Raw genomic sequence first — 115343 nt, forward strand, 5'->3', positions numbered from 1 at the left:
ACTCGAACCTCCACGGGGGGTTAGCCCACACGGACCTGAACCGTGCGCGTCTGCCAATTCCGCCACGACCGCATATGGATCAATGTCTTCCGCATTACAATTCGTTTGCGGCGACAAAATAGATCTTATCATGACAAGCTAGTTAGCGTCAAGCATTTTCTTGAAAATAATGAATCCCTCTCCCCATGATCGCTTAGAAGAAAGCGGAAGTACGGCCAAGCCCAGCGTTTCACCGCATCTTGCCGCAAACTTCCGCGCTCTTTTTCTAGCAAAGATCATGCCTCCATGACAACCGTTTCGCCGCCTTTCACCGTCACCCGTTTCCCTTTATGCAAGAACGAAACCTGATCCCCTTGCACCAATGTATAGCTCGTCCCTTCCCTCCCCATCCGGACCTTGAGCAGCTGCCCGCGATAAGTGACCCGGAAGGTGCAGGACTCCCATTTTCCGGGCAGCGCCGGACGGAAGCTAAGCTCTCCTTCCTTCAAGCGCATACCGGCAAATCCGTTGACAATGGACATCCATGAGCCGGCCATGGCTGCGGTATGCAGTCCATCCTTCGCATTGCGGTTAATATCATCCAGATCCATCCGTACTGTCCGGTCAAAATAGGCGTACGCCTCTTCCAGATCGCCGATCTCGGCGGACACGATGCTGTGGATGCACGGCGACAGCGACGAGTCATGCGTGGTCAGCGGCTCGTAATACCGATAGTTCCTTATCTTCTCCTCCTGCGTAAACAGCTCGCCGAGCAGGAACATGACCATTACCGTATCTGCCTGCTTCAGCACCTGATGCCGATAGATGACCAGCGGGTGATAATGGAGCAGGAGCGGGTATTTATCCTCCGGCGTATGCTCGAAATCCCATTTTTTCTTGGACAGGAAGCTATCGTCCTGCGCATAAATGCCGAGCGTGTCATCATAGGGGATGAACATGCGGGAGGCTGCTTCTTTCCAGCCTTTGATTTCGTCTTCCGTCAGTCCGATCGCCTCCGAGACCCGCTCATACTCCTCCGGATAATCCCGGCGCATCCGATGGGCCGTATCACAGGCGTAATTCAGCTGGCTCTGCACCATGAGGTTCGTATAGGTGTTGTTGTTGACGATCGCCGTGTACTCATCCGGACCTGTAACGCCATCGATACAGAAGGCTCCGCCCTTGGCTTCATTGTAGTGTCCGAGATCGGCCCAGAACCGGGATGTCTCGAACAGAATTTCGGCGCCCTTGCTGACAAGGAACTCCTCGTCACCTGTCGCCTGTACATACTGCCTGATGGCATAGGCGATATCCGCGTTAATATGCATCTGGGCCGTCCCCGCAGGGAAGTAGGCTGAATTCTCTTCTCCGTCGATTGTCCGCCAGGGATAGAGCGCACCCTTCTGCGACATGACTTCGGCGCGGCTGCGTGCCTTATCCAGCGTGGCATACCGGAACTCCATCAGCGATCGGGCAATGTCCGGCTGGGTGTAGGTGAAAAAGGGCATCATGTACATTTCCGTATCCCAAAAATAATGTCCTTCATATCCTTCTCCCGTCAGACCTTTGGCGCCGATGTTCGTTCTCCCGTCCCGTCCGACTGACTGCAGCAGCTGGAAGCTGTTGAAACGGATCCCCTGCTGAAGCGCAGGGTCGCCTTCGATTTCCACGTCCGCATGCTGCCAGAAGGACGCGAGGTAGGCCTCCTGGGCGTTCAACAGCCCGTCGAATCCGTACTCTGCAGCCTTTTGATGCGTATTGGCAGCCCGCATTTCGAGTTCCAGTTCAGCTTCGTCCATCGATGTGTGGTACGAAATATACTTGGTCAGGGTCACCTTGTCGCCCGGCGCCAGCTTCAGGTTGAAGTGCGTGCCGATCTGCTCCCCTTCCGCGCGATCCGTAGATTCGAATGCGCGGCCGGCGGCAAATTCGTGACTGATCGCGGTAAGCAGCTTAAAGCCCGAATGCCGGGTGCGCTGCCTCAGGATGGCCAGATTCCCCCGGTGCTCCATCCCCTCCGGAATCAGGCTGGGCTCCTCGCCGCCCGAACCGAGGCGCGGATCATCCGTCGCCTCGGCTTCCTCGATCTCACCGTCCATGTAGGAATGCATCCGGAATCTCCCTGTATAGTCGACGGATTCCACTTCGATTCGGATGGCCGCGAGATGCTGATCCGCAAAGGAAACCAATCGACTGAAGTTCAGCCGTATCCTGCCTCCCGAGGGAGCTTCCCATTCCACCTGCCGGCGCAGATAACCCCGCCTCATATCGAGCTCCCGTGTAAAGGACAGCACCGTGCCGGTATTCAAGTGAAACGGCTCCTCTTCCAATTGAATATTGACGCACTGCGCATTCGTTAAATTCAGCATGGATTGGTTCTTGGATGGATAACCGTAAGCTCCTTCCGGATAGACGATCGGCTTCGCATCGTAAAACCCGTTCACGTAATTGCCCGTTACCGATTTCCCCTTGACGCCGTGGTACCCTTCCTCGAAGTTACCCCGCATTCCGATATATCCGTTTCCCACCGCGAAGACGCTCTCGCTTCTCTGGTTGTTTTCATCATCATAAGCTTCTTCGGTCAGGCTCCATTCCCGGTAAGGGTACAGTGCCTCCGGACGCACATAGGCTTTCATTTTCATCGAATGATGTCCTCCTATCCATAGGGCGAATCATAGGGTGCTTGCGGATTGCATTAACCTTTGACCGAGCCGCCCATCAAGCCTCTGACGAAATACTTTTGCAGCAGGAAGAAAATGGCCAGCGGCATCAGCATGGAGATGAAGGCGGCCGACGTGAGCAGATGCCAGTCGTTTCCGCGCGAACCGACCAGATCCGCAATCTTCATGGACATGACCTGCACATTCGGCTGGTTGCCGATAAAAATCAGCGATACGAGATAGTCATTCCATACCCACAGGAACTGGAAGATTCCGATGGAAGCCAGCGCTGGCACCGACAGCGGCAGGATCAGCCGGCTGAAGATCGTGAAATGGCTGGCTCCGTCCATGAAGGCGGATTCGAACAAATCCTTCGGCAGCTGGCTGATAAAGTTGTACATAAAATAGGTCACCAGCGGCAGACCAAAAGCCGAGTGCGCCAGCCAAATGCCGAGATAGCTTCCGTTCAGGCCGAGTGCCGTATAATCCTTAAGCACCGGAATGAGCGCTACCTGCAGCGGAACGACCAGCATCGCAATGATCACGACGAACATCGTTTTTCTTCCCGGAAAGCGAAGCCACGCAAAAGCATAGGCCGCAAAGGAAGCGATCAGGATCGGAATAACCGTGGCAGGAATGGCAATCGTCAGCGTGTTCCAGAACGCCTGCGAGAGCCCCGTGCCTTTTTCCTTCGTTTCGCTGCCATCGGCTCCCTTGATCGTATATTCCTTGCCCGAAATAACATTTTTGTAGTTATCCAGCGTCAGCTTGGAGCTTGCGACCCAGCCTTGTTCCTCCACGCTGATTTCCCGGTTTCTGCGGTTCTCCCAGATTAACCGGTCATCTCCGGCCTTTACGCCCGCCTTAAGCTGGTCGTCCGTATACGTCTTGCCGTTCACCTCGATCGGTCCGCGCAGATCCACGTCCTTGGACAGCTTGATCGTGTCTGCCGCCTTCCATTCCTGATGCGGGAACACCTTCCACCAGCCGGTTTGAAGAATATCCGCGGCAGGTCGGAAGGAGGAGATCAGCAGGCCCACGGTTGGAATCAGCCACAGAAAGCAAATAACGCCCAGCACGAGATTGACGATCCACTTCTTGCCTTTTTTCTTTTTTCTTCCGGCCATTTTAGAACCCCCCCTGCTTGCGGATTTGACGAAGGTTGAAATAGATGACAGGCAGGACCGCGATCAGCAGCACGATGGCCAGCGTCGAGCCGTATCCGAAGTTGCGGTACATGAAGAACTGACGGTAGAACTGCGTTGCGACGACCTCGGTGTCGTACTGGCCGCCGGTCATGACCATCACGACGTCGAAGATTTTCAGCGTGAACACGATGATCGTCGTCGTCACGGTAAGCAGCGTCGTCGAGATGAACGGAATGATGATACGGAAGAAGATGCGGATTTCTCCGGCTCCGTCCACGCGTGCCGCCTCCAGAATATCCTCCGGGACGCCCTTGATCGCCGCGGAGAAAATCACCATCGCGAATCCCGTCTGCATCCAGATCAGGATCAGGATGAGGAAGAAGTTATTCCACGGCTGCAGCATCGTTACCCAGGCCTGCGGCTCGCCGCCGAGCGCGATCACGATAGCGTTCAGGAGACCGATCTGCTCGGTTCCCGGCTGATAATAGTACACGAACTTCCAAATGACGCCGGCAGCCACGAAGGAAATGGCCATCGGCATGAAGATGATCGATTTTGCGATCCGCTCATAACTGCTCCGGTCCGCAAGGATGGCAATCAGCAGGCCGAGAGCCACGCAAGCCAGTGTACCGACGAAAACCCACAGCAGGTTGTTACGCAAAGCAGTCGCGAGCAGACGGTCGCTGAAGATTGCCAGGTAGTTGCCCAGACCGACGAACTTATCAGAAGATGCATTAAAGAAGCTCAGGTACAAGGTCCGCAGCGCCGGCAGCACCAGCAGCCAGCCAAGCAGCAGGACGGCGGGGCCGATGAACACGTACGGAAGGATCCTCCTGCCCACGCGTTCCGGAAACTGGTCCACGGCCTTGCTGAATGTGAAATACAGAATATAAACGCCCACCACTCCCCAGATGACCGCGGCAAGCGCCGTCAGCAGCGGGTTAAGTGTGGAATCCCTGAAGAACATGAAGATTGCGCCATGGACGATGATATTGCCCAGCAGCACAATAAGAAGGATCAGCACAGCTTTCATGCTGGATTTGTTTTTGGCCTGTGTATCCATAGGTCATCCCTACCCTCCAATATCTGAAAAAGGGCAGCCAGCATTGTTCTGAAACTGCCCCTTCTCCAGCTATCAATATCAAATCAATGAATGCTAGTTGTCCCAGCCCTTTTGAATCTGCTGCAGCGCGTCGTCCAGCTTCGCGGTGCCGCTGACGTAGTCGGTCATCCCTTTCCAGAAGGAGCCTGCGCCCACTTTGCCCGGCATCAGGTCGGAACCGTCAAAGCGGAGCGTCGTCGCATCCTGTACCAGCTTCGCCATCCGCTTGTCGGATTCGGAATTATACCAGTCGAGGGAGGCATCGTTCATCGGTGCGATGACGCCGCCGGATTGGACCCACTTCTTGATGGATTCGCCCGTCGTGAAGAATTCCATTACCGCGCGAACTTCAGGGCGGTCATTGAACATGGCGTAGATGTCGCCGGCTACGAGCACCGGTTTGCCGTACTTCTCGTCGATCGGCGGCAGGTAGAACCAGTCGTAATCCTGATCCACTTTGGCCGTTTCCGGGAAGAAGCTGGTAATGAAGTTGCCTGTCAGGTTGAACCAGGCCTTTGGCGGGTTCTCGAACATCGGCTTTGGCGCGTCGCCGAAAGCGGTCGTTACGATCGATTTCGTGCCACCGTATACATAATCTTTGTTCATCCAGATCTTCGACATAATGTCCATGGCATTCTTCACCTCAGGCGAAGTGAAAGGCAGCTCGCCCTTGACCCATTTGTCGTAGTTTTCCGGTGTGGTCGTGCGCAGCATGATGTTCTCCACCCAGTCGGTTGCCGGCCAGCCGGTAGCCGCGCCGCTCTCGATGCCGATCGCCCAGGCAGGATCGCCATCCTTGGCGATTTGCTCGGTCAGAGCCATCATTTCATCCCATGTTTGCGGCACTTTGTAGCCCGCTTCGTCAAACTGCTTCTTCGGATACCATACCAAGCTCTTCACGTTGCTTCGGTTCCAGATACCGGCCATGATTTTGCCGTCTTTGCCGTCCATGGTACCCATATCGAGCCAGCTTTGGTTGTAATTCTTCTTCAGCTTTTCCTGATCGAGGACTTTCGTCAGGTCGACGACTTTGCCGGTTTTGGAGATGGAAGCCAGCAGTCCCGGCTGCGGGAAGTCGGCAATATCCGGCGCGCTGCCGCCGTCCACACGCACGTTGATCGTAGCCTCGAATTCCTTGGAGCCTTCATACTGGATATCGATCCCTGTCTTATCTTCGAACTCCTTAATGCTGTCTTCAAATTTCTTCTGGTCGGCATCCACGAAAGGTCCGAACATGGTGACCTTCGTTCCTTTATACTTGCCTTGCATCGCGAGCTCGAGTGGTGAACCTGAAGCGTTATCGGAAGGCGGTGCGGTTGTCTCCGTCGTCTCCTTATTGTCGCCGCCGGAAGCCGCAGGCTCTTTCGTAGGCCCGGCATCCCCGGATCCGCCACAGGCGCTTAGCAGCATGGTAAAGGACAGGCACAGCGAGAGCAGTATCGATGTTCTTGCTTTCCGTGCTTTGGTCATACAGTATACATCCCCTTTTTTATCATGATTAAGGCAAAAAGTTTGTCTTGCAGAACCCTCGGCAAATGACGCCCTTAGCGAACGTATAACTTTTGTCGAGCACATTCTTTGTCCTATCGATAATCCATCCACTGTAACAGCCTGCGGATCACCTCCTTACAGAATCAAGGATTTTTTCTAGAGATAGCGTTTTCATAAGTAGAAGGACTTCGAGCTAAAATGTATTCAATTCATTGTTATCAGAACTTTAATCATTACCCCATAGCTCGCTTATCCAACCAACGGGACAAATTCTGAAAAGCTTTTCAAAAGTCATAAAACCGTAAACTTCACCTTTGCCGCGAGGACTCCCTGACAATCAATTTATGCTCCATCCGTTCCCTTAGAACCTTGACGGAGCCTGTCGTAACCAATTCATGCAGCTTCTCCGCCGCGCGGAACCCCATGTCGTACATCGGCTGCGCGATCGTGGTCAGCTTTGGAATGAACATATTCGCGATACGCAGGTTATCGAATCCGACGACCGATACCTGGCCGGGAACGAGAATGTTCCGGTCCTTCAGATAGGAAATCACCCCCATGGCGAATTCATCGGCAACGCAAAATACCGCCGTTATCTCGGGATAATCCGTAAATAAGTCATGTGCAGCATGGTAGGCATGCTCGAAACGGTGTGTCGCGCATCTGATCTTATCTTTGCTTCGGCTAAGACCGGATTCTTCCAGTGCTCTGGTGAAGCCATGATACCGGGGCGGTCCGGAAATGGAATTATCGTGATTGAAGCCGATCATTCCGATCTCCTCATGGCCGAGGTCAATCAGAAATTTCACCGCGTCGTATGCTGCCTTCTCATCATCGATCTCCACGCAGGGAACGTCGTATTCTTCAGAATGCGTCGAGAGGAGCACAAACGGAATTCGGCAGCGCACCAGCTTCTCGTAGTATTCCGGAAACATGACGTCGCTTGCGAAGACGACACCATCCACCTGCTTCTCGTGAAAAGCATCGATATACGAGAGAAGCCTGCTCTTATCCCTATCCGTATTGCAGATCATCAGGCTGTAACCCAGCTTGATGCATGCATCCTGCATCCCCCGGATGATGCCTGTATAATAAAAATTCTCGATATCCGGAATGAGCAGGCCGAGCGTGAAGGATTTCCTGTAAATCAAGCCTCGCGCAAAAGAGTTGGGCTGATACTGAAGCTTCTCAATCGCCTCCAAAACGCGTATTCTCTTACTCTCGATGACCGACTCAGGCGCATTCATCACCCGGGATACGGTGCTGATGGATACGTCCGCCATTTTGGCTACATCTCTAATTGTTGGCTTCATAGTTTCAAACTTCCTTTGCAAGAAAACCTTTTCAAAGCGATTATAACAAGGGTGTTACCCCTTGGCAAGAAGTTTTTTTGAAGCGCTTTCATAGGTGCCAGAGAGCTTGAATGAATGGATCGGTAAGTACGTTTATGTGTAAGAAAACTCCCGATTTCTCGGCCGCAACCAAGCAATCGGGAGGTTTATATGCAGCATGAGATTTGCACCGTTGTATCGCATTTCGTTAAGACAAACGTCTATCCGAGGTACTCTTCAAGAGACCGACCGCTTTAAGCTGCTGTTTTCTTGTGGTACCGGAAAGATTCTGCTTCGAATTTGATCCTTTCTGATTCAAGATACGGTGGACTTGCGGAGCAAACCGTAGGATAGCAGCGCGTAAATGACGATCAGCGGGATCATCCAGACGAACAGGTCCAAGTAATGATGCGAAATCCAGATGAACAGGTCCATCCAACGCTCATAATAGGTCATCGCAAAGCTGCCAATGCTGCTGAGCAGCAATAATACGGTAAAAAATACGTACAAGCCATTTCTTCCGAATCTGCGGTGAATACCCGAAATGACGAAGCCGAGAAAGAACATGTGCAGCATGACGACGAAGAAAATTCCAAACCGTGCAACCGGGGAGAGATCGCTCATAAACGGAAGAAAGAAATAACCCAGGTTCACGCCCCAGCCGTCCGTCAAGTCCTCCACCACCGACAGCAGAAATAATATCGCGCTGGAACCGGCGCTGACAAGGAGGCACATGAGTGAGGTGCCGATGAAATAATCCGTTCTGCGGATGCTCATACCAAGCGAAAATGGAAACGTCTGCGCCTGTACGATGAGAATAGCGATAAACATATACACATAGATGGAGGCAATGCCGCCCGAATGAATGTCCTGTCCTTTCGCCACGATCCCAATGAATATATTTATGGCGAAGCTAATCAATAATACGACCCACGGCACATAAATCCAAACCGTTTTATCGCGCCAATGCATTTTCAATACGCCAGTCATTCTCATCAGCAATCCGCCACCTTTCCGTTTCCTTTATCGCCTGTTAGATGCACAATAAGTTGCTGGAGGGGTACCGGCGCAATCTCAATGCCCAGCGCCTCCGCTTCGCGTCTTTTTGTCTCGTTCAAGGGCTCAAGCACGGTCGCTGTCATTATGCCGCCGATGGACTCCTGGTGAATGATTTGTTGGCCCGCCGTAAGCGTCCTGACGTGCTGTGCCGGGCCGATGGCCGTATATGCCTTTTCCCTGATCTCATCGGCATCCTCATCCATCAGAATTTTCCCTGCGTCAATCAGGATGACATGCTCCAGCAAATTGCTGACTTCATCAATCAAATGCGTGGATAAAATGAACGTCCGCGGATGCTCCGCATAATCTTCTATCAGTCTTTCATAAAACAGATTCCTGGCGACCGCATCGAGGCCGAGGTAAGGCTCATCGAATATCGTCAGCGGCGCGCGGCTGGCCAGCCCGATGATAATCCCCACGGAAGAGAGCATCCCCCTCGACAGCTTCTTCATTCCTCTTTTCAAAGGAAGGCGAAAATCCTCCACGAGCTGCAGCGCATATGCCTGATCCCAGTTCGGGTAAATGGACGCGGCGACCGCCAAAACATCCACGATTCGGAATGTATCCGGGTATTTCTGGCTCTCTTTGATGAAGCAAATCCGGCGGAGCACCCGGTTATTTTCGTAAGGCTGCTCCCCGAACACCCGCATGTCGCCGCTCGTCGGAAAAAGCTGTGCAGTAAGGATATGCATGATGGTCGTTTTGCCAGCACCGTTTCTGCCAAGCAAGCCGTAAATTTTGTTCTGCTCGATGACAAAGCTGACATCCTTAATGACCGATTCCTTGCCATAGGTTTTATTCAGCCGATTCACTTCGACGATCGGATTCATTTCAAGCCATCCCCTCTCCGGACCATGTCCGTTAATTGGTCGATCGTAATCCCCAGCTTCTTCGCCTCATGGATCATGGTGATGACAAACTGCTCGTAGAATTGTTCCTTCCGCTTCTCCACCAGCTTTTCTCTTGCCCCTGACGCGACAAACATGCCGATCCCCCTCTTCTTGTACAGAATGCCTTGATCAACCAGAAGATTGACTCCCTTCGCTGCGGTCGCAGGATTAATCTGATAAAAGGAGGCAAACTGATTGGTCGAAGGGACCTGCGTTTCCTCAGGCAGTCCTTCCCCAATGATGTCGTCTTCGATCTTCTCCGCGATTTGTATAAAAATAGGACGCCCGTCATCCATAATCGGTCCCACCTCTTCACCACCCAACTGGTTAATTACTCAAGTAACTAACCTCAATATATGCCAAGGATTTCCTTTTGTCAATTCACTTAACAAAATTTTCTGAAGCCGGTCTGTTTAAGAATGCAAAAAAGGGCTGCACCCTGACGAAATGTTCATGCGGTCTCCTCTTAGGGAAGCGTCAACAACATGAAAAAGAGCAGCCTTTCGGCTGCTCCTTGCTATCAGGATCATGGATCACCATCATTTTGCATCAGGGGCTGTGCCCTTGACAGCGGCGGCAGAGCCTTCAGGCACTGCCGGCTTAGGGCTCGACGCCCGCATGACCTGCACGATCGCTGACACGGATTTGCCTTTATACGCCGCGTAAATCCGGGTCGTCCCGGCCCGGCGTCCCACCAGATTTCCTTCTGCGTCCACACCGGCAATATCGGGATGATCGCTGCGGAACACGGCCTTGTCTGTCACATTTGTTTCTATGCCCGTGGCATTCTCCTTATAAATCAGATGAAGATCAATCAGGGCACCGGCTGCAAGCGAGTACTCTTCTGAATCGAATTGGATCTGACCATATGCCGGCTCGAACTCCTCGGAGTTTTCCGGAAGTACGGTCACCTTCAAGGCTGCGCTCTGGTTTTGGAAATCCGCTTGGATTCGCGTCTCGCCTGGCGACAGGGCCGTAACGCGCCCCGTTGCATCGACTGTGGCGACATCCGGATTGTCGGAACGGTACGTTGCTGCACTCGACAGGTCCCCGGACGATCCATCAGCATATTTTGCCTGCAGCACTGTCGGTGCGCTCGTGCCTTCCTTCAGCGTTTTTGCCTGCTCCGAAAAAGCAATGTCCGAAAGGCTCTTCTCTTCCTCCGGAGCCGGGTTGTCGACGGGAGCCAGCTTCATCAGCTGGAGCTTTGTCTTTTCTCCGAGTTTCACTGTTCCCGGAAAGACAAACCCTCCATCATGCGCGGCGCTTCCCTTGCCATAACGGGAAATTTGCGCGCCTTTGAAGAGTGTCCGCTGCATTTCTTCTCCCGTGCCGTTTACGCTCATCAAGTCGTATTGAATTTTCCGGTTTAGATAGTCCCCGGAAGCATTTCCCCCGAGAAGCGCATATCCATCGGCCGTTTTGACAAGCTGGTTGAACACTTCCACATCGGCGCCGGCCGCATACGTCTTTTGCCACAATGCCTGCCCGTCCGCATCGGTTTTCGTCAGCACGGTAATTCTTTGCTGGTTGATGACCTTTTGGCTTCCGAGCATATAGCCGCCGTCACTGGAGGGGGTCACCGCGAACGCTCCCCAATCGGTGCCCGGATCGCCGATTTGCTTCATCCAAAGCTGTTCGCCTTCGTCATTGACTTTCATCATGAGCAGCGCATCCTGGTCACCCGGCTCATAATCCGGACTGTCGATTCCGCCGACGGCGATATAACCGCCATCTACCGCGGGTATGAGATCATTGAAATACTGGCTGTCGCCAAAGCGGTATTTCTTATACCACAACTCCTGCCCGCTTCCATTCACTTTAAGTATGTAGGCCGTGCTGTAGCTCATGTTGGAGATTCCTTTTCCCCCTATCAAGAAGTCGCCGCCATCCGTTTCGACCACCGCTTGCGGAGTGCTGTGAATCCCGTCCTCCTCCTTCGACTGCTCCCATACTATCCGGCCCGAACCATCCAGCCTGATCATCAGCAGCTGGCTGAACGGCTGGCCCGAAGTGTTTGTTGTGGAACCGATCACGAGGTATCCCCCGTCTTTGGTTTCGATTGCCTGGTAAGCCGCATTGGTCTCTGAGCCTGCGTGGGCCAGCTTCTGCTCCCACTCGGTCGTTCCTTCCGCATCCACCTTGACGATATAGGCCTTCTGGGAATAGGACTCCCAGTCCCCCGTCATCTCCTGTTCTGTCAGGCTTCCCATAGCCAAATACCCTCCGTCTGACGTCGGTATGACCCCTTCGCCCGCAGACCAGGCTCCATATTCCTTCGACCAATCAAGTTCAGGCACCGGGGCGCCTTCCCCGTGAGTCTTTCCGGCTTGTACGGTGAGCGCTATCATAAGCGCAATGAGTAAAGAAAGCAGGCGTGATCGTATTCTGGACACTGGTATTCTCCTCCTGTTTTTGCATCGATGTTCCCTTCGCAAAACCTTTCAATATATTCCAATTATCGATGGAACGGGCCCGGATTTCTATCCCTCTAATTTCATAAATACGTATGCCGATTGAACGGATTTTGACAGAAGCGCAAATGATGAAAGAAAACGCTGGGTCTTAAGCAATGGAGAAGTATAAGGTTTAAACATTCATCATGAAAAAACGCGGATTCCCGAAAAAAGCTTGGGCTCCGCGTTCGCAGGGTCAAACATAGATTTCGTTTCAATTCTTCACTCCGCTTCTTCCATGCCTAACCTCTGACGATTCCGATCATCAAACCGTCATACCCCTTACTGCCAACCGTTTGAATGGCCGTTGCAGAAATCCGTCCGTCCGAGGAGATCATTTCATAGAACTGTCTGACTCCCTGTATACGGGGATCGGTGCTGTGCTTGTTCGTAATCTCCCCTTCCCGGATGACATTATCCCCAATGATGACCGTCCCCGGATGGGAGAATTCCAAAGACCATGTCAAATACTGCGGGTTGTTCGGTTTGTCTGCATCGATAAAAATCAGGTCGAAGGGCTCCATCTGCTCTTCCTTCATTCGGGCCAGTTGCTGCAGGGCATCTCCTGTCCGAACCTCAACTCTATGTCCCAGCCCGGCATGCGCGATGTTCGCCTTCGCCACCTCCGCATGATGGGGGTTCAGCTCCAGCGTAATGATTTTGCCATCGTCAGGCAGGCCTCTGGCCATCCAGATCGTGCTGTAGCCGCCGAGCGTACCAATTTCCAGAATCCGCTTGGCGCCTTTCATTTGAACGAGCAGTTGCAGCAGTTTGCCTTGGGCGGCCGTCACGTCGATTTCCGGCAAATCCGCTTTCCGGTTCGCAATGAGCACATCATCCAGCACCCGGTCATTCGGACATAACAGATCAGTAATATATTCGTCAACTTGTTCCCACGTTTGTCTCATATTCATACAACTCCTTTTAAGAGATAGTTCAAAAAACTTTTTGAACATGCAATTAAGTTCGAAGCGCTTCTGGATTTATTATAGTTGGATTAGAATGATAATAATAATATATATTTATCCTTAAATCATATACTATATATATAATTTATCCAGAAGGAGAAAGAATATGAACCTACACGCCTTGCGGCTTTTCCATGTCATCGCTTCCACCGGCAGCGTCACCCGCGCCTCGGAGCTGCTGAATATCAGCCAGCCCGCAATTACCGCGCAGATCAAGAAATTCGAGAAGGAATTGAACCTGCAGCTGCTCATGCCGCAAGGCCGCGGCATCGCATTGACGGATGCGGGAGAACAAACGGCCGTGCTCGCCAAGCGATTGTTCGCCGTCGAGCAGCAAATCGAGCAGTTCGCTGCGGATTACGGCCGCGGAACCTATGGTCATATCCGGCTAGCCGCTACCTATCTTCCATCCCATTTCCTGCTTCCGGCCTGGCTCGCCAAATTCAAGCAGCTCCATGAGCATGTCGAGATGACGATTACGACAACCAATTCCAGCGGCGCTCTGAGGCACCTCCTGAACGTCGAAGCGGATTTGGCGATCTATGGCGGTCTGCCGGAGGAATACCCCGATTCGGTGCAAGCGGAAGAGTTGTTTCAGGACGAGCTGTGGTTCGTCGTCGCCCCGGGACACAAGTACGCCAATCAACATGTTGCGCTTGCGGATATGATGAAAGAACCGTTCGTCATGCGCGAAGAAGGCAGCTCCACACGGGAGCGCCTGCTGGCCCTCTGCCGAACCTATAATGCACCTGCTCCCAAGATTGCTTTGCAGTTTAATGGCCTGCATGAAGCGATCACCGCCGTCATTGCCGGCTATGGAGCCAATTTCGTATCCTCGCTCGTCGTCCGCGAATACGTGGCCCGCGGAGAATTATCCCGCGTGTACGTCGACGGCATCGAGCTGCGCAACGTCATTGCCATTTGCACACGCAAAGATGAAGCGCTTGGCGCAGCCGCACGCAACCTGGTGGAACTGATCCGTAAGCATCCCTATTGACGCCACACACCCCCGAAGCTTAACAGCTCCGGATGCGATAGACTTTTTGCATTATTCCGTTCAAATATCTTCCTCATTTGGCTGTAGAAGCACACTTTTCGCGTCATCGGAGGATGGTTGCCCATTTCTTGGTATATGATAAACGATGAGGAACCCCACTTTTGATGAAATCCTTGAAATCCTTGAAAATGTATCCTGGAACGGAGTTGAACCTTTATGCCTGGCATATCCAAAACGCTCATCATTCTCGGCATCGTCCTGATTGCGGCCGGATTGATCTGGTGGCTGGCAGGCCGGTGGCTGCCGCTCGGCCGCCTGCCCGGCGACATCGTGTATGAAAAGGAGAACGTCAAAGTTTATTTTCCGATCGTCACCTGTATCCTTATTAGCATCGTAGGATCGGTGATTCTGATGCTGTTTCGCCGTTAGGCCCTTTCATCCCGGCAGCCCGCGATTTTGATCATGTTGCGGAATTCGGTCGGCGAGACCCCCGTGTATTTCTTGAACTGCCTGTAAAAGTATCCCGGTTCCAAGTAGCCGATTGTTCTGGATATTTCGCTCGTTTTCATCGACGTATCAAAGCAAGGCATCGACAAAAGCATCCCCGAATGCCAAAAGCAGCTGGATGAGTGGAGAGTCCAAAATCACAAATAAGGTCCAGCCATCCATATTCATACGGATGATGGCATAAAGCCCCCTATTTTCCAATTAGAAAAGCACCCTTCCGGGTAGCTTACGGTTGCAACCGTCAAGGTTGAACCGTAGGCTAACGGGGGGGTGCTTGTCTGTTATCCTAGCATTCGTCATGAAAACAGATCATAGAAGCCGCTGCCGCATTTTCAGGATCGAATACACCTCGGTGTGATGGGAAACGCCGGATTGCACCATATAATTTCGGAGGATGCCTTCCTTCTCGAAGCCAAGCTTGATCAGCAGCTCCTTCGAAGCATCATTCTCCGGGAATACGACCGCTCCGATCCGCGCCAAATTCATGAATTCAAAACCGTAAGTCAGGATGCTTGCCGCGGCCTCGGAGGCATACCCTTTGCGCCAATGCTCCGGATGAATCTCATATCCGAGTTCCGCCCTCTGATGCTTGGGGGACCAGGCATTGAAGCCGATCGTGCCGATAAGCCCGGGAGCATCTTTCCTTTCGATTCCCCACCGGATGCCGCGGTTGTCGCGGTAGCTGTCCGCAAAAAAGGCAATCAATTTCTCGGCCTGCTCCACGTTCTCGAACGCTTCCTGGCCGTAATGACGCATGGCATCATGATTTGAAAAACAAGCAAAGATGCTATCCGTATCCTCCTCTGTAATCTCTCTTAATATTAATCTTTCGGTCTTGATGTTCGGGAACATTCGGAAGCACTTCCTTTCAACAATTAATGGTACATCCGCCAGACAGCCGCAGTTACGCATGCGATTAACGTAATAATGCCACTTTGTGCCACTTTTTGCAAAGGAAAATCATAATTCGTACCCCCTCTTTCCGAGTGGCCTCTGAAACCATCGCTGTACTCATAATGTTCAGGCTCGAATTCATACATATGTCTAGATATGCATCGTTGATTCTATCTGATGTCTGGAGGAATGATATTCATGAAAGAAAACACCAGGAAACCGAACGGCAACTTGGCAAGCATACCCCAGCCTATTCGCAGCGACGGCGCAGGCGGAGTGGATTGGGGGCCGCGTGACGTTCTGAGAGACATCGAGAATCCGGATATGTTCATCCCCCCGCCTACGGATTCCGGACTGCTATCCAATTTAAAGTTTTCCTTTTCAGACACCCACATGAAGCTCGATCATGGCGGCTGGTCGCGGGAAATAACCGAGCGGGAACTGCCGGTAGCAAGGACGCTGGCTGGCGTCAACATGTATTTGACTCCAGGCGGTGTCCGCGAGATGCACTGGCATCAGCAGGCGGAGTGGGCATATATGATCCGGGGCGAAGCGCGCGTCTCCGCCGTGGACCCAAACGGCCGCAATTTCCTCGCCGATATCGGACCGGGTGATCTTTGGTATTTCCCCGCTGGCATTCCCCATTCGATCCAGGGACTTGCAGATGGAGCCGAATTCCTTCTCGTGTTCGACGATGGAAGCTTCTCGGAGATGAGCACCCTGTCAATTTCAGATTGGTTTGCCCATACGCCGGAGGACGTGCTCGCCGCCAACTTCGGCGTTCCGGAAGAGGCATTCAACCATCGGCCTCGTAAACAAGTCTATATGTTCCAGGATACAGTACCGGGCCCACTGGATAACCAGCGGGTCGAATCACCCTACGGCAGCGTGCCTCTCAACTTCAAGCATCGTCTGCTCGCGCAGCAGCCGACCATAACGCCGGGTGGCAGCGTGAGGATCGTTGATTCGGCGAATTTTCCGGTCTCCCGGACCATCGCTGCTGCTTTGGTCGAGATCAAGCCAGGCGGCATGAGGGAGCTGCACTGGCACCCTAATCAGGATGAATGGCAATATTATTTGACCGGTCAGGGGCGCATGACCGTGTTTGCCGGCAGCGGAGCCGCGCGGACTTTCAACTACCGGGCAGGCGACGTCGGATATGTTCCTTTTGCCAGCGGCCACTACATTCAAAACACGGGCACCGAAACATTATGGTTTCTCGAAATGTTCAAGAGCAGCCGGTTTGCCGACATATCCCTGAATCAATGGATGGCCCTGACGCCCGGGCAGCTCGTCCAGGACAACATCCATGCGAGTCCGGAGCTGCTCCATGCGCTGCGAAAGGAGAAATGGCCGGTCGTGAAATATCCCGGCGAGGAGGAATAAATGATGCCGAATGTCGGCTTCGGCTGCCGAGACACATGAGGTAGCGTGATGGAAAGACGTGAATAAGGCTATTCCCTCAGGTGATTGTACCTGTCGGAATAGCCTTTCCATTTGAGCGGCCCTATTGCAAAGAAATCCCGCCTAAGCTACCTCCCTTGGCAAAAAAGCGCTGAATCCGCTCTTCAACCTGCGGATCCGGAATCAGGGGCGGTGCCTGGTGCGGTTTCGTGCGGGCATCGATGATGACATTATCGCAAGCCCAGTGCTTGTGTTCATAGCCGCTGTTGACGCCGTAAATATCATGGGACGGATTGCTGCGGGTAAAGGTAACCCAGAGAAAATTGTTGATCGTATCGCTCAGGAATCGGCTGTCATCGCACACAATGATCATCGGACAGCTCTCCATCGGACCCTGTTCAGCGATGGCGATACTTAAAATCTCCATTTCCTCCCGCGTCTTTTCATAGCTTGTGAAGGCAGCGCCCTGCAGGGCGACGACGCCGGGCATAACCAGCCGGGCATTTCCGTATCCGCGCAGATTCTGAAAGGCATCCGGCACATCTTTGCACAGCTCCCGCTTCTTATCCCCATAGGCCGCAAAGACGACTTTGCTGCCGCTGTTGAGGCCTGTCCCCGAATAGTCGAGCGTGTCGATCGTCGTATTCGTGTAAAAATGGATGTCACGGCGCAGATCCATCCGCTCCAAAATGTACGTCATAAAGCCGGGCATGTCATGGGAGTCGAGCTTGCGATCCTCCTCGGCCGTAATGAACAGATATTTGGCGAGGCTCAGCTGCCCGGTTCCCAGAATCCGGTTGGCCAGCGTCAGCAGCTCCGTCGGCTGCTTCACCCGCTGATAAGGCGTATAGCGCTCGCTGCCAATAGCAAACAGCAACGGATGGACACCGGCGGCATCTACGGCATGAACCTCTTTGACGCCCGGAATCTCCTGCTTGATGGCGTCGCCCGTCAGTTCATGGATAAGTTCGCCGAACGAGGTATCCTCTTGCGGAGGACGGCCAACCACGGTAAAAGGCCAGATGGCGTTTCTTCTCGCATATACCTTATGTACCTTCATGACCGGAAAAGGATGCGTCAGGCTGTAATAGCCCAGATGGTCGCCAAAAGGTCCCTCGGGCTTGGTATCCCCCGGATGAATCTCCCCTGTAATCACGAAATCGGCATCATGGCTGATGCAGTACCCGTCCACGTAGCTGTACCGGAAACGGCGGCCAGACAGCAAGCCGGCAAACAGCATTTCGCTGAGTCCCTCCGGCAGGGGCATAATCGCCGAGAGGGTGTGGGCGGGCGGTCCGCCTACGAAAATACTTACTTTTAACGGTTCGCCCTTTTGGCTCGCCTTCGTTTGATGCACGCCGATCCCGCGGTGAATCTGGTAATGCAGTCCGATGTCCTTGTTCGTCTCGTACTCGTTGCCGCTGAGCTGGATCCGGTACATCCCCAGATTCGAATTCATCAAACCCGGCTTCTCCGGGTCCTCGGAGTATACCTGCGGCAAGGTAATAAAGGCCCCGCCGTCCATAGGCCAGTGCTGGATTTGGGGAAGATCCGAAATATGGATTTCTTCAAAATCGCCGGGCAGGCCGCGCTTCTTCATAGGCAGTGCTTTGATCGCACCGAATCCGTTTCCGATATTTTGAAAAGGATGCTTGACCGCCTTCATCGGATCATCGCGCAGGGCGATAATGCTCTGCGTGCGGTCCCAAGTGTCGCGGAAAATAAACTTGCTGCGCGTGATATCACCGAAAAGGTTGGACACCGCTTTGTATTTCGAGCCTTTCACACGTTCGAACAAAAGGGCCGGTCCGCCCGCTTCATACACCTTCAAATGAATGGCCGCCATCTCAAGGTATGGGTCCACTTCTTCCTTGATGCGTACCAAATGCCCGTGCTTTTCAAGGTCTGTAATGCATTCTTCCAGGTTCCGATACAATGGTTTTGCTCCAATCTCCCATGAGGTTTGCTTTGAAATACCGCGCCCTTGATCTCGTGGCGCAGTGTACTGCAGCCATAAGTCTTTAATATAGTTAAATCAAAACTCATGATAGATGTCAAACCATTAAGGCACACCCCGAACTACTCTTGGTAATCCTGAAAGCGATCCTTGTCATTCCACATTGTATTAAAAGCATCCTCAAACTGCTTGCCCACGGCTGCATCGTGAATGATCAGCGCCACGTCGTCGTTTTCCTCAACGGATGACTTCAAATAATTGAAGGAACCCGCCTCCACGCTTTGGGTGTCGGCAACGAGCATTTTCAGATGCATTTTGCCGTCATGGCTGTTGGTTTTGACGGGAATGCCTGCTTTCGCGATGCGCTTAAGCGCGTCCTTCTGTTTTCCTTTCTCGGCGGCATGCTCCCGGTCGGTAATCAGGCGGACGCTGACTCCTCGGTCTGCCGCATCCACGATGGCGTCAACGATCGGTTCGTAATTTATGCTGTATATCGCAATATCCAGCGTTCTCTTGGCTTCGTTCATCAGCCCGATGATGGCCTGCTCGGGATGCGTCCCCTCCTGCGCGAAGTAAGCCTGAATGTCTTTGGAATCGTTACCCGATGGCTGCGAAGATGGAACCGCTGGCGTTTGCGCCCCGGTGCCCGGTTCGGCGGAAGGCTGAGCAGATGAATCTGCAGCCTTTTCGCCGGAAGAGCAGCCCGTGAGTGCGGCCCCCAATACCGCTAGAATAATCAAGCGTCTGACGTATAGCAATGGTTATTCCCTCCTGTTATGCGCCGTCTCCGGTCGTTTCTCCTATGGTAGCAAAAATACAAGAAAAAGAAAAAAGGCCTGCCTGCAGAAGGCGGCCTTTCCCTTGCAAAAGTATGTTGTTCCTGTCCGATTAAAAACCATTAAACGATACGAACTCGCCCACGGGCTTGCGGTATCCCCGCGGTCTTTGCTTGGTTGTGTCCTCTTTGCCGATCGTGATCAGCATGGCCGGCACGTAACGGTCCGGAATATTCAGCGCCTGCCGCAGCAGTTCCGGATCAAAGCCGATCATCGGGCATGTATCCCAGCCTTTATCTTTGGCAATCAGCATGAAAAGCATCGCAGACAGGCTCGCATTGCGGATGGCCTCATCCCGCTTGAACCGGTCGCCGCCGTCCTCGTACATGCTCACGACGCTCTGGACGGTTTCGTCGAATTCGCGTTGGTCGATGATTCCAAGGTTCAGCAGGCCTTCATTAATCGGACCGATATTATGGTAGGCTTCCAGGTCGCCAAGCACAACAATCGCGGCAGAGCTAGTAAGCACCTTGTACTGCTTGAAAGCCGCCTCGTAAACCTTGTTCTTCAGCTCTTTATCGGTTACGGCCACATAGTGGGTGTGCTGCAGGTTGAAGGCGGATGGCGCGAATTTCACCAAGCTGAACATCTCGTTCAGTTCCTGCTCGCTGATTTGTATGTCAATGTTAAACTTATTGGCTGATCTCCGTGCTTGGACAAGCTCCTGAAACTGGCTCATTGTTATCTTCTCCTTATGTATGCTGCTAAATTTTGGCTGCGCAGTCATTTTAACATATTAACTTTATAAAAGTAAGTGAATTTTATATGAATTTCTTTCCTCGCATCAATCCAAATCCGATCGAAATAGACCCATCAAAGAGATAACTGAAAACAGGCAAAAGCAGGAATACACCGGCCAAAAGGCAACCCCGGCGTACAAACCGGCAGCGGACGCCAGAAGAAGCCCGAGCGCGTTGATGGCGGCAAGGCGAAGCGCAAGACTTCGAATCCATAATCCCAAGCCGAAATGAAGCAGGCTGATGCAGATATAAAAGGGATATAGCGTAAGAATGACAAGCATCGCCGGAAGAAAAGGTCCCATATCCATCGGCGAGGAGTCTTCGACCCGCGTGGCGGCCACTGCCCATATGGCGGTCAAGATCGGGGAAACCACGAATAAATTCAGCAGCAGCTCTTTGTTCAGATTTTTCATAGGAACAACTCCTCCTCCGAATGGACAAACTTTAGGCCAGCTCAAGCTGCTCTATGGTTGTTATCATTACCGTCATACGACGGCGTAGAGAGTATATCGTACCATGCCGACTATGCAAAATGAACTGTAGTTTAGCTTTGCGATATCACGGAAAAGAAAGGATTTATTCATGCTGTTGGATTTGGCGGACTTCGTTTGGGTTCAGAGCCAAGAAAGCCGCCGGACACTAAAGTCCGGCGGCTATCCATACCTTATCCTTATTCCTCTTTCGCGTCTCCGATCGCCCGCTGCGCCAGCATCGCGATCACCGAATCCTCCATCGGCGGATTGTGCAGACCCGCCCGCACGTCGCGGTACATCCGCTCCAGCGGCAGGCTGCGCGACAGGCTGGAGCCTCCGACGATCCGCATCGCCAGGTCGACGATCCGGAGCGCCGCGTTCGTCGCGACCGTCTTGGCGAGCCCGAGTTCGGGCTTCATCGCCGGGCGCGAGGCATCGAGCCGGTCCCACCGTTCCGCTACACTATAGAGAAGCGTGCGCGCGGTAATCAGCTCCGATTCCATCTCCCCGATTTTTTGCTGGATATGCGGCAGCTCGGCAATCGGCCCGGGGAGGCTGCTCGGACGGTATTCCGCGGCGAACTTCACCGCGAAGTCGCGCGCCGCCCAGGCAATCCCGAGATAACATGCAGGAATATGCAGGAGGGCTCCGCCGTGATCGGACTTGCCGACGCCGGCGGATGTGCCTCCGCTCTCGCTTGCGTCGATCCGTTCTTCTGCCGGAACGAACACGTCCGCCAGCAGCAGATCATGGCTTCCGGTTCCGCGCATACCGAGCGTATCCCATGTCTCATCGATGCTTACGCCCGGCCCTTTACGTACCAAGAAAGTGCCGATTCGTTCCTCGTCCTCGACATAAGCAGTCACGGTAAACTGATCCAATACCGGAATCAGCGAGCTGAACGTTTTGCGGCCGTTCAGCCGGTATCCGCCATCTGCCTTGACCGCGGTTGTCTGCGGCCGCCCCCCGCGGCTTGGGCTTCCGGTGGAAGGCTCACTCGCGAACTGGTTAATCATGGAGCCCTTTTCCACGACTTCACGGCAGAAATCTTCGTATAGCTTGCGCGGCCAGGACTGCTTGATCCGAAGCTGAAGCACCTGGCTCACATGCCAGCCTACGGCCAGTGCCGTTGACCCGTCACCTTTGGCCAGCCGTTCTTGGGCCAGCAGCATTTCATAAAGCGAAGCCTCCTCGCCTCCGAACGTTTCCGGTACGGTCAGCTTCAGGTAACCGGCTTCACGAAGATCATCAAAGTTCTCGAATGGAAACGAGCCTTCCCGGTCATGCCCAGGAGCACGCTCCGCAAAGAGCGCTGCGAGCCTGTCGGATCGTTTCGCGATGCCTGCTTCACGATCATTTCGAACGAATGGATCCGTTTGGACCGAATTCATGCGGCTTTCTCCCCTCTCATGGCTATCATTCCTTTTATTGTATACCTATACAGTCGGAATTGTCCAAAGGACGGTATGAAGCGGAAAACTCCTTATCTTTCAGATGAAGGAGACTTACGTTTGGAAGCCACTGCGCGATACATGCGCCATCCGGTCAGCAGCGCAGCCGCCAAACAGATGGAGGAGGATACAGTGAACACCGTATGCATGCCGCTCAGGAAAATATCCGGGCGTCCCGGAACGAGCCCCGTTACCCGGTGCCCGGCTTTGCCGCTCATGACATGGAACAGCGTCGTCGTCGCAATCGTAATGCCCACGACCATGCCCACGTTGCGGACCAGCGAATTGACGCTCCCCGCCGAGCCCAGCTGGGTGCGGGGGACCTGCGACATGACAAGCGAATTGTTCGGGGACTGGAACAGTCCGCTGCCGATGCCCAGCATCGCGATCCAGGTTCCCACGATCCAGAGGGAGCTGCCGTCGTGCAGCGAAGCGAGCCCGAACTGGGCGATAACCATGACGATCAGTCCGGCGAAAGTGAGCGGCTCCGAGCCGACCTTGTCAGACAAAGCGCCGCTGACCGGAGCGACGACGACCATGCAGATCGGAAACAGCATCAGCAGGAAGCCTGCCGAGAACGGTGACAGATTCAGCATGTTTTGCGCGTAGAACGGCGCGATGATATTGAAGCAGAAATTCGCCGCAAAGACGAGAAAGCCGCACAGGATGCTGACCGAGAACAGCGGATTTTTGAACAGGGACAGCTCAAGCAGCGGTTCCGGGCGCTTCGCCTCCAACCGCACGAACAGAATGAACGCGGCAGCCGCCAGCACGAGGGACAAAATAATCCAAAGATTGCCGTAACCCGCCTGCTGGCCCAGCAGCAAGCCCGCGAATAAAGTGACGATAAAGATCGCGAACAGCAAGCTGCCGGGCGCATCGACCTTGGATTTGACCTTGACCAGATCTGCCGGCAGCACCTTCCAGCCGATGAACACGGCAATGAGACCGATCGGCACGTTGACCCAGAAAATATACTCCCAGCCGAGCGCGGAGATGATTATGCCGCCTACGCTTGGTCCGGCGATGCTTCCCAGCGAAACGAAGGTTCCGATAAGACCCAGTGCTTTGCCGCGTTCCTTGGCAGGGAAAATATCCGTAATAATCCCCTGGCTGTTCGCCATCGTCATCGAAGCCCCCAGCGCCTGTATGACCCGCGAGACGATCAGAAAAGGCAGCGAGCTGCTGAATCCGCACAGCAATGACCCGACGATGAAAATATAAGTTCCCAGTCTGAAAATGCGGATTTTGCCGACCATGTCCCCAAGCTTCCCGAAAAACAGAATAACGGTACAAATGGCCATCAGATAGCCGGTCGTGACCCATTCGATCTGGGCAATCGGCAGACCAAGCTGCTTGGACAATACCGGCAGCGCAATATTAACGATGCTTCCGTCCAGCGTGGACATGAAGGTGAATAAATTCAGAACGACAAGAATCAGCCAGCGCTTCTTCTGAATGGCGGCGTCCTCTTGATAAGATGCAAAGGATGAACTCATGACTACCTCCTGATCGACGGTTTATCATTAGTTGCGAACGCAACTAATTGATCGTTAACAGTGTAACCGATATTAGTTGCGCGCGCAACAATATTACGATAAAATATTTTATATAAATGTAAGCCATGTACGAACGTACGAAACCTAACGGAACAAGTCTGTTTCCTTTCATATATAAAATTAACCCGAACCGTTCATACTTATCCGGAAGAGGTGACTCCCTTGAAAAAGGAACCGATCGGCAAATTAATGTCATACATTCACCGCTCCCACCAAAAAATTCTCGCCAAAGAGCTGGCACCTTACGGGATCGGAAGCGGTGGGCAGCAAAGCTTCCTGAAAGCTGTCCTTAACTGTCCAGGCATCAATCAGGACCAGCTCACGCAGCAGTTGAAATTCGATAAAGCCACGACCGCGAGGTCCGTCAAGCAGCTGGAGCAGCAGGGCTACATTGAACGGATTCCCGATCCGGAAGACCGGCGTTCCCTTCTGCTGTATCCAACTCCCAAAGCCAAGGAATTCGCACCCGTGCTGAGTTCCATTCTGGCGAACGCCAACAAAAGACTGGCTGCGTACCTGAGCGAAGAGGAAGAGGATCAGCTGCTGATGCTCCTTCATAAAATCGGTCGAAGCCTGAGCGAATCGGAAAGAATGAGCCCATGAAAAAAAGCCGCTGACGCGCCATGCGTCATGCGGCTCTTCTTCGTTTGCTGCTCGCTTTCTGACTTACTCTGTCCGTATGTCATCCAGCGCTCCGGCTACCACATTTCCTTGGTACAGGGTCGCGGCTCTTCGCGTCCTTCTGGCAACGGCTTCCGCCGAGCAGGAGGCTTCCACCAATACCAGGTTTGCTTCGTCACCGATTCGCGGCCAGACCTGAACGCCCGTTTGATCCAGCGGGGTCCGGCCCTCTGAAATATATCCCAGCGTCTGACCGAGCGAACGTTCATCCACCCAGTGCGAAATTTCCGCCAGCCTTCCGGCCCGCTCCAGAATGTCACCGTTACCGAACGGGGACCAGATGTCGTACACGTTGTCGCATCCCACGGCAACGGATACGCCATGATCATGCAGCAGCCGCACGGGCGGAAACTTCCGTCCCATCGGAACGCTCGTTATAATCGCAATCCCGGCCTCAGCCAGTAATGCCGCCATGTCCGCCGCCTGCTGTCCTGAAATGTCCCCGAGGCTGAACGCATGGCTGACGGCTACCCTGCCCTGCAGCCCGGCTTGAACGGTGAGCTCGGCGAGCCGCTTGATCGTGAAGAGGCCGAGCCGGTCCGGATCATGCAAATGCAGATCGATTCCGGCCCCTTCCTCGGCCGCTATGTTCACCATGGTCTGCAGGGAGCGCTCCAGATCGCCGTCCACCGTGGCGGGATCCACGCCTCCGACCCATGCTGCCCCCTTGCGCACAGCCTCTCTAACCAGCTGCTCCGATCCGGAACGCAGCAGGCCCTGCTGCGGGAAAGCCACGATTTCGTGAGACAGCCTGCCATCGAACATTCGCAGCGCCTCCTGAACCTCTTCCAGATGCGATAAACCGACCTCCGGAAACACGTCCACATGGGTACGGAGATGCGTAACCCCTGCCCTCAAGGACGCTTCCACGTAATTTGCGGCGCTTTCCTTGATGGGAATCGAACGTGAAGGATCGAAATTCTTCTCCTCATCGAGCCGTTCAATAATCGACTTGGCGGGCGTCACGGCCCTCCAGCTGCCGCCCAACAGCGTTTTGTCCAGGTGGCAGTGCATCTCCGTAAAGGAAGGCAGCACCAAGCGATCTCCCGCATCCTTGCGGGGGAGCTGATCTTCGATCGGCCGGTCGGCCGGAATCATGCTTGCGATGGCTCCGTCCTGTATGAGCAGATGACACGCTTGCGTGCGCGTACCGGCAATCACGTTGTTCTGCACCTCATAGCCGGTTTCCAGTCGAGCATTCATAAGCCAAAATGCGTTTATCATGGCATCTTCATCCTTTCGCTTCCATCGTTTTGCAGGTCAGTTACCGTAGACAAGGTTCCCTGTATAAAAAACAGCTTTGCGATTGGCCCTTCTCGCCACGGCCTCCGCCGAGCAGCTCGCTTCGACGAAAACCATGCTTGCGTCATCCCCGATCCGGGGCCACACCCGCTCTCCTTCCGGGCTCAAAGGCGTGACTCCGCCGGTAATATACCCAAGAACCTGTCCCAAAGCGCGTTCATCCGCAAGACCAAAGCGCTCCGCCAGAATTCCCGCCTTCTCCAGCATGTCGCCTTTGCCGAATGGAGACCAGTGATCCGTGATGCTGTCATCTCCAAGAGACACGCGTACTCCCCGGGATCGAAGCTGCGGAATCGGTATCGTCCGTCCGAGCGGCACCGACGAAGCGACTGATATGCCAAGGCTTGACAGCCTGTCAGCCATTTCGGCGGCTTCCGCGGGGCTCGCATCCGCCAGCGCAAGCGCATGACTGAGGGTAACCCTCCCTTGCCAGCCTGCTTCTTCCGTCAAATCCGCCAGCCGCTGCATCGTGAACAGGCCCAGATGTCCACCGTCATGCAGATGAATGTCCACGCCTGCACCGGCTTCCACGGCAAGCTCCATGATCGTATGCAGGGAGCGTTCGATATTCCCGTCCACCGTAGCCGGATCCACTCCGCCGACCAGCGAGGCGCCGCTTCGCAAGGCTTCACGCATGAGCGGCACCACCCCGTTCTTCAGCAGGCCGTGCTGAGGAAAAGCGACGATTTCGATCGACGCCCGTTTCTTGTAATCCGTCGCTGCTGATCGCAAAGCCTCCAGATTGCGGAGCCCGATGACCGGATCGATATTGCAGTGGCTTCGGATATGGGTTGTTCCGGCTCCGATCAGCAGATCGACCAGCTTGCCTGCCCGTTCTCTTGCGAATGGCAGCAGCCGCGGCAGCAGCTCCCTCTCCTCTTCCAGCCTTGTGAAAATACCGTTCGCCGGAATGCTTGGGGCTTTCCACGGCCCACCGTAATAAGTTTTATCCAGGTGAATATGCATGTCCCGGAACGATGGCAGCATAAGGTAACCCTGCATGTCCTGCTTGGGCAGCCGATCCTCCAGAACCGCATCGGCACTGACGATCTCCGCTATTTTACCGTTCATGACCTTCATGTGATACAGGCCGGTTTGCGTTGCCTCCACAGTCCCGTCGCTATGACATAGGTAGCCTATTTCCAGCCGGACCTGTGTCAGCCAATAACTCTCATCCTTCATTTTCCATGCGTCCCTTCGTTTCAACGATCTAAAGGATTGAACACTTCACGCTCTTCACGGAAATATGCTACCATGGGACCATGTATATGAAAAATATTAATAATGTTACTTTCGATAAGGTTTTACATATAAAAGGAGGCCCGCTTTATGGATATCAGGCAGCTTCGGTATTTCATCGCGATCGTCGAGGAACGGAAGATCTCTGCCGCGGCTCAAAGGCTGCATATGTCGCAGCCTCCGTTAAGCCAGCAGCTGAAGGCGATGGAGGAGGAGCTCGGAACGGTTCTGGTCGAACGCAGCGGCAAGCTGCTGAAGGTGACCGAATCCGGAAAGGCACTGTACCGGCATGCACTCCTCATGACGCAGCTGATGGATGAGGCGGTTTCGGAAGTGAAAGAGGTAGGCAACGGCATGAAGGGATCGCTTACCATCGGCATCAATACGCTCTCTTCCGCCTTCCTCCCCGGACTGCTGCATCGGTTCAAAGAGCGATATCCCCATGTCACGTACAAAATCCAACAGAATGAATCTTCGCGGCTGTGCGAACTCGTCAAGAACCGGGTGCTGGAGCTTGCGCTTATCCGGCTGCCTCTGGAGCTGGACGACTTTTCCGTCCTTCATTTGCATGCCGAGCCCTTTTATTTCCTGACAAAGGATGCCCTGCCGGATGCCGGTTCAGAGGTGCAGTTGACCGATCTTCGGGATCAATCGCTCATGCTTCCCAGCACCGAGGGCCTGGGCGTGCATTACGTCATTCTGATGGCCTTCTCCGCCCAGCGCATTCAACCGAAAATTATCGCCGAATGCTCGGATATCCCCCTGCTGCTGCGTCTGGTTTCCTCGGGTTTTGGCGGAGCCATCGTACCTGAAACGGTGATCGCCCAAATGACGACAAGTGCCCTGCATGCCTATAAAATTTCCGATCCGCCGCTGTCCGCCGCGACCGGTTTGATCTGGCTCAAGGGCCACCATCTGTCTGCTGCCGCGCGCCATTTTATAGAGCTGATCCAGCGATCCGCTCCCCTGGCTGAAGGTAAGCTTGTCTAACCGACGCTAGACGGCGTACTTGTTCACACCAAAAAACACGCCGAATCCCGGCGTGTTCTCCTTATAAGATCGTTCTATTCGCGCAGTGTCTTAAGCGCACCGCTCCAAGCGATCAGCTGATCCAGCATCCCTTTCAGCGCGCCTGCCTGGTACGGGGCCGGCTTAAGCTCGGAGTAATTTTCGAAGTCGTCCCTGAACGTCAGCGCAACCTGCCCGCGCACGACGGCCAGCATCAGCTCGGCGGCAATTAAACGGAGGTTCTCCGAAGCGCGTATACCGCCCCCGGCTCCGTAGCTGACGATTGCCGCCGCTTTATTGTTCCATTCACGATACAGGTAATCGATCGCATTTTTGAGTGCTCCCGAGATGGCGTGGTTGTACTCCGGCGTCAGGAACACGTATCCGTCAAACGATTTGATTTTGTCGGACCAGGCGATCGTGTGCGGCTTCGTATATTGGCCTGAGGCCGCACCCATCGGTTCATCCAGCAGCGGCAGGTTGTAATCGGCGATATCCACGATCTCAAACCGGGCGTCCTCGCGCTGCTTGGCGAGTTCATACACCCACTCTGCCACGGCGGCTCCATTGCGGCCCGGGCGCGTGCTTCCGATAATGATGGCGATATTCAACATATGTTTCTCCTCCTCTTCCTCTTTCAAAAATAAAATATGGGCTGTGGCGTAAACCTAGAACTCCTATCAAATCATCCTGTGCTTTCAGGATCTTCCCTGAGGAGGGGCCGATACCAAACCGGCAGCCGGCACAGGGGATCGCTCCGTTCTTTTCAGATACAGATGACCCGCGATTAAAATGACGATATGCACGAAGGCAAGCACCAAGAAAATATTCGAGTAAATCAAGCCCCCCGGACCGGTGGTATAATTCAGCGGGTTCCATTTGAAGCCTGCGCCCATGTCGATGACCTTTCCGCTGACCGCGACGGCAACACTTCCTGCGATAAAGTTCATCATGGCGAACATTCCCATGCCGACCCCGGCCTGTTCTTTGGGAAGCGTTTTGGAGGCCGAACTTGCAAGCGTAATGTTCATAAAAGACTGGCCGACGTTGCCCAGAATCAGGATAATGGCAATCAATATCGGAGGTGCCCCGGCAAAGATCGACATCAGCGCAAAACAGGAAAGCAGCAGCGCCGAAGCGATATGGAACAGGAACGAGACGCCGCGGGCATCGGCTACTCTGCCGCCCTTTTGCCCGAGCAGGGCCGAAGCGATCGCAGCCGGAACCAGGGTCAGGCCGATCCAGCCGGATGACAGCCGCTGCTCCTCCGCCAGCAGCAGCGGGCTCAGGAATATTAAAGTGAATGAAATGCCGGTTAGCAGAAACGTCGCCAGCAGGTAGACCATGTACCTTTTGTTTTTCAGAAGCAGCGGCTGAATGAAAGGCTCCCGGACCGAGCGAATACGCAGGGCGAACAGGATGAATGCAGCGACACCTCCCGTAAGGAGCAGCCACTTCTCCTCCGACAATCCGAATAACAGCATGCCCACTCCGGCTCCGAGCAGGATGGCTCCTGGCCAGTCGACCTGGCCAGCCGCTCCCTTATCATCATTCAGATACCTGCGATACCAGGGCAGCAGGAGCAGAGACAGCAGGGGAATGCAGAACAGCCAGCGCCAATCGGCCACGCTCGCGACCAAGGCGGATACGACAGGGCTCAGCGCGTTTCCGATGGCCAGCCCGACCGCGGTCATGCCGAGCGCAGTCCCTCTCTTTTCTACCGGAAAATAGCGCACGGGGATCAGTGTCGATGTTGCGGGAATAACGGCGGCTCCGGCAGCCTGTAGAGCCCTGCCGGCAATGACCATGCCAAACGTGGTGCTGACGAGGCCCATGACGGATCCTGCGGCAAACACGAGCAGTCCGACGGTAAGCAGCTGCTTCAGCCTGTATTGATCGGCAAGCTTGCCATAAATTACCGTTCCGATCGCGTAAATCAGTGTGTACACCGAAGTCATCCAACTGACCTGCGATAGCGTCAAATGAAACTCCTCACGGATTTGCGGAAGCACGACGTTAAACATGCCGGCGCTCATCACCGATATGACCAGCGTGCAGGCCAACAGGCGGATCAGCTTCATCGCTTGATGCGATTGCTCTACGGATATCATGTTCTTCGTTCCTTTCATCATCAAGGATGACTGTCAGTACAGACTGACATATATATTAAAAGAAAAACGTCTGTGGCGACGTGTTTCTGTGCTGCTGCAAGCTTTACATTTGGTTGTTCTCCCGGGATCATCTATCGCGGAATCGGCCCATCTTCGATGCCTCGATCAAGGTGTCCACGCCCGTGTAAAGATCCGCACGCTCTCTTCGATAAATGCATCCAGCGTCACGTCGGGAAAATTCTCATCCTTCTCCAGCTCATTCAAAAACGCGCCGAAATGCATCATCAAAAAGGACAGCGCCTGCGTCTCCGGATGACTGAGGTTCATTTGTCCCTTCTCGGCCATCTGTACGAAATAATCGGTAAGGAACTCCAATAATCGGCGCGGGTGCTGCTGCGTCTGCTGGCGGATGCCCGGCAGATTCGCTTCATCCTTCAGGCTGATCAGGATCATCTTCCGGTTCCGGTTCATGAGGTCGTGATACTTGCGGGTGATCAGCAGCAAATCGGCATGCAAATCCCAAGTGATCTGGTCTTGAAAGAGCTTTGACATTTCTTCAGTATAATGAAAGCGTTCGAAGGCTTCGTCAACCAGCTTGCGCTTGCAGCCGAAATGGCGAAACAGCGTCTTCTCGCTCACATTCGCCGCGGCGGCAATCTCCTGCGTGGTTACCCCGTTATAGCCCTTCTCCGCGATTAGATCGATAGCGGCCAATAGCATCTTGTCATGATTGCATAATGTGTGTTCCATCTTGAAAATCATCTCCCAGGCAAATATGACAGTAAGTACTGACAGTCACATTGTATTCCAGAAAGTTCCACACGTCAATGCCAATATCCAAAATAAAACTGATCCCGGCATGACGGCAAGGATCAGCTGCATTGTCCCTTCGCTTATGCTAAGACTAAGATTCCACCATCTCTCCCCCGCCGACATGAAGAATCTGGCCAGACACATAGCCGGAATCGTCGGAAGCCAGATACACGTAAGCAGGCGCCAGCTCGAACGGCTGACCGGCCCGCTTCATCGGCACCTCCGTGCCGAATACCTTAACCCGTTCGGCGCTAAAGCTCGACGGAATAAGCGGCGTCCAGATCGGACCCGGGGCCACCCCGTTTACGCGGATGCCTTGGCCGACGAGATTCAAGGACAAGGAACGCGTGAACGAAACGACAGCTCCTTTGGTCGATGAATAGTCGATCAGCGTCTTCTCGCCCCGGTACGCCGTGACGGACGCGGTGTTGATAATGGTGCTGCCTGCCTTCATATGGGGGAGCGCGGCTTTGACCATGCGGAAGTAGGATAAAATATTCGTCTGGAACGTATTTAGCAGCTGCTCGTTCGAAATGTCCAGAAGGCTCTCCTGCGGAAACTGTACGCCATGATTGTTTACGAGCACATCCAATTTTCCGAATGTTCCGATCGTTTGCCTGATAACCTCACCGGGGGCTTCGTCGGCTCTCAAATCGATGGCCAGGGCCAGGCAGCGCCTGCCGAGCTGCTCGATGCGCTGCTTCGTCTCCATCGCATCCTGATGCTCATCCAGGTACGCGATGACGATATCCGCGCCTTCCTTTGCGAAAGCGAAGGCAACAGCCCGCCCAATCCCGCTGTCGCCTCCGGTGATCAAGGCTATTTTGCCGCGCAGCTTGCCAGAGCCTTGATAAGCCGGATTTTCCGATATAGGCCTCGGTACCATCAAATATTCCATGCCGGGCTGGCGAGACTGGTGCTGCGGCGGAAAGGAAAAGGGGACATTTTTGCACTGCACTTCCGAACCATAGTAGGGGTAGCTGGGATACATGCTGTCAGATGCTCCTTTCTTCACACTTGATGATTTAACGATAGGAAGCCAGCGGCCCTGTAAAATATACGGGATGAACGATTGCTGATGTCGGCACCCCACTTAGTACGGCGGATCGACGGACTCTTGCCCAGCGCGCGTATATGTCTCCTTCATTCGATCTTATGGTCCTGTTCTCTCCCTGGGCCGCTTCATTCTTCATGGATATGCAGGGGCCGCTTGACTCTATTCTCCAAGGAGCTATCCGAAGGACACCCCTCGTCTGCTCTGGATGAAAGGCTCCTTCTTGCTGCTTTAATCCGTGGGCGACCGATGAAAGCGTTCAAGGGTTTTAAATCAACAATTCACGCTGTGAATGCATAAAAAAAGCCGCTGACACATTCTCTGTGTCAACGGCTTTATCCCTATGCGCGTCCGATTCGAACGACCTTGCTTGCTCTATGATGACAATCTTAGAAACCTGGCCCTACTTCTGCGCAGCCTGCACGAATCTCGCCGTGATTTCTTTCGGTCTCGTAATCGCACCGCCTACGACGGCCGAATAGGCGCCAAGTGCAAGGCAGCGGCCGTACATCTCAGGTGTAATGACATTGCCTTCCGCAATGACCGGAATGCCCACCTCGCACAGAACCTCTTTCAGAAACGCGAAGTCGTTGTCGTACAGCTTCGTGGTCGATGTGTACGGCGTATAGCCGTGCAGCGTCGTGGATACGCAGTCAAAGCCCAATTCCTCCGCCATGACGGCTTCTTCAACCGTGGAAATGTCCGCCATCAGCTCCACCGACGGATTTTGTTCCCGGCAGTAAGCTACAAGCTCAGCCAAAGTCTCCCCATTGGGACGGGTGCGCTTCGTGCAGTCCATCGCGATCATTTCGCAGCCGCTTTCGAGCAGCTCGCCGATTTCCTTTTTCGTCGCCGTAATGAATACTTCGCTATCCGGATAATCGCGCTTCACAATTCCAATGACGGGCAGCGGAACCTCCTGCTTGATCGCAATAATGTCTTCCTTGCTGTTAGCCCGGATGCCGACTGCGCCGCCTTCCAAGGCCGCCAAGGCCAGCTTCGACATAATGAACGAGCTGTGAAGCGGCTCATGCTCCAGCGCCTGGCATGATACGACAAGTCCGCCTTTGATTTGTTCGATCATCGCAGTACGCCCCCTTATGCCCCGGCCGTGTATGCGGCAACCGTTTCTTCGATTTCGCGATTCAGCTCTGCAAGCGTTTCATGATGCTCCGGGCGCACAGGCAGCAGCGGCAGGCGAGGTTCACCCGTCTCGATACCGCGCAGGCTGAGGATGTATTTGCAGGCTCCGTACAGGGACGGGTAGGCCAGCAGCTTCTTGATGATGCCGTTGATCTTCGTTTGCAGCGCCTGCGCCTCTTCGATGCGATTGTCCTTGAACAAGCCGTTCAGTTTCACGAACAACTCCGGCATTACGCCGTATGTTCCTCCGATACCGCCGTCGGCACCCATGATGCGGCCTGCAAGAAACTGCTCATCCGGTCCGTTGAATACGAGGAACTGGCTGCCGCCGGTCTCCTTATACTGCTGAAGCTCAAAGGTGCTTTCCCCGGACATTTTCACCCCGATGACCTTGTCCTGTTTCGCCAGCTTGGCGAGCAGGCTTGTGCTGAGCGTAAAGCCCGTCGTCTGGGGAATGTTGTAGATGATGAACGGCAGGTTCGTGCTGTCAATCATGTGCTGCCAGTGGGTTTCCACCGCCGCTTCCGGCAGACGGTAGTAAATCGAAGGTACCGCCGAAATGATATCCGCGCCGCACTTCTCCGCATGCTTCGAAAGCTCCACGGCTTCCCGCGTCGAGTTCGCGCCGACATGCACAATGATCGTCAGCTCGCCCTTCACTTCTTCCATGACCGCTTCAAGCACCTGCTTGCGCTCCTCCGCGTTCTGGAGTATGCCCTCGCCGGAGCTGCCTCCGACATAGAGCCCTTTAACGCCTTTGCCTACATAATATCTTGCGAGTTTCTTTACACGGGTCCGATCCACGTTGCCTGCTTCGTCATATGCCGAATACATTGCGATATAAATGCCTTGATATTGAGAAACGATGTCTGTCGTCATTAGGTATGCACTCCATCTCTTATTTAAAGTAAGGATAAACCGCGCCGTATAAAGCCGCTTTATTGCCGAGCTCTGCCGTGACAAGCTTCGTTTGGGAAAAGCCTTCCGGCAAATATTCGGCCACATGAGCTTCGATTTGATCCAGTAAAAATTGTTTCTGTTCCGATACGCCTCCGCCGATGACGATGACCGAAGGATCCGCGTACAAAACCATTTCCGCGATGCCTCTCGCGATCTCCTCCGTCCAGCTGTCAATCAGCCGTATGCATGCTTCTTCACCCTGTCTGGCCCGGTCGAACAGCTCGAAGCCGTCCCCGGCGAAGCCTTCGATCTCCTGCGGCGCCCGTTTCATCAAAGCGGACATCGATGCCCGCTGTTCATACGTGGTGCCTGTGTGTTTGTCATATAAGCTGTGTCCGATTTCACCTGCCCTGAAATGGGCACCTTCTACAATCTGCCCGCTGCTGAACATGCATCCTCCGATGCCCGTCCCCAGCGTCATGCAGAAGAAGTGATCCTTTCCGCGGGCAGCGCCCTTCCACCATTCGCCGCGGGCGGCGGCATTCACGTCATTGGCTATCGCGACGGGGAGGCCGTAGCGCTCCTCGATCCGCTTTTTCAAATTCGTGCCTTTGTAGGAAGGAATAGTCCCTCCGGCGAAAATAATTTCGCCGCTGGAGGTATCGACGACTCCTGCCGTGCTGATCCCGACGCCCCGGATATCTCCGTACTTGCTCATCAGGCTGTTCATAATGCCGGAGACGGCCTCGGGAATCCGGATGCCTGCATCTCCTGCAGGCGTCGGAACCTTCTGATGAAAAACGATTTGCGCATCCGGGCCGAATACGGCTGCCTTGATCTCCGTACCGCCCACGTCAATGCCTATGATATGCTCCATCCTCTTAACCCCGCTTGTATCCTTATTCCTTCACGGCACCGCCTGCAATCCCTCTTGTAAAGTATCTTTGGAACAAGAGGAAAATCAGAAGCATTGGCACGGCCGCCACGGTGGCACCCGCCATCTTGTATGCAAAGTTCGGATTCAAATCCTGCATCAGCGTGGCGATGCCGACCATCAGCGTCTTCACGTTCTTGTCCTGGCCGATGACGAGCTGCCACAGATAGTCGTTCCATACCTGCACGAAGTTCAGAATAAACAGGGCGCCGATGCCCGGTTTGATAATTGGGAGCAGGATTTGCAGAAACGTTCTCGTTTCCCCGGCACCGTCGATTCGGGCCGCCTCCCGGAGTGCATCCGGCACGCTGTCGAAGAAGCCTTTGAGCAGGAATACGCCGAAAGCCGTGGCGACGTTGGGCCAGATCATGCCCCAAAGCGAGTTCACCATGCCGAGGTCCTGCGTGATCCGGAACAATGGAACGATCATAACCTCTTTGGGCACCATCAGACTTGAGATAAAGACGACGAACAGCACGTTTTTACCAAAGAAATTCAGCTTGGAAAATGCATATGCGGCCATCGAGCTGGCAATGACGACCAGAATGGTGCTGACTCCCGCAACGAACAGGCTGTTGAGCGTCCAGCGTAGAGCCGGTTGATTATTGAAAACGTCGACGTAATTGCTGAACGAGAATGTTTTCGGCCACCAGTCCGGCGGCATTTTGATGACATCGGAACTGTTTTTGAGCGAGCTGGTAAACAGCCAGTAAAGCGGAAACAAATTCAGCACGGCGAAGACGATAATGATGATATTCGAGACAATATCGTACTTCTCTCGTTTTTTCTTCTCTTTCGTTTGAAGCATGATTTATCCCTCACTTCTCCTTGAACATTGCTCTGAGCTGCGGAATGGACAATAACAGCGTGATCAGGAACATGATGACGCCCACCGCGGAAGCAACGCCCAGCTGGTTATACTTGAACGCGTTGTTGTAGAGATAATACATCATGGTGACGGAAGCGTTGTTCGGACCGCCGCCCGTCAAGAGCTGGATGACGACGAAAATTTTCAGCACAGCGATGATGTTAATGATCGTGATGTAAATCGTGGTCGGCTTAACCAGCGGAATCAGGATCTGGAAAATGACCCGAACCCGGCTCGCCCCATCGACCTCGGCCGCTTCGAACAAATCCTTCGGAACGCCGATCATCGCCGCAATGTATAGAATGATCGCCTGACCGACGTTGGTTGCGAATGTAACAAATATGATCACCGGCAGAACCGTGTGTTTATTGCCAAGCAAATTGACGATCGAAAAATCCATTTCCCTTGCCGCATACGAAATGAGACCGTTGGCCGGATTCAGCAGGAACCCCCAAACCATACTCATGACGACCATGGAAACCATGACAGGGATGTAATAGCTCCCCCGGATAAACGAGACGTATTTCGCGTTTTTATCGAAAACGGAGGAAGCGACGAATATCGAGAAAGCGACTGTTAGAAGAACTATGAATACAACAAATATAACCGTATTGTAAATCGACTTGAAGAAGACGGGATCATGGAACAGCGTCACGTAGTTGTCGAAACCGACGAATGATTCCTGATTGAATTGTACCTTGTACAAACTAAGCCTGATGCCTTCAATGATCGGATAGACGATAAAAATCAGGAACATCAAGAATTGTGGCAAAATGAACAGATAGCCGGTCACGTTTTCTTTCCAGTGATAGTTTCTCAGTTTCATGGTTATCCGTTACCTTTCCAATCCGGATTCCTCTGCCGCCGCTGGCCGGGCCGCAAGCGGCAGGGACCGAATCTTGTTTATATGTCTGTATTATGCTGCGTTTTTCTTGCGATTGTGCAATATGCCGATGTTATTACTTTTTGAAAATAACCGAGCTTTCCTTGGCTTTCTGAATGACCGCATTGCCCTTCGTCTGGTAATCCTTGACCGCTTGGGCAGGCGTCTTCTCGCCGATGAACATGGCTTGAAGCTCCGGATACAGCACTTGTCTCAGCTCGCTGTATCCCGGTACGTTGCCCGTGAAGTTGAACAGGTTCGCGGCATTGGCGTCATATGCGGTGAACAAAGGATATTTGTCCTTGAATTCGGCCGCTACCGAGCTTCTTACCGGAATACTGTTCTTGGAGGATTTCACAAGCTCCGGATCGGTAGAGAAGAACTTCACGAAATCTTTGGCAACCTGTGTTTTCACCGCGTCTCCGGTTTTGAATACCGAAGCACCGATCACGTACGTGAAGGAAAGCGGCTTTCCGTCTGCGGACGGAATGTTGGCAAGGCGGACGTCAAACTTCGGTGCTTTGCCTGCTTCCATGTCGGACTTCGAGTTGTTGAACAGCACCGGATTCGTGAAGCTGATGGCCAGCTGCTGGTTTTGGAACATGGCGTTGGCATCGTTCGAGGAAACCGATTCCGCGCCCGGATTCGTATAGCCTTCGCTGTAGATCTTTTTCAGCCAATCGGCTGCCTTGACGCCATTCTCGTCATCTACAATGATGTTGCCTTGGTCGTCAAAGAACTTGTTGCCGAACATCCGGAGGTAAGCCAGGTTCCATGTGTCGCCCTGATTGTTCAGCGCGTACAGCCCCATAGGGTATGAACCTTTTGGCAGCTTGTCTTTCAGAGTCTTCAGGATGTTGTTGTAATCATCCATCGACCAGGTTTTGATTTCGTTCTCTCCACCGACGTAGCTTTCAAGGCCAGCGGCTTTGAACATATCGGCGTTGTAAGCCAGCGTGCCCGGATTATGGGCGAACGGATAGAAGTACACTTTATCTCCGAAGGTTACGTTATCCCAGTATTTCTGGTCGATATCCTTCTTGGCCGCGTCGTCGACGATATCATCGAGCGGCTCCAGTGCTCCGCGGTGGACATAATCGCCCATGGCGAACACGCTTTCAAAGAAGATATCAGGTGGTGTGCCGCCATTCAGGTTAACATTCAGCATTTCGTCGCGCTGATCGCCTGCAATGACCTGCACGTTCACTTTCACGTCTTGCTTGTCATACTGCTTGGAGAATTTATCTGCGGCATATTTGAAAAAGCTGTCATAATCCGCATTTTGCTCCGAAGCATCCAGTACGCCCTTCCACTGTGGAGTGAGCCACAGGTTCAGCTCCACTTTATCTTTTTTGCCGGAAGAGCTGTCACCGCCGCTGCTGCTGCTCTCTGCCTCTTTCTGGCTTCCGCCGGAGCAGCCAGCCAAAAGCGACATCAACAGAACAAGCGCGGTAGTAGCCGAAAACACACGTTTTTTCAACATCGAATAATGCCCCCTTTAAAATCTTGTTGTGTGCTAAAAAAGAATTTAAAACAGGTTATGATTGATCTTGATGACGACCTTTCTTACTTCGGATGGCTCCGTCTCGGTCAAGCCCGGCCGGTGAATATCCTCTGGCTGCAGAACCGTATACATCCCCGGCGTAAGCCGGATCATGGACTCCCCGTCAAGCTCCGTGTACAAGGAATAGTCCTCTTCCGGATTGCTCTCAAACGGAATCGTCTCTTCATTCTGCAGCCGCCAGCCGATGAGCTCCTCTCCCTCAATCACGTAGTGGATGTCGAGGAAGCATTCATGTTTCTCCGCGGATTGCATCGAAGCCGGCTTGGTTTGGATTCTCGAAATGATGGCAAACATGTCTTGTCCCCAAATCGGATATTTCCCTTCTTCGAGAAGCCTGAAATCCGTGTCTTGCAGAAAATCTACCGCCTTGCGCAGCACCGGATGTGCCAGCTCCCGCTGCGCTGCCCAATGCTTCAAAGATCCGACGATCATGCTGTGGAATTCCTCCTTGCGGCTGTATTCAATAGCCTTTCAGGACTTGCCTTTGAGTGAAAGGCTTATAGGTAAAGTATAGCCGCGAAGAAAATGATCCAACAGGAACAAAATTATCAGCTTTATATTCAAGATTTTTAAAACGCTTACATGGAGCTGACGCCCGCATTCACTTTTTTAGGATGGAATGTTCACTATTTTTGGATGGGTGACAAAAACAAATCCTCCTGCGGATGCAGGAGGGTCGGATAAGCTCGCTATGCTTTCGTTTTCTGGTATTGCGAGCGGAATTTTTGCGGGCTGGTCCCCTTCATCTTTTTGAAAATGCGCCCGAAGTAGTTGATGTTCTCGTAGCCGACCTGCTCGGCAATCTGGTAGCTTGGAAGGCTTGTTTCCATCAGCAGGCTCGTTGCCTGTTCGATGCGCATCGTGTTGATCCAGTCGGTAAAGCCCATGCCCGTCTCTTTCTTGAATATCGTGCTCAGGTACGTTTCGCTGATGTTGATCCGTTCGGCTGCTTCCTTCAACGAAATATCCCGGGTGAGATTGTCCTTCAGGTAGGTCAGCAGCGAGTTGATATCTTCGCGGGATGTCATCTGCATGCCCTGCTCCATGATGCCGGACTTCGCCTTGGCGAAAGCGGCGGGAAGCTCCTCCCACGAAGCGAGAGGCCCGGCCATATCGGCCCGCAGCGTAATACCGAGCAGCACCTGTGCCGCACTCACCAGCCCGCTGATCTGCCGTCCCAAATCCGGCAGCTGCTCTTCCGGCACCGCCAGCAGCGCGGCGATGTCGCGGCTGTCGAGCGCAAGCGGATGGCTGTCCAGCAGCGCTTCCAGCTCGGTTTGGACCAGATGCTCGAGCAGCTTCATGGCAGAAGCCTCCGGACCCCCCTCACGCGTATGAAGCACATGAAGGAGAAGCAGGATGCCGTGCGGCCGAAGCTGAAGCCCCCCGGGCACCGCTGCATCCGCCGGGTTCCCTGTCAGAATGCTGCGGACGCAATTCGTCACCTCATCCGGGCGCGAATTCCGGCTCTCAGCCGGCTGAGCGTCCTCCGGCTGCGCCTTCTTGCTGCCGCGCCCGATTTTGCCTGCGGACTCCACCAGGATATTCAGCAGCTCATCCGGCTTCATGGACGTCTTCAGCATATAATCCTCGACGCCGAGCTTCATCGCGCTGCGGACATAATCGAACTCATTGTGGCTGCTCAGCACGATAATCAGCATGCTCGGGTATTTGGCCCTTACCTGTTCGATCAGCTGCAGACCGTTCATCCGCGGCATCACGATATCCGTGAGCAGTATGTCGGGAACGTTCTGCTCCATCAGTTCCAGCGCCTTTTCCCCGTCCGGGGCATCCCCGATAAATTCGAAATCATGCTTATCCCAATCGATCAACGACTTGATTCCTAAACGTACCAACAGTTCATCATCAACCAGCATCACTTTTAGTGTCATCGCCAATCCCCTTTTGAACTTTTCTAATTGGCAGCCTGTATTCTACGGTGGTCCCTTCATCCGGTTTGCTATCTATGCTGAGCCCATAGGCATCGCCGTACTGGAGCCTGATTCGGTCATGGACATTCTGGACGCCGATCCGTTCCGGCATGGGGTCCGTCGAGCCCACTTCGAGCCTGCCGCGGATTTCCATCAGCTTCTCCGGCTGAATCCCGGTGCCGTTATCCGCGACACGGAGCACGAAATCATCCTCATCATGCCATGCCTGAATGGTGATCAAGCCCATCCCTGTCATGCTCTGCAATCCATGCACCAGGCAGTTTTCAATAATCGGCTGCAGCATGATATTAATGACCTCCTGGTCCATCAGCTCGTCCGGAACGTCAATATTAAGAGATATTGTATCAGCATGGCTCATTTTCATCAAAGCCATATAATTCTCGATATAATCCAGCTCCTGCCGCAGCATGATCAAGCTGCCTCCCCGGCCGATGCTTCCCTCCAGAATGCCGCCCAGGTTCGACAGCATGTCTCCCACGTCTTTGTCGTTACGTATATACGCCATCCATTTGATATTGTTCAGCGTATTCAGCAGAAAATGAGGATTGATCTGGGCCTGAAGCGCGCGAAAGCGCATGTCTTCCTTCTGCTCGTATTCATCCTTCACCCGTCCAAGCAGTCCGCGTATTTTTTTGACCATTTTATTATAGGTCTCGATCAAGGAGGCAATTTCCTGCGGACCGGTCACGGCAATGTTGGAGTAGAACTCCTTGTCCTCCAGCTCCCTCATCTTTTTGCGGAGCAGCTTTAGCGGCTTGGAAATACCGTACGCGATCGAAATCGTGATAACGGAAAAGACGATAAAGATCGCGAAAAAGATCAATAAGTTCGCTTTGCGGATATCGAAGATCTCTTTGAATACCGTGTCGTATGGTACGATCTGAATGATCTTCCAGCCGTTGATGCGAACCGTATCATAATTGACGATCCACTTCTGTCCCTTTTTCTCGATGATCTGCTGTCCCCGCGCGGAATTCCATACCTTCGGCATGTAAGCCTCTTTCAGCAGGCTGTTCCCGATCTGCTTCTTGTCGGGACTGGAGACGATCGTTCCGCCGGTGTCCACCAGATAAGTGTTGCCCTCAAGTCCGCTCAGGTATTTACGGATATCCTCCTCACGCACGCTGAACACGATCATGCCCTCATTCTTGTTGGTCTGCAGCTCCGTTATCGTCTTTACCAGCGTAATGATCGGCTTCCGGTCGGCGTACATCAAATCTTTGTTGTTGAACATCCATTTCAGCTGATAGGGCTTCTTCATCATTTCCTGGTACCACTCAGAATCCAAATAGCCGTGGAGAATCGGATCGAACATATAGCTTGTGCTGATCCAGTTGCCTTCCCGGTCGAACAGCGTGACGTACGAATTGGAAAAGTAGGAGCTGAACAGCCGGTTCAGCACGGTATCGTTCAAACGGAGCTTCTCGTACTTGCTGTAGGCATCCGGGTCCTTGAGCAGCTTCGTTATGCTGGGATTGATCGTGATATTGACGGAGGACTGCAGCATCTCTTCCAGAAATAATTGAACGTTGAAATTCACCAGGTACAGCGCGTCCTGTGCGGAACGGCCGATCTTTTGCTCAATCACCTTTTCCAGAGGCTTGTCCATAAAGTAGAAGGTCAATAGAAAGGGGATAATCAGAAACAGCAGAATGGAGTAAAAGATTTTGTTTCGGATCGAATTCAAACGGCTCCATGTTTTTTTCAGGTTTCCCATCGTACTCGCTCCTTAAGGTGGCTGCTGACTGAACCATGGTGAGTTGTAAGCGATCTCAAGCTAGATTTCAATTATAGGGTCAGTATATCATTTTACGCAAGTACAGATGCGTCCATCCTACCTCAGAGCGGTGGCTTTATTAGGAAAAATGCGAAAAGACCGGGGAGTCTCCCGATCTTTTCTTGATCAAGCCTTGTCCGTTACTTCAGAACGCTGCCGCCATACATGAAGCGGTTTTTCCATGAATTCGTAAAGTCGGTAACGACGACGCCCCCGGCTTTCTGGGAATACGTATGCAGGAGCTTCCCGTCTCCCAGATACAGAGCCACATGCGTGATCCGCTGCTTGGATTTATCGATGCCGCTGTATGCCGAGCTGCTGGAACCTCTATAGCTCATGAAAAAGACAAGATCGCCGCGTTTCAACTTGCTCGAAGAATACACCGGGCTGCGGTTTTCCTTGATCCACGAGCCCTGTTGCCGGGAATCCGCAGGAAGTGTAAGACCAGCGCCTTCCTTAAAGATCTGGCGTATAAAATCGGAGCAGTCGAACGTCTTCGTCGTATTGCGGTCGGATCCGTATTCATACGGCGTTCCCAAGTATTTCATTCCGGTCCGCACCACTTTTTCAATGGCCGCCGAAGCCGATTGAGTGGGCTTCGAAGCAGATGAGGAGCCGTTATTTTGCGAGTTCGAAATTCCAGAAGACGATGAGCCTGCGGAAGCCTGTCCGACGCGAATATATTTACCGTTCGTGCTGATATATCCGGTTTTGCCTGCCGCGGTTTTGATTTTATAAAAATAAGCGCTGCTCTTCTCCAGTATTTTTACCTTCTCGCCTGTTTTGACCAATCCGAGAACACGGCTGGACAAGGAAGGCTTGTCTCTTAAATTTACCGATGATTGAATGACGCCCGTCTGCGAAGCTGAAGCCGATTGCACGATGGCACTAGAGGCTGCTGCATGTGAGGGAGATGGAAGAATGACGGCTGCCGACACCGCTGCGGTAATTGCCAGACTGCCGAGCAGGCTTTTCTTGATGTTAATCATGTTGTTCCTCCTTTAAAAAATTACAATTTTGTAACCTTAGAGATATACTTCTGCCAAAAGCAGGATAGCTAGCATTCTATGTCCCTCATTATCTCAAAGCTGAAACATATTTGCATAGGGCTTTTTTCGCGGAATTCCGCTCCAAATTATGGGTAAATGTAGGTCCTTGGTCCTTTTTATCCCTGGAATATGGATTCATTGGTAAAATTACGATTTTGTCATTTTTCTGTGTTTGTTCCCCCAAATCCAACAAGCACATCTGGATCGATGCGCTTGAAGGTTGGGGTGCCGGACGTGATCGAAAGCGGCCTTGAGCTGCCGCGAACCCTCCTCTAATGACTGAATCCGAATGGTTAACCGGCATGAATTGCATCGATAGACTGTCCTCAAGAAAAATAAGCCAAGCATACTGCAGCTTGGCCACGGTTGATGGTACAATGATACGCGAAGCGGTATGTGCCAGTAGTTGACGTACTACACTTTACACCTTGAACAGCCTGCTTACCCATGACGTCTCGTCAGCATGCTGACTGATTCGCAGCAGCTTTCTCGCACCCATGAGCCATCATTTACTTGCACTATCTCGGATTCCCATCGATGGATTAGGAGGAAACACGTATGATTCAAGTTTCTCACAGCAAGGAAGTTTCCGGGAAGATTACTTCTCCGGACACATCTCTTCTCACCTTGTATCCGGCTGAACACCACGGAGGGGAAGCCCTTCCCTTTATGCTCGTCCTGCCTGGCGGAGGATACCAGATGCGGGCCGATCATGAGGGCGAGCCGGTCGCCAAATGGTTTAACAAACTGGGCATGCATGCAGGGGTCCTGCATTACCGTCTTGAGGACACCATTGATCCGGATTCGCTTATTCAGGATGTCGAGGAAGCGTTAAGCTGGGCCCGCGATCCGGAGGATTCCTTCGGGCTTGCCATGAACCCGAACCAGATCGGGATGATCGGCTTCTCCGCCGGAGGGCATCTTGCCGCAATAACATCCGTGACCGGCAAGACAAAACCGGATCTGTTGATCCTCAGCTACCCGGTGATCACGTTTGAAGAGGACTATACGCATCAAGGCAGCCGCTCTCGCTTCCTGGGCGAGGATGCCAGTGCGGAACAGATTGCCAGCTACTCTGCCGACCAGCGCGTGGACGGCCGTACCCCGCCGACATTCCTGTGGACGACGGCCGATGACGGCGCTGTGCCTGTGGAGAACAGCCTATACTTCGCTGCAGCGCTGTCCAAAGCGAAAATTCCGTTTGAACTGCATGTATTCGAATCAGGTCGCCATGGTCTCGGTCTCTCAGAAGACAACGAGTCATGCCGACAGTGGCTTGACTGCTGTGCCAATTGGCTGCACGGCCACCGTTTCGTCCGTAAGGATATGCAAAAATAAAGTTTCTGACCGCCACGCTTGCCATTGACCGATTCCCGATCGGTAGTTTTCGATCCTCGTCACAACGCCCTTTCACAGAATGGCAGCCAATCATGCCATTCCGGAAAGGGCGTTATGCCTGTATGTTTAACGTTTCGTTTATACGAGGATCAAAAATACTTTCCCATCTACGAACGAAATGACGTTGAAGTTCGAATACCCCCACGTTTCAATCGTTTTTCCACCGCCAGTGGTTACGTCCTTGGCGGCCGGACTTCCCCAAGATAACTGAACCTGCTCTTTGGTCATGCCAATGGAAACCTTGCCAGCCTTAACCTGGCTCCATACGGAAGCGGGCCATGGGTATTTCTTGTACGGATCTTCATGAAACAGCGCGGACCGGTCCGCGAATAACTGTATCGCTTCCGAAGATTTCATCGGGTAGCTTTTCAACGTCTTTCCCGCTTTGGTGTGAAACGCAAGGATAAACTCTCCCTGGTCATTTGGAAGGACGTCAGCGACCGTAATTTTAGAGAATCGCTCCCAGCCTTCAAAATCGTTTATCCAGTACGTTTTTCCGATATATTTGGCCAGACTTCCCTGCATTGCCGTTTTGATGAGTCCCGCGGTTTGGGAGGACACGACGGTCATCTTGGCGTCCCCGAAAGCGATCTCCGCCTGCTTCCACTTATCATCCCAGCGGATGCTGGCTCCAAGCGCATTCGACAGCAGAGCTGCCGGAATGTAAAGCTCGCCATGATCCTCCGCCGGGACAGCCTTCAGTGTGACGGACTGTCCGTTTACCGTTCCCTCCTTGCTCCCCGCTTTGAAGGACAACGTGATGTCACCGAACTGTGCCTCCATCCATCCGCCCGTGACCGTTAACGTGCCGCCCAATGCTTTAATGACCGATTTGGCCGGAACCATGATCGTTCCGCTCACCTGTTTGGCATATTTCAAGTTATTCTGAAGGCTGGTCGATACCGTCACGGTTTTTGATACGCCACTGGTAGTGACGGTAACCTGCGTTTTACCGACTCCGGACGCTTTCAGTGTATGATCAGGCTGAAGCTTCAATAAGTACGGCTTCTCAACATCGATCTTGGCGTCGCTGGCCTTCACTTTCATCTTCGCACCATTCGAGTAGGACTCCTGGATATCCACTTGGATGCTGTCTCCGACGTAAGGCTCCGCGTTAGAGATCGATACCGATACATCTGTAACGACAGGCACACCGACCGGCGTAATGTCTCCTTCTTTGTAAAAATCCCAGCTTCCGTCACGATGCTGGGCGTAGAAGCCCTCAGCGATGTCATCCGCCGGCAATGAGGTTTTCATAACATCTTTCAGACCTGGAATCTGGTCCTTCAGCTTCCAGCGGTCCTTGTAAGTCCCCGTCGTCCACACCGTGCCGTCCTTGCGCGTTACAATCAGTGCGTTCGTCGGATACCTTGTCGCGTATATGATTTGAATCGCATCCTCTGCGACAGTAACCGGTATAATGCGGCCGTTATCATCAAAATTGGCTGTCTCGTACACGACGACCTTCCCGGATTCAAACAAGATCGCCACCCGGCCGTCATGCACGGTGACCGACTTGACTGCAGCCGCCTGCTCCACGGTCCCCAGCTTTTTGAATATGTTTCCCTGCTTGTTGTTGTCAAGCAACAACAAATCACCGTTCGAGGTCAGAACGGCCAACTCCCGATGTTCATTCGCCAGAAGCTGTATTTGGTTAAGCTCTTTTATTTGTTTATTTTGGAACCAAACCGTACCGTCCGTTTTCAACCAGTAGGATCCAGAGACCTGCTTCGCGCCCGAGGTGCCCTCAATGATACGCGGATCGCCCATTTGCCATTGAACAAGACGGCCGTCGCTGGTTTTGCCATACCCGTCGTACATGTCCCCACTGATCGCATCGACCCTTCCTGGCGTATGGATGACCCGGATCCCCTGAAAAATAGTCCACATGGAACCGTCGCTCATCAGGTAAGTATCTTTCCCCTCAATGTCGTTAATTTGAAGCTGGCCGCCTTCGGCCAATGCGGATCCCGGGTTCCACCAGGTTAAACCCAACCCTATTAAGGCTCCCGCCAGAGCGGCACAACCTATTATTCTCTTCATCATTCTATCTCTCCTTGTCCCGGCCTCTCCAATCTGCCACTTGTCTGCCAGAAAATATTTCCGGGGAAATTGTCGTTTCAGGTAAGTAAAAAAGGCAGGAAGCAACTCCCGCCTTTTTCTCATCGTACGCCGTTACTGGGCATAATCCCCCGTATAGTTAATCAACGAGGCATCCTGCACGCCTTTCAGCGCGCTGATCTCATTCACGAACGCCGTATTATCATCACGAATCCGCACTTCAACCGTAATTTCGGTATACTCCTTGCGGACCGTTTTGGATTTCAGCTTACCCTGCAGCTTGCGGATATGGACGCGTACTTCATCTGTCGCGATATCCGTATGGCGCACGATAAGCAGGTATGGCATTTCTTTGACCTTTTTCCGCGACAGCCACATGAGCACAAGGCCGAAGGCGATCGAACCGATCAGCGCCGCCGGATATACCTTTGCCCCGCAGGCAATGCCAGCCGCAATGGCCCAGAACATGTAGACGATATCCAGCGGGTCTTTTACTGCCGTACGAAACCGAACGATGCTCAGTGCGCCGACCATGCCTAGCGACAGCACGATGTTGGTACTGATCGTCATAATGATCAGCGTCGTAATCATCGTCATCAGCACAAAAGATACGTTGTAATTATAGCTGTATACCACGCCTCTAAACGTCTTTTTATAAATCCAAAAGATAAACATTCCGATGGCGAACGAAGAGATCAAGCCCAGAAACAAATCGATATAAGATATGTCCCTGAATGCTTCCAGATGAAGCGCGCTCTTTTTAAAAAGATCCTGAAAATTTAGGTTATCCCCCACGGCCGTTCCTCCTGTGAATACTATTCTTTAAAATGTTTCAGTCCCAGTTCGCGGCAAATGACGAATTTGGAGATGGCTGAGCGTATATGCCTGTCCGGCTGAACCAGCTGACGGATGCCATCAGGCAGATACGAGTCGTACTTGATCTCCATGATGGTCAGTGCCGGAGGCAGGGCCTCCTCAAGCACCAGGGCGGGATCAAAGACATCAACCGTATTCATTCCGGCCGCCAGCCTTTTATCGAACGTAATGCGCACATTGCCAAGCTCATAAATATAAGCCTCCCGCATGTAATCGACGATAACCGACGGGCGGAATCCGCTATGGACGAGCGCCATATAGAACTCCTGCAGCAGCGGATGATCCTTGTCTGAGAGAAAAGCCGCATCCCCGGCTAAAATCAGGGCATACTCTTCCTTCGTCAATGGCGCCGACACCTTGTTGATGTAATCGCCGAATTTGCTTTTTCGCTCTAACGTAATTTTGCTGTCGCTTCCGTTATACACGCGAATCCGGTATTTATCACGGCGGAACACGCCGTTGTTCTTATCGTACAGCGAGTGCTGCTGCAGCCCGTCGAAATACAGGCTTCGGATTCCATAGCCGTCAGGATGCACCGAATTGCGATCCATCGTCAGGTAGGCGGAGATTCGCTGTCTAAGCGCTATATATTCGTGCAGATGCAGATAGTACTTCAGCTCATGGCGCAGCTTGTTTCCCTGAAATTCCATGCTTTAATCCACCTCAAACTTCATCATGCCATAATAAGGAGTTCCATCCACATCCTCGAAAGAGTCAAACGAAATTTGAGTATTCCCTTTGCTGTCCCGGGCAATGACTTTCCAGTAGTAGGTGCCGCTCTTCAGCTTATCGACGGTAACACGGTTCGCGGCCAGCCCTGTCTTCTCATCCACAATTTGCGTAAAACCCGGATCCTTAGCGAGCGTCCAGTCATACGTCAGATCATCGCCCTGAAGATCGAAGGAGATGCCCCAAGAAAATTGAAACTTTCCGTTTTCTTCGTCAATCTGGTCCATGTAGAACGGCTTCGGCTTCTCCAAATCCTCCAGGAAGAGTTTGTACCCTTGCTCCGGCGTAGACAGAATTCGCTCATAATCCTCCGGCATTTCCGCCAATTTTCCAGGTAAATACTGAATGTCAGGAGATCTTTTAGCAAAAGGTTCGACCTTATCCCGGTATTGATCCAGCAGGCCCTGCACCGTATTTTTATTAATGTAGTTCTTCGATATTTCTTCGATTTTCTTCTTCAGAAGGTCTACATGCTCTTGGCTCCGGAAATACCGGTTATGCAGGGTTCCTCCCCAATAATTGCTCAAGCCGCTTTGATACGGGCTGATGCTCTTCAGATTGCGCTGAAGGCCCCAACCGCCATCATAATCCCAAGGCAGGAAGTACCATTTATCAGAGTTAAGCGGTGAGTACAAATAAAAGTTATTTGCGTCCGTGTCCATGTTATCGGTCAAAATATTGACGGCAAGCCAGGTGAGATAGTTATCCAGATCAAAATGCTTCGCAATGACTTCCTCGATAGGAATCGTCATGTCGTTGACGTCGTCCAGCATGCGGATCAGCTTCTCGTGATCTTCCCTGCCTTTGATCTCCAGAATCGATTCAAACGCTTTTTTATCATACGCAGGATCGGATTGTAGCTTGATTTGGTCCGGATAACGATTGAACTCGAAGAACGCCACTTTATACAATTGACCGTACGGGTCCAGCCAATGCGATTTCAGGAACATCTCGTTCGGCTGCTCGATTTGCGTGTAAAGACCGTAATCCTGAAACTTCGTTTTGGATCCGCCCTCCGAGAGATCCTTCACATACAGCTGGACGAATTCCGTCCGAAGGCTCGTGAAGTTGGGAATGGTCTGAAACAAGTCGAAGCTCAGCTTGTTCCGGATACGCGTCAGATCCGCCGAATGCTTGTTCAAGTTGATGGAACGCTGATTTTCCCACAGGCCCGCTTCGTCATAAAGCTTGATGCGGTAGGATTTTTGCGATGCGTAACGCGCCGTGTTTCCCCGGAGGCTGATGCTGCCGTTCGCCTGATCCTCACCGTATCCGAACAGGCCCGACTTCGGCCCGCTTCCGTCCTCGGCGCCTTCCTGCATAATGACATTGAGCTTGTCCTCGCTATAGCGGTCGGTTTCCCGGTTCAGTCCATACCAGCTCAGTCCCTTATTGTTATCGCCTTTCGGAGGGAGAACGGTCACATACAACGTTTTGACCGCCTTATTCTCGTCCTGCCGATAAATCCGTTTGTCTTCTGTAATCGCCGTCGATTCGGCAACACCCGGATTTTTCGTATCGACGACACTCTCGGCCGCCGGTTCCGGATCACTGGAAGAGTCGGAACAAGCGGTAAGCACGATCATGAGTGATGCGATGACGGAGATCATCAAGTAAGACTTCATGGTGCGTTTCGGTTTGCGGTGGCTGCTCATCGGCTGCGAACAGAACGTGTAATAATCGATGTTCCTTAGCACGTACATCAGCCGAATAAGGACAAGGGCCAAACCGATGACCGATGCGTAGAACATTCCGAGGCCGTCATACTCGTACTGAAGCGTCCAAAACGTGAACAGGGCGTTCAGCAGCAGGAATATACCGCTGATCCACGCCGCGCCTTTACGGTCATCGAAATAGAGCAGCAGAAGAATCGTGATGAACATCATGATAAACAGAAAATAGCCGAGCACAAGAATATTAAAGGAATCCAGCTGGGACATCGTAAAGCCTATTCTGGGAAGAAGCTTCATCCCAATGGCGATCGAAATGATAGTGAACAGCAGCTGAACCTCCATCAAAAAGCTGATTTCCTGCATCAGCGTACGCTGCATGGCTTTTTTGGACGTGTCGATCTGCAGCAGGGTTCCGCCCTCCAGCACATGCTTGTAATAAGCCCGGAACTTCTCGAAAAACTCGGTCTCCACGGACACAATGAACGTTACCAGCGTTGGAATGACGGACAGAAACGCATAGAATACCGGCAAATCGTATTCCGGAGAAATATAAAACCGGTCCGCAACCAACTGGCCGTCGTCGCTGAACCAGAAGACCATGCTGTGAATGTAAATGCCCGCGTACATAAACGTTCCGATGAAAAACAAGGAAGGGTATTTTTTGAAGTACGCCACAAACGAAAAGTAAATTCGGCTGTCAAACCGGGGGAAAACTTGTTCGAGATGCCTGTTCGTCATCACAAGAATCGTCATAAAGCCTATATCGATGGCAAGGAGAGCTCCAGTCGTCGCATCCATCGAGGTCAGGTTCAGAAGCAGCCACCCGGAAGCGATCGCAATGCCCGTCCCGATGGCAAAGCTCCGCACAATCCGCATATAATCCTTTAATGCCGACAAATATACGGACTGATTCCAGATGACGATCAGCTCCATGAACAGGAAATAAGCAGCGAATTTATAGCCCGTTCCTGCCGCAACGCCCCGCAGAAACAACCAGGCGATCAGCGATCCTGCCGGCAGCACGATAACCAGCGAACCATAATAGGAAGCAAGAATATGTTCGAACTTGCGCTGAAAAATCATGTCCGACACAAATCTCGTCAGCAGCATGGAAATACCGCTTGTGATCAGGATCGAGAAGACAAAATTATACTGCATCGTCGCGATGTACAGCTCCCACTGCAGGTGGGTGCCCCCGCTGTAAGACATCAGTCTCTGCAGGACAATGATCAGAAACATGCAAAGAATCATGGGTCCGATCGTCGACATCGAGGAATAAGCATATGCCTTCACATTGTTAATCAGTCCCTGCTCCCGGAATAATTTTCTTAGTTCAAAACCGATTCCGGCCATGTGCCGCTTCCCTCCTTTAAGTTTGCATAAAGCTTGCGGTACTCGGAAATGAAGGTTTCGTATTTATACGAGCGCCGAACCCGCTCCAGCGCATTACGTCCCATTTCCTCCCGCAGTTCGCGATTTTTGCATAGCGTCACCAGGCTGTTGGCGATTTGCTCGTAATGCATGACGGGCGCAATCAAACCTGCCGGTCCAATCCCGTCATCGACGCCATTCAAAAGCTCTTTGCAGCTGCCCACGTTCGTCGTGACGAACGGCTTGCCGCATGCCATACCCTCGAGCACGGCCAGCGGCTGACCCTCGCTGACGCTGGTGAGAAGCAGGATGTCCATTTTCCCCAGATAATCCTTCACTTTGACTTCTCCGGTGAACACGACATCCTGGACCTCCAGGGCTTCAAGCATTTGCAAGCATTCCTCGTAATATTGATCATCTTCCTCCACGGGTCCCATGATGACCAGCTCGGCGTTTGGCACTTCTCTCTTCACCAGCGCAAAGCTCTGCAGCATCGTCTTGATATCCTTGATCGGAACGACCCGGACAACGGCGCCGATTCTTATCCTTCCATCTTCCGGCGCTTGGGGGAGCCCCTCATAATCGCTGGTTCGGACCCCGTTCGGGATAATCCGGATTTTGTCCGGGGAGCAGCCCAGTTCAATTTCGATCTCCTTATTGCGTCCGAACAACGTCACGATCTGATCCGCGGATGTATAAATACAATCGGAAAGACGGTAAAAGTATTCGATCCATAAATCTTTGAAATATCCTTTGACCCAATCCGCTTTAATGATCTCCTCCTCGCGTTCCCGCGAGTATATGCCATGCTCGGTCAAAATGAGCGGCGAACCGTGCACATATTTGCCCAATGCACCGATGACTCCGGCATAACCCGTCGATACGCTGTGATACAGATCTGCCTTGGGGACATCGTTGCGAATCGCCAGGATCAGCGGCAGAATCATCGAGCGGACGGTCCAGAACATCTCCGTAAAAGGAACATGGGTATACTTCGTCCGGCACAGCCGTTCCAGGTTGTCGAAATAGTTTTTGCTCGCCAGGAAATCAGACACATTGGTGAATTTATCGGTCCGAAGCAGCGCAAACGCTTCGTTCCAGTCCAGTGTCCCCTCCCCGCCGATCAGAGCCTGAATCGTTGCCTGCTCCTCGGCAGTCAGCCGGAAACGGCTTCCCCAATCGGCATCCTCATCCAGATAGGCATCAAGGAAAATTTCGCGGACCTCGATGATATTCGGAGGAAGCGTATATTTGAATTTCCCCTTTTGCTTGGTCTGGGCACCGATCGCATAAATAATGAATTCATGCTCAGGCATTTGGGTAATCAGACTGTGAATCCAGCTTGAAACCCCTCCTGTGATATAAGGGTAGGAGCCTTCCGCAATCATACAAATTCTCATCTCTCGTCAACCGCCCAATCCGATTTCAAATTTGTCCTGCTCCGCAGTGACCAGATAGGTATGCTCATCGATTTTGCTGACTTTGCAGTGTTTCAGCTGGCCGATATTGCGCTCCGTCCGAAGAATAAAGTACATGTCTTCCCGGAAGTTGTTAATTTGGCCCACCATCCGGTTCGGCTCTTTATTCAGCGACACTTGGGAAGTCAATGTGTTCACCAAGCTGTTAGCGCCCTCGGTTGCTGTCATGGAGCGAAGCCAAGGGTAGGTCCGGCTCACGCGTTCCAGCTTCTCGGAAAATTGGTCATACAGCTTTTTCCAGGTCAAACCCTTGCCTCGCTCGCTATCGATGACGTCGTCCGGATGGACGAAATGGGAGAATACGCCGAGCGAGGAAGCGGTATTGGCCTCGGCCCAGCGCTCGAACGGCGCCTCCACATACCCCGAGGTTACGCGCGGCATTTCAACGATACCGTCGGAGGCAATCTCGAATTCCTGAACATAGGACAGATTCTGGGCATCCTCCTCATACAAGGAGGATATCGTCGCTAAATCCGGCCACGCTGCCGGCAGTGCTTTCCGGCCTTCCTGGCTTAACACATTGGAGGGCGGTACATACGTGCTCGGTTGATAGGATGGAAATGAATCCTGAAGATATCGGACGACCTCTTCGATGGACGCGTACATATCCTCATAACTGTTCCACGTTTTATATTCGTAAGCACCCGCGACGTCCTCGTCCATCGTCAGCGCCTGGTGATTGTACCCGTGAATCCCGATTTCCCCGCCGCTCTTGATGATTTCCCTGCCGTACGAAATCAGATTGTACCGGTCTTCGTCAATCGGATACCGGAACGGCGGCTTCACCTGATCGCGATACGATTGAATCAGCACCGCCGTGTATTTAAAATCGCTTTGCTTGGCGGCTTTCAGCATATCCGGCCACCAAATGTCATGGTAGAAACGGGGGATGTCTTTTTTGTAAGCATCATAGATGAGCGGCGTTGTCCCGCTTCGGATCGGTGACGGAAAATCATCGATGAAAAGCTGCTTCGTGTTAAACACCGGATAGATGAAGTCAGGCTCAAGCATGCTGATGCCCCCGGCCAATAAACCGCGGTTTATTTTCTCCTGGAGGATTGTCCCGTTGAACACCATGAAGCTGCCTTTCCCGTAGTCGCGTTTCCACATCAGCGGGGTGCCGTCATGGCTTGCAGCCAGAAGCTCCGAGTCCCCGTCAATTTCCACGCTGCTTGAAGTATTGTTCAGGAAGGCTTCATTCATTTGAAGCCCTTTCTCTCCGATCAGGACATTGGATTTCAGCTCGATGCCGTTCGTTTGAAATTGGTTGCCGACAGAAACGATGCCAAGCTTGCGGTATATCTGATAGAACATTTCGTCCTGCTGCAAAGAGCTTGCAAACATCACGTAACCGCCGTTCTCCACGTAATCCCCCAGCTTGTCTATATTCCGTATCGGGTCCAATTCCTGGTTCGTCACGACCATCATTCGGCACTTATCATAGGTAAGCGGCGATGTGGCAGAATCCATGGCGACTGCATTCTTTTTCATGTACTGCAGCATTTTCACCGCATTGTCCTTGACCTTCACACTGTACTCGTCTTTCGAATCATACACGACGCAGTACTGCGGTTCGCCGGCATCCGCCGGCAGCTGCTGCTTCGAGAGCGTCATCAAGGTTTGCCGGTCTTTGGCCAAATCATGGTTTTGGCTGAACTTCATAATGAATTCGGAACGCGACACCTGTACCGTAATGGCAAGCAATAGAATCACGATTATGATGATATATACATTGCGTCTTAACTTTACATCCACATCCATGTCATGCCCCTTCCGACCAGAAACGTACCAAGGTTAATGCATGATGAGACAGACGAAGAGGTGATTTTTTCAGCAGGTCCAGCGTCTCCAGCAGTTTCTTGTGCGATTTCATCTCATAATAAACTTGAATTAATAGTGTGTAGGCCTCTTCCCGGTCCGGAAACCGCTTCAGATAATTTAAGGCCGTCTGCTCCGCTTCAGGGAACTGGGACAAGACCAGCTCTGCCTTGACCTTCTCTTCATAAGCGGATGCCGTATCCGGTGATACCGAAATCAGATCCTTCAACACGCCCAGATAGATGAACCGGTACTTCATCAGCGTCCGTTCATCGATAAAGCCGCTGCGGATATAATCGCGGAGCACGTTCGCGTATGCCTTAAGCAGCTCCTCGTCCTCCCGGCCTGATTCGTACCGGACCGACAGCTCCTGCATGGAGAGTGTCAGCTTTCGCTTCACTTCCATTACCATGCTGACCGCGTAATGAGACGTCTCGCTATCTTCATTGCTTACGGCTTTCTGCAGGACGTCGATGTAAGTCATGGCATCCTGCTTCAGCACATCCAGCATGACTTTGCGCCGTTCCGCATGCTCATTGACCACCAGTGCCTCCTCGATCGGAAGAACGCCCAGGTCTCTTCTGGCCTCCGCCTCGGTATATATATCCATAAATTCATATTCGGGTTTAACCTGCTCCGCAAACAATTCGGTACTCGTCTTGGATCCGCGCTTCAACCAGGAATCCGGCCAGAAGAGCGGGAACAGCCATCCGATCACCGGAAAAATACTGACGCACACCCACCGCAGCAGCCACTCCCGCGGTTCCTTCCGGTAATACACCCACAGACCTCCACCGCACAGCACGATATAAACGACCGTCATGATCTCGATCATGATGCAACATCCTCGACCAGTCTCAGCGATATATGATGCCGCTCAAAGCGCTTCAGTACATGCTGCGCATCGTCCAATTCCGTATTGGACAACAAGACGTAGAGCCTGCCATCAACACCTTCGCCGATATAGTCCGTTTCCCGCAAAATTGCCGACAGCTTCTCCGAGTATTCCTTCACCGATATGTGATCCGATTCGGTTTCGAGCAATATAAAAGGAGTGTTGTGCTGCTCTTTGGCCTGACGCTTGCTCTCCAGAATCATAGAGAATACGTCGGCATTCAAGACGGAGGTTCCATCAATATAACGGATGCTTCGCATGGCATCCACATAAGACAAGGCGCGCGACAACGAAGAAGATATGAGTTCAATCGTGATTTTGAACAGATTTTGATAGTACAGTGAAAAGTTTTCGAATTTCATTTTACCGATCGTGATGACGGCGACAATCTCGTTATTGCTCTTCACGGGAGCCGCCAGGAACGGTACCCCCTCCTGAAGCTGTTTGTTGATAAACATCTTTTCGTTCTCGAACATTTCCTTCAGATATTCATGCTCGCTCACCTTCAGCGATTTGGCGCCCTCCGATTCTGCTTCCCCCGATTGCGCTACAAGCCGAAGATAGCTGAAGCTTGCGTTGACGGAATAGATGGATACGCTCCCGGTTTTCATGATGGACTCGACCACGTTCAACGTAGCGTTGAAGATATGCTCAGGCTCCAGGCTCTCCAGTTCTTTGGTGATGGAGTATATCTTTCCGAAGCTGTCCTCGCTGTTCAGAATCCGTTCCTGCAATTCATCCTTGACCTCCCGGACCTCGGTATAGACCTCATTCAGAAAGGCATGTCTCTCTTCCAGGCTCTGTATCTGCTGCTCTTTGGTTTGAAGCTGCCGCGTCTTGCGCTCAATGGCATAACCTACAACCAAGCCTATGAAGAGATAAACTGCAACCTGAAAAAAGAAATCCGTATCGTAAAGCAGGGAGATAAGCTCGCGGCCGTCTTCCATTTTTTCATAGATTAACAGGCCAATGGACAATACCACCGCTGTAATCGACTGCCGGTTTCCATAGATGATACCCATAATAACAATGTAGAGCACTTTGATATCCATAAAAGCAAACGACAGGTCCCAATCGCTGACCGTCAGCCAAGCCGTAAGCGCAAACGCGAGAATGTTCTCTGCATAAGGCATCCACTTCTTCCGATGGTTAAGCGCCGCTGAGGGTGCCGCCTCTACCGTTACGGCAGCTTCGCGCTGTGCTGTATGCTGTGCAAACCACGTATATGTCCGGAACAGACCTTCCTTGACGCTGTACATCGGGGCCCAGTCCAAATCCCGCTTAATTGCGGTATTGTCCAGCCTGGAATGGCGAATATCCCCGGGCTGGGCTTCTTTATAAACGACTTCGGCCGCATCATGAAGTTCCTTCAGCTCGGCTACCAAATGGTTAACGCTGCAAGCCGTGTTCGTAGCGAGGTTGTATACCCCGGTCAATGTTGAATAGGAAGCACGGTAAATGGCATCTGCCACATCTTCGACGTAAATAAAATCCCGTGTTTGTTCACCGTCTCCGCGTATGTATAACGGCTTACCAGCCAGCAGCTGATCCATGAAAATCGACACGACCCCACCTTCGCCGTTGCTTCCCTGCCGGGGACCGAATACATTTGAGAACCGGAAGCAAAGCGTATCAAGACCATATAGTTCTTTCCACTTGCTGCAGTAGGACTCGCCTACCCATTTACTGATTCCGTATGGAGAGATCGGGTTGCAGTTCTCGGTTTCGGCCAGGGGCAGATGATCATTGGAGCCATAGACGGCAGCGGAGGAAGCGAAGATGAATTTTTTCACGCCGTATTTCTGGGACAGGCTCAGCATATTGACGAGCCCCAGCACGTTCGACTCGGAATCATGCCTTGGATCCGCAATCGACGTTGTCACATTGACCTGGGCGGCCAAATGGACGACGGTATCAAACCGGTTCGTTCGGAATATTTCCTCACATTTGGAGTCCTCTACCGCCAGCTCGTACAGTTTGTGCTTAAAATGGACGTTTTCCTTGGTTCCCGTTGAGAGATTATCGATGACATATACTTCGTAGCCTTCCTTGGCAAAACGTTCCGCGACATGAAAACCGATAAACCCCATGCCTCCGGTGACTAATACTTTCACGGCCCCACCTCTTTTCTATGTAATATAATGAAATCTCAGCTATGTATTTTCGCAGAAATCGTAATGTTAGCATTTAAAAAGCCCGGGTTGATAGCACTATTTTTACGAAAACCATTAAAATAGTAAAAATTTTCAGGACTATTGACTTATACATCAAGAGAAAATATAACTTATTTCCACAATATTTACAATAAGTTTATATAAAAACAAATTTTCTGCTCATAGATTTGCTTTTCGACGGACAAACTCTATGAAAATCCGCTAACTTACGCCACTTCATAAGATTATATCCTACTCGGTCTCATAAAAAGTAGTTACCAATAGTCCTACTTTTGTCATATACTATTCATTTTTTAATAGTCTTTTTTACCTATTTTATAACAAAAAAAGATTATCCCAACAGATGACGCTGGGATAACCTTTCGCTTGATACGACTTATTTCTTCAAACTTGAGCTCGCTTTTGGGATGGACACAAAACCGCCGCTTACGGGAAGTTTGTTCGTATTGGAGTCATTCTGGATGAATCCCACCTTGATTGGCGTATCCGCGGTCGCTCCGATATGGGATAACGTCAACGCAACCTCGATGATCTGATCTGTGGCTGCATAGCTTTCCGTTCCTTTATAAGTTTGGAGCAGCTTCCAGGACCAGTCCGATCCGCCCTTTCCCGTGTAACGGTACAGGTTGCCGTTTTCCAACAGATAATCTGCTCCGCTCTGTGTAAATTTGGTCACTTTAAAGCCGGTATTCGCATTATTGTCCGTATTCAAATAGAACTGGCTCTTCTTCAGGAGTCCACTGCCTTGAACGTAAAGGTACAGCTTGGATTGTTCATAGGCTGCCTTTATCAAGAACGAATTTGAAGAACCTTTGCTCAGAACCGGAACGGTCCCCCATTCGGCTGCATTGCCGTCTGCGGCAAACTTGGAGGAAGGCGCTGTGATCGGATCCTGCCCGGCCACGTATTCCATCGCGCCCATATCGACGGTTCCCTCCCGGATGCGAATCCCGTTCGCATAATCGACGCTTCCGCTTGGGACGTACGCATTCGTGCCTTTGTTGATCGCGGCCGAACCCGATGTCAGACGAATATTGTTCTGTGCTTTATCCACAAACATAGGGTTGCCAAATATAGAATGGGTATCAAAGCCCGTGGCTGTCTGGAATGCAGGCCAGCTCAGATAAGCGGTGCCCTGCCATCTCCATACCGTGCTGTTGGCTCCGCTGGCATTGTACAACAAATTGTAGTCGATCTTGTTGCCTGATCCGCTGGTATTGATCTTGTTGACGGATAGCTTTTGCGTGTTGCTGTAGAAAATATTGTTCAGAATCATGTTGTTCACGTTATACCACTGCATCGTAATTTCCCCGTAGCCCTGCTTCAGCGTGTCATTTTCCAGGAAGGTATTATTCAGAATCTTATTGTTCTCCGAACCCCCGCTGGAAGAATCGGCACCGCCCATAATCAGTCCGGCTCCGTAATTGTGGTGTATGAAGTTGTTCCGAACGGTGATATCGCTCGTAGCCTTCCCCTTCTTTTCACTCGCGAGCTCGATGCCGAAATCGTTCGAGTACACATGATTCCGTTCGATGATCACGTTTGTGGCCCCGTCGGCGTAAATGCCGCCCGCCGCATGAATTCCCGTGCCGTAGGCCGGATTCTTCGAGGAATCGATGCTGTATACAATGTTGCCGGATACGACTCCGTTTCGCGTCTGGTCCACGCAAAGATTGGAACATGCGCCATAAAAGCCCGCGAGTTCGATGCCGATGTTGTTATTCTCGTATACTCTATTGTTCGTTATGGTAAAGCCGTCAATGTTGCCGCTTAAGGTTAATGATTCGCTTTTTCCCGTAATAAGATGATGCACCTTATTGCCGCTGATCGTCAGATTGGTTATCGGCGTAGACATATTGCCGAGGATGTGCATGCCATGAGCGTTACCCGATGTGGAGGTATTCTTAATATCATGGATGTCGTTGTTCACAATCCGGACTGCCGTCCCCCCGTTTTTCATGCGGATTCCCGCCGGATCATAGGAGGAGCTTGAAGTGCTCAGATTACGTATTTCAAAGCCGCTCCATACGAAATAGCTGACATTCGAGAAATTGACCATAGCTTGATTGCTCGACGAAACGCTCAAACCCGAGCCATCCAAAATCGGGATTTCATTGGGGTAATTCTGAACCGTTATGCTGCCTCCGCTCTCCGATCCCGAAGTTCGGACATTCACAAACTCAGAGTATATGCCACCTCTCACGTATAGCGTATCTCCTGGCGCAAGGCTGTTCACCGCTCTCTGGATCGTTCTCCATGGCGCTGTGAAGCTTCCCGGATTCTGGTCATCCCCCGTTGCTGCCACGTAGTAGCTGTTTCCGCCGGCCGCATCGGCTTGATCAGGAATGAATGGACCCATGGAGAAAATAAATAGCAGAAACGCTAAAAGGCCGGCAGCTCTTTTCATTGGTTTCCGAGTCATCGTTCAAATCGCTCTCCTCTCCATTCCAAAAAATCCACACCTGCCTATACTGCTTTAAAATACCATGAAATCATATCGAATAAAAGCAGCACAAGCAGATATCATAGAATCCCTCTATTCTATGCAAAAAATCGCGAGGATGAAATCAGAGAATAGCGGAATGGGACATTCCTTGCTTGCCAAAATCAACTACGCCAAAAAAGCTGCCTAAAGTCCAGGCAGCTGGAATGTATTCAATGAATGCATGGCCGTACCCTCATGCTGGCTTCACGCCTTCGGCGCCCATGATGCAAACCGTTTCTTCAGCGGATGAATCAGGACGAACTCGAAGAACATCGCCAAGATGCCGATCGTGATAATGCCGACCATCACAAGCGGAGAGTTGCCGATCTGCCCGCTGGAGGAAATCAGCCAGCCGATGCCTGCGCTGCCTCCGATCATTTCCGCTGCAACCAGCGAGCGCCAGGCGATGCCGAAGCCGACTACGATTCCGGTGAAGGCGGATGGCATGACCTCGGGCAGGTAAACATGCCAAGCCAGCTGCAGCCGGCTTGCTCCTAAGGTCTGGGCGGCGCGGATATGCGATATTTTGATGCGTTCCATGCCTTGGATGACGTTCACGATAATCGGGAAAAAGGCGGCGATCACGATGACGGCGATCATCGGCGCATTCCCGAGATCCAGCATCAGAATCAGCAGCGGCGCCCACGCCATCGGCGGTGTGGCCTGGAACAGTGTTACCATCGGCGTCAGGAACTGGCGGAAGGCCTTGCTGATTCCGGCAAGCAGCCCCAGCACGAAGGCCGAAACGGCTGCGATGACGAAGCCGAAGAAGAGGCGGTAGAGGCTGATTCCGATATGATGGTAGTAGTCGGGCGATACGAGCTGCTTCTTCAGTTCAAGAAGCGTCTGCCAGGGTCCCGGAAAAATGATGGGCGGGTAATGGCGGGCCGCCAGCATCCAGACCACGATAATAAAAGGGATGGCGAGTATGCCAAAATGAAATTTTTTCATGTCGTTCCCCCTGCCTTCGTAGGCTCGGTTATTTGACCCAGGACGTATCGATGATGGTATTTACCTCCAGCGGCTTCTCAAGAGATTTGATCGCATAGCTGTTATCCGCGATCTCTTGGTAATACTTCACGTCCTTGTCGGTCAGCTCATACGAGAATTGATTGCGTTTCAATGCCTGTACCATCACTTCCGCCGGCGTATACGTTTTATCCGCCCCTTTGATTTCAGGAACGTTGAAGGCTTTGGCCAGTACTTCCGCATCGGCTTCCGTGTTTTGATTCAAATCGTCGATGGATGCCTTGTGACCTTCAATGAACTTCTTCGCGGTATCCGCGTGTTCTGTCAGGAACGAATTCGAACCCAGAACGACAAAGGCGGGATCCGGAAGCTCCTTCACCACCTTCAAACCACGCAGCTCCGCAAACGTCAGGAAGGGCTCGCCGGCTACCGCCGCATCGATCGTCCCGTTCGTCACGGCCGACTCCATGTTCGCTGTCTCCATCTGCACCAAAGCAACGCTTTGGTCGTCAAGCTTGGCCTCCGGCAGCAAAACCGCGCGGATCAGGTAATCAACGCCGCTGCCCTTCACCAGATTGCCGAGCTTTTTGCCCTTCAAGTCCGCAGGCTGCTGTATGCCAGAATCACTTTTGGTCAGCACGCCGTTTTTACCGTCATCTACTTTGGCGATAATTTTGAATTCCGCCCCGCGCGAGCCCCAATTCACCGCCGCCGGCACTCCCGCGTAGGCCACGTCCAGCTTCCCGGAGGACAAAGCCTTGTACAAATCCGGTCCGTTGGCAAAAGAGAAGAATTCCGCCTGCAAGCCCTGCTTGCCGAGCAGGTCCTTTTCCTTCGCGATGATCGCTGGCGCGGCCGCAATCAGGTTCACATATCCCACCTTAATTTCCTGTGCCTGCTCCTTAGCTCCGCTGCCTGCCGTACCTTCCGCTGCTTTTCCCGCGTCCTTGCTTCCGCAGCCTGCCGCTAACGCCGCAGCCAGGACAAGGCTGCCCGCCGTTCCGAATAGTTTCCCATAGACCGATCTTTTTTTCTTCATCGTGAGATTCCCCTTTTTAGATCCCCGAGCCCTCAGACTCGTATTCGATTTGAAAATCGTACCGCAGATCCTTCATCAGCTGTTTTTTGTATTCATTAAAATAAGAAGACACCCGGATCTCCGGGATTCTCGGCTTTCCAAGACCGATTTGGAGCAGCCGGTGAATCCGCCCCTGTTCATCGAACACCGCAACCCTGTCGGACAGATAAATGGCCTCGTCGATGCTGTGGGTCACGAGAATCACCGTCATTCCCGTTTCTTTTTGAATCCGCAGCAATTCCTCCTGAAGCGATTCCCTCGTTTGTTCGTCTAACGCGCTGAAGGGTTCATCCATGAGGAGAATATTCGGCTTCGTGACGAGCGTGCGGGCAATAGCCACGCGCTGCTTCATTCCGCCGGACAAATCGCTGATGCTTTTCAATTCCGAGCCCGCAAGACCGACCATGCGGATGGCCTCCATGCTGCGTTCCAGTCTTTCCTGCTTGCGGACGCCCGCCATCCGAAGCCCAAATGCCACATTGTCCAGAACGCTCAGCCACGGAAACAAAGCCAAATCCTGAAACACGAATCCGCGGTCCGGGCCCGGCTTGATCACTTCCTGCCCTTGAATCAGAATCTTTCCTTGGCTTGGCCGGATATATCCCGCAATCACGTTCAGCAGCGTGCTTTTGCCGCAGCCGCTTTTACCGATAATGCTCAGGAATTCTCCTGGCTCGATCGCGAAATGAATGTCGTTTAGAATATGCCGGCTGTTATCGTAGGCCACGGATATATGGTCGATTTGCAGCAAGGAAGTGCTCGTGTGCACGGTCAAAATCATCCCACCCCTTCAATATACAAGTAATCCGGTATGAATTATGAATAAGTTAGCACTAATGCGGTAAAGCGTCAAGATAAAGTTGATATGGATGAGCATAAAAAAAGCAGCCTAAAAGGCTGCTTTGGGTCTTCGTTATTCGGGCATCAGCTTCAGCTCGTTCCCCGCGCTACGGTAAATGGCTGGTGCGCTGCTCGTCAGGTGGTATTGTCCGGTGGTCCATTCATCGACCTGATCGTGATACCACCTGCTCAGCACATGTCCCGATTGGCCGGGGCCCACGACATTATAAGATCGGGAAGGATCGGCCATGTCGATCACGGTTCTCCACGGAGCACCGTGATTCACTTCCCCGGTAGTAGGATCCCAACCTGCCGCCCCGACGGTTACCTTCCCGCCGCCCATCGGCATCGCTTTGGCATTAAAGACCCGATCCAGCGGCTTCACGGAACCGAGCGGATGAGGGAACTCGACTTCATGGAATTTGCCCCACTGCCATTGATCCGGATGTTTCCCCTGGAGCGAAACTGCTCGGTCGACCGCAAGCTGCAGCGCTTGGAGCGCCACCTTTTCCAGACCGCCTTTTTCGTCGATCCACGGTTCCCTCTCGCCCTGCATGGATCTCCGGATCATTTCATCCTTCACGATCGCCTTATTATTGAACAGCTTCATCATGTCGTCGCTGATGTCAGGCTTGAACAGCACGTCATCAAATTTCAGCATCCACAGCTCGTATGCCAGCGGAGCAGCCTGATCCGGATCATTCACTTTATTCCAGCTTTGCAGCACATCCAATACCTCCCGATCGATCGGCCGCAGTTCCGGATTGTGCTGAACCTTCGCGAGCATTCCGTCCAGAAACTCTTCAGCCTGCAGATTGTTCCGGTCGAACTGCAGCTTCTGCATATCCTCTACCGTCAGCTTATCCTTGCCCGAGAGTACCTGCTGGATGCGTGCCTCCCGATACGGCTGGGCCCAGCTGTCAGTCAAATGGTACGGGTAGCTGTCCCCGGCGACTTTGTTGTTCGCCGTGGCAATGAACCCTTCCGGCGGATTGACAACCGTAGGCAGCTCATCCCAAGGAATATACCCCGTCCATTCATAATCGTCCGTCCAGCCGGGTACGGGAACGGAGCCGTCGCCGTTTCCGCGGATCGGGACTTTACCGTTTCCCCGGTAAGCTATCGTTCCGTCCTGGGAAGCAAAAACGAAATTTTGCGCGGGAGCATCGAAGTACTCGAGGCTTTTCTTAAAGTCGTCCCAGCTGCGGGCTTTGGCAAACATCTGTATGGCTTCCAGCTCCGTCGTGGCATCAAGAGCCGTCCATCGCATCGCAAGAGCCGTGTCCTTCTGCTGATCCTTGGCAAACTCGGAAATGATCGGACCATGCCGGGTCACGACGACTTCATAAGGAACGGGTGCCTCCCCCTTCACCTTGATTTCCTCTTGATACACCTTCGCGTCTTCCCATTTCCCCATGTACTCGAACTGGTTCGGATTCTCCGGATTTCTTTTTTCGATATACAAATCCTGCACATCCGGGCCCAGATTCGTCACTCCCCAGGCAATGTTCTCGTTATGCCCGAGGATTATTCCCGGAACGCCGGCAAATATGACGCCGCTAACGTTCAGCTCCGGTGCCGCCAGATGCGTCTCGTACCAGATCGAAGGCGTATCCAGTCCCAAGTGCGGATCATTGGCAAGCAGCGGCTTGCCTGAAGCCGACTTCCCGCCAGCTACCACCCAGTTGTTGCTTCCATTAAAGGGATCGGGAACGACCGCGGCAGCCGCAAGCCGGCTCACATCGACCGGATGCTCTTTCATAGCCTGCAAAATGGTTGCTCCATCCTTGGGATATGTCGGCATCAGCGATTGGAGCTTATCTGCGGACAGCTTCTGCGCCATACCGTACCGGAACGCTTGCCCCTCCCAGTTTCCGGCCAAATCGTAGGCCATGTATTTGCCGATCGTTAAAGAATCCAGAGGCAGCCACTCCGTCGGCTGATATCCCAGAATCGTAAACTCGACCGGAAGCGCCTTAGACGCCTTAGCATACCGTATGTAATCGTTGACGCCTTGCGCATACCACTCCAGCACCTGCTTGGATTGTTCCGAATAGGAGCTGAGCGAAGCCTCGGCAGCCCGCCGCAGACCGAAGCTGCGGAAAAACTTATCGCGGTCGATGGCTTTCGCGCCAACCACTTCACTCAATTGTCCCGAAGCCTGCCTCCGGCTGAGGTCCATCTGGAATAAACGATCCTGTGCCGTCACAAAACCCTGTGCAATATAGAGATCATGTTCCGTTTGCGCCTCGATATGCGGCACCCCCGCCTCATCCCTCCATACGGTCACTTGTTTATCCAGCCCGGAAATGCGGAGCTCGCCTTGGATGACCGGCAAACTTTTATTCACGAACCAATACACGTATCCTCCTGCGCAGGCGATCAATAGCACAACGATCAGAGCGATGATTACAACCATGCGCGGCCAGCGTTTTCTTCGCGGCTTGACGCCCGGTACGGTCACCACGGCCAACAGCTTCATGCAGGACTCCCCCAGACATATAATGGTAATTATGGATTACCATCCATTATATGGTGTTAAGCGCTTTCATACAAGATGAATCCACCAACGTTATAAGCAGAATATCCCGTCCCTTAGGCGAAGGCTTCGGCTGATCGATAGAGGTAACCCTCCCTTTCGGCATACCTGGTTTTTTTTGCGTCTGATACCGTTCTTTCCCCATGCAAAAAGCCCACTTCCGCGGTAAGCAAAAGGGGCTTTTCAATCTACTATTTTCAAATTTTCATCTGATTTTGCTACTTCTTGATGGAGATCATCCAAACATCCTACTTGCTATTCGGTTCCCTGATTGCACACCAAATCAGACTAAGCTCATCTTTCCATCTTCCATCCGATATACCTTGTCGCAATATTCAAGCATACGCTCATCATGGGTAACCATGATTGCCGCTTTCCGGCGTGACTTTACCTCTTGTTTGATGAGACCGACCACTTCATGTGCGCGTTTGGTGTCCAGGCTTGCAGTCGGTTCATCGGCCAAAATGACGTTAGGATCGTTAATCAAAGACCGGGCGATCGCAGTACGCTGTTTCTCTCCTCCCGAGAGTTCTTCGGGGAAGCTCTTGAGCTTCGAGCCCAGTCCCAGCTCTTCAAGTATGTTTGTGGCGAATATTTTATCCTCTGCCGTCACCTTCCCGGACATCTTCTTTACTAAAAGCAATTGATCCAGAACGTTCAAATAGGGAACCAAGTTCGATGACTGCATAATAAATCCGATTTCCCTAAGCCTCACGTTGGACAGCTCTTTATCCGAAAGCTTGGAGAGGTTATGCCCATTCAGATTAATTTCTCCTTCGGAAGCTTTGAGCAGCGCTCCCGCAATGGATAAGAAGGTACTCTTGCCAGAACCTGAAGGTCCGACCACTGCTACAAATTCGCCTGGTTCAACGGAAATAGAGACATCCTCGAGCGCAGCGATCCGGTGACTGCCTTCGGCATAATACTTTGTGATATGACTGAGCTGTAAGCCTTGATTCATTATTCCATCCTCCCGAGCGCTTTCAGCGGATCAATTTTTGTAATTCTGCGAACCGATACCAAAGAACTGAGCAATGCGATGACAAGCAGGACCACCGAATATACGATGACCAGATTTGTTTCGAGCTTGAATGGCATCGCCTTAGGCATCATTGCCGCCGTCCCGTAAGTAAGCAAAATTCCGATAATAATACTGGTCAGCGACAGTACGAACACTTGGGACATAATCGCTTTGCCCAAGAATCCGTTCCTTGCGCCGATGGCTTTCATAATCCCGAATTGGTTGGTCTTCTGAATCGTAATGACATAGAAAAACACGCCCAGAACGAATGCAGAGATCGCCAGCAGGAATGCAAGCATCATCATAATCGAACCGTTCTCTTCTTTATAACCTGGCATTCCCTGCACGGCTTTCGCTCGAGTCACAGTATCGGTATTCGATAACTTACCGTTTACCAAGCTTGAATCAATATGTTCACCTTGCAGCATAATTGCATTTACAGGATTTGCGATTCCTTTATCCGAACCCGGTGCCGCAAAGGCGATCTTACGCCATTCAGATATGGGTGTGAACACGGCTGATACGTGGTTGTAGGTTTGATCCTCCACAAATCCGATAATGGTCAGCGACTCTGTGGAACCGTCTAATTGGAACGTATCCCCAAGTTTAAATCCTTTATCCTTCATGGTGATATTCGCAATGACACTTTTCGGTTGATCAGGAGATAAACGATTTCCTTCAACGATGGACGGCTCCAAAAAGCTGCCCGGCTCGATCCCAATGATGGCGATGTCGACTTTGTCCTCATTTTTGTTGCTGTGCCCTTTGAGCGCTGTTGCCATGGAATTTCCCATAGGTGAAGCAGCTGTTACATCAGGTAATTTCTCTGCTTCGGTCACCAATTGATCGGACAGCAGGGATTTGCTCATGGAAGACTGCGACCCTTGCTGAAAGATAACATAATCGGCATTCATGTTCTTGAGTACGGACGCGGCAAGCGTCGATAGACCATTGCCCAAGCCAGACAGGATGAACACCAACCAAGCGATAAGCACAAAGATAATGACAATCATGGAAAACCTCATCTTACTATGCATTAATTCCTTCATAGCCAAAAACATGCGATTCCAACTCCTCACTCCTAATTATTTGACACTTGTGTCAAAATAGACGAACCACATCGCAGTCCCCATCTATTAAATCATATATTTGACACTTGTGTCAAAATAGATTCGAGTTTCTATGACCTCCCCGAGCCTCCGATCCATACTTGAAACAAGAGATCGCTCCATTGATCTGTCGGGACATTCAGCATATTCGGAGTATTAATCAGGTTAAAAAAAGTACCGATAAGTACCGGTAGGGGAATATCCTCCCTTAAATTGTTCTCCTTTTGTGCCTGTTCAAACAAGCGTGCGAGCTGAACCTTGAGACTCGAATGCGCCCTCTCAATAAATTGAAGATCATCGATCACCTTGATATGATCTGAATGTATTTTTTGAGCATCACCAAGGAGTTGATGAAGCCTGGATTCTTCAACATAAACATGAAGTAACTGTCGGAGAGCGATCATAGGGTCCGTCTCATCGATGGATGATGCATTTTCTAATACGTTCGAAATCACCCGCTTCATACAAGCAGCAACGATTTCTTCTTTATTGGAGTAATATTGGTAAATCGTGCTTCTGGCTCCAGGGAGATGCTGTGACAGGAGTTTAAGATGAAATCCGTCGTAACCATGCTCCAATATTAATCTTTTCGTCACGTCAAGCAGCTCTGTTTCCGTAAAAGATTGTTTTCTACCCAATGTGGATCGTCTCCTTTCCGTCTTGTAAGATCAGTTTAACAAAAAAACAGCAACAACAGCAATCGGTTGCCGTTGTTACTGTTTCTTTTAAGGAGGATGGCGCCCTTGACGGATTCGGGTTCATGCCATCACCTTTTCATCGATCATGAAGTTGAGAAGAATGCGGTTGAACTCCTGAGGCTGGCAAAGATGGCTCGGGTAAATGGCATCGTCGATGACGGCTTTCTGGGCGTAATAAAACATCTCCGCAGCCTTGTTCATTTGTTTGACGAACCATTCGCTCTGTCTGCCGGCTACGCATAGAATGGGCATTCGCAGCCTTGTCGAATTCGAGTCCATGTCGATTTTGAGCAGGGCCATGCGCTGCTTGATCGACTCCGTCGGACGCTTGTGAAAGAGCTCATCCCGCAAAATGCTGTATGCAGGTACCCACCGGTTATATGTCACCCGCAGCGACCGGAGAAAGAATTCCGCAGGAAGATAATAGGACAACCAGCTGCAGGCCTCAAAAAATTTCCAAATCCCGCTGCGGGTTCCGTACGGACCGTAGAAATAGCTGTCAACCAACACGAGTGCATTCACTTTATCCGGCTGGTAAGCAGCGAATTTTTGGGCAAGCAGACTGCCGCTGGAGCAACCGACGAGCGTGACTTTGGTCAAATCCAGCTTTTCCAGCAGCTCGTTCAGATCCATGCACTGCGTATCGATGATATCCTCCACTTCGACGTTTAATTTGCCGGAATTGCCATAGCCCCTTAAATCGAGCACAATCACCTTGGCCCTTTTGCTGAAATATTCGACCTGCGGCTCAAACATATGATGAGTCGAAAGATGTCCGTGGATAAAGACGATTGGCGCGCCGCTGCCGTGTGTTTCGTAATATAGGGTTGTTCCGTTTACTTGTATGTTGGGCAACTTCCTTCTCCTCTCTACCTTAACATGATGTCTAAGATGCCTTCCCTCAGGCAGATAAAAAAGACAACAAAAAAAGCATTGAAAAGAGGACCTCTCTTCAACGCTTTCAGGGCAAGGCCAAAAAAGCCTTGATTCATCGCATCGTAAGGATCGTCTCTCTTGATACGCTTGCGAGGTTAGCTGACGGATTCGGACTTCAGAGTAGCCCTACTCATTACAATGAGATTCACCCCATGTGACAACCTTTCTGTCACGGCCGGTTCCCCCGCTTTCCGCTCCTGGCGGAAATTCAGCGAAATAGACATCTATTCAATTTGCGCACACAAAAACACAGAGCGGATACCCTGTGCTGATTTTAAAAGCTCACAGTTTCACTCCTCTCTCTTAGCGACGCTTACGAGGTTAGCTGACGGATTCGGGCAGTGAGAGTTGCCCTACGGACGGCATGGATGTCATTCCCCTCCATGACTTATTCCGATTCACCCCATGCATGGACAGATTCGGCCATCCGGCAAAATCCGTTCATTGCGGTTCGTGGTTCCCCCGCTTTTCACAAGCGAAAACTCAGCGTAATTCCGTGTCATTCCTTCAAAAGCTAACAATGAACTGAATATACGCCTGAGCAGGCAAACTGTAAAGCATGGGTTCCACAGAATTAATGGCTTTTTCGTTGCGTTTCCTGAAATAGCAGGCACTTATCCTGAGAAGTCTTATCTTTTCGTTCATTAGCTCCTCGTTGCTTTCGTTTAGGTGAACATTTTTGTTCCATTCCCTTTTCCTTCAGACAGCGGCATCAGAGAACAAGCAAAAACCGCCTCCTGAATGCATGTTCAGGGGCGGTTTGCTTATAATCCCGGCTTAAAGCTTCTATATTATTCGTTCCAGACTTCGTCCGCAATCTCCTTGATAAAGGCCAGCTTCTTCCACTGCTCTTCCTCCGTCAGGATATTCCCCTCCTCGGTCGAAGCAAATCCGCACTGCGGGCTAAGGCAGAGGTGGTTGATGTCCACCACCTTCGCGGCTTCCCTGATCCGGCTCACGATCTCCTGCTTGTCTTCCAGGTCGCCTGTCTTGGAGGAATGCAGCCCCAGCACGACCTGCTGATCCTTTATAAATCTCAGCGGGGCAAAGTCTCCTGCCCGATCCGTATCGAATTCCAAGTAAAATGCGTCGATATGATCCACCCCGAACAGCGTTTCGGCTACCGGCCCGTAACCGCCCGCGGAAGCCCAAGTCGAATGGTAGTTGCCGCGGCACACATGCGTCGTGATGATCAGATCTTCCGGCAGGCCGGTAATCGCTTCCTGGTTCAGCTTGGCGTACTGCTTCGTGATTTCCGAGACGTCGACGCCTTCCTGCTGCCTAGCTTCCCAGTAGTTCGGGTCGCAAAGCATGCCCCATGTGCAGTCATCCAGCTGCAGGCTGCGGCAGCCTGCCTCATAAAAGTCGCGGATGGCCGCATTGTAGGCTTTAGCGATATCTGCTACGAGCTCTTCCGTGCTGGTATAGAACGCTTCGGTGCTTTCTTTGTTCTCCGCCCGCTGCAGCTCGGCCAGAAACTGGGCCGGCGCAGGAATCGTTTGTCTCGCGACGACGTCATCGCCCGCAGCCTGCTTCAAAAATTTGAAATGCTCCACGAACGGATGTCCCGTATAGCCGATTTTCCCGTAGAGACGCGCGGTTTCTGCTCTCGTCTCCTCACCCTGGAATACATATCCGCGATCTACAACCTGTTTTTCGACGCCATCCAGCCCCCACATGAAATCCAGATGCCACCAGGAACGCCTAAACTCGCCGTCCGTCACCGCTTTTAAGCCGACTTCCTTCTGTTTCTCCACCAGCTTGACGATTTCATCATCTTCGATCCTTTTCAACTCTCCGGCCGATAGGATGCCCTTCTGGTACTGGCTCCGTGCCTCCTTCAGTACTTCCGGACGCAGAAAGCTTCCGACATGGTCGTATCTATAAGGGGTTGCCTGTCTTCGTTTTGCTTGTTCCCTAATTGTGCTCATCGTTCATTCTCCTTCGGCGCTTAAGTTTTCAACTCGATAAGAGAAAGATATCACACAATTCCGGTTATACCGTAACTCCGATTAACTATAGCTGGCTATAGTCAAAAGCTATAACAAATTCACGATGAAACTTATAAAACCCGAACGGTGCCAATAGCGGCCTGCAGCGCCTCGATATAGGCCGCAGCCAGTTTGGTCAAAGCGGCATTCTGGTGGCAAATCCACCCGATGTTGATGGTCTCCTCGATATCCAGCGGAACCGGGATAATCTCATTGCCGTTCAGATCGGCGCTCAGCACACCCGTCGATATCGTGTAACCATTCAGCCCGATCAGCAGGTTAAACAGCGTCGCCCGGTCGTTGACGCGGATGCTTTTCGGATGAGACAGCGTGCTGAGAATTTCTTCGGAAAAGTGAAAAGAATTAAACTCCCCCTGTTCAAACGACAGGTACGGATAATCCTGCAGCTGGTCGATTGTGACTAACGCCTGCTTGGCCAAGGGATTATGCACGCTGATGAATATATGCGGCTTGGCCGTAAACAGGCTCGTAAACTTCAAATTCGCATCCTTTAACAATCGGTTGATGACTTTGCTGTTGAACTCGTTCAGATACAGGATGCCGATTTCGCTGCGCTGGCTTTTGACATCCTGGATGATTTCGTGGGTCTTGGTCTCGCGCAGAGCCAGCTCATATTCCTCATGTCCATACTCCCGTACCAGGTTTACGAAGGCGTTGACCGCAAAAGCATAATGCTGCGTCGATACCGAAAAATGCTGCGGGGAAGGCTTGGCGTTCAAATAGCGGCCCTCCAGCAGCTCCGCCTGCTCGATCACCTGGCGGGCATATCCGAGAAACTCTGCCCCCTCTTTGGACAGTGAAATCCCCTTATTGGTTCGCTCGAATATCGTCACCTGAATTTCCGCCTCCAGATCCTTGATCGCATTGGACAGGCTGGGCTGGGATATGAACAAGCGCTTGGCGGCTTCATTCATGGATCCCCGGTTGGCTACTTCGATAACGTATTTCAATTGTTGCAGCGTCACGATGATCGTCCCTTTCTAGGCTTACGTACTTACAGCTTATTTTCTATAGCATATCAAAAAAGGTTACACCGGGTAATCCTTTTGAAATGCCGTAATGATGCCGAAATGGGCTTTAGCCACGTAAAAAAGCACCGCGAGCCGTCCTCCCGACGTTCCATCGGAAGCAGACTGCGGTGCTTTCAAATCGCTTGTTCATGCCGGATCACTGCACTCTCGGCTTTGCCGGATCGCAGTCCGGCCGCGGTACCTCGCCGAACTGCGACAGCTTGTGCAGGTAATAGCATTCTTCCCTGTACATATGGTCCGGCACGAGCCGGTTCAGGCGGCTTAGCAGCTCGGCGCTGATATCCAGCTCCTCCACCTCGAGCAGGAATGCCATAAAGGCGGACATCTCGAGGTCGACGTCTTGATGGAACTTACTCACCGAAGGGTAGGTGGGCTTCATCGTACGCAAATAGCCGACCAGCTCAAGCGCTTTTAAATAAAACTCGTTAAAATGCTGCTCGAACTCCTTGCTCTTACGTATCAGCCTTCGCTCTACCCCGTCGAGATCGGACGCGATGGACGCCGAATGAAACGCCGCGTCCGGCAGCCACAGCAGGTCATGGTGCAGGGGGTGATAACGGGGAACCGGTTTTCCTTGGCGCAGCTCCGTTAATATCCGCTCATATTCTTCGAGCTCGTTGACCATATGGTTGATGAACGTCGGAGACAGCCCAATGACGATCTTGCCGAGAAGCAGCCGGTCCAGCAAATCCAGCTTGAATGCGCGCAGACTCACCACTGCCTCATACGCCTGCTCATTCAATTGGTCCATCGCCTGCTGATCCTGCTCCTTCAAAGCCCGTGCCTGCTCCAGCAGCCGGTCGAACAAGGCTATAAACTGCTGCGCCTTCCGGACATCCTCTGCTTCGCTGGACGGCAGGGCGTTAAAGATAAACCTCGCGTGATCGCCTAAAATTTGCAGCCAAAACCGGTGTTCAAATAGCTGTTCTTCCATTTCCAAGCCCTCCCTCAGAATTAATGCCAGCAATAAATATATGAGCAGGCTGGACAGATATATTCTTCAGGGAGCATGGCCTTACCCTCCAGTTCCTCGATTCCGTAAATACCCACAAGAAAAGGGCAGGGTATCCTAAGAGGCTTACATGAGTCCCGACTTCTTGACCTCTGCGTAGAAATCGTGGAACTGCGGAATATTCAGCTGCTGCGCGGCATCCGAAAGCGCCGTGGCCGGGTCCGGATGCACCTCCACCATGACGCCGTCGGCTCCTGCGGCGAGCGCGGCTTTGGCGCAAGGAGCCAAAATATCCTTGCGGCCGGTCGAGTGGGTCACGTCGACCAGCACTGGCAGATGCGTTTCCTGCTTGAGGATCGGCACCGCCGAGATGTCCAGCGTATTACGCGTCGCTTTCTCGTATGTCCGGATGCCGCGCTCGATCAGCATCACCTGCGTATTGCCGCGGGAAACGATGTACTCCGCCGCATGCACGAATTCGTCAAGCGTCGCCGCCAGGCCGCGCTTCAGCAGAATCGGCGTCTTCACGTCCCCCGCCGCTTTCAGGAGCTCGAAGTTCTGCATGTTTCTCGCGCCGATCTGAATAACGTCGATGTAATCGCAGGCCAGCTCGATATGGGCCGGATCGACGATTTCACTGATCGTCTTCAGGCCGAATTCCGCGGCAACCTCTTTGAGGATTTTCAGGCCTTCGATACCAAGCCCCTGGAAGTCGTACGGGGACGTTCTCGGCTTGAATGCACCGCCCCGCATGACGGTTATGCCCGCTTCTTTCAGGGCCGCGGCCACGGTGCGCACCTGCTCATAGCTCTCGACCGAGCATGGACCGGCGATCATGATCGGGCTTCCGCCGCCAATCGTCACGTCTCCGAGCGTAATCAGCGTATCTTCCTTCTTTTTCTTGCGGCTGACGAGCAGATGCTTCTTATGGTCTACCTCCTGCAGCGTCAACGTAGCTTGAAAAATCTGTTTGAACAGATGGCGCACCGTCTCATGATCGAATGGTCCTTCATTGCTCGCCGCCAGCTTATCAAGCATCTCCTTCTCGCGCACAGGATCAAATTTCGGAACGCCCTGCTTCTCCTTCTCAGCACCGAGCTCCTGCGCGATGCTGGCGCGTTTCGACAGCAATCCCAGCAGCTCCAGGTTCACCTCATCCAATTGATTGCGCAGCTCTTCCAATCTACCCTGACTCATCTCTGATCTCTCCTTTGATTTTCTGTATATAAAACAAAAAGACTCCCGTCCGCAAGGGACGTGGAGTCGTGGTACCACCCTTATTAGACATCCCCATACAAAAGAGGCATGTCTCACTTAAAGCCTTTTAACGCAAGGATACGGGTATTCCTACCGTCTGCATGGAGCAGCCCTTCAGATACCGGCTCGGGAATGAACTTCGGCGGACAGCGTTCCGCGGCTGCTCTCAGTCTACCGGCAGTCCGTCCCTGTCTGGAGCTTGCTCCGCTTACTCTTTCCTTCATTGCTTCTTGAATATATGTGATGCGAACAATAAATTAAAAGCATTGTAATACAATCGGTTAACTCGAAGCAAGCATACGAGGTGATGCTGTAACTCTTTATTTTGTTGAAGTGATCTATCTTGCTGAATGACAAGTACATTTTTTTCTCATAAATCGAAACACTCGGACACCGGGTAACGTCTAATCATAAGCGCCCCATATAAATCCATTTTTGATAAGAAACAGCTATAACAACGAAACGGAAACATATGCTTATACGATACCTGCTAAATAGCAGGTATCCACACATGCCAAAAAAGCCGTTAAATACACGCAAAGTGTGTTTAGCGGCTTTGGCTGCTGCTATGAAGCTGATGTTGCTTCACATCCCACTCTCTCTTGATGGGGAAGGTAATAGAAGCTTGAAGCTTAACCCTTAACCGCACCCTCTGTCAAACCTTTTTGAATGAACTTGGAAATGAAAATATAGATGAGTAAAATCGGTATTACGGTCAAAGTGACCGCCGTTGCCATCAAACCAAAGTCGGTTCCGTACTGCGAGCTGATTTCATTCAATAATGCCACAATCGGACGGACCTTCTCCTTATTCACGAAGATCAAGGCCGAGAACAGGTCGTTGTATGACCATAAAAACACGAAAATGCTTACCGAGGCAAAAACCGGCCGCGATACCGGCATAAAAATTTTCATGAACATCTGCCACCGGTTGCAGCCGTCCATGAAGGCCGCTTCCTCCAGCTCCTTGGCGATCGTCGCCATATAACCCGCTATCACCAGCGTGGCAAAGGTCAGATTGCCTGCCGTTTGCGGCAGAATCAATCCCCAGTAGGTATTCACCAGGCTCGTCTTGATCAGCAGCTCATACACCGGTACGACAGTGGCAAACGCGGGCACGAGCAGCGTGGCATACAAGATGGACTGGATGAACCGTTTCCCTTTAAAGTTGAACCTGGACAAGACGTAAGCCGCTAAGCCCCCGAACAGCAGAACGAGCACTACGGTGCTCCCGGACATGATCAGGCTGTTGACATAGCTTCTTCCCAGATTTATTCGATCAAAGGCGTTCGTATAATTCGTAAAAACGGGATCGGTCGCCAGTGAGAAGGTTTTGTTCATGACATCTCTGGATGCCTTAAAGGAGTTATTGACAATCCAAAACAGCGGATAGATGGTCGTTAAAGCCCAGAGAGACAATACAAGATACATGAAGACCGTTCCCAAACGGAAATGGCGTTTTCTTTTTGTGTACTGGATTTCTCGTCCGTTGCGAATAGCTGGCTGCATAACAATTACACCCCTAATTAACAGCTTAGTATGTGATTTCCTCGCTTTTTAACAGTCGATTGGCAAGCAGGGCGATGACGACCCCGAGCACAACCATGTAAATGGCGACCGTTGAGCCGTAGCCGAAATTCTGGTCCACCATCGCTTTTTTGTACATGTAGGTTCCCAGGACATCCGTACCGTTCTGCGCTCTCGAAATGACCCATACGAAGTCGAAAACTTTCAGGGTACCGGTGATCGCAAGCGTAATGACAACCTTGATGTCGCTTAGAATTAACGGAATCGTAAGCTTAACCATTTTCTTAAAGCCCGTGATGCCTTCCAGCTTGGCTGCATCGTAATAATCCTCCGGTATTTTGGACATGGCCGTCACGAACAGCACGAAATAGAAGCCGACATAATGCCATACCGTCGGAACCGCGACGGCCCTGAGGGCATTGCTCTCGCTGAGCCACAGAATCTTCTCAATCCCGAAGTTGGCGAGGAGGTTGTTAAGCAGTCCGAAATTGTAGTTATAGAATAGAACGAACAGCAATGAAATTGCCGTACCGGAAATGACGACGGGGAAAAAGAATACGGATCGGTAGAACCCTTTGAGTTTGGGGATATTATCGACCATGACCGCAAGGATCAGGGCGATACCCACCTGAAAAATGATAACGTAAAGCATGATTTCCAGCGTATGGAGTGTGGCCGCGCCAAGCAGCTTATCCGATATTAAGCGGTCATAATTGTCCCATCCGATAAATTTCTTATCGTAAAATCCTTTGGTTCGATAAAAACTGAGATAAAAGCTCTTAAAAAAGGGATAGTACAAAAATACGGTCAAAAACGCTGCCATCGGAAATAAAAACATCCAGATATACTTTCGATCGCCCTTCATATTCATCACCACTTGAGTTTTATTTTCTCTAGCATCCGGGGTGCTTAAAAGAGGACGCCGCCTCCAAAGAGACGGCGTGGTCAGGCTGGAATCAATCTCTTACTTCTTATTGGCATCCTCGATTTCCTTGGCTTCCTTGAGCACGTCAGCCGGGGACTTTTTGCCGGTGACGACGGAGGCAACGCCAGCGCGCAGCGTCGAGAACGTCTCAGGCGAAACCACGTTATCGATCGGTCTGCTCACCGAAGGTGCGCCCGCTGCCAGAGCAAAGCCGTCATTGGCGACTTGGGTTGCGCCCTTGGTCTCTACGCCTGCAGCAGCCGGAAGACCGCCGTTGGCAAGGGAAATTTTCTCGATAACCGCTTTGGATGTCATGTGCTTCAGCAATTCAATGGCTGCGTCTTTCTTGTCCGCATTATCGAAGGTTGCTTTGGAAAGGTAGAATCCGCTTCCGTAACCGCCGATGATTTCTTTGCCTGTACCCACTCCGCCTGGCATGGCAGGGAACGGAAGAATCGTCGTATTATCGATCACGGCTGGCTCTTTCCACGCTCCGGACGCCCACGAACCTTCAATGATCATCGCGGCTTTGCCTTCAGCGTAGTAGTTGGAAGCCATACCGAGGTCGATGGTGGCGGCATCTTTAGGGAATGCACCCAGATCATACAGTTCCTTCATTGCGGCATAGCCTTTTTCCCAGTTCGGATCGATACCGTCAGCCAAACCGCTGTCATGCCCTTTCGCTCCCGCAGCCGAGAGGATAAAATGCTCGATTACGTAGTGCGATTGGTCGAATGGAGCCGCAAGAGGGATGATTCCTTTTTTGGAAAGGGTCGAAACAGCCGTCTTCATCTTATCCCAATCCGTCGGAAGCTCCAGGTTGTTGTCGGCAAAAATCTTCTTATTCACGAACAATCCTTCGTAATAGCCGGTGAGCGGAATGGCATAGATGTTGCCGTCCTGCATTCTGGTATTTTCAAGCGCCGTCGGGTTGAAGCCCGCTTTCCATTCCGGATTCGCGTCCAGAATGTCGTTCATTGGAACCACTTTCCCCGCGTCTACAAAGCCTTGCGCATCGGCGCCGACGAAGTAGAAGAGCAGGTCCGGTTCGTTGCCGGAGTTCATGTCGGTATTGACTTTCGTTCTGAAACCGTCATCATTTGCGGACATGGTATCGTTTTCAATTTTCACGTTAGGGTTTTTCTCTTTGAATTCGTCCAAAGCAGTCTGGAACGCTTCGCGAGCGGCATCCGTTCCGCCGAAGGTGGAGAACACGCGCAGGGATACGTCTTTCTTCGGAGCTTCCGTTTCCGTTTTTGGCGTTTCCGTTTCTGTCTTTGGCGTTTCGCTTCCTGCATTCTTGTCCTCTGTTTTGCCGCAGGCTGCCAAAAGCATCGAGAAGGAGAGCAGCATGCTTAGAAGAACCATAGATGACCTTTTCACTTGTAAATCCCCCTTAATGTGGTTTTAATCTTGGAGTGTAACGTCTTCTGCTGTCTGTTCTTATCATACAATAGCTGGAATAAATGTAAGGGGATACATTCCTCTACATGAAGGGTAAATATACACAATGACGCGAATAATCGTGCATAAACACGAAAAAACACCCTCGAACCGAGAGTGCTTTTCTATCCATTATGCTGATTTTTAGCAGAAACCATCGTTATCTTTATGGCTCGACGTGAACATGGAAGCCTTCGATTTCGCTTTCCGCATCTTGAAAAAGCTGCAGTACATCGCTGCTGTACTCCCCAAGCTTCTCTTCGCTTTCTTGAAAATGGAGCCAGCGAATTGTCAGTGGCATGCGGACCCAGCCTGTCAGACAATCCCATAAGGCGTCCAAATTGTTGCCGTAATGGCCGGGCAGCTCCAACGCTTCCTTCAAGAAGGCATGCAGCTGTTCCCTGTTATCCACAAGACGGCCATCCAAAATGATGTCGCGCATTTCTCGAACCTCCCCACCTGTCATTTTATCGGTTTAAACGTCTCATAATGGTCTTCCGTCTTGTATATGAGTCCGTCGTTCGAGAACAGGATCCGGTCCTTCCCCCGATGTCCGGACTTGTAATTGATATCTGCTTCGTACCATATCCTTCCCTTTTTCGCTGGCAGCTTTCTCTCACGGTTCTGGAAGACATCACCGCCAATGCTTTTGCCAGGGGCCACGTCCTGCAGATTCCCTTTTTGAGCGTCCCATCCAAGCTTCCGCGCTTCGGACTTCGTAATAAAGTTATCGGGAAGCTCATGATGAGCCTTGATATACGCCGCGACGCCCTCAAAGGTGGTTAAATCTTTGGATGGGGACTTTTCCGGTTTTTGAGATTTGGTTTGTGTTTTTGTTTGTGCTTGTCTTTGCGATTGATCCTGTGATTGTGATTGATGCTGTGACTGTAACTGATGCTCGGACTGCGGCTCGGATTGGAACCCGCTGTCGCTCAAGCTGCAGCCGGTCAGCAGCAGTATGCAGCTTAACCATACCAACAGTAATGACTTCAGTACTTTCAAACGTTTCATCCTCGTTTCTTCTTGGTTGATGACCTTGTTCTTATTCAAGCCGCCTAGATGGCCTGCCCTGCATACCTTAACATACAACGCAAAGAGCTTCAACGGAAGTCCATCGGAGTCATAAAGCCAGCCAACTATCGCTTCCTAGGACCTCTCCCATTCCCAAATAACCTTCTCGAACGAAAAAAAGCCATCCTCCCAGGCAGAACAAATCTACCTGAGGGATAGCCCCAGCTTCAAACACACCGACACATTCAGCATGTCCTCCAATACACCAGCGAAGGCCGGACGAGCTCATGAAGGCCCAATGCGGGTCGGCTGTCCATTATTGGATCATCTGCGTAATTAAATTGTTCACCACAGGCTGGCCTCTTCCATTTTCTTGTTTACAGCAGCGTTGTACTGGTCGAGATCATGCGATGGTACAAGTTGCAGAAGCCCAGTTGCTCGTCCGACCAGCTGGCACCCCCGTCAAAATGCAGCTTGGCGCTTTCCAGCTCTTCCAAGCGGTCCATCTCCCCCGAAGCATAAGCCAGGATTCGCTGCTGCGCCGATGCGATGCGGGCCAGCAGCCCCCCGTATCTGAGATCGATTATCTCCCAGCCGAAAATTTTATGCGTTGCGTCCCATTGCGCCCGGTGCGCCTCATGCAGTGTCTTGACCCGGGCCGCCAGCTCCGTCAGTTCCTCCTCCGCGATGCGGCAAAGCCCGTTCCGGTCGTGATGATCATAGCTTGCTTGAATCCGGATTCCCATCTCGGTTTTGAGGGCCAAAGCGGCACATAATTTCCCGTATACGGAGAAAAGCATGGACCACCGCGGATTGTCTTCGGCATAAGTCTGCATTTGGGCAGCCATAGCTTCATAATACCGCGGCAAGTCTCGACCCTGTACGTGCTGATCGAACAAACCAAGCATCAGATCCTGCCATAGCAAATACCTCGATGGATTCGCCTCCGCCAAATTGTCCTCCGGCGTGCCGGGAAGCTCATCGATATATTTGGTCTGGATGAAATGATCGAAGTTTCCGCCCGTACATGTGTGGAAACGCTGCTTGAGCTTCTGCTCGTCAAACTCCTTCGCATAGGCATGCTCCGCGTATAACTGCAGGGTAGGCAGACCTGAAAAGACGTTCCCTTCGTTCCCGTTATCGCCCCACATGGTGACCACGACCTCGCTTACGCCCTCTTCCTTGCAGACCGACAAAGCCGCATCGGTCGTCCGGAACGCCTTGCCATGATTCGGAATGATCCCGTTCCAGGTCCACGCCCCCCCGGCAAATACCGGCGAGGAGCCGAACTGCTGATGCTTATGAATATAATCCCTGTAAAACTCCGGATCGCTGTGATAGTAGTCCCAGTACACATACTGCACGTTCTTCGGCATGTCCGAGATGACATGCTCGGGAACGACCGAATTCGTGTCATAATAGTCTCCCTCTTGGGACCCAAGCCGGAAATACATATCGCTCCAAATCATCGGTTTCAAATCGTACTTTGCCGTAATTTCAATCACCCGGCGCAAATGCTCGTTCATCAATTCGAACCGCGGGCGATATCCGTTTTTCTTGAGGTAATTCCCCAAGCCGAGCGTGTGGGCCTCATCCATTCCGATATGAATCCGTTTGCTGCGAAGCGGGGCGGTCGCGGCCCGGACCATCTCATCGATGAACCGGTACGTTTCCTCCGATCCGATCAGCAGAATATCTTCTGTATCCTTGTAAGCATCCGTATGCTGCCACTGCAGCGCTTGGCGCAAGTGTCCCAGCGTCTGAATGCATGCGACCATTTCAATCCCGAACATGGCGGCATAATCGTCGCAGGCTTTCATTTCCTCAAACGTATATCTTCCCCGCAAATAGCCAAAATAAGGTCTTTCCTTGATTTCATACGTATCTTCGGTATAGAGCATCAGTTGATTGAGTCCCATCACCGCCATCGTCCGGATGAGTTTCTTCACGCCCTCCACCGACAAGACCGCATTACGCGAGACATCAACCATCGCGCCCGTGGTTTGAAATTGCGGCGTTTCTTCCACATGAAAGGCCTCTGTGGCCCTGACATGTTCCAGGAAAAGCCCTAAGGCCCGGTATAAATGAACCGGCTGGTCATAATGAATCACACCATGTCCATTCTCCAAGCTGGCCACGAGGTTTCCGGGTTTCTGAATGACCTCAAGGCCGATCCCGTCAGAAGACAAGGTGAATCCCAGCTCTTCTTGCAGGATGTGAAGCCCCTCCAGCAGCTGAGGTTGGAGCGAATTGTGAATATGTATCAACATGCATGAACACCTCCAATATTAGCAATCCATGGATTAACTTTTGACACCGGAGCTCGCAATTCCTTCTACAAAATATTTTTGGGAGAATGCGAACAGAATGATCGGGATAATCGCGATGATCCATGCGCCCGCCATCTGAAGAATGGATATTCGTTATGCGAATTATTGACGTTTCTTCCTGAGCGGCTTCGGCCATCGATAAGAGGCAACGTGCCTGGTCATTGCGAGAAATAACGCCCCCCACTGTTGTTCGTTTAAGGAACAGATCGGTTGATTACGATCAATCCTCAGCTCTCTTGCCAGTCTGGTAATCTGCGGAGGCGTAATATGGGAACTCGGAGAGGATGCCAATAAAAGAATTAACACAAAAACCCGCAGAAGAATTCACTTTCGCGGGTGAGTACATCATATGAGGATATCAGATCACAATCTCTTTGAGTGCCTCGAAAAAGGCGGCTTGGGCACTGACTCCCAAATTGCGGATGTTGCGGAATTGAATGACTTTCAGGTTCAGAAAATCCGAGACCGTCTCGCATTCGCATCTTTTCAATGCTTTGGCAATCCGATTGTTGATGACTGCATTGGTCGGATCCCCATACATCGTCATCAGATCCTGAATCTTGAGCGACTGCATATCTTCCTTGACCTTGACGAACATCCGGATTGGAAAATAGAAGTATTTCGGATTTCCGATCCAGCTCCACTGATCGTCCGAGTAGATTTGAACGTTCCCCAGTGCTCTTTCCAGTTTGAATTTTAAATCCGTATCCTGAACATGATCCAGGTTATCCAGCAGCTCCTGCACATGCGTTTCCGTTAAATAGAGATGAATCAATGTTGAAAACTCCTTTGCATAGAATCTTAACCCCGCCATTTCAATGAAAGAAGCATCCCCCGGCGTATTGGCCCGTGTTCATCCTGATTACCCATACCCAGGGGAAGATTCCTTTCACGGTGACTTTATCACCAAATCCGTATTACATTTTGTTAATGAACTCGATATACTCCAGCATGTTCTTCACGAATACGGCCGCTTCGGCGCGAGTAGCCTGCTTGGACGGATCGAATGTCTTGTCCATGATCCGGGCCGTCAGTCCGAGGTCAGTGGTCATGGCGGCTGCGTTCTTGCTCCAGCTGCTGATCTTGGCGGCATCGCTGAATTGATTCAAGATCGCTGCCTCTTGGCCGGACACATCCTTGGTCTTGCCCGCAAACGCAATGGCATTCGCGACCATGACAGCCATTTGCTCCCGGGTTACATTCGCGTTCGGCTTGAAGCTGCCGTTGTCGTATCCGCTGACGAGTCCTGCTTTGACGGATGATCCGACATAACCGTCAAACCAATTCCCGGATTTCACGTCACTGAAACGTCCGTTCGAACCTTCCGGCTTCAGGCCAAGGGCTTCGACGAGGATTTTGGAGAACTGAGCGCGGGTCAGCTTCGCATCCGGATCAAACCGGGATTCCGTCATGCCATTGATGAGTCCCTTGGAGCTGAGGCCTTCGATAACGTTCTTGGCCCAATGTCCTTGAAGATCGTTAAAGGATTTATTGCCTTCCACGATCAAATACTGGCTGCTGCCGTTCTGCTTGATCTGCACCTGGGTTTTGCCGCTGGCATCCGTCGTGAACACGGACGGTACGAAGGCAAACTCCCCGGTTTTGGCGTCATACGACACGGCGGTCGCTTTGGCCGGCTCAACCTTTTGGTCCAGCGTCATCGTGCTCGTGGCATAGACTTTGCCGAAGCTATCCACAGGTACGGAGCTTGCGCCAGAACTTACGGAAATGCCGATCTCAAAAGCGCTGCCTACCGGATTCAGCCCTTTTTGCTTTGCCTTCTCCACGATGTCGGTCAAGCTTGTGCTGCCTTTTTCGATCTTGGCATAGACAGAAGAAACGTTCTTGAAGTCGATTGCGCTGACCGGCAGCTGATAGGATGTACCTTCCGATGTGATGGAGATCACCGCGTTCGGCAGCTGCTGAGCCGCTGTAGACAGCGAGCTGGCAGGAAGCTCCAGCTTGACGGACTTATCGTCGGCAACCAGAACCGGAATTTGGATCGTGGAAGCTTGATTCGGATTGTTGCTTCCGAGCTTCTCAATGGCACGGTCCAGATCCGCATCGTTGACCTTAAGTTCTTCATTGGTCACGCCATTATCTCCCTTGACGATGGAGACCTGAACCGGATCCACCTTGACCAGGTTCACACCCTGGCTGTTATTTGAGCCGGTGTTGCCTGTGCTGGCGGTGCTGCCCGTACCGGAAGTGCTGCCGTTACTACCTGTGTTGCCGGAGCCGCTTGTGCTGCCGCTACCGCCTGTGTTGCCGCTACCGCCTGTGTTGCCACTACCGCCTGTGTTGCCACTACCACCTGTATTGCCGCTACCGCTTGTGTTGCCATTACCGCCTGTGTTGCCATTACCGCCTGTGTTGCCACTACCGCCTGTATTGCCGCTACCGCCTATGTTGCCACTACCGCCTGTGTTGCCGCTACCACCTGTATTGCCGCTACCTCCTGTGTTGCCATTACCGCCTGAGTTGCCTCCTCCTGTGTTGCCGGAGTCACCATTACCAGAACCGTTGCCATTACCTGGTGTCACAGGCGTCGGTGTTGGTGTTATTGGTGTTGTTGGTGTTGTTGGTGTTGTTGGTGTTGTTGGTGTTGTCGGTGTTGGTGTTGTTGGTGTTGTTGGTGTCGGCGTAGTTACTTGATCGTTCACCGGCATTTTTTCGCTGCCCGAAATGTTCAATTCCGCTATTGCAAGTGCCGTATCTCCGTGCAGAATGCTTAGAGACTCGAACTTCACGTATCTCCCCTTCACCGGTTTATCCAGCGGGATGTTATTGTAATTATTGCCCCTTGCCGCCGGGTTCGGCATCGTACCATTCGAGATCACTTTATTCCAGTTCTTACCGTCAGAGCTCACATAAAAGTTAAACGTCTTGACCATTCCTGCATTGTATTGATCCTGAGGTCTGGCTACATAAGAAAAGCCCTGCACATAGTAATCTTTTTTCATGTCGATCGTCACGGATTTATTGCCCGCCGGTTTGAGCGATTCGAAGAAGGTTCCCGTGTTCTTGTCGAACGCGTTTTTCAGCGGGAAAGCTCCCTGCGCTGCAGGATCGGATGTATACGTCCAAGCCGATGAGAAAATATCCTTGTTCCTGCCCGAAGCCTTGTACTTGTCGCTTGCAGGCGAAGCAACAGCTTTGCCGTCATAGGCGATCACTTGGTATTCGTACACAGTGTCCGGCGCAGCTGTTGTGTCCAAATAATAATTATCGTAAGTTATGCCCAAAAGCTTGCCATCGCGGTAAATCTCATAGGCGAGCACGGTGCCGCTCGGCTCGTTGATGGATAAATTCAGCTGCAAGCCCGTTTGGAAGCGGCCGAACGACGTAATCGCCGGCTTGGCGTTGTTTTTGAAAGATCCGGTTTTCGCGGACTTATCGGTAATCAACCACGTTTTGTCCTTGAGTACAGGAAGGCCTTTTACCAACTCCTTCACCTTCGGATCATCCATGTTGCCGTACCCATAATGTTTAAAATGAGGCGTGAGGTCCATCTGCGCCACCTGGCTCATGGCAATAGCCATACGTTGCCATTGGTTTTGCGTGCCGTTAAAGTAACCCTCTTTCGATTTTTCGCGCAAGAACCGGTTTACTTTCGGATAAAAGTCGTTCAAGCCGAATTTATACTCCAGTTGGTTTAACGATGCGGTTTGCTCAAATACGCTGAAAGACTGGTCTTTGCCCTCATTTAAATTCTGAATCGTCTTCCAGCGATTCTCAGCAGTGATTCTTGAGGTAAGCCCGAATTCACGCTGCATGCGCAAAGAGTACATATTGTTCGTCATTTCGCCGATTTCGATATTGTGATTGTCATACATGTGTCCCCATTCATGGGCCACGCCCCAGCCGCCTCCAGGTCCCGAGGTAGAGATGACCCCACTGGCTAGTCCGCCAGAGCGCGGATCGTTATCCGGGTCCCCGTAAGCATTGTATCCCGTAATTCCCCGACCAGCCCAAGCGTATGGCCCTGCCGTGAATACCCGGGACATCAACCGGCTCTGACCGGGACGATGCAGCGGATTCGGATCATTCTCATATAAACCGGAATACTCGTTCATGACTTTGACGAAACGTTCCCAGGTATCCATGGAATCCTTGACGGTAAGGCCATTTTTCAGCTGACCTTCCAAAGCGCTCAATGCGCCGCGTGCACTGGTTGTAACCGTTGCATGCTCGGAGACGAATTCCGCCAGATTGTAGAACTTCGGCTTGGCTGCTTGGGAGACCTTATCATAATCGAAATACGTGTCGTTATTCTCCACATTGCTCACGTATTCTCTTAATTCCTTCAGGAATTGGTCAGGATTCGTTTTCCCGTGAATATATAGCGGGAACTTCGTTCCGCCAACTAGACGGAACTTCGGCGCATAAGTCTGCTGGTCCGGATAAGCGGGGTTGTCCAGATAAATGGCTGCAGGCCGCATTTTGCCGAACTCCTGTTTTACGGCCAACGGCGGTGCTTTAATGATGTTCATCCCCGGCTTCAATGGATATGATCTGGAAATTTCACTTACATCCGGGTTGGTCAATGCCTGGAAGAACACCAGCTTCGGCATGACGCCTTGCGGATCCGCGTCCAAGTATACCGTTAGGGTCTCGCCCGGGAGAACATAATAGCCGGTTGAGGATAGCGAGGTTCTTCCGTCCATTTGCGTTCTGCCGGCCTCTGTTCCGCTATTTCCTTTTTGTTCACCGGTAAACATCCGGCTTGCGAACTTCGTCGGCGCTTCCACCAAAGCAGCCGCGTCGTTCAGCAGCGGCAGGTAAGCGTCTTTGCTCGGATGGCCCGCCGCCATGCTTTTCACTTTGTCGATGGCCGCTTTGCTGTTATAGGCGCTATTCAACTTACTGTACGTTTTATCGGTGAATACTTTATCGAACTCGACCATGAACGCGTCGGGCTTATAGAAGGACAGCTCTGCCAACGCAGCCCAATCCTCCTTGGCTTCCACGAATTCGAAGCGGAAGGTACGGATTTTCGTGTCGGGAAAATCAATTCTCGTCAGCGTGGTCGAGCCTGACTTGAAGGAGCCAGTGGCAAGAAGCTTCATGTCCTTGTCGCTATCCTGATCGCTGTAATACAAATTGTATTTCAGCGGAAAACCCTTGCCTGGGGCTCCTGCCTGGCGTGGGAGAAATTCGATGTGGGAAAGGTCGTAAATGTTATCGAACGTCACGGTGATGTTGTTTTTGAAATCGGTTTTGTTGTATTTCCCTGCTTCCCAATGAGTTTGGGCATCGCCGTCAAAGAGGAAGGAAGGCGCGCTGTTACCGTACTGGCCACCGTTGGTCTTCACGCTTTGGATATGGTCCTTCGATATTTTGAAGACGTCATCGTAGGTTTGGGCAACGGCAGCCGTCAAGGTTGCCGCTTCGGGAACCTCGGCAGCGACCGAAGCCGGAGCCGCGTCTGCCTTTTCTAAGTTTTTCTCCGCTGCTGCGGCGGTGCTTGCCGCTGTGTTAGCTGCAGTTTTTGTCGCTGTGTTCACGGTAGCCGCGTTTGCAGCTAAAGGCTGCAACGAGATGCAAGGTACGAGGATAGCAACCGCGCTGGCCGTACTAATCGCTTTCTTAATGTTCCGCTTGGATGCAGACATGTGATGAACCACTCCTTTAATGATGAAATTGTAAAACGTGAAAAATGATAAATGTGATCAGGCGAATTGCTCTACCTGTCTTTAGTTCAGTTTATGGAACTGAAGCTGATGAACCCCATGTACCAACTCATCATGTCCTGCCCGTACAGATAGGCGATGATCCCGCCAATGGCAATGAACGGACCATACGGCATGAAGGATTTGCGGCTCATTTTACCGATGGAGATCAACAGGATTCCGATGATGGAAGCGAGAAGCGCCGAGAAAAACAGCGTAAGCAGAATCGATTGGATCCCAAACGCAAGTCCGAGCAGAGCCATCAGCTTGATATCGCCGCCCCCCATGGGGGCCCTTCCTGTCCATATCGCTCCATAAGAAATGAGCAGCAGCACCCCGCCGCCGATGAGAAATCCAAGCAGATAGTCCCAAAGCGGCAGCGGTTGGTGCCAAATACGCAGCAAGAGCATAATGACCATGGAAGGAAAAATAATTTTATTAGGCAGAAGCCGGTATTTCAAGTCGCTGACAGATAAAACGGCCAGCATGGAGACGATGAATATCGCAATCCAGAATTCCGGCACAAAACCAAAGGCCAGATAAGCAAGAAGAAAGCAAATTCCTGTCAGCCATTCACCGAACCAGTAGATCGGGGAAATTTGGCTTCCGCAGTAATGGCAACGACCGCGGCGAATGACATATCCCAGGATTGGAATCAGATCCAGAAGGCCAAGCCTGTGTCCGCAGTCCTTGCAGCTGGATGGCGGAGAAACAATCGATTCCCCGGCCGGTATCCGCAGCCCCACAACGTTATAAAAGGATCCCAGGACGCAGCCCCACAGGAACACCAAGACCTGAATCGCGATTTCCATGGTCAAGCTTTCCCCTCCATGTCCATCAGCAGCTTGGGCTCGATCCATTTTACCAGCTGCCGCAGGGCGACAATCGAGATATTGACCGTCTGTTTGCTCTGATTCGTGGACATTTTGATCGATAACCGTCCTTCTCCTTCACGGTACAGCACGGTGTAATCCGCATGCTCCTCGCCTCTGAACAATTCCTGCCACTGAAGCTGATAATGGGTGGAAAAACCTCTCATTTCAAAATCTCCTCCGGTAAAATGAACGGGCTGATCCTGGTGATTACCGGATCTCGTCAGAGCCGCGGGCTCCTCATAGATGCTGTGGTAAGCATTCGTAGTATAGGAATCTTGAAGCGGCTTATGGGAAAAAGCCGGTTCGCTTTGCATGCCTTCATTCCGTTCTGCATGCGCGGCGTTTGCTGGCTGCCATGCTTGCGGAACCGTCGTAGGCGCAGGAGCTGTCGTGTGCGATGGCATAGGCGAAGGCGAATCGACCGATTCATGAGCTTGCTGCGGATGCGCCGCTTCAACCGATTTCAATCCAGCTTCCTCTGCGGGAGCATTCTGCATTACAGGTTCAGCCGCAGCTGCCTGCTGTACAGGTGCAGTCGTAGACAAATCCTCCGCCGTATCCGTACTTGCCAGCAGCAGGGACAATTCCTCCGGCAGCAGCGGAGCGTCCACGTTCCATTCCTCGGAAACCGCCTCAAGCTGGCCTTCAGTCGATGACACTGGCATATCCATGACAAGTGAAGCCAGTTCGGTAAAGGATTCGTTCACGGTTTCATTCTGCAGCGGCTGGAGTGCTTGAAGTGCCTGCTCTTCGACCTGTGCTACAGGTTGTACCGCAGCATCTAACTGTACCAGGTTCTGTGTTTCCACCGGTGTTTGAGCTTGTACCTGTGCTTGTACTTCCTGCGCTTGTGCTTCTTGTACTTGCACTTGCACCTCTTGTACCTGTGCCTCTTGCACTTGTTCTACAGCGTTCTGTTCTACTGGCGGTATAACTTCCAGCTTCTCCTCGGCCGCATGTTTCTCTTGCGAAACTTGCTCCTCTTCTGCCTGTTGTTTGTTCTGCTTCACCTGCTCCATCGGTACAATATTCTCGGTGAATTTCTTCGCGGGAGCCGATTTCGCGGCTGGTGTCGGCGCATACAGCTCGTCCGGTTCCCCGGTCGTCACGATGCTTCCGATCGCGCTTGGCATCTGGTGATTCTGGAGATGCGGCAGCGCGTAATTCGTGATCGCTTCCTCCACCTGCCCGGGCTGAAAAGGCTTCATGATGTAGCCTTTGGCGCCCTTATGGATAGCTTCAGAGATCAGTTCCTGCTGACTCATGACGGAACAGATGATAATGATTGCAGACGGATTGATGCGGAGAATTTTCTCCAGCGCAGCCACCCCGTCAAGCTCCGGCATCGTAATGTCCATAAACACCACATCCGGACGCTGCTTTTCATACATTTTGACGGCTTCATGCCCGTTCACGGCTTCCCCCACCACCTGATGGCCGCCTTGCTCCAAGAAATCGCGCATCAGTGCGCGCATGAATTTGGTATCGTCAGCCACCAGAATACGCAGTTTCATGATTTACCCTCCCCTTATGGTCTTACGTATTTAACTTCTTTGACGAATACATGAGCCTTGTCTGGCGTTATTGCGATGCCTGCAGGCGGTTCCTTGTACAAGTTATCATCGTAGTAAATTTGGATGCCGGCTTGTTCGGGCTGAAGACTTGACTGGATAGCGGTAAACTTGAACGTCGTTTCTTCTCCATTCATGCTATTGTTATACTCCGTATCTGTCAGGCTATCAGGATTTATGCCTACGGAACTGAGCATAACGTTATTCCCATGAACCCCTCCGGTCACGACTTGCCTGGACATAATGCCGTACAGATCCAAATTTTGATTGGAGTAGAAGAAAGCCCTGATTTTCTGGTCTGGACCCGCTTGGTTGTCGGAAAAAATGAACTCTCCGCTCGCCATAAGGATCAGAGGGCGTGTAAATGGTACATTAGAGGTAATCGAATTCTGGTTGATCTTCTTCATTTGCTTAAGCTCCACGTCGCCATCGACATAAATCGCTCCGTCGATATCCACACTGCCAATGATTTTAAGGTCGCCTTTTACGTACAAATTTCCCTTCATCTTAAAGCCGTCATTAAGCGTGACATTACCGGTTACGGACATGTACTCTCCGTCGTCGAGCATGATCTTTCCCGCCAGATCGGCCGCCACCAAATCAGTATCATTGAAGTCAACCCGCAAGCTGCCATTATGAACGGTAAGTGACATGGCGTTGGTTTTTTCGTCAATCATGGTCAACGCACCGTTTTTGATCCAAAGATCGTTGTCGGACGTTTCGTCGCTTCCAACGATAACACTGCCTTTCAACGTCACCCATTCATCTTCAAACCGGGTTTGTCCGGCAATTTGTCCGGTAAGCTCGCTGCCGAACAGATCGCTGGAAGGTGGCAAGAGATTACTCGTATCAGGCTCGATCTCCACCTGAGTTTTCACGATGTTTTCTATGTCGATATCAACCGGGTTGGAATCAAGGCTGTTATCGACAAAGGGCGCATACTCGGAGAAATTGTTTGCCGTGATAGAATCAGCATTTCCCTGCACATGAATGAATCCCTTGATCGCGGGTTTGCGGGTTTGCTTCGTATAGCTGCTGCCCGGAATACCGATAAAACTAGCCATATCCGTTGTCCTCAATTCGTTGTTAACCGCTAAATCTCCAACAATATAAGAGAAACCGTTTAGTGTCAGATTACCCTTGGAGGAAACTGGATACCTGAATACCGGGTGAACGGTACTTACATATAATTCCATTTCTTTCGTCACCGACCTCTTCGGTCTGGTTGGAATGGTACCCGTCGATCGAATAACAATACGGTAGGAGTACGGATAATCTGGATTGGTGATCGGATAGTCTTTCATCTCTTTCCAATTCGAACTGCTTGTTTCTTGAACAACAATTTCGTAGGTTCCTTTCTGCGCCTTGACTTCCCTGCTCTTTTGGTTTAAGTCAATAAGCAGTGATTGCAGATTACCGTCTAACACTCTCATCCGTTCTCGGTACGTGTTGCTCGATAGATTGCTTGAGTTGACCTTGCTCCGAATAGCCGAAACTGCCTCATCCAATCCTTTTTGAGCTAACATCTCAGCTTGTACGGACGCCTCGGACGCCGTCGCCTGAATCATGCTCCCCCGCAGCACATCCAGCAGTACGAGGCCTAGAATCGCCATGACTGCAACGGTCAGCATCGCCAGAATGAGCGCGGCACCCTTCTCTTCCGCAGCGGTTTTACGCAAAATATTTCGGAGCTCCGTCTTGTGCGATTGGTTTGTCACTCCGTCACCTTCTATTCTTCTAATCGTAAACATGGTCACTCGATCCTGAACAAAGGAATGTTTGTGTTGATCTCAAACTTCGACTGCTCCGCGGGCAACAAAGTCCTCGATTCGTTGCGGCGATATGCCAACCGCACATGGACCATTTTGTCGCTCGTTGCCGAGAAGCCAGACACGTGCAGATTATTCGAATCCTTCATCTCAAGTGTGAACATCGACGAAAGGTCAATGGTTTTCACGATGGTTAAATCTTTCGCGTTTCGAATCACAATTCCGTTGTTATTCTTTTTGTAGCGTGCCTCGGTCCCAGTCAATCGGCTCAAATCCTCTATGGTCATGCTGTATTCGTCCACGTATTTCTTGGGATCATAATTGCCGTTCTCGACATGCCGTTTCACGTAAATAATGCCACCGGTATCCTGGCCGTTTGTATCCTGTATGTTCTTCGCGTACACCGCATCCTTCAGCTCCGTAATGACCTGGCTGAACATGATATCGCCCTGGTTGCGCATCTGAGTATCAACCGTTACACGCTTGTACATCGATATGCCCATGAACAGGAAGGCGTACAGGATGGTCAAAATCATGCCCATGATCATTAACGCTACGACGACTTCGACCAAGGTCATGCCTTTTTCATTCCGATGCTTGCGCAGGGACCGATTCGCCGCAAGTTGTTTCACACGCATCTCATTCACCCCGATTCACGATATACGTGTCCACATGTGTCGATTTGGCCGGCTTAGCCTGATCCCCTGCCCAATGTACCTGGACGATCATCCGGATTTCGTAGGCGTCCGGATTACTCATCAAGGACTCTAAAATTTGCTTCCTTGACTCTCCTTCACTATCCACCGGTCCTTCCGTCGCAAATTTCAATGTATAACGGTATTGGGTTCCGTTGATCGTCGTGGGCTGCATCCAGCCTTGATATGTGTTTCGTTCTTCTTCGGACGGCACTTCAATGAATTGATCGGCTGAATGAATGTCCTTTCCGATCATTTCGGCACTGCCCAGCCATGAGGCGAAGTTGTCAAATTCCGTCTTGATCTGCAATTCCTTGCGGATCTCCGCCGCTTTCAGGCGCGCCAGATTGGAGGCGATAATCCGGCTGTTCTCCTCCGCTGACTTTTCCATGGCCGACAAGAAATATCCCATTAGTGATACGCTGATGATCCCCATGATGGAAACGGCGATCAGGATTTCGATGAGAGTCAGGCCGCCCTCGTCTGCAAGCTTCCTTCGCCAGCTTGGTTTGTTATTCACATACATCCCCCTTCGCAAAGCTCATGCTGCATCGCCTGACTCTCCCCCGAGATCAATAGCGCTTCTGATTGTAGTTGATCGTTACTTTCACCGGATCTGAAGCGGTCTTCATGTCGCTTGCTCCAGACAAATGGGTGCTCGTATTGTCTTTCAATACAAGGTAAATATAGCTTGTGGCGCTTGCGCTTACTCTGAACTGTTTAGAACCCAGCTTTTTCAGTCCATCCTTGTCGGTTTTGTTCTTCACATCGCCTGCTGTTTTGCCTTTGCTGATGTAGTAGCTTGCGGCTGTAACCGTAATCGCCGGCTTGGTAATTTTTCTGTCATTGCCTTCTTCAAATTCTTTGCTCTTTATGACTTCTTCTTCAAAATCAGCTTTGAGTGTTAATGGCGTGTTTTGGGTCGTCGTTACCGTGACTAGGCCATTGCCCTTGGTTGGAGTTACCTTTAACGGCTCAAGGTCCCCTTTCGGTCCTGGATTAACCAGGAAATAGAAGTAGCTTGTCAGCTCGTCTCCGTTCACATTCTGGGCATAGACTTTCACTTGGTGCCAGCCGATGCGGTTCGCTTGATCCTTAATTTTGTCTTCTAGTGCAAAACCGTAATTAACGGTCTGGGCTGGATTATTTATCGTTCCAATAGAGTTACCATCCAGATAAATTTCCGCCTTATACACAAACCCTTGCTTTTTGCCGCTTTGATCATCTGTTACTTTGACATTCAGATCCGCCGTCGATTCCGCGTTTGAAATGTTAAGGTTTTTGTGACTGAACGTGATTTCAAGTCCCGATGTAACTGGAAGATCAGTGACCGTCTTTTCTACTTCATTGCCGACGTTATCCGTAACTCGAACCTTCACTTTGCCGTTTTTTACATCGTCTTTGGTTGCGGTAAAGTATTGGGTCGAAGGGTGGGAACCAACTGATTTTCCATCAATAAAGACCTCGTAGGAATTATTCCTAACGCCGCTATGTGCATCCGCAATATTATCTACGTCATATTTAAATATCTTTAATCCCGTCGTAAATGATGCTTTCTCACTAGGTTGTCTCGGATTAGTCATATCCACGGATATGGTTCTGGCTCCCGCTGTACCGGGAATCAAGGTACTCGCAGAGCTGCTAATGGCCGCCGTTTTAGCGCGAACCTCAACAATGGCATTTTGGATCGATCGATTGATCGCGGTTCGCGTGTTTAACGCGCTCCAATTCCCCCATTGTCCGTCCTCCTGTACACGGTACTCATAGCTATTGATATAGGTACCTTCTTTAAAATCATCATTATGATAAACCGTAGCTGCCGGCAGCCGGTTACTCGATCCCGAAGCGGAAATGGTTACAGGGCCTTTCTTCCAACCGGTACTTCCCGCTACAATGATTTGTCCTTTGCCATCCTTAAGCTCCACTGTCGGCGCCGTAGGCCGCAGGTTCCAGGTAACCTTCTCATTATTTCCGTACGTCACCTCAACAAGGCCGTGATCAGGGTCATCATCCAGAAACTTGATGTCCTTCACCGGACCCGGTTTGTTCTCTTTAATTTCCCATTGAGGCGCTTGTTTATTGCCAAGCTTGTATCGGATGACCGTTCCGTCGACCTTGCCGACGTAAAGATTTCCCCATTTGTCGGTCCGCTCGATATCACGCTGGATGACTGTTACGTTCATTTTTACGGGAATCGGACTTGTACGCTCTTTGCTGCACGCATCCGTGTAACTGACATAAGCATCTTCAATGGTGTATGTGCCGCCCGATTTGATTTGCTTTATTTTTGCTTCCAGAGAAATTCCGCTAATCTGATATGGATAAGGAATGTTCGGCACCGTAATGACGAGTTGATTCTGGCCATTAACCTGCTCAATCTTCATATTTTCTTGTTCGCCATCGAGAACAAATCCATCAGGCAGAGGCTGGATCAGCTTAATATTTTTGAGTTCAGTAGGTTTATCAATAACCTTGGTGATTTTACCAAATACCTCCTTAAGTGATTTTAAATCTGAAGCATCGTACTTTTGTCCTTTGGAGTTTTTGGAAATATCAACCAGCAATTTATGATCTACGTCATTTCCTCCTGGTTTACCAAGTGCAATCGTGTATACGGGGATATTCCGTTTCCCTAAAGCGATAGATTCGGTAAGCGCCAGTTCTTTCGATTTAGAGGGATTACCCATTGTACCGTTATCTCCATAATGGGTTGCTGCGCCATCCGTCACAAGAATAATGTAGTTCGTATCGGCTTTATTACCTAGCAGCATTTTGTCGGCTAATCGAAGTCCATGTTCGATGTTGGTTGAGCCTTGTAGATCGAGATTATTGACGGCATTCTTAACTTGTACATAATTCGTCGTTAATCCCAAAATGGACTCAGCCACAGATCCAAAGTGGACGATACCCATTTTGTCATTCAGATCAATTTCAGAGATGGTATCGATAAAATCCGTCGTTGCCTTTTTGAGAACATACAGCCTGTTTTGATTGTTTTCGTCCGGATAATAAACTGCCCGATCTCCACTAGGGACTGAAAAGAGCATGCTCGATGAGGTGTCCAATACCAAACTGAAATTCACCGGATCACGCTGAACCTTTTCGGTAAACGTTCCGCTTGGCGTAAGCTTATACTTCATCGTCAAAGGCTCGCCTGTGTCGATGGTGACGTCCTTCTTTTCGAAGCTTCCCGTCAAATTCAGACAGCTCGCCTGCCCCCCTGCTTCCCCTGCAGCCTGTACCATGCCAGGAGTAAAAAGGGATCCAATAACCAGCAGCATCGCTGTATAGATCAATATCGCTTCTCTTAAAACCTTGTTTCGCAAAGCTTTTCCCTCCACTTCCTTTGTATCGTTTGAATTAATCTTCGTCCGCGTGCATCTCGTATTCCTTAATCGAATCCGGACTGATGAGGCCTGCTCCAATAAGTTCCTTCAGGCTGGAATACATCGTCTGCATGCCCATCTGACGGTTCGTCTGGATGACGGACTTGATCTGGTAGATCTTCTCCTGCCGGATCAGGTTGGATACCGCCGGCGTATTGATCATCAGCTCAAGAGCCATGACGCGGCCGCTGCCGTCCATCGTTGGGATGAGCCGCTGCGACATAACGCCGATGAGTACGGATGCGAGCTGAACCCGGATTTGTCGCTGCTGGTCCGTCGGAAACACGTCAATGATCCGGTCGACCGTCTGCGGAGCATCCGGCGTATGCAGCGTACCCAAGACCAAGTGGCCTGTTTCCGCAGCCGTAATAGCCGTCTGAATCGTTTCCAAATCCCGCATCTCGCCCACCAGAACGACATCCGGGTCTTGACGCAGCGCCGCGCGCAGGCCATTCGAGAAGGAGAGTGTATCCATCCCGATTTCGCGCTGCACGACAAGGCACTGCTTGCTGGTGTGAATGTACTCGATCGGATCTTCCAGCGTAATAATATGCTTGCTTTGCGTTTCGTTAATATAGTTGATGATGCCGGCGAGCGTAGTCGATTTGCCGCTACCCGTCGGACCCGTGACCAGGAGCAGTCCCTGCTTCTTCGCCGCAAACTGACGCACAATATCCGGCAAATTCAGAGATTCTAGCGAAGGAATCCGGCTTGAAAGGACGCGGAACGCCATATTGACGACACGCCGCTGGCGAAACACGTTCACGCGGTACCTGGCAACACCCTTAATCTCGTAAGACAAATCCACCTCGCCGGACTTCATCAACCGGTTCCACTGGTCTTCCGTCAATATCTCCTTGGCCATCCGAATCGTGTCTTCGGGCCGCAGCACCGTCTCGTTCACCTTCAGCAGAATACCGTTCAGCCGCATTTTTGGCTCGTCGCCGGTGCTTAAATGCAAATCTGACGCTTTCGCTTCAAATGCAATTTGCAGCAGCTCTCGAATGGACATTGGCGTCCTCGGCGGTGCTGTCTGGGCTAATATTTCGCCTCCCATGCTCTGTCTCCTTACTCATACGGATTGTTCCGGTTCGGAACCGGCTTGTAATCGATGTTCATGTCCGTCTTGACCAGACCTTGAAGCGACGGTGCGTAGTACGCCAGAAACGTGACCGTGCCTTCGATCGGTGATTGGGAATTCACCGTCAGACCGGGGCTTTGTTTGGAATTTAGCTGGATTTTGTCGATCGCGACGATCCGGTCCAGGCTTTCCATTTCCTGCAGCATCGTGTTGATCTGGCTGTATTTTCCACTAAAAGCAGATGTGATCCGTACCGGGACTAACAAGCGACTTGCAGCAGATGCCGCATTCCCCTGCCCTTCCTGGCCCTCGGTAGTTTCGCTGCCTTCCGTCGGAGCCGCTGCCGCTGCACTCTGTTTCGTATCCACCTGAATCTGATACTGCTTAAACTGGATGTTGCTGACGACTTCAAGGCGGCGAAGATCGCCGAGGAGCGCCTCCGTATACGGCTTTTCGGGTATTTGACGGCGGACGTTCTGGATGCGGATTTTATCCTCATCCTTCATTCGCTCCGTAATGTTGGCCCGGTTTTGCAATTCCTCCAGCATCTGCCGCTGCGAAGCCAGCTGCTGGCGGGTCGAAGTCAGTTCCTGCATTTTAGGAGAGATGATCGTGACGTAAACCAGTACCATAAGCAGGATGCCGACAAGCAAGCTGAAGAGCACGATTTTATTGTTCATCAGGCTTTTCATGGCGACGTCTCTCCTTTGGCTGGTTCATTGGTTTCCTTAGCTTCCTTGTTTGCTGGAGCTGTTTCTTTGTAGGCGATCTCGAAGCTGACCTGCTTGCTCCAGAGCATGTCGGCTGCCGCCCCGCTCGCCTTGCCGTTCTGGTTCGACATCACGCTGTTAATCGTGTCCATCTTCTTGATCGTAAAGTTCGGCGAAGCTTCGACGGACTGCGTGAAGGTCACAATATCCTCAAGGGTTGCGAATAATGCTGTATATTTAAGGGTATTGTCACTTCCCAACTCCAACACCACCGTATTTGCATACTCAGGCAGCAGATGTCCGAATTGTTTCAGCAGGACCGTCGTCTGCGGTTTCATGGCACGTGCATCTTCGGGCAGTTTAAGCAGCTGCGGAAGACTTCCGCTGAACTGCGATTTTTGAAGCTGTGCCTCCATCTGGCTAATTTGCGACTGCACCTGCACGAGCTCCTGTTCCGCACTCGCGAGTTTGCTGTTCGTGTTGATCCATAACCAGCCCACAATGATGCACATGAGCAGGATCACCCCGCCTGCCGCGATCATAGGCGTGCTCATTTCCCGTCCGGCCGGCTTCGTTTCAGTCATTTGTAATAAATCAATCTCAATGGAAAACGGCTCAAATTGCGCTTTCATTCTATCAGGCACCTTTCAACGCCAAGCCGATCGGTACGGCAAACGATTGATAATTCATCTGTCCTTCTTGCAGCAGCTCATCCAGCGGGATAGCCTGAATAGGCCCTTGGAACACGTCCGCCAGCATGGTAGGAACGCCATTTATGAATGACTCCTCCCCCATCAAAAACAGCTCTTGCAGATCCTCCTGGTTTGCCGACGCTTTATTTTTGAAATACTGCATCATCCGTTCCAGCTCCGTGGTCAAGTTGCGTCCGTATGAGGTCATGCGATCCTGGTCGGACCCTAGCATGTAACTGCTATTCATAAGCGGCATCGAACGCAGAAAAACAGGCAGTCCATTCTCGAACATGCTGAACTCCACCTGATCCGCTTCCATGTTGACGAACATGAATCTCTCCGGCAAACGGATGCCCGTTAATTTGTGGTATTTTACCAACAGCCGGTAAGCGGCAAGCGGTGCGATATCCACCGAAGCAGGCTCAAGACCAGCCTTCTGCATCGCTTCGACATAACTCGAAATAACCTCCGAAGGCGTCGCGAAAATCAGGACTTCGACCTGTTTCTTAACTCCTTTGGCTTTTTCTGTATCGTTCGCTTCAACCGTCTCCAGACGCACAAAGTCAAATACCGGATCCTTGAAAGGCAGACTGTTGCTGCCGTTCAGATCGATATCGATCATGTTGCGGAGTTCTCTATCATTCACCGCAGGATATGTCGCTCTGCGCATAACGACGCTTGATGTTGGTACCGACAAGTGGATGTCCGCCCCTCCTGCCCCGCTTTCCTGGGCAATGGCTTCCAGCGCTTTGACGACCGCTTCTTCATTCATGATTCTGCCGTTGCGGACCGCTCCGTTCTGAAGCGGAAAGGCGAAATGATACGCCAGATTAATCGATTTGGAGGAATGATTCACCTCTACGAATCGAATTTGGGTATCCGTCACCTGCAGCCCGTAGCTTTCGCGCCCCCGTTTGAATTGAAACATAGGCCTTACTCCTTTGAGGTAAGATGCTTTAGGGTGAACATTGATAATAAAAGCCAGTTACTTCCCAGCTATTTCTGCTGTGCCGTCTTTCAGTTCATCCTCGGTCCATGTGCCGACAAGCTGGTTTCCATTCTTGTATAAGTGGATCGTGTAACCATAGGTATGATTGCTTGTGTAGGTTACAGCCACAAAGGTGTGCTCCTTGTCGTAAGTTTTGCTTTTGTCGTCCGGATCGATCGGTGGGTCAAGGTATCCTTTTTGTATTAGATCTGCATCAAGGAAGTATTCAACGCTTTGCTCCGGATTTTCAGCAGAAACTCTCAATCTTGCAGCATCAATCATAGCCTGGGCGTTAGCATAATGTGACTTTTCTTTGGTGTGCTTGATGATGCCCCCAATGGATGGAATAGCAATGGCTGCGATTACGCCTAAGATGACGATGACGGCCAATAGTTCAAGAAGGGTCAGACCATGCTGATTACCTAGAGTAGTTTTATTTGACAGCGTGTGTTCCACTTTTGGGATACCCCGCCTTATCTTTATTCTGTGAACACCATCATGCGGACATCTTACTTCCAAGTAAAAAGATATGACTCGTCCGCATGATAAAATTTAGTTTTGTTAGTAAGTTATTTAATGTCCTAATTACCTATTAATTTCTATTTTTGAATTGTCTGCATTTTTACCAGTTTTAAGTGCTGTATCGGTCCAGGTGCCATAAGATTTTGAAGCCGATTCTTTTAAAGTGACAGAATATGTGTATTTCCCCGTTGCAGCAGTATAAGTAACCGTTACACTTGTAGAATCATCATAAAGTGCCTTTGTATCAGGATTTGTTGGAACTGTATCCAGATAACCCTCGGAGGCCAACGTACTCGCAGTATAAGTTTCGGTTGCAGTAGGAGCATCGTTGCTCACTTTTAATCTAGCTGCATCAATAATCGTCTGAGCATTGGCAAAATGAGCCTTATCCTTCGTATTCTTGATAATTCCCCCGATCGACGGAATCGCAATTGCGGCAATAATACCAAGGATAACGATTACCGCCAAAAGCTCCAGCAGGGTCAAACCTTTCTCGTTTCGCAGTACATTTTTTCCGAGCACGCTTTTTCTTGTCATGACAGCTTCCATTTCAAAATACCCCTCTCAAATAAGTTCATTTTTGGTTAACAGCTTAAGTATTCATTCACGTTCTTAAGTACGATAGAAGTGTTATCCGCGATAACGCTTCACCCCCTTTCATGCCATATGAAGCCATCCAGATTAGCTTGCTGAGCACTTCTTGTTATTTAAGAAAATTGTCATACATCTTGAACATCGGGCTCATGATCGCCGCGACGATAATACCGACCAGACAAGCGACCAAGAGAAGCATCATCGGCTCAACGATCGCCTTCAGCCGGTCCACGCTCTGATCCACATCGCTCTCGAAAAAATCCGCGACCTTGCCCATCATGCTGTCGAGCTGTCCTGTCTCCTCGCCTACGATCACCATCTGGATCACCATGGGCGGGAACATTCCGCTCTTCGAGAAAGGCTCGGACAACAGCTTGCCTTCCTGCAGGCTCTGTTTGGAATCCAGCAGCACCTTACTGATAACCTTGTTGCCTACAACCTTCGACGTAATGTCGAGCGTCTGGAGCACGGCCACGCCGCTTGTGTAGAGCGAAGACATCGTCCGCGTTAATCGGGCAATAGCCGCCTTTTTGAACACCGGGCCGAAGACCGGAATTTGAAACTTGAGCTTATCGTATTGGTACCGGCCTTCGTCCGTGGACAAGTAAAACCGGATGCCTACCACAATTCCAATGACGACGATCAGGACGGCCCACCAATAATGCAAAATGATGTCCGATGCGCTCATCACCGCCCGCGTAATAAGCGGCAGCTCTTCCCCCATCTCGGCGAACATCGATGCAAAGGTCGGTACGACGCTCATCAAGAGGAAGATCACGACGCCGATGGCGACGAAGATCAGAATGATCGGATACGTCATCGCCGATTTGATCTTCTGGATCGTCTTGTTCTCCTTCTCGTAGTGATCTGCCATCCGGTCCAGCACGTCGTCCAGATGGCCGCCGCTCTCGCCGGAATTGACCATGTTCGTGAACATGTCCGGGAAAATCTTCGGGTGCTCCGCCAGCGCCTTGGACAGCGAGTGTCCGTTGCGTATCTGGTCATGCACGTCGATAATGGCGGCCTTCAGCTTCTTGTCCGTCGTCTGGTCCTCCATGATCGACAACGCCTGGTCCACCTGGATGCCGGAACGGATCAGCGTGGCAAACTGGCGGCAGAATATAACGAATTCTTGCAGCTTAACGGCGCGCCCGATGGAAATCTCGGTAGACAGCGCGGTCTGCTTCTTCTCCACGATGCTGCGCAGCGTAAAGCCTTTGCCTTTCAGCTCATTGATCGCGGCCTGCTTGCTGCTCGCCGCATGAAAACCCTTGATCTTCTTCCCTTGGCTGTCCGCAGCCTCATAATAAAAACTAGGCATGCCTTCTTTCCTCCCTGTTAATCATCCGAAACCGCCTTCAGCACCTCTTCGATCGTCGTCATCCCCTGCTGCGCCTTGACGAGCCCGTCATAGAGCATCGTGCGGTAGCCGCGCTCGGAGACATTCTGCAGAATCTCGTCGATCGGCCGGTTCTGCACGATCAGTCGCCGCAGCGGCTCGTCGATCGCCAGTACTTCGTGAATGGCCATCCGCCCCTTATAGCCCGTTTTATTGCAGGAGCTGCAGCCCCTTCCCTTCACGAGATACAGGGTATTTTGCTGCGATGAAGCGAAGATGGCGCCGACCGCGCTCTGAAGGCCACCTTTTTTGCCGACGGCTTCGAGCAGTCCATGCTCCTCGAACAACCGGTACTCGTTCTCCTGCGCAGCCACCTTCTCCGCGCATTCGGCGCATACGCGGCGCACGAGACGCTGGCCGACGACGCACACCAAAGACGAAGCGATCAGGTACGGATCGATATTCATATCGATCAGACGGCTGATCGTGCTGGCCGCGCTGTTGGTATGGATCGTGCTGAGCACCATGTGTCCAGTGAGCGAGGCCCGTACCGCGATTTCGGCGGTTTCCATGTCCCGGATTTCCCCGACCATGACGATGTTCGGGTCCTGACGCAGGATGGAACGCAGCCCGGAGGCGAATGTCAGTCCGATCTGGCTGTTCACCTGCACCTGTGTGATACCGTCCATCCGGTACTCGACCGGATCCTCGACCGTGACGATCTTGACGTCCGGCTGGTTCAAGCTGCCGAGTGCGGAGTACAACGTCGAGGTTTTACCGCTGCCGGTAGGTCCGCTGATCAGGATAATGCCGTTCGGCTTCGCGATAACTCTGCGGAAACGCTGCTCATTCAGCTCGCTTAACCCCAGATTGGAAATTTGGCTGACCCCGCCCGATTGATCCAAGATCCGCAGGACGATGCTTTCTCCGTGCACGGTCGGCAGCGTGGATACCCGGATGTCGATCCGGCGCCGGTCCACCTGCATCTGGATGCGTCCGTCCTGCGGAAGGCGGCGCTCGGCGATGTTCAGATTCGCGATGATCTTAATCCGGGCCGTTAACACGCCCTGCATTTGTTTCGGTACCAGCTTCTCGGTCCGCAAATGGCCGTCGACCCGGTACCGGATTGCGACCTGCTTCTCCTGCGGATCGACGTGAATGTCACTCGCCCTCACGAGCACGGCGGACTGGATCATCTGACTGACCAGCTTCACGATCGGGGATGACTGGTTGTTCGCTTCCTCTTCGTCATTCGCGACTTCCGGAAGCTCGAGCTCCTCGATCATTTCCTCCATCGTGTCTTCGATTTGGTAGTGCCTGGATATCGCTTGATTAATTTCCGACTTGATCCCGATCAAAGGCTGAACGTTCAGTCCTGACGCCATTCTCACTTCCTCGATCGCATCGTAGTTCAGCGGATCGACGATCGCGATGCGGATCTTGCCCCCGCTAATGCTGACCGGAATGAGCTGATGCTTGCGGGCGATGGATTCCGGAACGGCCTGAACCGCCTGAAGCTCAATTTGCGCGTCGGCCAGATTCACCGAAGGAATGCCGAGCTGGAATTCCATCGCTTCGATCAGCTGCTTCTCGGTCAAAGCGCCGGTTTCAAGCAGAATTTCTCCAAGCTTCTTCTTGGTAGCCTTCTGCGTGGCGACCGCTTCGCTGAGCTGCTGCTGCGTTATGATTCCACTCATGATCAGAAGTTCACCCAATTGCATTCGCGTCTCTCTCCTTTCAAGCGGCTACTGCGAAACTTCGACAATGCCTTTCATGACGACGGCCGGCTGCGGCGCATAGAAATCCCGCGATATTTTGCGGGTGCCATCGGTCACTTCAATCATCAAACCTTCAGTTCCGGCGCTCTTCACCGATATGGCATTCGGCGCCAGCTTCGCGTCCGTGACCTCGAAGTTTTTCGGAGCGTATTTTTTGGTATTCACGTTGATCTGCGGCTGCTTCCACCCGGCTGCCGGCTGCCCTTCGAAAATGATCTGCGGCATCCCGTCAATGGTCTTTTTCACGCTGATAAAGATGGAGAAGCCAAGGGAGTTGTAGAAAGTCAGATCATGATCGGCCGGCTCGATGTACACGTCGAATCCCGGTGCCGCATAAGGCGGAAGCTGCCGATGCAGATGCCTTTCCCCGATCTCCATGCCCGCTTTGACAGCGGATTCATACAAAAGGGAGGCCGTATATGCAATGTCCTCTCCCTCTTTTCCCTGCTTCTTCTCAAATTTGTTGAGCTCCAGCCACTGGTTCATGGAAAACTGCGTATTGGGTCTGATTTCAACATTTTGCAGCCGGCCCAGCACGTTGAGCATCCGGTCATTCATTTCTTTGGTCCCTACCGATTTGGTTATCACATTGTTATTTGAACTCGATACCGCTGTCTGTACAGCATTGGTGCCTTGATCTTCAGGTTTGGTTTCTGCCTTATCTGACGGGTTCGGATCTTTGACTTGATTATCTTGATTCGGTTCCTGCTTCTCTTGGTTTTGCTTTGCCGGTACTTGTTTCGCGGGCGCTTGTTTCTCCGGCTCGTTCACTTTCCCTACCGCAGCCCCATTCTTCGGATCCGTGCCCGCCGTTTGGGCTGCCGGTTGCTGCTGGACGGCAGACCCCTGCTGCTCCTCCGCTTCCGGAGTGAATCCTTTGCCCTGGAAGCCGTCCACCACCGATGAGACCACCCCCTCAAAGCCTTTTTGCTGGTAAATCTCCCAAGGCCTCCAGTAGTTCACTCCCACCGCAATCACAACGAGTGCCAGCAGAACGACCAGCTTGCCGACAATGCCTCCGCCTCCGCGGTTTCGACGCGCGTTCCTCATGTGCTAAATCTCCTTTAAATCCGTCTACAATTTCAGTCATATTTTTACAAATCCTTTTGTCGAATTAATTAAATCACATATTTCCGAGGATAAATATTACCCCGATGGATTAGCACAAACGAATTCATCCAAACGGGTTAGTCCATTGGGACGGGCTTTTCAAGACGGATTGATTGTCCACTTTCGTATGGTAGTCCCTAAAGCCTATGACTTATAAAAAAAACCCTCGAATTTCTCCCCTTAAGGTCCCGGAGTTGTCCCAAAGAGTTGACAAAAATCGCTTCGTTGTTCATCATTCTCTAAAAAAACGCCAAGCTTTCCTCGCACAAAAGTCATTCTTCGATCGGAAACACAAAAAAGCCAAAGCAAAAGCATCGGCTGGAACTCAACATAGGTGTATACTCCATGTCAATGATAAATCTGTATTTTGTGTAAATAGTAAAAATAGGGGGAGAATGTGTTGGATTTTGACCTAAAAACGTAGTCTTTTTACTAAAAAGAGTAAGAAATGGTGCATATTCAAACATCATAAAATTATCTATACTTAATCTTAGATGACGCGACATGATCTAACAGCCAGCCATGGGACCACAGAAGAATTCTGAATCGATGTTGATCTTGACTTCCCTTCTGTCTCCCTTGTTTATGTGTGTCCAAAAAGCAGTGCGAGTGATATTACGCGAAAAAAGAGGGTTGAGGAAAATGATATTTGACAAAATATCAAATGCTGCACAGTACATGTTTCTATTCCAGAAATGGTCCGGCCTGCGGGGCGCGGTAGAGGACATGCTTCGTAATATTAACGGCGGGCCAATCGAAACGAGCCTCTTCAAAAAAAATCTGAATGTGTTCCAAACGATGCCCAAGCCCCATCTTCGTTACGAAGCTCACCGACAATACATCGATATCCATGTGGTTCTGGAAGGACGGGAATACGTGGAGATCAGCAATGTGAATCAACTGAGCAATATGACGGAATACGATGCGGCCCGCGACATTGCTTTCGGCGACGTGCATTCGGAATACAAATTTCACGGGTACCTCGAACCGGGGTATTTTCTGGTCTGCTTTCCGGAGGATGCGCATCTGGTTGGCGGGCATGTGGATACCGAGCAAACGGTAAAAAAAGTTGTATATAAGATCGCCCTCTAGCATGTGCCTTTTTGAAGATGGTATCATCGTCGCTTTAGGATATGCGGAAAACAACGTACTACTCATATCAACAATATTATAATTGGGGGCTTTTGAAGTGATAAAAGCGTTGACGATAGATGAGTTGTTCGAGATGAACTCCGGTAAGTTCAATTTGACAGATAGAGAGATGCAAATCGCACTGTACTGGATCAAAGATTATAGTTATCAGGAAATCGGCAAGCAGCTCGGGATCAGTCCCAATACGGTGAAGTCCCATCTTTCGAGGATCAATATCAAACTGCAGGTCAATTCGAAGGCATCCCTGATTCTGAAAATCATAGAGATGGGATCGCAGCATCATGCTGGCGTATAACAACTTGTGTTCTTCTTCAAGCATGAAGGAAGCGCTTTAATAGAAAAAGCCGTCATACACTGGATGGGGACAGATCACTGCCCCCTCCATGTATTGACGGCTTTTTTATCTACATTGAAAGAAACGGTTAGGACATTTTCACCAGGCTGTAATTTTTCTTGCCTTTGCGGATAATGATGAACCGGCCGCCAATTGCCTGCTCGGCCGTCACTTCAAAGCCAACGTCGCTGACTTTCTCACCATTCATCGAGATCGCGCCTTTCGTGACATCCTCGCGCGCCTGGCGCTTGGACGGTTCAATGCCGAGATCGACCAGCCAGTCGATGATATTCTTCGATTCCTGCGTCGCTTCGAACGTCGGCATTTCTTTGAAGCCCTGCTCGATTTCATCGGCGGTAAGGGATTTGATATCCCCGGTGAACAAAGCGGCGGTAATGCGCTTGGCCTGCTCAAGCAGTTCCTCACCGTGCACGAACTTCGTCATTTCCTCGGCCAGCGTCTTTTGCGCTTCACGCTTATGCGGCTCGGTCTCCACCTTCTCAGCCAACTCTTCGATCCGCTCTTTGGATAGGAACGTAAAGTATTTCAGGTATTTCACGACATCGCGGTCGTCGGTGTTCGCCCAGAACTGGTAGAACTCGAACGGCGTCGTTTTGTTCGGATCGAGCCAAATGGCGCCGCCGGCCGTTTTGCCGAACTTGGTTCCGTCGGCTTTCAGCATGAGCGGAATCGTCAGGCCGAAAGCTTTGGCTTCCGCTCCTTCTTTTTTCCGGATCAGGTCCAGGCCGCTTGTAATGTTGCCCCATTGGTCGGAGCCGCCGATCTGCAGCTGCACGTCTTCGTTCTGGAACAGATGCAGGTAGTCGAGCGACTGCAAAATCTGGTATGAAAATTCCGTGAAGGAAATCCCGCTGTCGAGTCTGCTTGCCACCACGTCTTTGGCCAGCATGGAGTTGATGCTGAAGTTCTTGCCGTAGTCGCGCAGGAACTCGATCACGTTGATTTTATGGGTCCAATCGTAGTTGTTGACCATGCGGATCTGATTGTCGCCATCGGTAACGAACAGCTTTCTCATCTGCTCGGTCAAGGCGTCCACGTTCGCCTGCACCTGCTCCAGCGTCTGCAGCGAACGCTCCGTTTGACGGCCGCTCGGGTCGCCGATCGTTCCGGTGGCTCCGCCGATCAGAATGACCGGACGATGTCCCGCAAGCTGGAAGCGTTTCAGCACCATGAACGGAATCAGGTGGCCAATATGCATGCTGTCACCGGTCGGATCGACTCCGCAGTACAGCGAGATCGCCTTTTGTTCCGTCAGCTCTCGCAGTCCTTCCGCATCCGTTTGTTGATTGATGGCGTCGCGCCATTCCAGTTCGTCGATAATATTCACCGTCATAACACCCCTTAAGTTAATGTTCCTTATAACGAATTTCCTCAGACGCGTTGAAAAACAAAAAAATCGCCCCTTGTCATCAGACATAGGGACGATTGTTAACCGTGTTACCACCCAGATTGCACATATGGAGCCTTGCGCTGTTCGCGCGCGCCATTCATGCCGCTCTTCGGCGAGGTATCGTTCGCCAATTCCGCTCGGCATTACCCGAGATACTCCAAAGTGTAATTCGCAGGCTTCGTGTGTACCGGGTTACATCACCCCCCGGCTTTCTGGGACAGGGACGACAGCTGCTACTGGGCTCTTTCAACGTATATCGCATATAAGATTACAGACAGTATAGTGAATTCAACAATCAATGTCAACCGCGCATGGGCGCCGAAGGAAGAGAGTGGGAGACTACTGCGCCCAAAGCTTGAAAAGCCCTTCGTTAATCCCAAGATTGTACATATAATAGATGCCGAACAGGAAGCTGACCGTGCCAGCCACCTGGGTAAGCGAGCGGTTGATCAGCACGTTTTTCTTGCTGTATACGAACGGAATGCCGATGATGGTGGTGAATGTCAGCATGCCCGCGATCGTGCCCGCTCCAAAAATCAAAATGTAAAGCGCGCATTCCCAGACCGAGGAAACCGTGGACAGGGCAAGCAGCACCATTGCCGCGCTGCCTGCAAGGCCATGAATGAATCCGATCACAAATATTTTCATAAGCGACGATCTTTCTTCATGATGATGCGGTACTTGTTTGGCGTTTTTGATGAAAATCATGCTTCGGATTCCCAAATAAACGAGCATGATTCCAACCAAAAATTCCAGGGACATCGTAAGCTTCTCCGGCAGCTCGCCTTTGAACAGCACCAGCAGCATGCCGACAATAAAGAGCGTGCTGGTATGTCCGATGCCCCAAAATACACCGGTTAGCGTGGAGCGCGACAGCTTCTTGCTCCTGCCGACCATCGTAGACACGGCAATAATATGGTCGGGTTCGATCGAATGTTTGATTCCAAGGATGAATCCGAGAAACAGTACGGAAATAAAACTGATGACCACGGTGTTGTCCTCCTCCTATCCTATCAAGCTTTAATCCCACCGCGGATTGCCGGGCTCTTTCCCCTCTGATTTCCACACCTGCTCGTATACCTTTTTGAGCGGAATGCCGTGGGTCTGCGCGATGCGCTTGCATTCCTCGAACTCCGGGGCCCACTGAACGGTATGCCCGCCCTGCATCCCCTTCTTCACCGTCACAGGTCCCCATTCGGTGAGAACCTGCTCGAACGTCCGCTCTAGACGATGTACGGTCAGCGGATAATACCGTATGCCTAAGGTGGTGGTCTCGCGGAAAATGATTTCCTTCATCCGGTCTATATTTTCCGTGGAACAGAGCAGCTGAAGCAGAGTTCCGGGCCTGTTCTTTTTCATGTAAATGGGCGTATAGTAAACGTCGTTTGCCCCGCTTTCGAACAGCAAATCCATGACGTACCCGAGCCATTCACCCGGGATGTCGTCAAAATTCACTTCCATCTTGATCATGTCAGAGTCGATATGCTCATGATTCGGAGGCCGTTTGGCATCCATCTGCGATCCTCTCCTTTAAAAGAAAGTCGGGCGGCTGCTAACGCACTTGCCCACACGCCGCGGCTATTCGCCGATCATCACCCGCAGCACGTTCGGATGCTCCGCAAAGGTTTTCGTTCCCGCTCCGTATCCGATCGCACTCACGCTCATGGAAGGAATCGGGCCGTATTCTTCCGCAAGCACGGATACAAGGGCCGCTCCCGTCGGCGTGGTCAGCTCCCCGCGGATATCCGATTGCTCCAGCGGCGTTCCCTTTAGAATCTCCAGCGTGGCGGGAGCCGGCACCGGATAAATGCCGTGATCGATACGAATCTTGCCCTTTCCAACAGGCACGGGCGAAGAGCGGATGACATCGACCTTCAGCTCGTGAATCAGGATCGCGGCGCCGACGATATCGATAATCGAATCCACGGCACCGACCTCATGGAAATGTACCTTGTCTAAAGGCATGCCATGTATCTTCCCTTCCGCCTCCCCGATTTTCTTGAATATGCGAAGCGCGAGTTGTTCGACGGGTTGTTCAAACCCGGCCTCTTGAATGAGCTTGACGATATCCTTGTAGGATCGATGATCATGATGATGGTGTTGCAAATGCCCGTGATCATGACTGTGGCTGTGCGTATGATCATGACTATGACTGTGTTCGTGTTCGTGGCTGTGTGGATGCATATGATCGTGTGTATGATCGTGATCGTGGTCATGCCTATGTTCATGGTCGTGTTCATGGTCATGATCATGCGTGTGTTCATGAACATGCGTGTGTGCGTGCTCATGGCTGTGTCCATGCTCATGAGCATGTTGATGTTCATGCGGATGCTCCCCCGCCTGCTTCAAGATCACATCGAATTTGGTGGAGGTGATGCCGTTCTTGACGACTTTCCTCCACTCCAGCCCGTATTCCTCTTCGATGCGGAGCTTTCTCAGCTCTTCCGCGAGCTTGCCCGGATCGGCGCCGGCATCGATCAGCGCTCCGATGAACATATCTCCGCTGATGCCGGAAAAACAGTCAAGATATAGTGTTTTCATTCCGGTTTCCCCCTTTATGTACAAGCTGATGAATCAATGCCGCATTATATCCCCCGCCGAATCCGTTATCGATATTGACCACGCTGATGCCGGACGCGCAGGAATTCAGCATCGTCAATAACGCCGAAAGGCCGTTGAAGCTTGCTCCGTAGCCAATGCTTGTCGGAACGGCAATGACCGGATGGGAGACCAGTCCGCCGACGACGCTCGGCAGTGCGCCTTCCATGCCCGCCACCACCACGGAAACAGTTGCGTTTTGAATTTCTTCCGCATGGCTCAGCAGGCGGTGTATGCCCGCTACCCCCACGTCATAAATCCGGCGGACCGGGCTCCCGAGCACCTCGGCCGTGACCGCCGCTTCTTCCGCGACCCGTAAGTCGGAGGTTCCAGCAGCAATTACGGCGACATATCCGTGCGAATGGTCCCCGGTACCGGCGTCCTTTTTCCAGAATAAGATTCGGGCCGTCTCATCGTACACATACGCAGGACAAGCCTGCTGAACGTCCAAGGCCTTTTCCTTCGACATTCTCGTGATCAGAACGCTCTGGTTCCGGGCCTGAAGCGACTGCGCAATCGAAATGATGTGGTCGGCCGTTTTGCCTTCCCCATATACGATTTCGGGAAATCCCTGGCGTTTGCTCCGGTGATGATCCACCTTGGCAAATCCGAGGTCTTCGAAGGTAGCCAGCTTCTCTTTGGCATCCGCGACGCTCAGAGTCCCGTTTTGAACCTGCTCCAATATTTGATCAAGCACTCGCCTTCATCCCCTTCCCTTCCATTCCGTCCCGATCTAAAAAAGTCCGGTGATTGTTCTTACTGCCTTTTCGTATTGTTCATAGACCTGCTTGTAGCGTCTGCAGTTGTCTGCATCCGGCTTGATGGCTTCCCCCATCGGAATATTCCGTTTGATCTCTTCGAATGAGCTAACCTTTCCCGTTGCGACTAACGCCGTCCAAGCCGCCCCCCAGGCCGCGCTGTGATGATTCTCGGAAACGTAGATTTCCGCTCCGAACACGTCCGCCATCATCTGCAGCCAGCATGCGGACCGGGAGAGGCCGCCATTTACGTAGATTTTGTTCGGTTCCCCTGCAATGGTCTCCAGCGCTTTGCCGATTTGGTAGAGATTGAAGGTGATCCCTTCGAGGACGGCCCGGACAAAATGCTCCTTCTTATGCGTGATCGCGATGCCGTGAAAGTTGCCCCTCGCTTTCTGATTCCATATCGGTGCCCGTTCGCCGTTGATATAGGGGAGAAAGAGCAGTCCCTCCGAACCCGGCTCCACCTGCTCTGCCGCCTTCAGAAATTCCGTAAAGCCGCCCGGGTCCTGGAACAGGTCCTTGAGCCACTGCAGCGCAATGCCGCCGTTATTCGTCGGTCCGCCAATGATGGCCGTATCCTTGGTAAAAGAATAGCAGAAGGTTTCCTGGTTCTCACTCACTTGAATATGACCCGTCAATTGCCGGATGGCTCCGCTCGTGCCCACCGACACGGCCACTTCTCCCGGTAAAATCGCGCCGATGCCCAGGTTGGCCAGCTGCCCGTCCGCAGCCCCGATCACAAAGGGTACATCGGCATGGACTCCCATCTCGGCAGCGATATCCTTGCGGAGTTCATGCAGGATCGTTGTTGGCGGGACAAGCTCCGAAAGCTGCGCCTCGGAGATCCCCGTCATATCCAGCAGCTCCCGGTCCCATGCGAGTGATGCCGGATTAAACAAGCCCGTGGCAGACGCCATCGAATAATCGATCTTCCGCACGCCGAACCAGCTGTAGATGAGGTACTCCTTGACCGACATGAAATAGGCGGCTTTACGGTACGGTTCATAACCGGTTTCCTTCATCCACAGCAGCTTCATGAACGGCGTCATCGGATGAATCGGCGTCCCGGTTCTGGCATAAATTTCGCTTTTCGCTTCGGCAGTCATCCGTTCCGCCTGCCCGGCGCTTCTTCCATCGGCCCAGATCAAGGCTGGTGACAACGGCTTCACCTGCTCATCCATGGCGACAAGCGAATGCATCGCTGCTGAGAATCCGAGCGAGATGAGCTCATCCTTCCCGATATCCGCTTTGTTGACGGCTTCCCGGATGGCCTTCACGGCGGATCTTTCGATGGCGGCCGGGTCCTGCTCAGCCCATCCCTGCTGCGGATAATGAAAGGCATTCATCTCCTCGGCTTCCGCGATCAGCTTGCCGTGAATGTCAAACACGCACGCTTTCACGCTTGTCGTTCCGATATCCAGTCCCATGACAAGCTCTCTTGGCATTTTCATCTTCCTTTTCATTTTCAAGATTCATATGAACGGTGACCCGTTACAGGGAAAGGGCCTTATTCATGCTGCCGCTCTGGTATCCGACCAGATCGAGCGTCACGTATTTATATCCGTACTCCTGCAGCTTGCTTGCGATCGATCCGTGATGGGCAAGCACGGTCTGCATATCCTTCGGCTCCACTTCGATGCGTGCCGTGTCCTGATGCGTGCGCACCCGGACCTGACGGATCTGAAGGGATTTCAGATACGCTTCCGCTTTGTCGACCTTGGTCAGCTTCTCCTTGGTGATATATTCGCCATAAGCAATTCTGGAGGACAGGCAGGCAAAGGACGGCTTCTCCCAGGTGGGTAGTCCGAAGTCTTTGGACAGCCCGCGGATTTCCTCCTTAAAAAGGCCCGCCTCCAGCAGAGGACCGCGAATGCCCCGCTCTTTGGCCGCCTGCATGCCGGGTCGGAATTCGTTCATGTCGTCGGCGATGACCCCGTACACGATATTCTGAAAGGCATGCTCGCTGAGTACGGGCGCCAAATGGTCGAACAAACTGCTTTTGCAAAAATAGCAGCGGTTCTTCGTGTTCTCCGCGTATCCCGGAATGGCAAGCTCGGAGGTTTCGATGACCTGATGCTTGGCGCCGATCAAGGCTGCGAGTTCCTTAGCCTCCTCCAGCTCCGTGGTGGGATACGTCTCCGAATCCGCGGTAACCGCCAGCACATGATCAGGCCCCAGGGTAACGACGGCAGCCTTCAGCAAAAAGGTGCTGTCTACCCCACCTGAAAAGGCGACGACGACCGTGTTCATCTCCCGCAGGATGGACTGCAATTTTTCATACTTTTCGGCTATCACGGTGTTCTCCTCCTTCCGCCTCGCGTTAGATCGTCATGCTTCCGAATCCGCCGTCCACGCGCAGCAGCGTACCCGTAATAAAGCTTGAGGCTTGTTCCGAAGCCAGGAAAACAGCGGCTCCCTTCAGCTCCTCCGGCGACCCGAAGCGGTTCATCGGGGTATGCTTCATAATGGATTCGACCCGCTCCGGACTCAGGATCTTCCGGTTCTGCTCCGCCGGGAAGAACCCTGGAATGATGGCATTCACGCGAATGCCGTCAGGCGCAAACTCCCGCGCCAGGAACTGGGTCACGCTGTTCAGTCCCGCTTTGGATACGGAGTACGTGAACACCTTGGACAGCGGCGTGGTGGAAGAAACCGAGGAAATGTTGATGATGCTTCCGCTGCGCTTTTGCTCAATCATGCGCTTCGCGAAGATTTGGCAGGTTACGACGATGCCCCTCAGATTCACATCCATAATGTCATCCCACTCTTCCATGCCCAGCTCGAAAAAGGGGGTCGTGCTGTTCTTGCCGGGCGCGTTCAGCAGGATATCCCAGCCGCCGGACCACGCTTCAATCTCGGATGCGGCCTGAAGCAGCGAATCCTTCGAGCTTACGTCGGCCTGAAAGGCTTTCGCCTCCCCGCCGCTGTCTTGAATCGAGTTCACCACCTCCTGCGCTTTTTCAAGATTGCGCCCCACGATGGCCACTCTGGCACCATGCTCGGCAAAGCCGGCGGCGATGGATGAGCCCAGCACGCTGTTGCCTCCGATCGCCACCGCCGTTCTCCCCGTTAAATCAAATCGATTCGTCATCGTTTACACTCCCTTATGAGGTATCAAATTCCCCTGCTCGTCAAAGGTCCATTCGTAAGGTTCTGAACACAGCTCCATCTGGGGATGACCCTTTACGTATTCGAACAATGCCTCCGACACCTCGATCTCGCTGAGGACCAGCGTATTCTTGATGCGGACCACCTTGGCCTGGTTAAAATCGAGCACGTTGCTCGTCTTGATCGCCGCCTGGATCGCTTCGCGGTCGTTCGGCAGCGTCGTCGCGATCTTGGTCGGCGCGACGACCGTCGACGTCAAACCGTTGGCATAGGTCACTTCCCGGTCCATTTTGTCCACCAGCCGCTGCGTCGTGAAATCCGCCGTACCCACGCCGTTTGCGTTGCCTTCGGTCTGCGGGGTCAAGTCGAGGACGACCATTTTGTTGACGTCCGGCCCTCCGTGGGCATACGGCGTCGGGTAGCGGCCCGTAATGTTCGGATCCATGCCGTCTCCGCTTATATTTTTGCCGATCTGATCGATGACGAGCACCTCAAGCTGATCGAAAAACAGCTTGGGCAGCAGCTCCTTCGCTTTCATCTGCAGCTGCGGCTCTTTCTCGACGATCTCATCCGGTGTCAGCACTTCGACCACGGCGACCTTGTCAAAAGCGTTCTCCACGGTGGCGACGCCGAACAGCACCGGTTTCCGTTCCATGATCATTCGGGCCATGGCAGGGACATTCTCTGCCATATATTTGAATCCCAGCTGATGGCACGCCTCCGCCCCTCTTTGCTTGCCGAGGCCGATGCTGATCATCTTCATGATGCCGCTTTCCACCGGCCCTCTAAAAGCCGTATGCGGCTTCACGCGATTGATGACGACGATGCCGTCCGCTTCGGAAGCGTATTGGTCCAGGTAAACCGGAAGTCCGTTCGGCAGTTCTCCCAGCTTCACGACTTCCATCGAGGATCGAATCTCGCAGCCGGCGCTCTCCTCCGTGACGCCCAGATGCGCCAGTACTTCGCGCTGTCCTTCCGCCGTAGCGCCGCCGTGGCTGCCCATGCTCGGAACGATGAACGGCTCCGCTCCCGCATCCTTCAGAGCCTTCACGGTCACGGCCGTAAGCTCCACGATCCGGTCCAGCCCCCTGCTGCCGACCGCAATCGCGATTTTCATGCCGGGTTTGATCGTCTGCCGAATCCGTTCCTCTCGCAGCTTTGCCGATAGCTCGCTCCCCAGATCGTCAATCTGCCGATCGTCGAAATTCACCTTCACTTTAGCCATCTTCGGAATTGGAATATCCTTTAGCAGCTCCTGCAGAATCCCCATGATTCATCCTCCCTTCCTTAAGGCCGATCCAGAAAGAATTTCTCGGCATTATCGTATCCGATATTTCGAACCATCCGCTCCAGGGACTCCATGTCATGCGGTATGAGCCCTT

General features: G+C 51.9%; 94 protein-coding genes, 2 pseudogenes and 2 riboswitches (1 of these 98 running past the window's edge). Of the genes and pseudogenes, 8 read left to right on the forward strand and 88 right to left on the reverse strand.

Features of this window, described 5'->3' with window-relative positions; translation table 11 throughout:
- Positions 1 to 275 precede the first annotated feature (275 nt).
- The 10 genes from ACTHPM_RS11500 to ACTHPM_RS11545 form a co-directional block, all read right to left on the reverse strand.
- Positions 276 to 2621, reverse strand: a complete 2346-nt coding sequence (locus ACTHPM_RS11500) for a glycoside hydrolase family 65 protein (protein ID WP_440396224.1) — start codon at positions 2619 to 2621, stop codon at positions 276 to 278.
- Positions 2622 to 2674: 53 nt separating this feature from the next.
- Positions 2675 to 3766 carry a carbohydrate ABC transporter permease gene (locus tag ACTHPM_RS11505; protein ID WP_440396223.1) on the reverse strand — a complete coding sequence of 364 codons (1092 nt, stop codon included), beginning with the start codon at positions 3764 to 3766 and terminating at the stop codon, positions 2675 to 2677.
- 1 nt (position 3767) lies between these two features.
- A complete protein-coding gene (locus tag ACTHPM_RS11510) occupies positions 3768 to 4850 on the reverse strand; it encodes a carbohydrate ABC transporter permease (RefSeq protein WP_440396222.1) in 1083 nt (360 codons plus the stop codon).
- A 93-nt stretch (positions 4851 to 4943) separates the two neighbouring features.
- On the reverse strand, positions 4944 to 6359 hold the full coding sequence (locus tag ACTHPM_RS11515; protein ID WP_440396221.1) for an ABC transporter substrate-binding protein: 1416 nt from the start codon (positions 6357 to 6359) through the stop codon (positions 4944 to 4946).
- Positions 6360 to 6688: 329 nt separating this feature from the next.
- Entirely contained in the window at positions 6689 to 7693 is a 1005-nt protein-coding gene (locus ACTHPM_RS11520) for a LacI family DNA-binding transcriptional regulator (protein WP_440396220.1), read from the reverse strand.
- A gap of 333 nt (positions 7694 to 8026) precedes the next feature.
- Positions 8027 to 8707 (reverse strand): hypothetical protein, encoded by a 681-nt coding sequence (locus tag ACTHPM_RS11525; protein WP_440396219.1) that lies wholly within the window; start codon positions 8705 to 8707, stop codon positions 8027 to 8029.
- Positions 8707 to 9600 (reverse strand): ABC transporter ATP-binding protein, encoded by an 894-nt coding sequence (locus ACTHPM_RS11530; protein ID WP_440396218.1) that lies wholly within the window; start codon positions 9598 to 9600, stop codon positions 8707 to 8709. The genes ACTHPM_RS11525 and ACTHPM_RS11530 overlap by 1 nt, the downstream gene beginning before the upstream one ends.
- A complete protein-coding gene (locus tag ACTHPM_RS11535; protein ID WP_440396267.1) occupies positions 9597 to 9956 on the reverse strand; it encodes a GntR family transcriptional regulator in 360 nt (119 codons plus the stop codon). The genes ACTHPM_RS11530 and ACTHPM_RS11535 overlap by 4 nt, the downstream gene beginning before the upstream one ends.
- Before the next feature lie 243 nt (positions 9957 to 10199).
- Positions 10200 to 12056 (reverse strand): Ig-like domain-containing protein, encoded by a 1857-nt coding sequence (locus ACTHPM_RS11540; protein ID WP_440396217.1) that lies wholly within the window; start codon positions 12054 to 12056, stop codon positions 10200 to 10202.
- Positions 12057 to 12358: 302 nt separating this feature from the next.
- The gene (locus tag ACTHPM_RS11545; RefSeq protein ID WP_440396216.1) at positions 12359 to 13030 is read right to left on the reverse strand and encodes an O-methyltransferase; all 672 of its coding nucleotides are present in this window, start codon (positions 13028 to 13030) and stop codon (positions 12359 to 12361) included.
- A 160-nt stretch (positions 13031 to 13190) separates the two neighbouring features.
- Here ACTHPM_RS11545 and ACTHPM_RS11550 point away from each other — a divergent pair, with 160 nt between their 5' ends.
- Both ACTHPM_RS11550 and ACTHPM_RS11555 read left to right on the forward strand, forming a co-directional pair.
- Positions 13191 to 14081, forward strand: a complete 891-nt coding sequence (locus ACTHPM_RS11550) for a LysR substrate-binding domain-containing protein (RefSeq protein WP_440396215.1) — start codon at positions 13191 to 13193, stop codon at positions 14079 to 14081.
- Between the two features lie 216 nt (positions 14082 to 14297).
- A complete protein-coding gene (locus ACTHPM_RS11555; protein ID WP_440396214.1) occupies positions 14298 to 14510 on the forward strand; it encodes a DUF2905 domain-containing protein in 213 nt (70 codons plus the stop codon).
- Here ACTHPM_RS11555 and ACTHPM_RS11560 read toward each other — a convergent pair.
- Together ACTHPM_RS11560 and ACTHPM_RS11565 are read right to left on the reverse strand one after the other, a co-directional pair.
- Positions 14507 to 14671, reverse strand: coding sequence for a helix-turn-helix domain-containing protein (locus tag ACTHPM_RS11560; RefSeq protein ID WP_440396213.1), 165 nt, complete (start codon positions 14669 to 14671; stop codon positions 14507 to 14509). The two genes, ACTHPM_RS11555 and ACTHPM_RS11560, sit on opposite strands and share 4 nt — an antisense overlap.
- Before the next feature lie 226 nt (positions 14672 to 14897).
- Positions 14898 to 15440 (reverse strand): GNAT family N-acetyltransferase, encoded by a 543-nt coding sequence (locus ACTHPM_RS11565; RefSeq protein ID WP_440396212.1) that lies wholly within the window; start codon positions 15438 to 15440, stop codon positions 14898 to 14900.
- Positions 15441 to 15680: 240 nt separating this feature from the next.
- On the opposite strand from ACTHPM_RS11565, the gene ACTHPM_RS11570 reads away from it, so the two are divergent.
- Complete coding sequence (locus ACTHPM_RS11570) at positions 15681 to 16868, forward strand: oxalate decarboxylase family bicupin (RefSeq protein WP_440396211.1); 1188 nt, start codon at positions 15681 to 15683, stop codon at positions 16866 to 16868.
- Between the two features lie 121 nt (positions 16869 to 16989).
- Here ACTHPM_RS11570 and ACTHPM_RS11575 read toward each other — a convergent pair whose 3' ends face one another.
- From ACTHPM_RS11575 to ACTHPM_RS11600, 6 genes are all read right to left on the reverse strand, one after another.
- Positions 16990 to 18822: a UbiD family decarboxylase gene (locus ACTHPM_RS11575; protein ID WP_440396210.1), complete on the reverse strand. Its 1833-nt coding sequence runs from the start codon at positions 18820 to 18822 to the stop codon at positions 16990 to 16992.
- 143 nt (positions 18823 to 18965) lie between these two features.
- Complete coding sequence (locus ACTHPM_RS11580; RefSeq protein ID WP_440396209.1) at positions 18966 to 19601, reverse strand: phospholipase D-like domain-containing protein; 636 nt, start codon at positions 19599 to 19601, stop codon at positions 18966 to 18968.
- A 130-nt stretch (positions 19602 to 19731) separates the two neighbouring features.
- Complete coding sequence (locus tag ACTHPM_RS11585) at positions 19732 to 20358, reverse strand: nitroreductase family protein (RefSeq protein ID WP_440396208.1); 627 nt, start codon at positions 20356 to 20358, stop codon at positions 19732 to 19734.
- A gap of 105 nt (positions 20359 to 20463) precedes the next feature.
- Positions 20464 to 20832, reverse strand: a complete 369-nt coding sequence (locus ACTHPM_RS11590; protein WP_440396207.1) for a hypothetical protein — start codon at positions 20830 to 20832, stop codon at positions 20464 to 20466.
- A 257-nt stretch (positions 20833 to 21089) separates the two neighbouring features.
- Positions 21090 to 22283: an acyl-CoA dehydrogenase family protein gene (locus ACTHPM_RS11595; protein ID WP_440396206.1), complete on the reverse strand. Its 1194-nt coding sequence runs from the start codon at positions 22281 to 22283 to the stop codon at positions 21090 to 21092.
- Between the two features lie 92 nt (positions 22284 to 22375).
- Positions 22376 to 23842: an MFS transporter gene (locus ACTHPM_RS11600; protein WP_440396205.1), complete on the reverse strand. Its 1467-nt coding sequence runs from the start codon at positions 23840 to 23842 to the stop codon at positions 22376 to 22378.
- A gap of 222 nt (positions 23843 to 24064) precedes the next feature.
- On the opposite strand from ACTHPM_RS11600, the gene ACTHPM_RS11605 reads away from it, so the two are divergent.
- Entirely contained in the window at positions 24065 to 24505 is a 441-nt protein-coding gene (locus ACTHPM_RS11605; RefSeq protein ID WP_440396204.1) for a MarR family winged helix-turn-helix transcriptional regulator, read from the forward strand.
- A gap of 63 nt (positions 24506 to 24568) precedes the next feature.
- Here ACTHPM_RS11605 and ACTHPM_RS11610 read toward each other — a convergent pair whose 3' ends face one another.
- Positions 24569 to 25807, reverse strand: coding sequence for an amidohydrolase (locus tag ACTHPM_RS11610; RefSeq protein ID WP_440396203.1), 1239 nt, complete (start codon positions 25805 to 25807; stop codon positions 24569 to 24571).
- A 36-nt stretch (positions 25808 to 25843) separates the two neighbouring features.
- The gene (locus ACTHPM_RS11615) at positions 25844 to 27067 is read right to left on the reverse strand and encodes an amidohydrolase family protein (protein ID WP_440396202.1); all 1224 of its coding nucleotides are present in this window, start codon (positions 27065 to 27067) and stop codon (positions 25844 to 25846) included.
- Between the two features lie 147 nt (positions 27068 to 27214).
- Here ACTHPM_RS11615 and ACTHPM_RS11620 point away from each other — a divergent pair, with 147 nt between their 5' ends.
- Positions 27215 to 28114, forward strand: a complete 900-nt coding sequence (locus ACTHPM_RS11620; protein WP_440396201.1) for a LysR family transcriptional regulator — start codon at positions 27215 to 27217, stop codon at positions 28112 to 28114.
- A 74-nt stretch (positions 28115 to 28188) separates the two neighbouring features.
- On the opposite strand, the gene ACTHPM_RS11625 is transcribed toward ACTHPM_RS11620, so the two are convergent.
- The 14 genes from ACTHPM_RS11625 to ACTHPM_RS11690 form a co-directional block, all read right to left on the reverse strand.
- On the reverse strand, positions 28189 to 28746 hold the full coding sequence (locus tag ACTHPM_RS11625; RefSeq protein WP_440396200.1) for an NADPH-dependent FMN reductase: 558 nt from the start codon (positions 28744 to 28746) through the stop codon (positions 28189 to 28191).
- An 84-nt stretch (positions 28747 to 28830) separates the two neighbouring features.
- Positions 28831 to 30243 carry an MFS transporter gene (locus ACTHPM_RS11630; RefSeq protein WP_440396199.1) on the reverse strand — a complete coding sequence of 471 codons (1413 nt, stop codon included), beginning with the start codon at positions 30241 to 30243 and terminating at the stop codon, positions 28831 to 28833.
- Positions 30244 to 30408: 165 nt separating this feature from the next.
- Positions 30409 to 30993: a TetR/AcrR family transcriptional regulator gene (locus ACTHPM_RS11635; protein WP_440396198.1), complete on the reverse strand. Its 585-nt coding sequence runs from the start codon at positions 30991 to 30993 to the stop codon at positions 30409 to 30411.
- 154 nt (positions 30994 to 31147) lie between these two features.
- Positions 31148 to 32047 (reverse strand): SDR family oxidoreductase, encoded by a 900-nt coding sequence (locus ACTHPM_RS11640; protein WP_440396197.1) that lies wholly within the window; start codon positions 32045 to 32047, stop codon positions 31148 to 31150.
- 466 nt (positions 32048 to 32513) lie between these two features.
- On the reverse strand, positions 32514 to 33194 hold the full coding sequence (locus ACTHPM_RS11645; RefSeq protein ID WP_440396196.1) for an N-acetylmannosamine-6-phosphate 2-epimerase: 681 nt from the start codon (positions 33192 to 33194) through the stop codon (positions 32514 to 32516).
- A gap of 14 nt (positions 33195 to 33208) precedes the next feature.
- Complete coding sequence (locus ACTHPM_RS11650) at positions 33209 to 34132, reverse strand: dihydrodipicolinate synthase family protein (RefSeq protein ID WP_440396195.1); 924 nt, start codon at positions 34130 to 34132, stop codon at positions 33209 to 33211.
- 19 nt (positions 34133 to 34151) lie between these two features.
- The gene (locus ACTHPM_RS11655) at positions 34152 to 35030 is read right to left on the reverse strand and encodes an ROK family protein (RefSeq protein WP_440396194.1); all 879 of its coding nucleotides are present in this window, start codon (positions 35028 to 35030) and stop codon (positions 34152 to 34154) included.
- 22 nt (positions 35031 to 35052) lie between these two features.
- Complete coding sequence (locus ACTHPM_RS11660) at positions 35053 to 35895, reverse strand: carbohydrate ABC transporter permease (protein WP_440396193.1); 843 nt, start codon at positions 35893 to 35895, stop codon at positions 35053 to 35055.
- Between the two features lie 10 nt (positions 35896 to 35905).
- Entirely contained in the window at positions 35906 to 36781 is an 876-nt protein-coding gene (locus tag ACTHPM_RS11665) for a carbohydrate ABC transporter permease (protein WP_440396192.1), read from the reverse strand.
- A gap of 133 nt (positions 36782 to 36914) precedes the next feature.
- Positions 36915 to 38321 carry an ABC transporter substrate-binding protein gene (locus tag ACTHPM_RS11670; protein ID WP_440396191.1) on the reverse strand — a complete coding sequence of 469 codons (1407 nt, stop codon included), beginning with the start codon at positions 38319 to 38321 and terminating at the stop codon, positions 36915 to 36917.
- A 45-nt stretch (positions 38322 to 38366) separates the two neighbouring features.
- Positions 38367 to 38834, reverse strand: coding sequence for a YhcH/YjgK/YiaL family protein (locus ACTHPM_RS11675; protein WP_440396190.1), 468 nt, complete (start codon positions 38832 to 38834; stop codon positions 38367 to 38369).
- Between the two features lie 257 nt (positions 38835 to 39091).
- Positions 39092 to 40294 (reverse strand): response regulator transcription factor, encoded by a 1203-nt coding sequence (locus ACTHPM_RS11680; RefSeq protein ID WP_440396189.1) that lies wholly within the window; start codon positions 40292 to 40294, stop codon positions 39092 to 39094.
- Complete coding sequence (locus ACTHPM_RS11685; protein ID WP_440396188.1) at positions 40269 to 42071, reverse strand: sensor histidine kinase; 1803 nt, start codon at positions 42069 to 42071, stop codon at positions 40269 to 40271. Before ACTHPM_RS11685 ends, ACTHPM_RS11680 begins: the two co-directional genes overlap by 26 nt.
- Before the next feature lie 200 nt (positions 42072 to 42271).
- Entirely contained in the window at positions 42272 to 43120 is an 849-nt protein-coding gene (locus tag ACTHPM_RS11690; RefSeq protein WP_440396187.1) for a C40 family peptidase, read from the reverse strand.
- A gap of 618 nt (positions 43121 to 43738) precedes the next feature.
- On the opposite strand from ACTHPM_RS11690, the gene ACTHPM_RS11695 reads away from it, so the two are divergent.
- On the forward strand, positions 43739 to 44518 hold the full coding sequence (locus ACTHPM_RS11695) for an alpha/beta hydrolase (protein WP_440396186.1): 780 nt from the start codon (positions 43739 to 43741) through the stop codon (positions 44516 to 44518).
- Positions 44519 to 44656: 138 nt separating this feature from the next.
- Here ACTHPM_RS11695 and ACTHPM_RS11700 read toward each other — a convergent pair whose 3' ends face one another.
- The 45 genes and pseudogenes from ACTHPM_RS11700 to ACTHPM_RS11920 all read right to left on the reverse strand — a co-directional run bounded on the left by ACTHPM_RS11700 (position 44657) and on the right by ACTHPM_RS11920 (position 104537).
- The gene (locus ACTHPM_RS11700; RefSeq protein WP_440396185.1) at positions 44657 to 46621 is read right to left on the reverse strand and encodes a copper amine oxidase N-terminal domain-containing protein; all 1965 of its coding nucleotides are present in this window, start codon (positions 46619 to 46621) and stop codon (positions 44657 to 44659) included.
- A 132-nt stretch (positions 46622 to 46753) separates the two neighbouring features.
- Positions 46754 to 47434 (reverse strand): DUF4956 domain-containing protein, encoded by a 681-nt coding sequence (locus ACTHPM_RS11705; RefSeq protein ID WP_440396184.1) that lies wholly within the window; start codon positions 47432 to 47434, stop codon positions 46754 to 46756.
- 20 nt (positions 47435 to 47454) lie between these two features.
- On the reverse strand, positions 47455 to 48165 hold the full coding sequence (locus tag ACTHPM_RS11710; protein WP_440396183.1) for a polyphosphate polymerase domain-containing protein: 711 nt from the start codon (positions 48163 to 48165) through the stop codon (positions 47455 to 47457).
- A 3-nt stretch (positions 48166 to 48168) separates the two neighbouring features.
- Positions 48169 to 51270, reverse strand: coding sequence for an exopolysaccharide Pel transporter PelG (gene pelG / locus ACTHPM_RS11715; protein ID WP_440396182.1), 3102 nt, complete (start codon positions 51268 to 51270; stop codon positions 48169 to 48171).
- Positions 51246 to 52688: a GT4 family glycosyltransferase PelF gene (gene pelF, locus ACTHPM_RS11720; protein ID WP_440396181.1), complete on the reverse strand. Its 1443-nt coding sequence runs from the start codon at positions 52686 to 52688 to the stop codon at positions 51246 to 51248. The genes pelG and pelF overlap by 25 nt, the downstream gene beginning before the upstream one ends.
- Before the next feature lie 6 nt (positions 52689 to 52694).
- On the reverse strand, positions 52695 to 54527 hold the full coding sequence (locus tag ACTHPM_RS11725) for a DUF2194 domain-containing protein (RefSeq protein ID WP_440421548.1): 1833 nt from the start codon (positions 54525 to 54527) through the stop codon (positions 52695 to 52697).
- Position 54528: 1 nt separating this feature from the next.
- The gene (locus ACTHPM_RS11730) at positions 54529 to 55419 is read right to left on the reverse strand and encodes a tetratricopeptide repeat protein (RefSeq protein ID WP_440396179.1); all 891 of its coding nucleotides are present in this window, start codon (positions 55417 to 55419) and stop codon (positions 54529 to 54531) included.
- Positions 55416 to 57593, reverse strand: coding sequence for an NAD-dependent epimerase/dehydratase family protein (locus tag ACTHPM_RS11735; RefSeq protein ID WP_440396178.1), 2178 nt, complete (start codon positions 57591 to 57593; stop codon positions 55416 to 55418). Before ACTHPM_RS11735 ends, ACTHPM_RS11730 begins: the two co-directional genes overlap by 4 nt.
- A gap of 436 nt (positions 57594 to 58029) precedes the next feature.
- Positions 58030 to 60060, reverse strand: a complete 2031-nt coding sequence (locus ACTHPM_RS11740; RefSeq protein ID WP_440421550.1) for a right-handed parallel beta-helix repeat-containing protein — start codon at positions 60058 to 60060, stop codon at positions 58030 to 58032.
- A gap of 282 nt (positions 60061 to 60342) precedes the next feature.
- The gene (locus tag ACTHPM_RS11745) at positions 60343 to 61089 is read right to left on the reverse strand and encodes an ABC transporter permease (RefSeq protein ID WP_440396176.1); all 747 of its coding nucleotides are present in this window, start codon (positions 61087 to 61089) and stop codon (positions 60343 to 60345) included.
- A gap of 28 nt (positions 61090 to 61117) precedes the next feature.
- Positions 61118 to 62146 (reverse strand): ABC transporter substrate-binding protein, encoded by a 1029-nt coding sequence (locus ACTHPM_RS11750; RefSeq protein WP_440396175.1) that lies wholly within the window; start codon positions 62144 to 62146, stop codon positions 61118 to 61120.
- Between the two features lie 16 nt (positions 62147 to 62162).
- The gene (locus ACTHPM_RS11755) at positions 62163 to 62954 is read right to left on the reverse strand and encodes an ABC transporter ATP-binding protein (protein ID WP_440396266.1); all 792 of its coding nucleotides are present in this window, start codon (positions 62952 to 62954) and stop codon (positions 62163 to 62165) included.
- 144 nt (positions 62955 to 63098) lie between these two features.
- Entirely contained in the window at positions 63099 to 65507 is a 2409-nt protein-coding gene (locus ACTHPM_RS11760) for a penicillin acylase family protein (protein ID WP_440396174.1), read from the reverse strand.
- A gap of 340 nt (positions 65508 to 65847) precedes the next feature.
- Positions 65848 to 66525: an ABC transporter ATP-binding protein gene (locus ACTHPM_RS11765; protein ID WP_440396173.1), complete on the reverse strand. Its 678-nt coding sequence runs from the start codon at positions 66523 to 66525 to the stop codon at positions 65848 to 65850.
- Complete coding sequence (locus ACTHPM_RS11770) at positions 66525 to 67646, reverse strand: ABC transporter permease (RefSeq protein WP_440396172.1); 1122 nt, start codon at positions 67644 to 67646, stop codon at positions 66525 to 66527. The genes ACTHPM_RS11765 and ACTHPM_RS11770 overlap by 1 nt, the downstream gene beginning before the upstream one ends.
- Positions 67647 to 67765: 119 nt before the next feature.
- On the reverse strand, positions 67766 to 68332 hold the full coding sequence (locus tag ACTHPM_RS11775) for a TetR/AcrR family transcriptional regulator (RefSeq protein WP_440396171.1): 567 nt from the start codon (positions 68330 to 68332) through the stop codon (positions 67766 to 67768).
- 120 nt (positions 68333 to 68452) lie between these two features.
- Positions 68453 to 69247, reverse strand: a complete 795-nt coding sequence (locus ACTHPM_RS11780) for an alpha/beta fold hydrolase (protein WP_440396170.1) — start codon at positions 69245 to 69247, stop codon at positions 68453 to 68455.
- Positions 69248 to 69396: 149 nt separating this feature from the next.
- Positions 69397 to 69552: riboswitch (cyclic di-AMP (ydaO/yuaA leader) on the reverse strand.
- A 71-nt stretch (positions 69553 to 69623) separates the two neighbouring features.
- A riboswitch (cyclic di-AMP (ydaO/yuaA leader) is annotated at positions 69624 to 69827 on the reverse strand.
- A 292-nt stretch (positions 69828 to 70119) separates the two neighbouring features.
- A complete protein-coding gene (locus tag ACTHPM_RS11785; RefSeq protein ID WP_440396169.1) occupies positions 70120 to 71259 on the reverse strand; it encodes a 5-methyltetrahydropteroyltriglutamate--homocysteine S-methyltransferase in 1140 nt (379 codons plus the stop codon).
- A 131-nt stretch (positions 71260 to 71390) separates the two neighbouring features.
- Positions 71391 to 72305, reverse strand: a complete 915-nt coding sequence (locus ACTHPM_RS11790; RefSeq protein WP_440396168.1) for a LysR family transcriptional regulator — start codon at positions 72303 to 72305, stop codon at positions 71391 to 71393.
- A gap of 202 nt (positions 72306 to 72507) precedes the next feature.
- The gene (locus tag ACTHPM_RS11795) at positions 72508 to 73305 is read right to left on the reverse strand and encodes a DUF2935 domain-containing protein (protein WP_440396167.1); all 798 of its coding nucleotides are present in this window, start codon (positions 73303 to 73305) and stop codon (positions 72508 to 72510) included.
- Between the two features lie 144 nt (positions 73306 to 73449).
- The gene (locus ACTHPM_RS11800) at positions 73450 to 74520 is read right to left on the reverse strand and encodes a bifunctional 3-deoxy-7-phosphoheptulonate synthase/chorismate mutase (protein ID WP_440396166.1); all 1071 of its coding nucleotides are present in this window, start codon (positions 74518 to 74520) and stop codon (positions 73450 to 73452) included.
- Between the two features lie 113 nt (positions 74521 to 74633).
- Positions 74634 to 74804 (reverse strand): hypothetical protein, encoded by a 171-nt coding sequence (locus ACTHPM_RS11805; protein ID WP_440421552.1) that lies wholly within the window; start codon positions 74802 to 74804, stop codon positions 74634 to 74636.
- A 408-nt stretch (positions 74805 to 75212) separates the two neighbouring features.
- On the reverse strand, positions 75213 to 76088 hold the full coding sequence (locus ACTHPM_RS11810) for a carbohydrate ABC transporter permease (RefSeq protein ID WP_440396165.1): 876 nt from the start codon (positions 76086 to 76088) through the stop codon (positions 75213 to 75215).
- Between the two features lie 25 nt (positions 76089 to 76113).
- Positions 76114 to 76944 (reverse strand): carbohydrate ABC transporter permease, encoded by an 831-nt coding sequence (locus ACTHPM_RS11815; RefSeq protein ID WP_440421554.1) that lies wholly within the window; start codon positions 76942 to 76944, stop codon positions 76114 to 76116.
- 126 nt (positions 76945 to 77070) lie between these two features.
- Positions 77071 to 78414 carry an ABC transporter substrate-binding protein gene (locus ACTHPM_RS11820; RefSeq protein WP_440396163.1) on the reverse strand — a complete coding sequence of 448 codons (1344 nt, stop codon included), beginning with the start codon at positions 78412 to 78414 and terminating at the stop codon, positions 77071 to 77073.
- Between the two features lie 226 nt (positions 78415 to 78640).
- Positions 78641 to 78916 carry a barstar family protein gene (locus ACTHPM_RS11825; protein WP_440396162.1) on the reverse strand — a complete coding sequence of 92 codons (276 nt, stop codon included), beginning with the start codon at positions 78914 to 78916 and terminating at the stop codon, positions 78641 to 78643.
- Between the two features lie 20 nt (positions 78917 to 78936).
- Positions 78937 to 79476 (reverse strand): ribonuclease, encoded by a 540-nt coding sequence (locus ACTHPM_RS11830; RefSeq protein WP_440396265.1) that lies wholly within the window; start codon positions 79474 to 79476, stop codon positions 78937 to 78939.
- 386 nt (positions 79477 to 79862) lie between these two features.
- On the reverse strand, positions 79863 to 81755 hold the full coding sequence (locus ACTHPM_RS11835) for a beta-N-acetylhexosaminidase (protein ID WP_440396161.1): 1893 nt from the start codon (positions 81753 to 81755) through the stop codon (positions 79863 to 79865).
- A 418-nt stretch (positions 81756 to 82173) separates the two neighbouring features.
- Positions 82174 to 82590, reverse strand: coding sequence for a hypothetical protein (locus tag ACTHPM_RS11840; RefSeq protein WP_440396160.1), 417 nt, complete (start codon positions 82588 to 82590; stop codon positions 82174 to 82176).
- Positions 82591 to 82732: 142 nt separating this feature from the next.
- Positions 82733 to 87430: an S-layer homology domain-containing protein gene (locus ACTHPM_RS11845; protein WP_440396159.1), complete on the reverse strand. Its 4698-nt coding sequence runs from the start codon at positions 87428 to 87430 to the stop codon at positions 82733 to 82735.
- 86 nt (positions 87431 to 87516) lie between these two features.
- Complete coding sequence (locus ACTHPM_RS11850; protein WP_440396264.1) at positions 87517 to 88299, reverse strand: prepilin peptidase; 783 nt, start codon at positions 88297 to 88299, stop codon at positions 87517 to 87519.
- A gap of 1232 nt (positions 88300 to 89531) precedes the next feature.
- Positions 89532 to 89876: pseudogene (locus ACTHPM_RS11855) on the reverse strand (response regulator); the annotation flags it as partial.
- Positions 89877 to 89890: 14 nt separating this feature from the next.
- Positions 89891 to 91651 (reverse strand): hypothetical protein, encoded by a 1761-nt coding sequence (locus ACTHPM_RS11860; RefSeq protein WP_440396158.1) that lies wholly within the window; start codon positions 91649 to 91651, stop codon positions 89891 to 89893.
- 35 nt (positions 91652 to 91686) lie between these two features.
- Positions 91687 to 92340, reverse strand: a complete 654-nt coding sequence (locus ACTHPM_RS11865; protein ID WP_440396157.1) for a PulJ/GspJ family protein — start codon at positions 92338 to 92340, stop codon at positions 91687 to 91689.
- 1 nt (position 92341) lies between these two features.
- Entirely contained in the window at positions 92342 to 92917 is a 576-nt protein-coding gene (locus tag ACTHPM_RS11870; protein WP_440396156.1) for a type IV pilus modification PilV family protein, read from the reverse strand.
- 52 nt (positions 92918 to 92969) lie between these two features.
- Positions 92970 to 95723 (reverse strand): vWA domain-containing protein, encoded by a 2754-nt coding sequence (locus ACTHPM_RS11875; protein ID WP_440396155.1) that lies wholly within the window; start codon positions 95721 to 95723, stop codon positions 92970 to 92972.
- 34 nt (positions 95724 to 95757) lie between these two features.
- Positions 95758 to 96840 (reverse strand): type IV pilus twitching motility protein PilT, encoded by a 1083-nt coding sequence (locus ACTHPM_RS11880; protein ID WP_440396154.1) that lies wholly within the window; start codon positions 96838 to 96840, stop codon positions 95758 to 95760.
- Between the two features lie 11 nt (positions 96841 to 96851).
- On the reverse strand, positions 96852 to 97556 hold the full coding sequence (gene pilO, locus ACTHPM_RS11885; RefSeq protein ID WP_440396153.1) for a type 4a pilus biogenesis protein PilO: 705 nt from the start codon (positions 97554 to 97556) through the stop codon (positions 96852 to 96854).
- A complete protein-coding gene (locus tag ACTHPM_RS11890; protein ID WP_440396152.1) occupies positions 97553 to 98206 on the reverse strand; it encodes a hypothetical protein in 654 nt (217 codons plus the stop codon). Before ACTHPM_RS11890 ends, pilO begins: the two co-directional genes overlap by 4 nt.
- A gap of 4 nt (positions 98207 to 98210) precedes the next feature.
- The gene (gene pilM, locus ACTHPM_RS11895) at positions 98211 to 99194 is read right to left on the reverse strand and encodes a type IV pilus biogenesis protein PilM (protein WP_440396151.1); all 984 of its coding nucleotides are present in this window, start codon (positions 99192 to 99194) and stop codon (positions 98211 to 98213) included.
- A 57-nt stretch (positions 99195 to 99251) separates the two neighbouring features.
- The gene (locus tag ACTHPM_RS11900) at positions 99252 to 99710 is read right to left on the reverse strand and encodes a type II secretion system protein (RefSeq protein ID WP_440396150.1); all 459 of its coding nucleotides are present in this window, start codon (positions 99708 to 99710) and stop codon (positions 99252 to 99254) included.
- 129 nt (positions 99711 to 99839) lie between these two features.
- Entirely contained in the window at positions 99840 to 100325 is a 486-nt protein-coding gene (locus ACTHPM_RS11905) for a prepilin-type N-terminal cleavage/methylation domain-containing protein (RefSeq protein WP_440396149.1), read from the reverse strand.
- A 154-nt stretch (positions 100326 to 100479) separates the two neighbouring features.
- Positions 100480 to 101691 (reverse strand): type II secretion system F family protein, encoded by a 1212-nt coding sequence (locus ACTHPM_RS11910; RefSeq protein ID WP_440396148.1) that lies wholly within the window; start codon positions 101689 to 101691, stop codon positions 100480 to 100482.
- A 17-nt stretch (positions 101692 to 101708) separates the two neighbouring features.
- Positions 101709 to 103406 carry a GspE/PulE family protein gene (locus tag ACTHPM_RS11915; RefSeq protein ID WP_440396147.1) on the reverse strand — a complete coding sequence of 566 codons (1698 nt, stop codon included), beginning with the start codon at positions 103404 to 103406 and terminating at the stop codon, positions 101709 to 101711.
- A gap of 48 nt (positions 103407 to 103454) precedes the next feature.
- Complete coding sequence (locus tag ACTHPM_RS11920; protein WP_440396146.1) at positions 103455 to 104537, reverse strand: VanW family protein; 1083 nt, start codon at positions 104535 to 104537, stop codon at positions 103455 to 103457.
- Positions 104538 to 105239: 702 nt separating this feature from the next.
- Between ACTHPM_RS11920 and ACTHPM_RS11925 the strand changes: the two genes are divergently transcribed.
- Both ACTHPM_RS11925 and ACTHPM_RS11930 read left to right on the forward strand, forming a co-directional pair.
- Positions 105240 to 105689: a YhcH/YjgK/YiaL family protein gene (locus ACTHPM_RS11925; RefSeq protein ID WP_440396145.1), complete on the forward strand. Its 450-nt coding sequence runs from the start codon at positions 105240 to 105242 to the stop codon at positions 105687 to 105689.
- Positions 105690 to 105786: 97 nt separating this feature from the next.
- Complete coding sequence (locus tag ACTHPM_RS11930) at positions 105787 to 106044, forward strand: helix-turn-helix transcriptional regulator (RefSeq protein ID WP_440396144.1); 258 nt, start codon at positions 105787 to 105789, stop codon at positions 106042 to 106044.
- A gap of 127 nt (positions 106045 to 106171) precedes the next feature.
- Here ACTHPM_RS11930 and tyrS read toward each other — a convergent pair whose 3' ends face one another.
- The 9 genes and pseudogenes from tyrS to uxaC all read right to left on the reverse strand — a co-directional run.
- Positions 106172 to 107431: a tyrosine--tRNA ligase gene (gene tyrS, locus ACTHPM_RS11935; protein WP_440396143.1), complete on the reverse strand. Its 1260-nt coding sequence runs from the start codon at positions 107429 to 107431 to the stop codon at positions 106172 to 106174.
- A gap of 402 nt (positions 107432 to 107833) precedes the next feature.
- Positions 107834 to 108484, reverse strand: a complete 651-nt coding sequence (locus tag ACTHPM_RS11940) for an urease accessory protein UreH domain-containing protein (RefSeq protein ID WP_440396142.1) — start codon at positions 108482 to 108484, stop codon at positions 107834 to 107836.
- Between the two features lie 30 nt (positions 108485 to 108514).
- Positions 108515 to 110035, reverse strand: a pseudogene (larC, locus tag ACTHPM_RS11945) (nickel pincer cofactor biosynthesis protein LarC).
- On the reverse strand, positions 110016 to 110789 hold the full coding sequence (larB, locus tag ACTHPM_RS11950) for a nickel pincer cofactor biosynthesis protein LarB (protein ID WP_440396141.1): 774 nt from the start codon (positions 110787 to 110789) through the stop codon (positions 110016 to 110018). The pseudogene larC and the gene larB overlap by 20 nt, the downstream one beginning before the upstream one ends.
- A 36-nt stretch (positions 110790 to 110825) precedes the next feature.
- The gene (locus ACTHPM_RS11955) at positions 110826 to 112304 is read right to left on the reverse strand and encodes a gluconokinase (RefSeq protein ID WP_440396140.1); all 1479 of its coding nucleotides are present in this window, start codon (positions 112302 to 112304) and stop codon (positions 110826 to 110828) included.
- A gap of 40 nt (positions 112305 to 112344) precedes the next feature.
- Positions 112345 to 113148 carry an ATP-dependent sacrificial sulfur transferase LarE gene (gene larE, locus ACTHPM_RS11960; protein ID WP_440396139.1) on the reverse strand — a complete coding sequence of 268 codons (804 nt, stop codon included), beginning with the start codon at positions 113146 to 113148 and terminating at the stop codon, positions 112345 to 112347.
- Between the two features lie 25 nt (positions 113149 to 113173).
- Positions 113174 to 113944: an SDR family oxidoreductase gene (locus tag ACTHPM_RS11965; RefSeq protein ID WP_440396137.1), complete on the reverse strand. Its 771-nt coding sequence runs from the start codon at positions 113942 to 113944 to the stop codon at positions 113174 to 113176.
- A gap of 3 nt (positions 113945 to 113947) precedes the next feature.
- A complete protein-coding gene (locus ACTHPM_RS11970; protein WP_440396136.1) occupies positions 113948 to 115231 on the reverse strand; it encodes a lactate racemase domain-containing protein in 1284 nt (427 codons plus the stop codon).
- Between the two features lie 17 nt (positions 115232 to 115248).
- Positions 115249 to 115343 carry the end of a glucuronate isomerase gene (gene uxaC / locus ACTHPM_RS11975; protein WP_440396135.1) on the reverse strand. 1312 nt of this gene lie beyond the right edge of the window, so 95 of the gene's 1407 nt are visible here — the last part of the coding sequence; its start codon lies beyond the right edge, outside the window; the stop codon is at positions 115249 to 115251.

Origin of the sequence: Paenibacillus sp. SAFN-054 (assembly GCF_051966755.1) — a bacterium.
In the GTDB taxonomy this organism is placed as follows: Bacteria; Bacillota; Bacilli; order Paenibacillales; family Paenibacillaceae; genus Paenibacillus_AQ.

Bases quoted from the DNA above. Each gene is read 5' to 3' on its own strand.
- ACTHPM_RS11535 (WP_440396267.1), bottom strand. From the start codon at position 9,956: ATGGATGACGGGCGTCCTATTTTTATACAAATCGCGGAGAAGATCGAA.
- ACTHPM_RS11825 (WP_440396162.1), bottom strand. From the start codon at position 78,916: ATGCGCGACATCATTTTGGATGGCCGTCTTGTGGATAACAGGGAACAG.
- ACTHPM_RS11515 (WP_440396221.1), bottom strand. From the start codon at position 6,359: ATGACCAAAGCACGGAAAGCAAGAACATCGATACTGCTCTCGCTGTGC.
- ACTHPM_RS11725 (WP_440421548.1), bottom strand. From the start codon at position 54,527: ATGGATGTGGATGTAAAGTTAAGACGCAATGTATATATCATCATAATC.
- ACTHPM_RS11890 (WP_440396152.1), bottom strand. From the start codon at position 98,206: ATGAAAGCGCAATTTGAGCCGTTTTCCATTGAGATTGATTTATTACAA.
- ACTHPM_RS11865 (WP_440396157.1), bottom strand. From the start codon at position 92,340: ATGCGTGTGAAACAACTTGCGGCGAATCGGTCCCTGCGCAAGCATCGG.
- pilM (WP_440396151.1), bottom strand. From the start codon at position 99,194: ATGTTTCAATTCAAACGGGGGCGCGAAAGCTACGGGCTGCAGGTGACG.
- ACTHPM_RS11570 (WP_440396211.1), top strand. From the start codon at position 15,681: ATGAAAGAAAACACCAGGAAACCGAACGGCAACTTGGCAAGCATACCC.
- ACTHPM_RS11635 (WP_440396198.1), bottom strand. From the start codon at position 30,993: ATGGAACACACATTATGCAATCATGACAAGATGCTATTGGCCGCTATC.
- ACTHPM_RS11595 (WP_440396206.1), bottom strand. From the start codon at position 22,283: ATGAATTCGGTCCAAACGGATCCATTCGTTCGAAATGATCGTGAAGCA.
- ACTHPM_RS11925 (WP_440396145.1), top strand. From the start codon at position 105,240: ATGATATTTGACAAAATATCAAATGCTGCACAGTACATGTTTCTATTC.
- ACTHPM_RS11730 (WP_440396179.1), bottom strand. From the start codon at position 55,419: ATGATCGAGATCATGACGGTCGTTTATATCGTGCTGTGCGGTGGAGGT.
- ACTHPM_RS11645 (WP_440396196.1), bottom strand. From the start codon at position 33,194: ATGATCGAACAAATCAAAGGCGGACTTGTCGTATCATGCCAGGCGCTG.
- ACTHPM_RS11920 (WP_440396146.1), bottom strand. From the start codon at position 104,537: ATGAGGAACGCGCGTCGAAACCGCGGAGGCGGAGGCATTGTCGGCAAG.
- ACTHPM_RS11880 (WP_440396154.1), bottom strand. From the start codon at position 96,840: ATGGGAGGCGAAATATTAGCCCAGACAGCACCGCCGAGGACGCCAATG.
- ACTHPM_RS11600 (WP_440396205.1), bottom strand. From the start codon at position 23,842: ATGAGTTCATCCTTTGCATCTTATCAAGAGGACGCCGCCATTCAGAAG.
- ACTHPM_RS11585 (WP_440396208.1), bottom strand. From the start codon at position 20,358: ATGAGCCAGTTTCAGGAGCTTGTCCAAGCACGGAGATCAGCCAATAAG.
- ACTHPM_RS11765 (WP_440396173.1), bottom strand. From the start codon at position 66,525: ATGAATCAAGGCTTACAGCTCAGTCATATCACAAAGTATTATGCCGAA.
- ACTHPM_RS11740 (WP_440421550.1), bottom strand. From the start codon at position 60,060: ATGAAAAGAGCTGCCGGCCTTTTAGCGTTTCTGCTATTTATTTTCTCC.
- ACTHPM_RS11655 (WP_440396194.1), bottom strand. From the start codon at position 35,030: ATGGAGCATATCATAGGCATTGACGTGGGCGGTACGGAGATCAAGGCA.
- ACTHPM_RS11680 (WP_440396189.1), bottom strand. From the start codon at position 40,294: ATGACACTAAAAGTGATGCTGGTTGATGATGAACTGTTGGTACGTTTA.
- ACTHPM_RS11675 (WP_440396190.1), bottom strand. From the start codon at position 38,834: ATGATCGTCGGATCTTTGAAGCATTGGGCAGCGCAGCGGGAGCTGGCA.
- ACTHPM_RS11565 (WP_440396212.1), bottom strand. From the start codon at position 15,440: ATGTTCCCGAACATCAAGACCGAAAGATTAATATTAAGAGAGATTACA.
- ACTHPM_RS11810 (WP_440396165.1), bottom strand. From the start codon at position 76,088: ATGCAGCCAGCTATTCGCAACGGACGAGAAATCCAGTACACAAAAAGA.
- ACTHPM_RS11690 (WP_440396187.1), bottom strand. From the start codon at position 43,120: ATGATTAACATCAAGAAAAGCCTGCTCGGCAGTCTGGCAATTACCGCA.
- ACTHPM_RS11745 (WP_440396176.1), bottom strand. From the start codon at position 61,089: ATGAAAAAATTTCATTTTGGCATACTCGCCATCCCTTTTATTATCGTG.
- ACTHPM_RS11550 (WP_440396215.1), top strand. From the start codon at position 13,191: ATGAACCTACACGCCTTGCGGCTTTTCCATGTCATCGCTTCCACCGGC.
- ACTHPM_RS11850 (WP_440396264.1), bottom strand. From the start codon at position 88,299: ATGGAAATCGCGATTCAGGTCTTGGTGTTCCTGTGGGGCTGCGTCCTG.
- pelF (WP_440396181.1), bottom strand. From the start codon at position 52,688: ATGAGAATTTGTATGATTGCGGAAGGCTCCTACCCTTATATCACAGGA.
- ACTHPM_RS11630 (WP_440396199.1), bottom strand. From the start codon at position 30,243: ATGATATCCGTAGAGCAATCGCATCAAGCGATGAAGCTGATCCGCCTG.
- ACTHPM_RS11970 (WP_440396136.1), bottom strand. From the start codon at position 115,231: ATGGGGATTCTGCAGGAGCTGCTAAAGGATATTCCAATTCCGAAGATG.
- ACTHPM_RS11665 (WP_440396192.1), bottom strand. From the start codon at position 36,781: ATGAAACTGAGAAACTATCACTGGAAAGAAAACGTGACCGGCTATCTG.
- pilO (WP_440396153.1), bottom strand. From the start codon at position 97,556: ATGAAAAGCCTGATGAACAATAAAATCGTGCTCTTCAGCTTGCTTGTC.
- ACTHPM_RS11545 (WP_440396216.1), bottom strand. From the start codon at position 13,030: ATGAATATGAGACAAACGTGGGAACAAGTTGACGAATATATTACTGAT.
- ACTHPM_RS11560 (WP_440396213.1), bottom strand. From the start codon at position 14,671: ATGCCTTGCTTTGATACGTCGATGAAAACGAGCGAAATATCCAGAACA.
- ACTHPM_RS11525 (WP_440396219.1), bottom strand. From the start codon at position 8,707: ATGAGAATGACTGGCGTATTGAAAATGCATTGGCGCGATAAAACGGTT.
- ACTHPM_RS11510 (WP_440396222.1), bottom strand. From the start codon at position 4,850: ATGGATACACAGGCCAAAAACAAATCCAGCATGAAAGCTGTGCTGATC.
- ACTHPM_RS11640 (WP_440396197.1), bottom strand. From the start codon at position 32,047: ATGTATCCCAGCTACCCCTACTATGGTTCGGAAGTGCAGTGCAAAAAT.
- ACTHPM_RS11955 (WP_440396140.1), bottom strand. From the start codon at position 112,304: ATGAAAATGCCAAGAGAGCTTGTCATGGGACTGGATATCGGAACGACA.
- ACTHPM_RS11555 (WP_440396214.1), top strand. From the start codon at position 14,298: ATGCCTGGCATATCCAAAACGCTCATCATTCTCGGCATCGTCCTGATT.
- ACTHPM_RS11520 (WP_440396220.1), bottom strand. From the start codon at position 7,693: ATGAAGCCAACAATTAGAGATGTAGCCAAAATGGCGGACGTATCCATC.
- ACTHPM_RS11530 (WP_440396218.1), bottom strand. From the start codon at position 9,600: ATGAATCCGATCGTCGAAGTGAATCGGCTGAATAAAACCTATGGCAAG.
- ACTHPM_RS11770 (WP_440396172.1), bottom strand. From the start codon at position 67,646: ATGTTTTTGGCTATGAAGGAATTAATGCATAGTAAGATGAGGTTTTCC.
- ACTHPM_RS11815 (WP_440421554.1), bottom strand. From the start codon at position 76,944: ATGTTTTTATTTCCGATGGCAGCGTTTTTGACCGTATTTTTGTACTAT.
- ACTHPM_RS11750 (WP_440396175.1), bottom strand. From the start codon at position 62,146: ATGAAGAAAAAAAGATCGGTCTATGGGAAACTATTCGGAACGGCGGGC.
- ACTHPM_RS11650 (WP_440396195.1), bottom strand. From the start codon at position 34,132: ATGACGACAGACATCGTTTCTCAATATCAAGGCATTTATATCGCAATG.
- ACTHPM_RS11615 (WP_440396202.1), bottom strand. From the start codon at position 27,067: ATGAAGGATGAGAGTTATTGGCTGACACAGGTCCGGCTGGAAATAGGC.
- ACTHPM_RS11795 (WP_440396167.1), bottom strand. From the start codon at position 73,305: ATGGAAGAACAGCTATTTGAACACCGGTTTTGGCTGCAAATTTTAGGC.
- ACTHPM_RS11785 (WP_440396169.1), bottom strand. From the start codon at position 71,259: ATGAGCACAATTAGGGAACAAGCAAAACGAAGACAGGCAACCCCTTAT.
- ACTHPM_RS11670 (WP_440396191.1), bottom strand. From the start codon at position 38,321: ATGTTGAAAAAACGTGTGTTTTCGGCTACTACCGCGCTTGTTCTGTTG.
- ACTHPM_RS11835 (WP_440396161.1), bottom strand. From the start codon at position 81,755: ATGTTGATACATATTCACAATTCGCTCCAACCTCAGCTGCTGGAGGGG.
- ACTHPM_RS11800 (WP_440396166.1), bottom strand. From the start codon at position 74,520: ATGAGTCAGGGTAGATTGGAAGAGCTGCGCAATCAATTGGATGAGGTG.
- pelG (WP_440396182.1), bottom strand. From the start codon at position 51,270: ATGGCCGGAATCGGTTTTGAACTAAGAAAATTATTCCGGGAGCAGGGA.
- ACTHPM_RS11845 (WP_440396159.1), bottom strand. From the start codon at position 87,430: ATGTCTGCATCCAAGCGGAACATTAAGAAAGCGATTAGTACGGCCAGC.
- ACTHPM_RS11590 (WP_440396207.1), bottom strand. From the start codon at position 20,832: ATGAAAAATCTGAACAAAGAGCTGCTGCTGAATTTATTCGTGGTTTCC.
- ACTHPM_RS11710 (WP_440396183.1), bottom strand. From the start codon at position 48,165: ATGGAATTTCAGGGAAACAAGCTGCGCCATGAGCTGAAGTACTATCTG.
- ACTHPM_RS11700 (WP_440396185.1), bottom strand. From the start codon at position 46,621: ATGAAGAGAATAATAGGTTGTGCCGCTCTGGCGGGAGCCTTAATAGGG.
- ACTHPM_RS11965 (WP_440396137.1), bottom strand. From the start codon at position 113,944: ATGACGAATCGATTTGATTTAACGGGGAGAACGGCGGTGGCGATCGGA.
- ACTHPM_RS11660 (WP_440396193.1), bottom strand. From the start codon at position 35,895: ATGCTTCAAACGAAAGAGAAGAAAAAACGAGAGAAGTACGATATTGTC.
- ACTHPM_RS11620 (WP_440396201.1), top strand. From the start codon at position 27,215: ATGGATATCAGGCAGCTTCGGTATTTCATCGCGATCGTCGAGGAACGG.
- ACTHPM_RS11610 (WP_440396203.1), bottom strand. From the start codon at position 25,807: ATGATAAACGCATTTTGGCTTATGAATGCTCGACTGGAAACCGGCTAT.
- ACTHPM_RS11905 (WP_440396149.1), bottom strand. From the start codon at position 100,325: ATGGAAGCTGTCATGACAAGAAAAAGCGTGCTCGGAAAAAATGTACTG.
- ACTHPM_RS11500 (WP_440396224.1), bottom strand. From the start codon at position 2,621: ATGAAAATGAAAGCCTATGTGCGTCCGGAGGCACTGTACCCTTACCGG.
- ACTHPM_RS11685 (WP_440396188.1), bottom strand. From the start codon at position 42,071: ATGGGAAACCTGAAAAAAACATGGAGCCGTTTGAATTCGATCCGAAAC.
- ACTHPM_RS11805 (WP_440421552.1), bottom strand. From the start codon at position 74,804: ATGAAGGAAAGAGTAAGCGGAGCAAGCTCCAGACAGGGACGGACTGCC.
- ACTHPM_RS11695 (WP_440396186.1), top strand. From the start codon at position 43,739: ATGATTCAAGTTTCTCACAGCAAGGAAGTTTCCGGGAAGATTACTTCT.
- ACTHPM_RS11760 (WP_440396174.1), bottom strand. From the start codon at position 65,507: ATGAAGCTGTTGGCCGTGGTGACCGTACCGGGCGTCAAGCCGCGAAGA.
- ACTHPM_RS11505 (WP_440396223.1), bottom strand. From the start codon at position 3,766: ATGGCCGGAAGAAAAAAGAAAAAAGGCAAGAAGTGGATCGTCAATCTC.
- ACTHPM_RS11915 (WP_440396147.1), bottom strand. From the start codon at position 103,406: ATGAGTGGAATCATAACGCAGCAGCAGCTCAGCGAAGCGGTCGCCACG.
- ACTHPM_RS11625 (WP_440396200.1), bottom strand. From the start codon at position 28,746: ATGTTGAATATCGCCATCATTATCGGAAGCACGCGCCCGGGCCGCAAT.
- ACTHPM_RS11910 (WP_440396148.1), bottom strand. From the start codon at position 101,691: ATGCCTAGTTTTTATTATGAGGCTGCGGACAGCCAAGGGAAGAAGATC.